Consider the following 107,798-nt stretch of genomic DNA (forward strand, 5'->3'; position numbering starts at 1 on the left):
CGTCGAACTCGTAGCTGAGGACGCGGAGGTCGGCGTCCGCGCTCGCGGCGTCCCCGAGGAGGTTCTGGGCGGCGAACCAGACGCTCCGCTGGAAGTCCCGCCGGGAGACGTCGGCGTTCGGCCACGTCTCGATCCCCACGAGGAGGTAGCGCCAGCGCGGGCGGAGGTGTTTCGGGAGGTGTTTCACGGTTTCCCCGCGCGTCCCTCAGCGCTCCGTGTCATGTCGTCCGCGTTCGAGCCCCGGCGCAATGAAGTCGGCGGAGCGCCGCCGGCGGTTCCGCTCGGCGAGGACGCCCCACTCCGCGAGGCCGGCCTCGATCGCCGCGGCATCGAAGCCGATCGCTTCGCCGAGCGCCCGGAGCTCCCGCGGTGCGCGCATCTGGAGGTGCGACCTCGGCGACCCCGAGACGACGTAGGGGACGTCGTACTGCTCGACGAGCTCGCGGAGCTTTCGGAGGCCGCGCAGCGCCTGCACGCGCGGGCCGCCGGACGCGCGCAACACGTCCCCGAGGTCGAACTCCACGCGGACGTCGTGGTCTGCCGCGGCCCGCGCGATGACGTGGTTGACGTCGCCCCGTCCCGCCATCGGCTTCGTCAGGACGTCGACGCGCTCCTCCTCGGCGGCGAAGCGGTTGAGCTTCGGCGTACCGCCGCGCACGCAGAGCACGGTGTGCGCGCGACGCGCTTCGCTGAGCGGCCCGCTGGCGCCGGTCGGATCGTCGGCGACGATCTCCGCGGCGTCCACGACGTCGACGTCGTGCGCCTCGCGGACGGCTGTCGCGTCGAACGCCGGGTCGGCCTCTTCGGTGTTCCGGACGACGACGCCGTCGAACCCCTGTCGGGCCGCCGTCGCGGCGAAACGCCGGACCGTGCTCTCCCCGTCCGGCGTCGCGGTGACCGCCTCGTACATACGGACGGGGACGCGCGGCGCGCGCTAAAGCGGTGCGGTCTCACCGCTACGGTTTTGACGGTTCGTGCCGAACGTTCCCACGTGACAGACGCCGACCCGACCGACGTCGACTGGGAGGACCCCGAGCGTTGCCCGTGGTGCGGCGCCGCCGTCCGCGACGGCGGCGCGGGCTTCATCGAACACGTCGAGGAGCACCCCGACTGCGCGGCCGCCTTCGAGACGTGGCGCGAGAACATCGCCGACGACATCGGTGGCGAGTGGACGTCCTGAAGCGTCAGGCGAGCGCCTCGCGGGCGTTCTCCACCGCGGCCTCGCGCGTCGCCGGGTACGCCTCGACCTTCGCGCGAAAGGAGATGCCCTCACCGAGTCGGCTCTCGCCGCCGAACGCGGCCTGCTTGTCGAGGTGCGCCATGAACGCGCAGTTCTCGTTCACCCGCTGGTCGAGTTCCTCGCGCAGGCGGTCGACGTCCGCGCCGTCGCGCAGGCGGTCGAGGACGTGGCGGATCCCGTCCGCGTTCTCGACGCGGGCCGACAGCACCACGATCCGATCGCCGTTGTGTCCGGTGCTCTCCGCGCGCTGGACCTCGAACTCCTCGGGGAGGAAGTGTCTGAGCGCGCGCTCGACGCGCGCCTCGTCCTCCGTGTCGTAACAGAACGTGCGCAGGTCGACGTAGTGGAAGGGGACGCTCATGGGCGTTCGGACGCGCCCGAGCGGCAAAAGGGTACGACTCTCGGGGTCGGTGCGACTAGTCCTCGCCGGCGGCTTCGAGGTTGTCCTCGGGGACGCCCTGCTCCTGTCCGTCCTCGAAGGCGACGGTGTAGTTCGCGTCGCCGAACATCGTCTCGACCTTCTGCGTGATCTCGCCGGTCTCGCCGTCGAACTCGCTGTGCTCGTCGTGGAGGACCACGGAATCGCCTTCTTCGAAGCTCATACTCCGCGTTCGGTGTGGGCCACGCAAAAGCGCCCCGATTCCCCCTCAGGACCCGAGGAGCCGACGGGCGACCGCCGGCCCCGTCTTCCGGAGGATGTTCAGGCTGATGACGACGAGCATCGCCGTCACGACCCAGTCGAAGCGACGCTCGTCGAAGCCGACCCGGCGCAGCGCCGTTCCGGCGAGCAGGCCGACGAGCGTCACGACCGCGAGCGCGCAGCCCAACCAGAGTCGATACGTCGTCAGGAGGTCAGTGAAGAACGCCATCTGGACGATCCGCGCCGTGAAGACGACCGTGAACACCATTGAGAGCCCGCCGATGTAGCGCTCGCGGTCGCGCTCGAACGTGTGGAGGTAGGCGGGGAGGAGCGGCCCGAGGTTCGCCACCGCGAGGAAGAACCCCTCCAAGAGCCCGAAGAGCCCGAGCAACACCGGGTGGTGCGCGCCCTCCACGACGACGAACGACGTCGCCACCTGATAGGCCGCGTAACCGAGCAGGATCACGCCGATAACGAACGGGACGAGCGGTCCCGTCGAGACCGACGCGAGGACGTAGACGCCGACGACGCTCCCGACGAGCGCGAGCGCGACGAGCTGCCACTCGCGTCTAACGTAGGCGAGGCCGGTGTTCGTCTCGCCCACCTGGAAGACGTTGATCATCCACGGGGGGATCGCCAACACGACGACGGCCATCGTCGGATCGATCACGGACGCGAATATCGGCGTCGTGATGAGCGCGTAACCGAAGCCGACCGCGCCCTTCACCGCGCCCGCGATCACCGCGACGACGAGTAGGAACGCGAACAGGAGGGGCGTCACACCGCCCTGAATCCCCCTCGCCACGCTCTCCGTCCCCGGGAAGAGGACGACGCTCCCGGCGAACACGGCGAGCGCCGCGAACGCCATCAGCAGCTCCCGGTACCGCAGCTCTCGGAGGTTCCTAACGAACGTCGCCGCGCGGGTCGCCGAACTCACCATCTCTCTGTGGCTCACCGTACGCGTTCGGGACGGGAAACCCCCTCAGAGCAGGCGATCACCGCGCGAAGCCGCGACGGGATTCGTCGACCGGATCAGTGGTCTGTATCGCTGTTCGGGGCCGCTCAGACGCCTACGACCGCGCGCGCACTCGTCGCCGGTCCCGGAGAGTATTGCGACGCCGCGGACCCCACAGCACCTCGCTTCGATCGACGCTCGCGTTCGGGCCGCCCGGGACGTCTCGGGGGAACGATGTCCGCGGCACTCGCTGGTCGCGTCGCCCCGGGTTCGACGCTCTCGCCCGCGAGGCTGTCACGCTACCCCCACTCGACGCCGTCTCGCGCCTCGGCGTCCCAGCGTCGCAACACCGCCCGGGCGTTCCCCGAGTGGTAGCCGAAGTAGACGCCGTCGGCCTGCGCTTCGACCGTCTCGGCCGCGGCCGCGAGCGCGTCCACGTCGGGGTCGACCGCGTAGAGCTCGACGCCGAGGCGAGCGTCGAGGTCCGTCAATCGGTCCGCGAAGCCGGAGGCGAGGCTCTCCAGCCAGTACGTCGTCCCGTACGCCGTGTCGTAGAGCGGGACGACGAACTCGTCGACGTGCGCGGCGAGCGCTTCGAGGTCGATCCCCGAGCGCGCGAACAGGTGCCCCGGATACGGGTCGGGGTGGAGCGTGAGGTAGAGATCGCCGGGGACGCGCTCGGCCGCCCCCGCGACGAACGACGTGAGCACCGACGCACGCCACGCCGCCCACTCGTCGTACTCGCTCTCCGCGAACGCCCCCTCGCAGCGCTCGCAGTGACAGAAACCGGGGCCGGGAAAGCCGACCTCGTCGAGACGGACGTCGCCGCTCGCGCGCGTGCACGCCTCGATCACCTCGTAGAGTCCGTTTCGGTACCCCTCGTCGCTCGGGCAGACGTGCCCCGAATCGAGGTCCGGGTGGTCCGTCGTCGCGGGCCGCCCCGACGAATCGACGGCGACGGCGTCGTCCTCGGTCGCGGCGCTCGCCGTATCGGCGAAACAGGAGACGAGGTTGACGGCGCCCTCGACGGGTTCGCCGTGCTGGCCGGTGACGCGTTTGACCTCGTAGAATCCGACGTCGAACTCCGACCACTCGATCTCCTCGGCGTTCCGCGTGACGATACCGTACATGTACACGGATCGGGGACCCGGCCGCCTAAAGCGTTCGTTCCGCCGAGGAGCGTACCGATCGGGCGCCGATCAGTCGATACGGTCGATGTCGTCCTCGGGTGCGCCACCCGCGACGAGCTTGTAGACGAGGACGATCAGGACCAGTGCCAGGGCGAGCTTGATGGACGTGCGCATATCCACTCGCTACACGTCGGGCCACTATACCTTTTCGGGACGCCGGTCTGGCGTCTCAGACGGCGAGGTGGTCGGTGATCTCCTCGCGGACGATCGTCTCGCAGTACGCACAGCGGACCCCCTCGTCGAGGACGTCGAAACGGGTCTCGACCGGCTCGCCGGCGTTCGTGATGCAGTGGCGGTTCGGACAGCTGAGGAGCCCGGCGACCTGCTCGGGGGGTTCGATCTCGGTCTTCTCCGCGACCTCGTACTCCCGGACGATGTTGACCGTCGCGTCGGGCGCGATGAGCGAGAGGACGTCGAGTTCGGCCTGGCTCATCTCGCGGCCCTCGACTTTCACGATGTCCTTGTGTCCCATCGTCTCGCTCGGCACGTTCATCCCGAGGCTGACGCCCTCGCCACCGCTCCCATCGATACCGAGGATGGCGAGAACGTGGAGGGCCTCGCCGGCCGGCACGTGGTCGATGACGGTCCCGTCGCGGATCTTCGAGATGCGGAGTTCGGTGTCCGTCCCCGTCATTCCGCGTCACCCCCCTCTCGGAGCAGGAGATCGAGCAGCGCCATCCGCACCGGGACGCCGTTGTGCGCTTGCTCGAAGTAGGTCGCGTTCGGCGACGCGTCGATCTCCGGGTCGATCTCGTCGATCCGCGGGAGCGGATGCATCACGGCAAGGTCGTCCGACGCGGCCCCGAGCGTCTCCGCGTCGATCCGGTATTCGCCCGCCACCTTCTCGTACTCCTCCTCGTCCGGGAAGCGCTCGCGCTGGATCCGCGTCACGTAGAGCACGTCGAGCTCGGGGAGGACGGCGTCGAGGTCGTCGTGCTCGCGGACGTTCGCCCCGGCCTCGTGGAGGTCGTAGCGGACGGATCGCGGCAGCCGGAGGCTCTCCGGGCTGATGAAGTGCTGACGGACGTCGAAGTTCGTCAGCGCGTGCGCGAGCGAGTGGACCGTTCGCCCGTACTTCAGATCGCCCATGACTCCGATCGTGAGATCGTCGAGACCCGCGTTCTCATCGATCGTGTAGAGATCGAGGAGCGTCTGACTCGGGTGGTGGCCCGCGCCGTCGCCCGCGTTCACGAGCGGAACGTCGACGAACTCGCTCGCCATCCGCGCCGCGCCCTGACTCGGGTGTCGGAGAACGATCCCGTCCGCGTACCCCTCGACGACGCGGGCGGTGTCCGCGAGCGACTCGCCCTTCTTCACCGACGAGTCCTCGACCGCCCCCATGTCGATGACGTCGCCGCCGAGGCGCTTCGCCGCGGTCTCGAAGCTCATCTTCGTCCGCGTGCTCGGCTCGAAAAAGCAGAGCGCGAGCAGCGCGCCGGGGTGCCGGTCCGCGTGCGCGGCGGGATCGTCCGCGAACTCCCGCGCGCGCGCTAAGACCGCCTCGATGTCCGCCCGCGAGAGCTGTTTCGCGGTCAGCAGGTGGTCGTGGCGCATCGTCACTACACCCGCGCGGGGACGCCTTGAAGCTCCCGAACCTTTGTATCGGATGGGGGCGCCACCCGTGGGCATGCTTGCCATCGCGGGCGGGAAGGGCGGCGTCGGAAAGACCACGACGGCGCTCTGCCTCGCGGACGCCTACGTGCGCCGCCGCCGTCGACCGCTCGCCGTCGACGCCGACCGCGGGATGCCGAACTGCCACCTCTACGCGGGGACCGCGGGTGAGCGCGGCGTCGCCGACATCGCCGCCGGCGTCCCCATCGATGCGGCCGCCGAACCCGCGGCGGCCCCGCCCGGCGTCGACGTGCTCGCCGGGGGCGATGCCGACCCCGAAACGTACCTCGACGCGCTCCCGGCCGATCGGCCGGTGATCCTCGACACCGCCGCCGCCGGCGCGGGCGCGGACGTCGGCGCGGCCCTCGCCGCCGCCGACGCCGCCGTCGTGGTCGCGACCCCCGACCGGGACGCCGTCCGAGACGGGCTGAAGAGCGCCGCGCTCGCTCGGGCGCTCGGCACACCCGTCGTCGCGTGCGTCGTCGTCGCAACCGCGGGCGACGTGACCGGGATCGAGCGCGTCGTCGAGGCGCTCACCGCGCCCGTACCCGCCGCCCGTGACCCGCTCACCGACGTGGCCGTGGCAGTCGCTCACGGCCGCGTCGCGGGGGTTATCGGTCCGAACGCTTAACAATACGATCGCCCCTATTTGAGTAGCATGGCGGATCGGCTCCCCACGGGAATCGACGTGCTCGACCGGAAGCTCGGCGGTGGGCTCCCGGCCGGGAGCCTCGTCGTCTACGAGTCGCCGCCGGCGAGTCAAGGGGAGCTGTTACTCCACGAGTTCGCCGCCGCCCGCGACACCCTCTACCTGACCGCCGACCGGACCGAGGACGCCGTCGTCGACGCCTTCGAGGACGCCGCCGTCCCACCGGAGACCCCCGACGTCCGCTACCTGGCGAGCGACTCCCCGCTCGACGACGGGCGCCGGCTCTTCCGGAACGTCGGCGAGAGCGAGACGCTCATCGTCGATCCCGTCGACGCCCTCGAACGGAGCGATCGCGCCCGCTACGAGACCTTCCTCTCCGAGCTCCAGAACCACATGCACAACACGGGGAGCGTCGCCGTCCTCCACGGCCTCCGCGGGGGCTACGTCCCCGAACTCCGCGACACGACGATCCACATCGCGGACGTCACCTTCCGCCTGCGCACCGAGATCTCCGGCGGAGACGTCGAGAACTCACTCTCGGTCCTGAAGTTCCGCGGCGGGAACGCACTCGACGAGACGATCAAGCTCAACCTCGGCGACCGCGTCGGGATCGACACCTCGCGCGACATCGCCTGACGCGTCGCTCGCCGCTCGTCCGCGTCGATAGAAGGGCACGCTGGGGGGCCGGCGTACGATCGCCGTCAGCGCCCGTTACTCCGCCGTCTCCGCGCAACGACGGGACTCCTCACGGGTCGTGCCTCCCCGCTCGGTAGTCCGTCGTTCCCCTAGAACGACGTTATTCCTCGTCGAGCTCGTCGACGATTTCGTCCGCGTCGACGTCCGCGTCCTCGAGGGCGTCCTCGATGTCGCCGAGGTCCTCCTCGCCGCCGCCCATGCCGCCCATCATACCGCCCATACCGCCCATCATGCCGCCCATGCCGGCGCCGTCGATGACCTCCTGGACGATGACCCGATCGACGTCGATCTGGTCCATGACCTGCTGGAGGATCTGCTGTTTGCCCATCATCCACTGCTGATTGAACTGGAGCTGCGGGCTCTGCTCGATGTACAGCGTCTCCTTCTCGACGGTCTCCGTCTCGAACTCGGGCTCGGCGTCCTCGTCCTCGCTCTCGACTTCGACCTCCTCCTCGACCTCGTCCGTCTCGATGTGCATGTCGAGGTCGACGTCGAAGTACATGCTGAGGAGGCCTTGGGCCTTTTCGACGCGGTCCGTGACCTCGCCGATGACCTCGTACTGGTACTCGATGTCCTGACCGGCGAGCATGTGGTTGAAGTCGACGCGCGCGCGTCCGCCGATGATCGTCTCGACGTGGCCGTGCTGGCCCTCGATGTCGACGTGCGCGCCGGGGTAGCGATCGTCCTCCGGGATCTTCTCGGCGCTCACGGTGCGGACCTCGCTCTCGTCGTACTCGCCGAAGGCGTCGGCCGCGGGGACGACGACGGTCCCGGTGTCGCCGACCTCCTTGCCGATGATGTCGTCCTCGACCGGCTCGAAGATGTGGCCCTCGCCGAGCACGATCGTACGCGGAGCGAACTCCTGCTCGTCGGTGTCGACGCCCTCCTCCTCGGCGACCTCCTGATCGGTCGTGTCGACGAGGTCGCCGTCCTCGACGGTGCGTGCGGTGTACGCGAGTTCGATGAAGTCGCCCGCCTGAAGCCCCTCGGACTCCTCGGCGTCTGTGTCGTCGGCCGCCTCGGCCTCTTGCTGGTCGCTCATACGCACACGGACACCCGTTCGACCCTTAAGAATCACGTTTCTACCGCGCGAGCCGAACCGGTCAGCGCATGCTTTCGAGGTCGCGGACCACGCTCGCGTTCACGGAGAGCCACGTCGTCAGCCGAGTCGCCTCGTCGGCGTCGTCAGGGTAACACGTACAGCGATCCGGACCGCGCTCCTGTCGGACGACGACCGATTCGAGCGCGTACTCGGGAGCGGGGACGGTCGGACGCGGCGCGTCGCCGGCGGCGGAGTCTGCTGACATCCCACCTGTGAGTGGACCGTCACTGGATAAGAAGCCTGCTAAGAGGGGTACGGATCCCTCAATAGTCGCCCGTCCCACCGGCGTCCCGCCGGCGCGCCGAGCCGTTTCGGACGCCTTTTCACCGCGCCCGCCGACGCCTCGCCCATGTACGAAGTCGAGGTGAAGGTGCCCGCGGACCACGGCGGCGTCCGCGACGCCCTGGAGTCGGCGGGCGCGGAGCGCGGGGAGACGGTCGAACAGGTCGACACCTATTACGACGCGCCGCACCGCGACTTCGCGGAGACGGACGAGGCCCTCCGCGTCAGACGCGTGACGGACGACGAGGGCGAGCGCGCCCGGATCACCTACAAGGGACCGAAGGTCGACAGCGAGTCGAAGGCCCGCGAGGAAGTCGAGACCGGCGTCGAGGACGGTGCGGACGCCGGCGCGATCTTCGAGGGCGTCGGTTTCACGCCCGCCGCGACGGTCGAGAAGACCCGGACCTACTACGCCTACGACGGCTACACCGTCGTCCTCGACGACGTGAGCGGCCTCGGACAGTTCGTCGAGGTCGAACGCGAGAGCGAGGACGTCGAGGCCGCCCGCGAGGGCGCGTTCGACGTCCTGCGTCGCCTCGGTCTCGACCCGAGCGACCAGATCCGCGCCTCCTACCTCGGCCTCCTCTTGGAGTAGTCCGCGCGACGATCCCATAACCGCAGAGCATATTCGACGACGCTTTCGTTTCCGCAAGTTATAGAACCGCCGACGGCCAAACGTGGCCAATGACCGAGCGGAACATCCGCGTCCAGCCGATCGACCGCGGGGCCGTCGAGGACGAGACCGTCGAGATCGTCGAGCGAAAGGGGGTCGGCCACCCCGACTCCATCTGCGACGGCGTCGCCGAACACGTCTCCGAGGCCCTCGCGCAGGCCTACCTCGATCGCGTCGGGAAGGTCCTCCACTACAACACCGACGAGACGCAACTCGTCGCCGGCACCGCCGCGCCCGCCTTCGGCGGCGGCGAGGTCATCGAGCCGGTCTACCTCCTCGTCGTCGGACGCGCCACGAAACACTACGTCGACGAGACGGGCACGGAACACCACATCCCCGTCGACGCCATCGCCCTCGAGGCCGCCCGCGACTACCTCCGCGAGACGCTCCCCGCTCTCGACCTCGAAACCGACATCGTCGTCGACGTCCGCCTCGGCGAGGGTTCCGGCGACCTCCAGGAGGTCTTCGGCGAGGACGAACGCCACGTCCCCGAGGCGAACGACACCTCCTTCGGCGTCGGCCACGCGCCCCTCACCGAGACGGAGGAGCTCGTCCTCGAAACCGAACGCCACCTCAACGGCCCCTATCACGCTGAGCACCCCGCGATCGGACAGGACGTGAAGGTCATGGGCAAACGCGAGGGCGACCACATCGACCTCACCGTCGCCGTCGCGCTCGTCGACCGCCACGTCCCCGACATCGACGCCTACGAGGCCGAGATCGAGGGCGTCCGCGAGACCGTCGCGGCCCTCGCCGACGACCACACAGACCGCGACGTCACCGTCCACGTCAACACCGCCGACGACTACGAGGAGGGCTCCGTTTACCTCACCGTCACCGGCACCAGCGCCGAACAGGGCGACGACGGATCGGTGGGGCGGGGCAACCGCGCGAACGGCCTCATCACCCCGAACCGCTCGATGAGCATGGAGGCCACGTCGGGTAAGAACCCGGTCAACCACATCGGGAAGATCTACAACCTCCTCTCCACCCAGATCGCGGAGAGCGTCGTCGATGACGTCGAGGGCATCCGGGATCTTCGAGTCCGACTCCTCAGCCAGATCGGCCGCCCGATCGACCAACCCCACGTCGCCGACGTCCACGTCGTCACCGACGAGGGCGTCGCCATCGCCGACATCGAGGCCGACGTCCGCGAGATCGTCGACGCCGAACTCGCCGACGTCACCTCCATCACCCAGCGCGTCATCGACGGCGAGCTCACCACCTTCTAACGGATTTTTGCAGCGATTGAACGCGCCTCCGGCGCGCTCTGCGCTCGCAAAACTTCCACTGAAAGCGCGGCGTGACCTACGGGGTCACTTGCGCCTCGCGACTGAGTCGCGAGTGAACCGCGCGACTACCGGGTCCTACCGGACCGCTCGTCGCGCGGACGCTAGCCCCGGGCACGGTTCATCGCTTGTCGTCGTAGGAGTACCGGGTCATCCGTGCGCGTACCGACCGGGAATCGGTCACTGACCGGTCACGTGGATCGCGTTTTAGGTAACTCGTCGTGTTGGGTACCGTATGTCGGATAGTATACCGCTACGACAGAAGTTACGGGAAGACCTCACGGAGAATCTGCTCGTCAGCGGTGTTGCTGTGGTACTTGCCGTCGTCGCGTTCGCCGTCCTCTTCTCGCTCGGCGTGCCGTTTATCGTGCTGTTCGGGTGTGTTCTCGCTATTGGGACGTTCGTCCCACGGATCTACGAGGAGTATTGGCCGAGTACACGGGGCCGCGGATTCCGGATCGGGTGGACGGTCCTGATGGCCGTCGTCACGACGGCGATCATCCTCGTCGTGTACGAAGCGACGCTCCCATTCCTCTCACGCCGATATGCCGCCATCGTCGCGGTCGTCATCACACCGCTCGCCCAGTACGCTCTCGCCGCACTCGTCGCGGGACGGCGATGGCCGGTGTGAGTGCCTCGTCCCCGATCAGTGAGGGGACCGGGAAGCGACGTTTCTTTACTCCGCGCGCTCGTTTCGCGCAGTATGCATCCGCCGGACGCCGACGCCGTGCTCGTCCGCCACGGCGACGTCGGCATCAAGAGCCGCTCCGTCCAGACGCGCATGGAGGAGCGCCTCGTCGAGGACCTCCGGGCGCACCTCGACGCGCGCGGGATCGACGGCCGCGTCGCCCGCGAGTACGGTCGGCTCGTGATCCACACCGCGGACGTCGAGGCGGCGACCGCCGCCGCAACGGACACCTTCGGCGTCGTGTCGGCCAGCCCCGCGCGGATCGTCGACGCCTCGCTCGACGCGATCACGGACGCGCTGGCGGCGACCGCGCGCGAGTGCTACCACGGCGGGACGTTCGGCGTCGACGCGCGCCGCGCCGGCGAACACGACTTCGGGAGCCACGACATCGGCCGCGAGGGCGGACAGGCCGTCTGGGAGACCGTCGAGGACGACTTCGATCCCGCGGTGGACCTCGACGATCCCGACCGTACCTTCGGCGTGGAGTGTCGGGACGCGCGGGCGTTCGTCTTCCTCGAAGAACGCGACGGCCCGGGCGGGATGCCGCTCGGGACCCAGGAGCCGCTCGTCGCGCTCGTGTCCGGTGGTATCGATTCGCCCGTCGCCGCGTGGCTGGCGATGAAGCGCGGCGCGCCCGTCGTGCCCGTCTACCTCGATCTCGGACCGTACGGCGGGGCAGACCACGAGGCCCGGGCCGTCGAGACCGTCCGGCACCTCGCCAAGTGGGCGCCCGGACGCGACCTCGACGTCCGGCGCGTCCCCGCCGGCGAGGCCGTCGAGCGACTCGACGCCGAGGTCGGCAACACCCGGATGCTCTCCTTCCGTCGTTTCATGTACTGCGTCGCCGAGCGCGTCGCCCGCGACGTCGGCGCGGTCGGCGTCGTCACGGGCGAAGCCGTCGGCCAGAAATCGAGTCAGACCACGGCGAACATGGCCGCAGTCGCGGGCGCGAGCGACCTCCCGGTCCATCGGCCGCTGCTCTCGTGGGACAAACAGGACGTCGTCGCACGGGCCCGCGACCTCGGGACGTACCGCGACGCCACGATGAACGTCGGCTGCGACCGCCTCGCCCCCGCCCGGCCCGCGACCGCCGCGAGCGCCGAGCGGGTCGTCGCCGCCGAGCCGGACGACCTCCTCGACCTCGCCGAGGCCGCCGCCGACGCGCGTGACGTCGTCCCGGTCGATCCGATCGCCGTCGAACCGGAACCGGAGGTGTCGCCGTGACCGCGTCCTGCGTGACTTCCGACGGGCCGAACGAAGTTGCCGGGCGGCCGAATCCGGGTGTCTCCCGTGACTGAGGTCTGCATCGTCGGGAAGGACGACGTCACGCTCCCCGACGACCTCTACGCCTACGAGACGGCCTACCGCGCGCTCGCCACCTACGACCCGACGTTCCCGTGGGAGAACGCGCTCGTCGTCGAGACGATCAGCTTGGGGACGGCGGTGTCGCTCCTCAACGATCTCGACTGGTACCTCGCGCGCGTCGCCGCCGACGCGTTCGTCCGCGATCCGAGCGTCAGCGAGACGGAGTGGCTCTCTCGCCCCCTCGCCCGCGAACTCCGCGACGGCGGCGGCGACCCCGAGGAGCGCGTGAACCGACTCACGGTCTACGGCGTCGCGGACGGGCGTCTCGTCGATCCCACGATGGTCCTCCGGGGCGACGCCCAGGAAGGGACGTACGAGCGCCCCGAGTACGACGACACCGTCGTGGTGCGCGTCACCAAAGAGGAGTTCTTCTGAACCGCGCGCGTCTCGGGGCGCGTTGCGTCGCGTCGTCCGTCAGTGCTCGTCGTCGAACTGCACGTAGCTGAGATCCGCCCAGTAGACGGTGTCGTCGTATCGGACGATCCACGAGCCGCGCGTCTCCTCGCGCTGTACGGCGTCGTCGTCGTGCGCCCGGAAGCGTTCGAGGACGCCGCGGAAGGCCGTGTCGTCGGTGTCCTCGGCGTAGTAGCTCCCGTTGATGGCTTCGGAGACGACGGCGCGTTCGCTCTCGTTGAGTCCGTCGAGCGTGAACAGGTGCTCGTCCTTCAACTGCCGGGCGTAGGCGTCGGCGTCGTCAGCGACGACCGTCGACGTGTAGCGATACGTGTTGAACGTGACGTCGTGGGTGTTACTGACGCGAATCGGATACGCGTCGCCCTCGTAGACGACGGCGTCGTACTCCTGCGTGGGGACGAGGACGGAGCGGTTGGCTTCGGCGTCGGTGTACGTCCCGTCGGTCCCGAGGTCGTAGCCCTCCGTGCGCCGGTTGTCGCCCGGCGGGAAGAGCATGTCGAGGGCGCGCTGATCGGATTCGGGGAGGTCGTCGTACGCGATGCGGTTCGCGGAGACGTTCGAGGCGTTGTAGTCGACTTCGATGTCGACGCCGGTCGCCTCGCGCTCCCCGACGATCGTCCACGAGAGGTCGTAGTACGACCCCCGGTACGCGAACGGCAAGCCCGCCTCGACGGGTGCGTGTCGGTCCTCGATGGTCGCGGAGCCGTTCCGGATGGCGTCGCGGATCATCCGGGCTTCGGGGTCCGGTTCGGCCTCGTCGGTGGGCGCGTCTCGACTCGCGTGATCGACGAGCTCGGCGTTCGAGACCGGGTCCATCGAGATGCTTCCGGCGGCCGAGCAGCCAGCGAGCAGTACCAGCGGGAGAAGGGCGGCGAGCACGATGACGTGTCGGCGCATACGCATTCTCGTGTGAGGCGGGTGGAATAACTTTCGCAGACTCAAAGCGCGACTTGAGCCGGTCCGCAGGTGACGGGGTCGGTGCGCACGCGACCCCGGGGTTTTGCGTACGAGACGGCGACGCCGTCGCACGGCGAACGGGTCAGTCGAAGACGCCCGCCGTCAGGTAGCGCTCCCCGCTGTCCCAGAACATCGTCACGATGAGGGGCTCTTCGTCGTCGTCGGCCTCGTAGGCGTAGCGCTCGGCGACGCGCTGGGCGACGAGCGAGACGGCGCCGGAGGACTGGCCGACGAGGACGCCCTGCTCGCGCGCGAGACTGCGACACTCGGCCTCGGCGTCGTCGATGTCGACGGTCTCGATGGTGTCGATGACCTCGACGTCGAGGATGTCGGAGACGAATCCCGGACCCATCCCCTGGAAGGCGTCCTCGCCGGGCTCCTCGCCGGAGAGGACGGCGTTCCCCTCCGGTTCGACGGCGACGACCTCCATGTCGGGGAACTCCTCTCGGAGGCGGTGGCTCGTGCCGGTGATCGTACCACCAGTACCGACGGCGGCGACGAAGGCGTCGATGTCGCGTCCCTCGACCTGTTCGAGGATCTCCTCGGCGGTCGTGCGGTAGTGCGCGCGCGGGTTCGCGTCGTTCTCGAACTGCCGGATGGGGTAGGCGTCGGTCTCGGCGGCGATCTCGGCGGCGCGCTCGTTCGCGTCCGTCATCGACCCCTCGACGAGTTCGAGGTCGGCGCCGTAGGCCCGCAGGAGGTTCCGGCGCTCCTGTGACATGTCGGCGGGCATGACGATGGTGAGGTCGTAGCCGCGCGCGGCGGAGACGACGGCGAGGCCGATACCGGTGTTCCCGCTCGTCGCCTCGACGATGCGATCACCCGGGGAGAGGTCGCCGGACTCCTCGGCGGCCAACACCATCTCGCGGGCCGGGCGGTCCTTCGCGGAGCCACCGGGGTTGAACGACTCGACCTTCGCGGCGATTGTCGCGCCCTCGGGCGACGGGACGCGGAGGAGCGGCGTCCCGATGGCGTCGAGGATGCTGTCGATCATCACGCCGTGATACGCGTGAGGGGGTTAAACCGATGGCGCTCGCGGCCGCCGACTCGGCGAGCGTCCCCCGGGGCGGGGGCGTTAAGCCCGTCGAGCGTCTACGGGCGCGTATGTCCGACCACCGACTCGAGACGATGAACCCGAACCCGGCGTGGGACGCCGACGCGTACGAAGACACCGTCGAGACGTGGCGACGCCTCAGCGACGACGTGACCGTGAAGGTGTGGGGCGGCGACTGGTGTGGCGACTGCCGCGGGCAACTCCCCGACTTCGCGGCCGCCCTGGAGGCCGCGGGCGTCGAGGACGTCGAGCACTACCCCGTCGAGCGCGTCGACGACGAGAAGCAGGGTCCCGGCGTCGAGGAGTACGGCATCGAACTCATCCCGACCGTCGTCGTCGAAGACGCGGAGGGGACGGAGCTCGCACGCTTCGTCGAGGAGGAGGACCGACCGATCGCGGTCTGGCTCGCCGAGCGCCTCGACGAACTCGAGGCGTCCGCCTGAGCTAGCGGTACTCTTCTAGCCACTCGGTGAGCGCGTCGGTGTCTGTGACCGGCGGCGAGCACGCGCGCCGGCAGACGTACGCGGTCGGGCCGTCGTCGGTTCGCGGGTCGCGTTGCTCTCCGCTTGAACGTTCAGCGGCGTCCGCGGGTCGCCGCCCGCGCCCCGCCCAGATCGGCGGCGCCTCGTCGAGGCCCAGCCGGTCGAGCCAGCCGTCGAGGCCGTTGGCCGTCGGCGGACGCCGCGAGAGCAGGCGGTCGGGGAGGTAGCGCGCGGCGACCGCCTCGCGCCACGCGTCGGGTATCTCGTCGGCCGCGACGGTCACTTCGAGGTGGCCGCGTTCGCGCGTGTCGGCGGCGAGCGCGAGCGACGGATGCGTGAGCGCTCGCGTCTCGATCGTCTCGGCGTGCGTGGCGAGCACGGCGTCCGCGACGTCCCGATACCCGCCCTCGGGTCGGAACGCCGCGAGCGCGTCGAGCACGGAGACGGCGACGCCGGTCGGCGAGGGCGTCGAGCGATCGGCGAGGTCCTGCGGACGCGCGAGCAACTGCTCGCCGCTCGCCGGCGTGAAGTAGAGCGTTTCGTCGCTCTCGTCCCAGTGTTCGGCGACGAGCGCGTCGGCGAGGTCGCACGCGAACGCGAGGTGCGCGCCGTCGCCCGTCGCCTCGTACGTCGCCAACGCCCCCGCCGCTAGGAACGCGTAGTCCTCGAGGTACCCCTCGCCCTTCGTGTCGCCGTCGGCGTACCGCCGCGCGAGTCGCCCCTCCGTCTCGTTCCAGAGGCGATCGCGCGCGAAGTCGAGCGCGTCGGCGGCGCGCGCCGCGTAGTCGGCGTCGAGGACGAGGCCGGCCTCGGCGAACGCACGGATCGCCAGCCCGTTCCACGCGCCGATCACCTTCTCGTCGCGAGCCGGCCGCGGCCGCGCCGCGCGCGCCTCGTACACCGCCGCGTGTGCTCGATCGAGGCGCGCGCGCGCGTCCTCCGTCTCCATCCCGAGTTCGTCTGCGACGTCCGCGAGCGTGCGTCTGCGCGTGAGCACCGAACTCCCCTCGAAGTTCCCGGTCTGGGTGACGCCGTAGTACGCGCCGAAGACCGTGGCGTCCGTCGGATCGTCGACGGCGTCGCTCACCTCGTCGAGCGTCCAGACGTAGAACGCCCCCTCCTCGCCCTCGCTTCGCGCGTCGAGCGTGCTGTAGAAGCCGCCCTCGGGGTGGGAGAGCTCGTCGGCGACGAAGTCGAGCGCGCCCGCCGCGACCTCCCGGTATCGGTCGTCGCCGGTGAGCTGGTGGCCGGCGAGATACGCCCGCGGCAGTTCGGCGTTGTCGTAGAGCATCTTCTCGAAGTGGGGGACCGTCCAGTCGCGGTCGACGCAGTAGCGGTGAAAGCCCCCGCCGAGCTGGTCGTAGAGCCCCCCGGCGGCCATCGCGTCCAGCGTCTCCGTGGCGACGGCGCGCGCCTCGTCGGCCGCGTCTCCCCCGCGGGCGGCGGCGCGGAGGAGGACGTGGAGGCGGCCCGGTTGCGGGAACTTCTGTCCCGTTCCCCATCCGCCGTGTTCGCGGTCGGCGCGCTCGATCGCGGCCGACGCGGCGGCGTCGAGGGCGTCGCGTCCCGGCGGTTCCGCGTCCGCGTCCGGGACGGCCTCGACCTCGCCCTCGAGTGCGCTCGCCCACTGGTCGGCGCGCGATTCGATCGCCTCGCGCTCCGTCTCCCAGCGCTCGTGGAGGGATCGGAGCACGTCGAGGAACCCCGGCTGATCCCCGCTCGACTCGCGCGGGAAGTACGTCCCGACGTAGAACGGTCGCTTGTCGGGGGTGAGCCAGACGGAGAGCGGCCACCCGCCGCCGCCCGTCGCCAACTGCGCCACGGTCATGTAGAGGTCGTCGACGTCCGGGCGCTCCTCCCGGTCGACCTTGACGGGGACGAAGTGCTCGTTGAGATACGCGGCGACGGTCTCGTCCTCGAAGGACTCCTCGGCCATCACGTGACACCAGTGACAGGCCGAGTAGCCGATGGAGAGGAAGACCGGCACGTCGCGCTCCTCGGCGGCCGAGAAGGCCGGGTCGTCCCACGGCTGCCAGTTGACGGGGTTGTCCGCGTGTTGCTGGAGATACGGACTCGCCTCCGCGTCGAGGCGATTGCGGTCCGTCGGATCGTTCATGGGCGGTGGTTGGGCCGGAAGCGGGTAAAGGATCGTGCGTCGGCGGCCGCTCGTACCCACGTCCGTGTACACTTCTGCCGTCTGTAAGAGCAACGTTTACACCCCTGTGCTTTCTCGATTCGCCCATGTCCGAGACCGTCCTGCTGATCGGTGGCGGCGGCCGCGAACACGCCATCGCGCGCGCGCTCGCCGACGACTGTGACCTCTACGCCTGCGCGTCGAACCGGAACCCGGGTATCGCCTCGCTCGCCGAGTCGGTCGAGACGGTGGACGAGAGCGACCCCGACGCCGTCGTCGACTACGCGACGGCGATCGACGCCGACCTCGCCGTCGTCGGCCCGGAGGGACCGCTCGCGGCCGGCGTCGTGGACGCCCTCGAAGACGCCGGCGTCTACGCCTTCGGCCCGACGCAGGCCGACGCGCGCATCGAGACGGACAAGCAGTTCCAGCGCGAGTTCATGGCCGAGAACGACGTCCCCGGGACGCCGTGGTTCGAGACGTTCGACGACGCCGGCGCGGCCGCGGACTATGTCGAGGCGTTGGCGGACGAGGGCGAGGACGCGGCGGTCAAGCCCGCGGGCCTCACCGGCGGGAAGGGCGTGCGCGTCACGGGCGATCAGGTGACGCACGCGGAAGCCGCCGACTACGTCCGCGAGAGCGGCCACGACGAGTGGGTGATCGAGGAGCGCCTCGTCGGCGAGGAGTTCACCGTGCAGGCGTTCGTCGCCGACGGCGAGGTGCGCCCGACGCTCGCCGTGCAGGACCACAAGCGCGCCTACGAGGGCGACGAGGGGCCCAACACTGGGGGGATGGGGAGTTACAGCGGCGTCGGCGCGACGCTCCCGTTCATGACCGAAGAGGACTACGACGACGCCGTGGCGATCATCGAGGCCGTCGTCGCGGCGCTCGACGACTATCGAGGCGTCCTCTACGGGCAGTTCATGCTCACCGCCGAGGGACCGCGGGTCGTCGAGTTCAACGCGCGCTTCGGCGACCCCGAGGCGATGAACACCCTCGCCGTGCTCGAAACGCCGTTCATCGACGTCCTCACGGCGGGCCGCGACGGCGACGCGCTCCCGACGCTCGACTTCACGGGCGAGGCGACCGTCTGTAAGTACGCCGTCCCCGAAGGGTACCCCACGGACCCCGAAGCGGGCGCCGAGGTGACGCTCGACGAGTCGAGCGTCGGCGACGCTCTGCTCTTCTACGCGAGCGTCGACGCCCGCGCGGACGGCATCTACACGACGACGTCGCGCTCCTTCGCCGTCGTCGGTCGCGGCGACACGATCGAGGCCGCCGAGTCGCAGGCCGCCGCCGCGCTCTCCGGCCTCGGCGCGGGATTCCGCGTCCGCCACGACGTCGGCAAAGCGGCCCTCGTGCGCCAGCGCGTCGATCACATGGACGAGCTGCGCTGAGCAACTGCTCGACGCCGCGAGCGTTCCAGTTCGTGGCCTCGTTCGGCGGCGGCCCGTACTTATAGGTAGGTGCCGGGTGAAGCAACACCCATGGCAGAAGACGAAGTCATCCGACTGCTGAAAAAGGCGTATCAGGACGAGATCGAGACGGTCATGAACTACATGACGAACTCCATCGTCCTTGACGGCGTCCGTGCCGAGGAGATCAAGGAGTCCCTGCAGGCGGACATCCAGGAGGAGCTCGGGCACGCGGAGGAGCTCGGCAACCGCCTGAAACAACTCGACGAGTCACCGCCCGGCTCTGGAGTGTTCGAGGCGACGCAGGACACCCTCCAGCCACCCGAAGACACGACGGACGTCGTCTCCGTCATTGAGGGCGTTCTGGACGCCGAGAACGACGCCATCGATACGTACCGGGACCTCGTGCACGCCGCCGGCGACGCGGACGACCCGGTCACCGAGGATCTCGCGACCACCATTCTCGCGGACGAGGAGGCCCACCGCACCGAGTTCCGCGGCTACCGCAAGGAGTACAAGCAGTAGACTCCGCGGAGGCCATCGGAAACGTCCTCGAAACGTGCCGCACGCCACTCGCACTCACTTCTTTGACCCAGCGTTCGCGCAGCGTCGGTGCCACGCCTCGCAGGGAACGTCTCAAGCCTGACTCGGCGCGCCGTCGATCGCCGCGGCGTGCTCGCGCGCCCGCTCCCGGACCGCGTCGGCATCGACGTGCGGGAAGTCGCCCCGATCGTAGCGCACGCGCCCGTCGACCATCGTGAAGGCGACGTCGTCGCCGTGCGCGGCGTAGACGAGGTGCGAGCACACGTCGTGGATCGGCGTCGCGCGCGTTAGATCCGTGTCGATGCCGACGACGTCCGCCTTCCATCCCTCCCGGAGTTTTCCCACCTTCTCGAAGCCCGCGGCACGCGCGCCGTTGCGCGTCGCCATCTCGAACACCGTCGTTGCGGGGAGCGCGGTCGGATCGAGGTCGTCGACCTTCCCGAGCAGACTCGCCTGTCGCATCTCCGTGAAGGCGTCGAGCGTATTGTTACAGGGCGGCCCGTCGTTGCCGAGCGCGACGTTGATCCCCCGATCCACGTAGTCGCGGATCGGCGCGATCCCGGAGGCGAGCTTCATGTTCGAGGACGGACAGTGCGTGACGTGCGTCCCCGTCTCCGCGAGGAGTTCGCGCTCCGACTCGTCCGTCCAGACGCAGTGCGCGAGCACGACGTCCTCGCCCGTCAGTCCGACCTCGTCGAGCCAGTGGAGGTTGCGCATCCCGGTGTCCTCCTCGACCGTCTCGATCTCGCCGCGGTTCTCGCTCGCGTGCGTGTGGATGCGGACGCCGTCGTGGCGATCAGCGAGGTGGCGTGCGCCGCGAAGACATTCTTCCGTGCAGGAGACGGCGAAACGTGGCGTCACCGCGTAACGGATCCGGTCGTCGTACGCGCCGTGATAGCGCTCGATGAGGCGCTCGGACTCGGCGAGTGCGGCCGTCGCGTCCTCCTCCAAGGCCGCGGGCGAGCGCTGATCCATCAACACCTTCCCGAGGCGCGCGCGGATCCCCGTCTCGCCCGCGGCCGCGATGGCCCGCTCGGCGTGGTTGACCGAAAGGTGATCGATCACGGTCGTCGTCCCGCTCTCCAGACACTCGAGATAGCCCAACTGGGCGGCGACCGCCATACCGTCCGCGTCGAGAGCCGCCTCCATCGGGAGGACGGACTCGAAGAGCCAGTCGAGCAGTTCGGTGTCGTCCGCGATCCCGCGACCCAAACTCTGGACGGAATGGACGTGCCCGCCGACGAGGCCGGGCGCGACGATACCGAACTCGCGGTGCTCGTGGTCAGGGTAGGCCTCCGCGAGGTCGGCCCGTTCCCCGACCGCGGTGATCCGGTCTCCCTCGACTACGACGCCGCCGTCGTCGACGACCGTCTCGGCGTCCGCCACGACGGTTCCTGTGAGTAGCATCCGCACAGTCGTCCGACCGCCAGCACCACCTGTCTTTCCCTCCCACCCGCTCGCGCGACCGCCGACACCGGCGACGCCGGCGGCGAGCCGAACCGTTATCGGACGCGGTCCCCGAACGACGGCATGGAGCTCTCCATCGTCGACCTCTCGCCCGTCCCCGACGGGGGCACGGCGACGGACGCGTACGCCAACACCGTCGAGACGGCCCGGCAGGCCGAGCGTCTCGGCTACGAGCGCGTCTGGACGGCCGAACATCACGGCATGGCCGACCGGCTCGCCGGCACGACACCCGAAGTCCTGCTGGGTCGCCTCGCGGGCGCGACCGAGGAGATCCGCCTCGGTACCGGCGCGATGTTGCTCAACCACTACAGCCCGCTCAAGGCCGCGGAGACCTTCGGCGCGCTCGACGCGCTCGCCCCCGGGCGGATCGACGCCGGGCTCGGGCGCGCGAGCAACTCCCCCGCGGTCGATCGCGCGCTCGGGACGAAGCGCCGCGTGCAGAACCCCGACGAGGATCACCGCGAGAAGATCGAAGCCGTCGTGAGCTACCTCTACGACGGCTATCCCTCCGGCCACCCGTACGCGGACATCGAGCTCCCGCGTTCCGACGCCGCCGCGCCCGTCCCGTGGGTGCTCGGTTCCGATCCGTCGAGCGCCGCCATCGCGGGCGAGATCGGCCTGCGCTACTGCTTCGCGGCGTTCATCCGTCCCGCGAACGCCGTCGCCTCCTTCGAGACGTACCGCGAGCACTTCGATGCCGGCGCGCTCCCGGGCGGCCCCGACGAGCCCGAGGGGATGGTCGCCGTGAACGCCGTCGCCGGTGAGACGGACGAGGCGGCCGCACGGCGCCGCGCGGTCGCGGAAGCCTCCTTCCAGCGCCTCGCCCGCGGCGAGGCCGGGACGACGCCCGACGTCGAGGAGGCCATCGACGAGCTCGGCGGCGTTCCCGAGCCGACGCCCGAGACCCTTGACCCCGACGAGTGGCCCCGCGCGATCTCCGGGAGCCCCGACACGCTCGCGGGCCTCCTCGACCAGCTCGCGGATCGCGTCGGCGTCGAGGGAGTGATGATCCAGCACGTCGTTCCCGACCACGAGACGGCGCTCGACTCCCACGCGCGCATCGCGGCCGGCGTCGGTCTCGACGGTCGAGCGTAGGCGGCGCTGGGGAGCAGATCCTGCGAAAAGGCGGCGAGAGACCGAAGCTCAACCGTCCGCGACCCGAGTGGTTCGATAGAACCCGGCGTGAGGCGAGAACTGGGTTCTCGCTGAGTCACGCAAGGCCCGCACGGGCCGAGAGTGACGGTCGCGGTTCAGCACGCGAGCGAAGCGAGCGTGGACCGACGAACCCCCCGTAGGGGGTGAGGACGGTTTCCGTGGAGGTTTTACCAGCGCGGCCGGAGGCCGCGCACGGTAAGAGGTCCATTAGTAGTGGCGTTCCTTCGGCTCGTAGGTCTGGTTCTCGCCCTCGAGGAGCGCGGGGCGGTACCAGAGTTCCGGCGTGCCGTCGTTCCACGAGATCATCGTGTGCTTGAGCCACTCGTCGTCGCGGCGTTCCTGGTGTTCCTTGCGCCAGTGCGCACCGCGGAACTCCTCGCGGGCGAGCGCGCCCATGGCAATCGTCTCTGCGGCGTCGATGACGTTCCGCGTCTCGATGGTGTGCTGGAGGTCGGTGTTGAACGTCCGGGACGTGTCGGCGACGTAGACGTCCTGGTACTCTTCGCGGGCCTCCCGGATGGTTTCGAGGGCGTCCTCGATGGCGCTCTCCTCCCGGAAGACGTTGACGTTGGCGGTCATGCTCTTCTGGATCTTCGAGCGGACCTCCGCGTGGTTGACGCCCTCCTCCTTCTCCAGGAGACGCTCGATGCGCTCGGTCTCGGCTTCGCGAGCGGTCTCGACGATCTCCTCGGGGGAGTCGCCGGAGACGGCGGCAGACGAGGCGGCGAGCGCGCCGGGTTCGACGGGGAAGTCGACGTCGCTCTCTTCGATCCCCTCGGCGTCGGCCGTCTTGCCGACCGGAATCTCGGGTTCGCCGAGGTCCTCGCCGGCGGCGTGTTTGCCGGCGCGCGCGCCGAACACGAGGAGCTCGGGCAGGGCGTTGCCGCCGAGGCGGTTGGAGCCGTGGACGGAGACGCAGGCGACCTCGCCGACGGCGTACAGGCCGTCGATGCAGGTCTGACCGTGTTCGTTCGTCTCGACGCCGCCCATCTCGTAGTGGTGACCGGGCTTGACGGGCATCGGGTTCTCGAGGCCGTCGACGCCCTCGAAGTCCTCGGCGAGGTGGAGGATGTTCTCCAGGCGGTCCATGATGCGCTCCTCGCCGAGGTGGCGCATGTCGAGGTGGACGTACTCGTCGTCGACGCCGCGACCCTCGTTGATCTCGGTGAGCTCGCCGCGGGAGACGACGTCGCGCGAGGCGAGCTCGCCGTCGTTGGTCGCGTAGCCGTACTCGAACATGAGGCGTTCGCCCTCGGAGTTGTAGAGGATACCGCCCTCCCCGCGCGTCCCCTCGGAGATGAGGACGCCGGTGGAGGGGAGCGTCGTCGGGTGGAACTGGACGAACTCCATGTCCTCGATGGGGACGCCGGCGCGATACGCCATGGCGATGCCGTCCGCCGTGTTGGCGACGGCGTTCGTCGTGTGATCGAAGACCTGCCCGTCGCCGCCGGTGGCGAGGATGGTGCCCTCGCGCCCGCGGAAGCCCGCGATCTCGCCCGTCTGGATGTCCCAGGCGACGCAGCCGTAACACTCCCGGTCGTTGGGGTCGTCCTCGTCGCTGACGGCGACGCGGGTGACGTACCACTCGTCGTAGACCGTGATGCCGCGCTTGACGACCTGCTCGTAGAGCGTGTGCAGGAGGTGGTGACCGGTCTCGGCGCCCGCGTACGTGGTACGCGGGAAGGAGAGCCCCCCGAAGGGGCGCTGGCTCATCCGGCCGTCCTCCTCGCGGGAGAAGGGCATCCCCCAGTTCTCCAGTTGGACGACGTTGTCGGGTGCGTCCTGCGCGAGCGTCTCCGCCGCGGGGGCGTCCGTGATGTAGTCGCCGCCCTTGACGGTGTCGTAGGCGTGCAGTTCCCAGTCGTCGCCCTCGCGGAGCGCCGCGTTGATGCCGCCCTCGGCGGCGCCCGTGTGCGAGCGGACCGGGTGGAGTTTCGTGACGATGGCCACGTCCGCGCCGGCTTCGTGTGCGCCGATGGCCGCGCGGAGTCCCGCGCCGCCGCCACCGACGACGATGACGTCGTGTTCGTACATAGCTATCTCACCAGAATTTGAGGTTCGACTTCACGGCTTCGCGTTTGAGTTCCTGAATGTGCTCGGTGAGCGGGATGTCCTTCGGACAGACCGTCGTACAGGAGAACTGGGTCTGACAGCGCCAGACGCCGTGCTCCTGTTCGATGATCTGCAGGCGCTCCTCTTGGCGCTCGTCGTCCTCGCGCTCGTCGAAGTAGAAGCGGTAGGCCTTGTTGATCGCCGCGGGGCCGAGGTACTGGTTGTCCCCGGCGGCGACGTTACAGGAGGACATGCAGGCGCCACACCAGATACAGCGCGTGCTCATCTTGATCTTCTCGCGGTTCTCCCGGGACTGGAGCTGCTCGCCGTCGGGCTCCTCGGTGGGACTGAAGTAGGGCTCGACGGCGTCCATCTGGTCGTAGAAGTGGTCCATGTCCACGACGAGGTCCTTGACGACCTCTCGGTGCGGGAGCGGTTCGACGCGGACGGTGTCCGAATCGTTGAGGTCCGCGACCTGGGTCTGACAGCCGAGGCGCTGCGATCCGTTGATGAACAGCGCGTCGCTCCCGCAGACGGCCTGCCGGCAGGAGTGCCGGAAGGTGAGACTGGAGTCGTAGGTGTCGCGGGCGTAGATCAGCGCGTCGAGGACGGTGATCCCGGGTTCGCGCGGGACGTGGAACGTGTCGAAGCGCGGCTCCTGCTTGTCGGCCACCTCGGGGTCGTAGCGGAAGACCTTGAGGGTGATCGCGTCGTCGCCGACGTCCGGCTTCGAGGACGCCTCGTCGCGCTCCGCGGCGCGTTCTTCCTTGCGAGCCATCCGTTCGGCCTGCGGGTCCGTCTCGTCGGTGTCCGGTGTCTGAGTACTCATTGTTATGCACTGGCCCCCATGAGAGTGAGAGCGATGCGGATTCCCTGCACGAAGACGAGGATGCCCGCGACGATGAGCACCCACTTCGCGACGCGCTTGGGCGTGCCGGTGACGCCCTGGTTGACGAGCGCGTTGTAGACGCCGTTGGTGCCGTGGAACGTCGCGGCCGCGAGGAACAGCACCATCGTGACGAAGTACGCGGGGACGCTGTAGCGCGCGGCGCTGCCGCCGAAGGTGATCTCCGGGGCGTGGTGGTAGAAGTGGAGGAGGAGGAAGTGGAACGCGAGCGTGACGACGAGGAACGCCGCGCTGATCCGCTGGAGGAACCAACGGGTGCTCCCGCTGCTGAAGGAGGAGTAGCGTTCCGCCATCGTTAGAGACCCTCCAGGAAGACGGGGACGCTCGCGACGACGATGATCCCGGTGAGGATCAGCGACGCGTAGAAGCTCTTTTCTTGCGTGTCGAGGTCCAACCCCACCCCGAGGTCGACGAAGAGGAGGCGGATCCCGTTGAGGATGTGGAAGACGGCGACCGCGAGGAGGCCGACCTCCAGCACCCGGACGACGGCTAGCTGTTCGAGGCCTTGGAGCGTGTTCGTGTAGGCCGCGCCGCCGCTCAGCGCGGAACTGAGCACGGCGATGTGGGTGAAGAGGTACCCGATGAGAACCCACCCGGTGAACTTGTGGAACACCCAGGCCCACATGCCGGCCGAGAACTCCCGCCACCGGCCGAAGTCCTCGACGAGGCCCCGATTGTGCGACTGACTCATACCATGAAAAGCTCCTGACCGGGCGCACATAGAAGTTTCTAACCCAGCACGATGGTACGGTGTGCCGAACGGGCTGTTTTCACGCCGCTTCCCGCCGTCTCAGGGGCGTTCGGGGAGCGTGCCCTCCCGGGCACGTTCGTACGCCCGGATTGTCGGTTCGTCGAGTTCGACGAGGTGACAGAGCGGATTGCCGGGGTAGACGACGGGGTTCTCCAGCACGCCGACGAGCAGGCCGTCGAAGGGCGCAGTGACGCGCACCGTCTCGGTCTTGAACGGGTTGGTGATGGTGCAGACGACGTCGCCCTCGCGGACGAGCTCGCCGCGGTCGTGGAGCATCTCGACGAGCCCGCCGGCGTCCGCGCGCAGCCACGTCTTCTGGTCGCGCGAGACGACCGTGCGCCACCCCGGCCAGCGGACCGGCTCGGCGGGGTGGCAGTCGTACTCGGCGAGGACGGACGCGACGCCGTCGAGCGCGCGGTCGATGAACCCCCGCTCGAAGCGGTGTGCCTGCCCCATCTCGACCGTGATCGTCGGCGTCCCGCCGTCGCAGGCCGCGCCGCGGAGCGATCCCGTGGGGCCCGCGCCGTCGATGATGACGTTCGAGCCGAAGGCGCGCGCGAGGCGGGCGATGTCGGGGTCGTCCATGTCCGCCCGGACGTGGAGCATGTTGGTCCGTCCGCGCGTCGACGTGTGGAAGTCGAGGCCGTAGTCGCAGGGTTCGATGAACTCCTCATAGAGACGGACGGCCATCCGGTCGGCGCTCGTCCCGGTTTCGCTCCCCGGGAACGAGCGATTGAGATCCCGGTCGTAGACGGGGAGGTAGCGCTGTTGGGCGATGAACCCCGGGACGTTGAGGACGGGGAGGCAGACGAGCGTGCCGTGGAGGTTCGCGTCCGGCCAGTCCTGCGCGACGGTCCGGACGACCTCGATCCCGTTGAGTTCGTCGCCGTGGATGGCGGCGGAGAGGAAGACGGTCGGGCCCGGCTCCGCGCCGTTGCGGATCGTCACCGGAAGCCGGACGGGGTCGCCGAGGTACGTCTCGCTGATGGCGTACCGGAGGTTCCGCGTCTCCCCGGGCTCGACCCGCCCCTCCGCGTACGTGAACGCGCCGTCGCCGTCTGCCATACTCGCCCTCGGGTCGGCGCGGGCATAAAGTGGTGGGCCACGCCGACGCGCGGCCGGTCGCCACCGGGGCGAGCGCCGACCGTCGTGTCTCGTCGCCACGCACTGCCGTCCGCACCGGCACCGTTTTGCCGGGCGCGAGGCGAACTACGGGACAATGACCGACGATCCCGTGACCGTCGGGGTGCTGAGCCTCCACACGAGCAGGGAGACGAAAGCGATCCTCAACGCCGTCGAGGCCCTCGGCCACCGCGGCGTCTGGCTCCGCGAGGAGAACCTCGGCGTCTCCATCGAGGACGGCGAGGCGACCCTCGAACCCGACGTCGACGTCGTGGCGAACCGCCTCCTCCTCTCGAACACCGAACAGCCCTGCGAGCTCCTCGGCATCGCCACCACCCTCGCGCGCCTCCGCCCGACGCTGAACGAGCCCCGGCACGTCCTGACGGCGTTCCACAAGTTCGCCACCGCCGCGGCGCTCTCGAACGCCGGCGTCCCCGTCCCCGACGCCTACCTCGCGCTCAACGCCGATCGGATGAACGACGCCCGCGACCGCTTCGGCGACGAGGCCGTCTACAAGACCGCGATCGGCACCCACGGCGGCGGCACGTGGAAGATCGGGCGCGACGAGGAGGTCAACCCCGTCGTCGGCGAGCGCTACGCCTTCCTCCAGGACCTCATCGAACGCGACTCGGACGCGCACGCCGACCTGCGGATCTACGTCGTGAACGGCGAGGTCGTCGCCGCAATGCGGCGCTACGCCCCGGAGAACGACTGGCGGACGAACGTCGCGCTCGGCGGGGCCGTCGAGGGCATCGACGACCTCCCCGAGGAGGTCCGCGACATCGCCGCCGAGTCCGCGGAGGTCGTCGGCCTCGATTACGCGGGCGTCGACGTCGTCGAGGGCGACGACGGCTGGTTCGTCCTCGAAGTCAACCCCACCGCGGGCTTCAAGGGGCTCTTCGAGGCGACGGGCGTCAGTCCCGCCCCGGACATCGCGCGCCTCGCCATCGAGGAGGCCGGCGGCGCGGTGGACGACGAGACCGTCGCGGCCCTGCGCTCGAACCTCGATACGTCGACGCCGCGCGGGATGCCCCGGCGGGCCGTCGAGGCGTCGGAGCCGGGTCGCGTCGTCGGATACACGGAGGAGGTCCTGGTATCGGGGACGAGCGGCACCGAGCGCATCGTCTCGAAATCCGACACGGGGGCGTCGCGGACCTCCATCGACACGAAGCTCGCGGCGAAGATCGGCGCGGGTCCGATCAAGTCGATGACGAGGGTGAAGTCGGGGAGCGTGAAGTCCGGGAAGTCACGCCCCGTCGTCGACATCGTCGTCGGCGTCGGCGGCGACCGACACACCGTCGCGGCCTCGCTCGAGGACCGCTCGCACATGGACTACCCGCTCCTCCTCGGCCGCGACATCCTCAAGCACTATCAGGTGGACGTCACGCGGCGCTTCGAGGACGAGGCGGCCATCGATCAGGACGAGGAAGAAGAGGAGTCGTCGGAGTGAGGCCGAGGCGGGCGCGGCGCGCCGCCTCACTCGGGGAGGTAGAAGTCCGACTTCGGGGGTCGGCGGTGGCCGCCGTCCCGGCGGGCGACGATACCGGGGCCGCGGTGGCGGACGATGACGACGTCGTAGGCGTCGTCGGCGGCGACGCCGCTCCCGACGCTGCTCAGCGACGTCACGATGAGTCCGGCGTTCTCGCTGCCGACGAAGACGAGCGCGGCGTCCTCGGCGTGTGCGATCCCGCGGATCCGGTTCGCGATCGTCCCCGACGGCGCGTACCGGTCGACGACGACGTGGCGGAAGTCCGCGCTCGGGCACGTGTCGGTGAGTCGCGTGTGGAGCCGGGAGACGACGCGATCGAGGTCGAACTCCTCGTTCGGCTCTAGCCAGCCGCGCTCGCGGGCGTACTCCGCGTTTCCCGTCGGGATCACGCTCACGGCGAGCACGTCCTCGTCGAACGCGTCGCCGGCCTCCGCCGCGCGGGCGAGCGCCGCCTCCGCGAGCGGCGACCCGTCGAGGGGCACGAGAAAGGTCATGGCTCCACGTTCGCTCTCGGCGGTGAAAGCGACCGCGGTTCGTTCTCGACCCGCGAGAACGAGCGACGCGACTCGTCGGTCGCTACTGCGCCGTCCAGACGTAGCGCGTCGCGTAGCTCCGATACGGTTTCCACCGCTCGGCGTACTCGCGCATCTCGGCGCGCGTCTCGTGGCCGTAGAGGTTTCGCATGCCCTTGCGGACGCCGAGGTCGCCGACGGAGAAGACGTCCTCGCGGCCGAGGCCGAACAGCAGGAACATGTTCGCGGTCCAGTCGCCGACGCCGTAGACGTCGCCGAGTTCGGCCCGCACGTCGTCGCTCGAGTGGTCGGCGAAGTCCGCGCGGGCGATACCGTCGGGGTAGCGCTCGGCGAGCTCGTGGAGGGCGCGGGCTTTCGTGTCGCTGAGGCCGACGTCGCGGAGCGTCGCGTCGGCGGCCGCGCGGAGGCTGTCGGGGTCGGTGCCGACGCGCTCACGCAGGCGTTCGCGGACGGCGGCGGCGGATTCGAGCGAGACGGACTGGTTCGTCACGGCGACCACGAGGCGCTCGAAGGGGTCGTCGGCGCGCTCGGGTCCGAGGGCGCCGTGCTCCTCGTAGAGCGGGCGAAGCGCGTCGTCGGCGCGAACGACGGCGTACGGATCGTCGTCGAGATCGGCCATGGCGGCCGTTGGGGACGCACGCGGCTATGCGTGTCGGTCGGCGAGGCACAACGTTCAGGGTGGCGGCCGCGGTGGGTCGGACATGGACAGAGAGGAAGTCGAGACCGTCGCGGTGCTGGGTGCCGGCACCATGGGTCACGGCATCGCGGAGGTCGCGGCGCTCGCCGGCTTCGAGGTCGCGCTGCGGGACATCCGGGAGGAGTTCGTACGGGCCGGCTACGAGCGGATCGAGGCGAGCCTCGCTCGGCTCGCGGAGCGCGACGAACTCACGTCGGCGGAGGCCGATGCGGCGCTGGAGCGGATCGAGCCGGTCGTCGAACTGGAGGCGGCGGTGACGGACGCGGACGTCGTCGTCGAGACCGTCCCGGAGAAACGCGACGTGAAGCGAAACGTCTACCGCGAGGTCGATCAGTACCTCGACGAGGACGCGATTCTGACGACGAACACGTCCGCGCTCTCGATCACGGAGCTCTCCGAGGTGGTCGATCGACCCGAGTCGTTCTGCGGGATGCACTTCTTCAACCCACCCGTCCGGATGCAGCTCGTCGAGGTGACGCCGGGCGCGCACACCCACGACGAGACGGTCGAGACGGTGATGGGACTCGCCCGGGCGATGGGGAAGACGCCGATGCGGGTGGCCCGCGACGAGCCCGGGTTCGTCGTCAATCGGATCGTCGCCCCGCTGTTGAACGAGGCGGCGTGGCTCGTCCACGAGGGCGTGGCGAGCGCCGAGGAGGTGGACGCGACGGCGCGCTACGGGATCGGTCTGCCGAGCGGCGTCCTCCGGCTCGCGGACGACATCGGCCTCGACGTCCTGACCGACGTCCTCGGCTACCTCCACGAGCAGCTCGGCGCGGCCTACGAGCCCTGCCCGCTCCTCCTCGAACGCGCCGAGGCCGGCGACCTCGGCGAGAAGACCGGGGCCGGCTTCTACGAGTACGACGAGGACGGCCGCCCGGTGACGGATATCCCGTCGGACGCCGTCCGCGCAGACGTCGAGGACCGACTGCTCGCCGTGATGGCGAACGAGACGGCGAAGCTCGTCGAGGCCGACGTGGCCTCGCCCACGGAGATCGACGAAGCGCTGATGCTCGGCGCCGGGTTCCCGGAGGGACCGGGGAAGCTCGCCGACCGGGCGGGACTCACGTCGCTCTACGAGACGCTGGCCGGGGCGCGATCGGACGCGCCGCGCTACGAGCCGGCGGACGAGCTCGTCGAGCGCGCGGGTGCGGGCGAGACCTTCCACCACGAGATCTCGGACGCCGAGGGGGAGTCGTTCGGTGACCTCAGTCTCGAGATCACGGATCGGGTCGGACGCGTCACGCTCGATCGCCCCCACCGGGGGAACACGATCACGCGCGACCTCCTCGACGAGCTCGTCGAGGCCGTCGAGACCCTCGAAACCGACCCCGAGGTGCGCGCGATCCTGCTCACCGGCGCCGGCGAGGGGACGTTCAGCGTGGGTGCGGACATCCAGCGCATCGCGGGCGACGCGGACGCCATCGACGGCGTCGAGCTCGCCCGTCAGGGCCAGCGGGCGTTCGCCGCCCTTGAAGAGTCCGGCATGCCGGTGGTCGCCGGCATCGACGGCGACTGCTTCGGCGGCGGGATGGAACTCGCGGCGGCGGCGGACCTCCGCGTCGCCGGTCGCGGCGCGTCGTTCGGGCAGACCGAGCACGACTTCGGCCTCCTCCCGGGATGGGGCGGGACGCAGCGTCTCCCCGACCTGATCGGCGAGAGCCGGGCGACGGAGGTCATCCTCACCGCCGATCGCTACGACGCGGAGACGATGGCGCGCTACGGGTTCGTGAACGAACTCGTCGAGGCCGACGCGGTCGAGGCCGAGGCGCGCGAGTTGGCGCGCGACCTCGCGGCCGGTCCGCCGATCGCACAGCGGTACACGAAACGCGCGATCCGCGCGGGCCGGGAGAGCCGCACCGCCGGCCTCGAAGTCGAGGCCCACGCCTTCGGACAGCTGTTGAACACCGAGGACCTCGTCGAGGGCGTCGCCGCGTACCTCGGCGATCACGAGCCGACGTTCGACGGGACGTAGCGACGCCCGTCAGTCCGCGCCGGCGCCCCGTGGTGCGGAGACGGCCGCGCGGAGCGTGTCGCCGCTGACGAGGAGGCCGCCGACGGCGCTGACGACGACGAGCGCGCCGAGGAAGAACGGGAGCGCCGTCCCGTAGTTGCCCCCGAGGTAGCCGGAGATGATCGGTGCGAACGCCGCGCCCGACCAGCGAAGGCAGTTGTACGACGCGGAGGAGATCGAACGCGAGAAGGGCGAGACCTCGATGGCGAGCGTCGTGAGCACCGCGTTGGAGATGCCACAGAAGAGCCCGGAGACGACGACGAGCGCGAGGCGGGCGGTCGGGCCGGCGACGCCCATCGCCGCGAGGACGAGCGCGAACCCGGCGAGCGTTCCGGCGATGGTCGTCACCGCGCCGTAGCGCGGGACGAGGCGGCTCGAGACGGCGACGGAGCCGACGGCGAGCATCGCCCCCCACCCGAAGAAGACGAGTCCGAGGCCGACGGCTCCGATGTCGAGCGTCAGCGGGGTGTACGCGAGGACGACGAAGAACCCGAACGTGTAGAGGAGCCCCACGAGCGCGTTCCCGAACACGGCGGGGTGGCGAAGCGCACCGAGGACGTCGCGGACGCTCTGATCGCGCTCCTCGGTCTCGGGTGACTCGACCGTGAAGACCGTGATGAGAAGGCCGACGGCGGCCAGCGCGGCCGCGGCGAAGAACGGGTAACGCCACGAGAGCGACCCGAGGAACCCGCCGATGAGCGGTCCCGACGCGATCCCCATCCCGAGTGCCCCCTCGAAGAGCGTGATCGAGGACGCGGTGTCGCCCCGCGAGAGGCCGACGATGATCGCGAGGACGGTCGTCGTGAAGAGGGCGTTCCCGAGCCCCCAGCCGCCGCGGAGGAGCGCGAGCGCGTCGATCGACGGCGCGAGCCCGCAGAGCCCGGCGAAGACGACGACGAGCGAGACGCCGACCGTCATCGTCCGTTTGTCGCCCAGTCGAGTGGCGATCGGGCCGGAGAAGAGCATGGCGATCGCCATGACGAGGATGTAGCTCGTGAACAGCAGTTCGACCATCGTGTGCGAGGCGCCCATCGTCTCCGCGATCGTCGGTAACACGGGGTCGACGACGCCGATCCCGAGGAACACGACGTACGTCGCGAACGCCGCCGCCAACACGCCCGGGCGGAAGCGCTGTAGTGTCGAGAGGGGGGACATTACGTCCCACCGACGACCGCGGCGGATAAAGGAACCCCGGAACCGACCGGCGTTGCCGAGAACGGGGTGGTGGCGAGCGCCACGGGAGGGACTGGCGCAGTTGGTACGGGCGCGCGCCGGTGGACGCGGACGCGGGACGACTGGGGTGAGCGACGTGGACGAGGCGACCCGGGCGAAGATCAGCGAGGCGCTCGTGGGCCGTCCGAAGAGCGCGGAGACGCGACGGCGGATGAGCGAGGGGCGGGCCGGCGAGAAGAATCACCGATGGGAGGGCGGGTTCTCGGAGGGGTACGGTCCGGATTGGGGCATCGTGCGCCGGGATGCGTACGAACGTGACGAGGTCTGCTAGATCTGCGGCGAGGACGGGACGAGCGAGCGACTCGAAGTCCACCACATCGTTCCGGTTCGGCTCTTCGCGCACTCGAAGGACCACGAGAAGACGGACGCGCATCTCTTGGCGAACGTCGTACTCCTCTGCGTACCGTGCCACGTGGAGACGGAGCGTGGGGACCTACCGTGGTATGCGCCACCGGATGAACTGCCGGAGTCAATTGGTGAGATTTAAGTTGTCCGCGGAACTCGATACGAGTGAGTCGGGACGTGTCCCGACGGCACGCTCGGTTGGTGTAGTCCGGCCAATCATGTTGGCCTTTCGATAAAACCAGGCCAAGTTCGGACGAAATAAAGCCTGGTTTTAGAAGACAGCCGACGACCAGGGTTCAAATCCCTGACCGAGCACTCCACTTCCTCACGCCGTCGCTCGACGAGCGACGGCGTTCGATCGATCGCCGACCCGTGACCGACAGGGCTACCTGGCGTCGCGCGTACCACCGCGCATGGCGTTCGAGGACCTCCCGGCGGACTGGGCGGTGTGGCACGACGACGGCGGACGGGCCGTGCTCGTTTTCCGCCCGGACGTCTTCGAGGGCGAGGCGTACGACCCCGGACGACTGCCGACGCTCTACGTCTCGACGCGCGCACCCGACGTGCCGATGCGTCGCGGGGGCGAGACGAGCGACGGCTGGTACGTCGCGTGTACGCTCGAACCCGAGGTGCACGTCCGCGAGCTGGAGTCGCGTCACGAGACGCGCGCGGCCGCGGTCGAGGCGGCGATCGCGGCCGCCCGACGGTTCGCGCGAGGCGAGGTCCGTTTCGACGGCGTGTACGCCACACAGCCCCCCGAGGCGTATCTCGACCGGCTCGCCGAACTGACCGGAGCGGCGTGAGCGCGGAGACGCGACGAGGGGCGGACGCGACGGGAGGCTTAACCGGCCCCGGGGCGTCGGTACGCCCATGATCACGCTCCTCGGGACGGCGCTCGCCGACGAGGGCACCGAGTTCGTCTATCGGGGCGAGTCGGACGCCTGCGAGGGTTGCCCGTACCGCAAGCAGTGTCTCACGCTCTCCGACGGCGTCCGCTACGAGGTGACTGACGTCCGGGACGGCGGGCAGACGCTCGACTGTGCGGTCCACGACGGCGGCGTGCGCGCCGTCGAGGTCGAACCGACGTCGATCACGGCGCAGGTACCCTCGAAAGGCGCGTACGCCGGATCGAAGGGGAAGCTCGCGGGGCCGTGCCCGCACGTCGACTGTCCCGGTCACGAGTACTGCGTGCCGAAGGGCGCCGAGATGGACGCGGAGTACAAGATCGACGAGATCCTCGGCGACCCGCCCCAGGACTACTGCGCGCTCGATCGGGAGCTGACGCTCGTCGAGTTCGCCCCCTCGGAGGGCGACTGACCGATGTTCGGGGCGGGCTCGCCCTCGTATCCGAACTGTTTCTCGTAGCCGTACGGGGAGAGGAGGACGGGCCAGAACGTCTCGTCGGCGACGAGCGACTCGCCGTCCGCGGCCGCGAACGTCTCGCCCTCCTCGACCTGCTGGAAGTTCTCGACGAACACCTCGTACTCCTCCGCGGGCGGTTTCGGGATCCGCTCGCCCATCCGGAACGTCGGGATCTCGTGCGGCACGGTGTCGCCGGGGAGGACGCCCGAGACCGTGAGGAACTCTCGCGCGAGCGTGTAGGCGTTCTCGGCGGCCGTCTCCGTCCCCTGGAGGCCGGCCTCGACTTCGACGATGTCGGCGTTCGCGGCGAACAGCCGTCCGCCGCCGAACTCCTCGACGTCGACGAGGGCGGCGACGGAGAGGCGCGGGACGATCCGCTGGACGTGCTCTTGGCGGCCGTCGGAGACGGCGAACGGGTCCGCGTGACTCTGCGTCGAGTGGATCGAGAGCGCGGTCATCCCCTCGATCTCGTCGGCGAGCGCCTCGGCGAGCTGGCGCTCGTGGGCGTCCGGCGGGACGTCATCGCCGAACGAGCGGTTCAGGTCGGCGTCGACGTAGCGGACGCCGCGCTCGAGGGCGCGCTCGTTGGCGACGACGAGCTTCACGGGTCGTTCGACGTCCGGGTCGTCGGCTTCGAGGCGCTCGATGGCGCGAACCCCGCAGGGCTCGTCGCCGTGGATCCCGCCGACGACGGCCACTTCGGGCGTGCCCTCGCCCAGTTGTTCGACTCGCATTGGGGGCGATAGGGGGCGCGTGCCCAAGTCGCCTTCGGCGGTCACCCCACCGATACGGCTTAGGACGCGCGAGCCGATAGCGCCACGTGAACGCGCCGTGGACGACCACACACGCGACGACGCCGTCGCGCCGCCGATCGGCGACTCGCCCGCCGGCTGGTCCCGCGAGCGCCGCCCGTCGAACGGCTGGGCGCACGGAACGCTACGCCGCGCGGTCGTCCACGGCGTTCGGCTGTACAACGCGGGCGACTACCACGCCGCCCACGACTGCTTCGAGGCGGAGTGGTACAACTACGGACGCGGCACCACGGAGAGCGCCTTCTGCCACGGGCTCGTGCAGGTGGCCGCCGGCGCGTACAAACACGTCGACTTCGAGGACGATACGGGAATGCGTTCGCTGTTCGGCACCGCGCGCCAGTACCTCGCGGGCGTGCCCCTCGACTACTACGGCGTGGACGTCCGCGACGTCCGCGAGACGCTCGACGCCGCGCATGAGAACCCCGCGGTGATCGACGACTGGCGCATCGCGCTCGACGGCGAGCATCCCGTCGCGGACGAGCACGACCGCGCGTACGCCGAGCGCGTCGAGTGAGCAGAACACGTCGAGGTACCCCTCGATCACGTCGCGTTCGTCCTCGATCGACGACCGAGCCGCGTCCAAATCGGGGCGTTAATACCGTCCCGAACCCACCGATCGAGTGCGCGCGAGGGTAGCCAAGCTCGGCCAACGGCGACGGACTCAAGATCCGTTCCTGTAGAGGTTCGAGGGTTCGAATCCCTTCCCTCGCACGTCACGGTGCATCGTGCACCTATCGTGCGGAAGTCCGCAGGACGGACTTCCCTCGCACAACTTCCTCCTACACTCGTACCGGATAGTGGCGACTCGGCCAACGGCGACCACCGACCCGAACTCCTTTGCCGGCCGCGCGGGTGTCTCCGGTATGGACGATCAGACGGCCGTCGCGGAGGCGGCGGCGACGGCGGGCGCGGAGGTGGCCATCGGCGGTTTCCGGACGCAGATGGACGTCGAGACGAAGGGCGAAAAGACGGACGTGGTGACGGCGTTCGATCGGGACGCCCAGCGCGCGGTCATCGACGTGATCCGGGAGTCGGACGCGGCGGTGGCGATCGTCGGCGAGGAGGAGGACGAACTGAAGGCGATCCCGGAGTCGGGGCCGTGCTGGGTGATCGACCCGATCGACGGCACGAGCAACTTCGTCCGCGGAGTGCCGATCTGGGCGACGAGCGTCGCGGCGGTCGTGGACGGCGAGGCGGTCGCGGCGGCGAACGTCCTGCCGGCGCTCGACGACGTCTACGTGAGCGACGGGACCGAGACGACGCTGAACGGCGAGGCGGTGGCGGTGAGCGAGGCGACGGACCCGGAGGCGTTCACGGTCGCGCCGACGCTCCGCTGGTCGCGCTCGGCCGCGGATCGCCTCGGGGCGGTCTGCGCGGAGATCGTCTCGGAGTTCGGCGACCTCCGGCGCTTCGGGAGCGCACAGGTGACGCTGTCGATGGTCGCGGCGGGGCAGATCGAGGCCGCGGTGTCGGCCGTCGAGAGCCACCCCTGGGACACCGTCGCGGGCGTGGCGATGGTTCGTGCGGCCGGCGGGACGGTGACGGACGTCCACGGCGAGCGCTGGACGCCGGACGCGACGGGGCTCATCGCGTCGAACGCCACGGCGCACGACGCGCTCGTCGAGACGGCCCGAGCGGCGCTCGACTAGGGCGATCGTCGGCGCACCGGGCGCGTCGACAGCGACCGCAATCGGTAAGGGACACCTCGTCCGTGTACTCGCCATGAGGTTTCCCGAGACGGACGCGGAGCGGGCGTGGACGGCGGTCCTCGGCGTCGGCCTCGTCGCGCTCGTTGGGGGATCGGTGGTCTTCCCGGATCGCGTCTACGGCGGGTTCGTCTGGCACTACTTCTGGGGGCCGGTGTACGCTGACGCGCACAGCGCCGCGTGCACCGTCTGGGACGGCGGTGCGCGAACGCTGCTCTACGAGAACGCGCGGTGCGCGACGGCGTCGGGGATCGTCGCCGAACCCGGCTACACGCTCGTCTCCGAGGTCGGCTACGCGCTCACGCTCGTCTTCATGCTCACGGGCGTCGTCTTCCTCATCCGGCGTCTCGGCGTCGGCGAGGAGTACAGCTTCCTCTACGCCCTCTTCCCGTTCACCCTCTTCGGCGGCGCGCTTCGCGTCGTCGAGGACGCGAACGACACGGGCGCGTCGGCGCTACACTACCCGCTGAACGCGTTCCTGATCAGCCCCGTGATCTACTTCACCGTCTTCGCGCTGACGCTCGTCGCGCTCCTGCTCGCGGTGTGGCTCGCCCGCGCCGAGTACGCCGCGAGCTACGAGCGCCCGTTGTTCGCGTTCGGTGCGGGGTTCCTCGCGCTGACGCTCGCGTACCTCTGCGCGCTCGTCGTCGTCGACCCGGCCGTCTCCTTCCACCCGGTGTTCACGGTCCTGACGTACGCCATCGCGCTCGGCGTCACCGCCGCGGACTACTGGCTGCTCACGCGCTACGCGCCGGGCGCGCTCTCCGGGACGGGGGTCGCGGGCGCGGTCGTGATCTTCGGTCACGTGATCGACGGCGCGTCGAACGTCCTCGCGCTCGACTTCGGGCAGGAGCTCGGCTTGCCGTACGACCTCACGCCGAAGCACCCGGTCAATCAGTTCATCGTCGAGTTCACGCGCGGGACGCTTCCCGCCTCCGTGACGGAGACGATCGGCGCGGCGTGGCCGTTCCTCCTCGTGAAGATCGTCGCCGCGACGTTCGTCGTCTCGCTCTTCGATCGGCGGATGTACGAGGAGAACCCGCGCTACACGGTGTTGTTGCTCGTCGCCGTGCTCGCGGTCGGCCTCGGGCCCGGTACGCGGGACATGCTGCGAGCGACGTTCGGGGTGTAGGCGGAGTCGAGCGAAGCGAGTGCGCGCTTTCTCGAACGGCCCGGCCGTCGTCAGGGGAACGGGTGGTGTCGACGGTCGAGACGGGCCTCGAAGCCGAGCTCGGCGGGGACGTCGCGGGCGCGCGCCCCGAAGGCGGCCTCGTCGAAGAAGAGCGGCTGGGCGTCGGGAGCCAGCACGCGAACGGCGCGGAAGCCGACGTCGGCGACGTCGCGCGTCGTGAGATCCGTCGCGTAGGCGTCGAGCCCGGCGGCCGACGCGCGCTCGACGACGGCGTCGAGTTCGGCGGCCCCGTCGGGTACGGTGTCGGGGCCGACGTCGGCGAGCGGGACGGTCGCGTCGGCGTCGAGGAAGTCGCGCGCCGCACGGGGGAAGGCGGCGTAGTCACCGATCGCGCCCTGTTCGTCGGCGGCGCGCTCGCGGCCCATGTCGCGGAGTTCGATCCAGTTCTGGACCGCCTCGCAGAGCGCGCTCCGAGCGGCGCCGGCGGCGTCGAGGCTCGCGGCGCTTCCGAGCGCGAAGCGCGGCCACGCGTCCTCGCCGTGGACGGCGACGGCGATCACGGGCACGTCGACGTCCTGCGTGCAGAGGAGCGCGGTCACGTCGAGTCCCTCCGCGCCGGCGCGGCGCGCGAGCGTCGCGTACGCCTCGTCGTCGACGGCGAGTTCGAGCGGCTCGAACGTCGAGTACCACGCGAGCATCGTCGCGTCGCGCTCGATCGTCTCGTAGAGCCCGGAGCAGAGCGCTTCGACGGGGTCGTTCCCGAGGCCGAGGCCGGTCGTGAGCGCGGGGCGATGGGTCTCCGCGGGCGGCGGGAAGTGGACGTACTCGGCCGGGAGGAGCGCCTCGCTCCCGTCGACGAGGGAGACGCCGGGGACGAATCGGAGCGGGTCGTCGCGCGGGACGGCCGGCGCGTCGTCGGGCCGGACGAAGGCGTCGGGGGCGAGCGCGTCCGGGTGGGTCGGTTTGGCGACGTCGAAGTCGCTCTCGCGGTACGCGGCGGCGCAGTAGCGTTCGAGCCCTTCGCCGACGGCCTTCACGAACGCGGCGTCCCAGTCGAGGCCGACGCCGGCGGCGAGCCCGCGGCTCGCCGCGCCGCCGAGCGCGGCGGTGTCGCACGTCGTCGCCAGGTAGTACGGCGCGGGGTACGTCTCGCGCTCGCCGACCTCGGTGACGAGACCGACCCGATCGTCGACGGCGCGCTCGGCCTTCGACACGGCCGCGTCCAGCGGCGTCGCTCCGTGCTCGCGCCCGGGGTCGCCGTAGCGTTCGCCCGTCCCGCAGTCGCAAAAGGGCGCGGGCGCGAACGACCGCTCGGCGTGGGGGACCTCGACCACGGTCCCGGCGTGGACCGCGCCGTCGAGCAGGTCGAGCGCGCGCTTCCCGGCGAGCGCGCCGGCGTAACGGACGCTCGATCGGGCGACGCTCGGCTCCGCGGTCGTCTCCGGATCGCCCGCGGCCACCCGGCACCGCAGACAGGTGAAACAGCCCGATTCGGGAGTGAACGCGGCGACGGCGGCGTCCACGTCCGGGACCGAGTGGCCGCCGACGCCGCCGATCTCGACGGCGAGCCACGGCGTTTCGCTCCGCCGCGCACGGGCGTTCGCGGCGGCGAAGCCGTCGCTCCCGGCGAGACCGACGACGACGGCGACGTCCGCGTCCGCGATCGCGTCCAACCCCGTTCCGGCGGCGTCGAGGTCGGCGTCGTCGAGCGCCGCGGTCGCGGCGTCGGCCGCCGCGCCGCTTCCGGCGACGGCGTAAGTGCGCGTCATGGTCCTTCGATGGGCGCGAGCGGAGGAAAAAACGGGCGGTTCGCGCGACGCCGCTGGCCGGGGCGGTCTGCCGGTGGCCGGCGGGTCAGCTGGCGCGGATCAGGCGAGAAGGGTCTGTGCGACGTCGGCGAGTTCGGTCGGCGTCGCGTCCTGGAGGCGGTCGTCGGCGAGCTTGAGGCGCAGTCGCGGGCGTCCCACGTCGATCGGGACCTTCTCGGTGTCGATGAGCCCGGCGTCTTCCAGGTCGGTCTTCGTCCGACTGAACGTCGCTTTCGAGGCGACGCCGACGTCCTCGCCCCACTTCGAGATGTCGTAGAGGAGGACGCGGTTCTTCGCGGCGACGAGGAGGCTGACCGTCACCTCGTCGAGGCCGCGGCCGTCACCGCGCGCGGTCTCCATCGCGTCGAGGACGCCGGTGAAGTCCGTCTCGACGCCGGGGTCGATCTCGTCCGCGAGCGTCTCCCGGACGCGGGAGATGGCGGGCGTTCGCAGGACGAACTCGTCGGCGGCGTCCCACTCGGCCTCGCGGGCGGTGCGGGCGGCCTCGACGAACGCCTCGTCCTCGGTGGCGAGGCCGGCCATCCGATCGCCGGCCTCGACGAGCGCGACGACGCGGTCGTCGGTGACGAGGATCGAGGAGCGCGAGAGGTCGTCGCTCGTGCGCAACGAGAGGGCGCCGCGCTCAACGAGATCGGCGGTGCGGCTCGCGACGAGGAAGTCGTCCATCACCTCCTTCAGCAGTCGGTCGTCGGCCAGCAGACACGTCTCCGGAAGCGGTCCCTCGACGGCCGTCGCGGCGTCGACGAAGCGCTCGATGGTCGCCCGCGAGGGGTTGACCATCAAGAGTCGATCGGGACCGGCGTCGAAGAGGGCCCCCACGATCTCCTCGACGGTCGTCCCGAGTGGGTTCGCTGTCATACCTACGTCGGACTACGGCGCACCCGCATATATGATTTTATCACGAAACGGCTGAATGAATCCCGTTCGTCGCCCGTACCGATCGAACGGTGTTCGACCGTCGAGGCCGTCCCCAGCCCCGTCGGTGTCCCGCTCTCGCGGTCGCACAGCGCCTCAGAGGTCCTCGCGGACCTCGTCGGACCACCGGAGCTCGCCGTCGTAGATCGTCGGGGCGTCGAGTCCGTCGAGGAAGGACCGGGCGTCCGCACGCGAGAGGGTCACGCTCGCCTCGTTCCCGCGGAGACGCCGCTCGACGCCGGCCGGGGTCGGGAGTCGGTACGTGGTGCCGTGCGCCCGGGGCGCTCCCACGTCGTACGTGATCGTGACGCGCTCGCCGTCGGCGTCGGCGGCCTCGACGTCGAGCGCCGCTGGCGGATCGCGCTCGCCGCCGGCGACGACGTGCGTCCCGTCGCCGACGACGGCGTACTCCTTGCCCATGGCGATGCGGCGGCGCGCGAGGCGGAGCGCGCGCTCGATGCCGAACCCCGCGACGAGCAGGCGCGCGAACGCCGTCCCGACGCGCGCCGCCTGTTCGTCGAGCACCTTCCGGAACGTCACCGCGCCGGCGACGCTCCCGCGTTCGACGAGCGCGAGCCCCTCGTGGTAGGAGCCACAGGCGTTCAGGAAGAACGTCCGGGCGTTCGACGCGTCGAGCTCCGCGGTCGCGAGCGCCCCGTCCGCGCAGCGGAGCCCCTCGGTCTCGCAGTGACCGATGTAGTGGACGAAATCGTGGTCGCGCTCGAAGACGGCGGCGAGCTCCGCGCGCGTCAGCTCCTCCCGGAGCGTCACGTCCATCGGGACGTCGGCGGCGCGCTCGCGGTAGATCTCGGCGACGCGGGCGTGCTCGCTCGCCATAGCCGCGTCGTTCAACACGACCGCGACGGAGAGCCGATCGCCGTCGGCCGACGCCGAGCGGTCGTTCGCGTACGCCGCCGGCGTCGTCTTGAACGCGTCGACGGGCGTTCCCTCGGCCAGCCAGCCGTGCGCGCGCCCGTCGCGGAGTCGGGGCTCGACGACGTCGACGGTCGCCGTTCCCGCCGTCTCCGATCGGTAGAACGCGTCGAGGGAGCGCCGCAGCAGCTCGCCGCCGTCGATCTCCGTGCTCTCCGGCGGGTGGACGTGGGCGAGGCGATCGAGGATGGCGGGGAGCGCGCGGGCGTTCTCGACGGTCGGATCGACGTACATCGAGAGGGGCCACTCCGGGAGGTCGTCGCGGATCTCGTCGTACGCGACGTCGAGGTACGCCCGGAGGCGCGCGTCGATCGGGCGTTCGGCGGTCTCGGCCGCGCCGATCCCGAGCCGATCGAGGAGTGCGGTCTCGGACGTCCGGCGACCCGCGGCCGCGAGGCGGACGAGGCAGTCGAGCCAGAACGTCCGTTCGAGGAGCGACGCGGCGTCCCTCGCCGGGTCGGTGAGCTCGCGCCGGACGTCGACGCCCGGCGCGCGGACGTGGGGCACGGCGTCGGCCTCGAGGCGGACGGACGCGGAGAGGTAGTACGAGAGCGGCGCGACGGCGAACAGCGTCCCGAGGTCGGGCGGGGCGACGAGTTCGACGCCGGTGTCCGGGGCGTCGGCGGCGACGCGCGTCGCGTCCCGCGTCGCGTCGAAGTCGAGCGCGGGCGGGCGAGCGCGCATCGCGGGCGCGGAGCGCGCGGCCGTCGTCGTGGCGTGCGCGGCCCCGAAGGACTCGATCGCGGCCGCGACCCCCGCCGGCGTCGGCGGGACGGTGATCGTCGGCTCGGGACGCGTCTCGACGCGGAATCCGAGGGTGAGGTCGCGCGCGTCCGGGAACGCGAGCGCGAGGCCGGGGTCGCGACCGCGGTGAGCGACGGTGGCGGGCCCGTCGAACCGCAGGAACGTGGTGACGGTCGCGTCGGCCGTGAGGAGATACGACCCGTCGCCCAGCGTCGACTCGCCGGCGTCGAGCCCGACCCGATCCCCGGTGGCGGTCTCGACGAGCGTGACCGGCGTCGCGGGGAGGGCGAGGCTGCTCGCGGTTCCGGCCGTCGTGGCGTCGACGCAATGGGGGAGCTCGCGGGCGTCCCCGCCGGGACGCCAGTCCGGCGCGCGGACGGCGATGCCCCGGTTCGCGTCGTCGGCCACACGGAAGCCGTCACCCGTCGACTCGTACGCTAGCACGTTGTCGTGGGTACCGACAGCGTCCGGATAGATCTATCGAGAGTGGTTGGGAATGTAACACCTATATCGCGTCGTCCGCCTCCGGCGAAGTCGGGTAGTTTAAGCCTGCCGCGCGGGCTGTTCTCGAATATGAGTTACGACCGAGTCCGGGCGGTCGACGAGGAGGTCGGCGATGCGCTCGCGGGTGAGCGTCAGCGGCAGCGCGATACGCTGGCGATGATCGCGAGCGAGAATCACGTCAGCGAAGCCGTCCTCGCCGCACAGGGGAGCGAGCTCACGAACAAGTACGCCGAGGGGTACCCCGGCGAGCGCTACTACGGCGGGTGCGAGTACGCCGACGACATCGAGCGGCTCGCCATCGAGCGCGCGAAGGAGCTCTGGGGGGCCGAGCACGTCAACGTCCAGCCCCACTCGGGGTCGTCGTCGAACATGGCCGTCTACCTCGCCGTCCTCGAACCCGGGGACAAGATCCTCTCCCTCGATCTGACGCACGGCGGGCACCTCTCGCACGGGCACGACGCCAACTTCGCGGGGCAGCTCTACGACGTCACCCACTACGAGGTCGGCGCCGAGACCGGGCGCCTCGACTACGACTCGCTCGCGCGAAAGGCCGAGGAGACCGAACCCGACATCATCGTCTCCGGCTTCTCCGCCTACCCCCGACAGGTCGACTGGGAGGCGATCCAGGAGGCCGCGGACGCCGTCGGCGCCTACCACATGGCCGACATCGCGCACATCACGGGGCTCGTCGCCGCCGGCGAACACCCGAGTCCGGTCGGCGTCGCGGACTTCGTCACCGGCAGTACGCACAAGACGATCCGCGCGGGTCGCGGCGGCCTGATCATGTGCGACGAGGAGTACGCGGACGCCATCGACACCGCGGTCTTCCCCGGGTTGCAGGGCGGCCCCCTCATGCACAACGTCGCCGGGAAGGCCGTCGGCTTCGCGGAGGCCCTCGAACCCGAGTACAAGGAGTACGCGGCGCAGGTCGTGAAGAACGCCGAAGTGCTCGGCGAGACGCTCATGGAGAACGGCTTCTCGCTCGTCTCCGGCGGTACCGACACCCACCTCGTCCTCGCGGACCTCCGCGACTCCCACCCGGACACGACGGGGAGCGAGGCCGAGGCGGCTCTCGCCGAGGTCGGGATCGTCCTGAACGGGAACACGGTCCCCGGCGAGACGCGCTCCGCGTTCAACCCCTCGGGCATCCGCGCCGGCACGCCCGCGCTCACCACGCGCGGCTTCGAGGAGGCGGAGATGCGCCGGGTCGGTGACCTCATCACGCGCGTCGTCGACAACATCGGCGACGAGGAGGTCTACGCGGACGTCGCCGCCGAGGTCCAGGAGCTCTGCGACGCGCACCCGATCTACGAGTAGGACGCGACCCGATCCCGGGTCCCGCCCGGAGCCGGGGCGCCGTCACGCGCTCAGTCGTCGCCGAGCGCGACCTCGCGTCGGACCTCGTCGGCGAGACGCGCCGCGTGTTCGAGGCGGAGGTCCCGTGCGTCGGCGCGGGAGACGGGCCCGCGATCGTCCATCTCGTGCGTCGTCGGTTCGTAGGCCTCGACGTCGAATCCCATTCGTTCGAGGTACGACGTGACCGCGGTGGAGTCGAGGCCGTCCTCGATGGCAGCGTCGACGTAGCCGAGCACGACGTCGAACTCGGGGAGGACGATCTCCTCGTCCCCGACACGCCCGGCGTCGCCCTCGATGCTGACCTCGACGTCGCGGACGCGCTCCGTGATCGACGCGAGCCGGTCGGCGAGGCGGACGACGTCGGCCGGCCGCGCGGCGTCCGGCGAGCGCCACTCGACGGTCCCGAACTCCGAGCGTAACTGCACGGGCGTCCAGACGACGCTCTCCGGATCGAAACAGCGCTCGACGACGCGCCGGTCGACCCCGGCGTCGGCGGCGGCGTGGACGAAGTCCTCGTACCGGCGTTCGAGGCGGCGGCGCCACTCGGCGCGGTCCTCGACGTACGGCCAGAGCCACCCCTGATGGGGGACGTCAGCGTACGCGAGACGCCGGTAGAGCTTCGAGCGCGCGCCGGCGGCGAGTCGCTGGCCGCGGAAATACGGTGCGGAGTTACAGAGCGCGAGCGCCGGATCGAGGGCGACGAACGTGTTCAACTGTTCGATCGTGCGTTCCGGGAGCTGCTCGACGTGGACGTGCGTCCCCGCGCAGTGCCGGACGTACTCGAAATCGTCGCCGACGACGAGGTTCTGAACGCGCGTTCGCTCGCCCGCGTGTTCGGCGATCTCCTCCTGATGGATCGGCGTCGCGAGCGGAACGAGGCGTTTTCCGCGCTCCTCGCCGCGGCGGACGACGCGGCCGACGCGGTCGTAGAGCTCCTCGCGGAGGTCGGCGGTCGTCGCGTGCGGCGTCGTCTTGACTTCGAGCAGCGGCTCGACGAACTCGCGCTCGACGCCCGGCGCGGCGTCGACGAGGTCGTCGGGCTCGACGAGCCGACCGTCGTCGTCGACGACCCAGTACTCGACTTCGATGCTCCGTCGGATCGGTTCGTTGGCTGTTGACACGGTCGTTCGGGTGGCGTCACGGGTGGCCGTTCGAGCGATTCTGGGTGTGGTGTGTCACCGTACCACAATTTCGGTTTATCGCTCGGGTACAAGAATCTTTTCCGAACTTAGACGATCGAACGTCCACTCGATCGGACGATAGCCATCCGATCGTCACTCGGACAGGTGGTCGATGGCCTCGCGTGCCGCTTCTTCGTCGGCCTCGTCACCGTCGCGGGCGTATCTGCCGGTCGCGCGTGCGGCGGTGACGAGGCGGTCGGCCGTGGCGGGCGGGACGTCGCCGTCGAGGGCGTGGATCCGCCGGACGTGGTCGTCGAGCGACGCGAGGAGGTCGTTCGCCGCCGGGCGCTCGGGGCCGGCGTCGAGGAACCGCCGGACGTCGGCGCGGTAGTCGTCGACGGCGTCCGCGTAGCCGTTCCCCCGCGCGGCCCGCATCGAGTCGGGGACGTCGCTCGCGTCCGGGCGCCCGCCCGTCGGCGCGCCGCGGAGGAGCGAGACGAAGTAGTACGCCTCCGCCTCCGAGTGGTCGAACGCGCGCGCGAACGCCGCAGCGACGTAGCGCAGTTCCCACGCCGCCAGGACGGTGTCGTCGAGGTCGCCGAGGTCGCCGGCCCGGATGAAGCCCCGCTCGTGGGTGTAGTCGCGGACGATATCGCGCGCCTCGCGCGCGGCCGCCCGATAGTCGTCGCGTCCCGCGGCGGCGATCGCGTCGTCGAGGACGAGCGTCGTCACTCCGTCCGTGTGCTCGCGGCGCTCGTCTTCGGTCGCGACGCTGCGGAGGTTCCCGCACGACGGACAGCGGACGGTTCCGGTCTCGTAGTACGACCACTGCGTCCCGCAGGCCGTACACTCGCGCTCCCCTCGGATCTCCATACGCGCACGTGGGCCGGCGCGCCGAAAAGGGTGTCCCGTCGCGCCGGCGAACGGTTCGCCGCGCCGGGTTCGCGCGAACGCTTTTGACCGCCGGGGGCGTAGCTAGTGAACGTATATGAAGAAATTGATCAACGACCCGACCGATTACGTCGACGAGATGCTGGACGGGATGGTCGCGGCGTATCCGGAACTCCGCCGACTCCCGGAGACCGAAGTCGTCGTCCGCACGGACGGTCCCCCGACGGACGAAGTCGCGGTGGTCAGCGGCGGCGGGAGCGGCCACGAACCGACGCACGCCGGCTACGTCGGCGACGGGATGCTCGCGGGCGCGGCCGCGGGTGCCGTGTTCACCTCCCCGACCGCCGACCAGCTCGCCGAGATGGTGCGGGAAACCGACGGCGGCCGCGGCGTCCTCTGCGTGGTGAAGAACTACGAGGGCGACGTGATGAACTTCGACACCGGCGCGGAGATGGCCGAACTCGACGGCGTCGAGGTCCAGCAGGTCGTCGTGGACGACGACGTCGCCGTCGAGGACTCCCTCTACACGAGCGGACGACGCGGCGTCTGTGGGACCGTCCTCGTCCACAAGTGCGCGGGCGCGAAGGCCGCCGAGGGCGCCGACCTCGACGAGGTCGCGCGCGTCGCCGAGAAAGTCGTCGACAACGTCGGGACGATGGGCGTCGCGCTCACCTCCTGCGTCACGCCCGAGAAGGGCGAGCCGACGTTCGAACTCGCCGAGGACGAGATCGAACTCGGAATCGGCATCCACGGCGAACCCGGCGTCGAGCGCACCGGGACGATGACGGCCGACGAGGTCGCCGACACCCTCCTCGACGCCGTCCTCGACGACCTCGGCGTCGGCTCCGGCGAGGAGGTCGTCACGATCGTCAACGGGATGGGCGGCACGCCCCTCTCCGAGCTCTACATCCTCCAGCGCCGCGTTACCGAGCGGCTCGACGCCGAGGGGATCGACGTCCACGACGCGTGGGTCGGCGACTACATGACCAGCCTCGACATGATGGGCTGTTCGGTGACGGTCTGTCGCGTCGACGACGAGCTGACGGACCTGCTCGACGCGCCCACCGAGACGCCGGCGCTCACCGTCCGCGAATGAGTGGGGAGGACACGGAGGCGCTGCTCGACGCGCTCGATCGGATCGACGCGCGCCTCCACGACGAACAGGCCTATCTCACCGACCTCGACTCGCGGGTCGGGGACGCCGACCACGGCAACAACCTCGCGCGCGGGATCAGCGCCGTGACGGAGAAGCGCGACGACCTCGCGGAGATGGAACTCGACGAGGCCGTCAAGACCGTCGGCACGACGCTCGTCTCCGAGGTGGGCGGCGCGGCCGGCCCCCTCTACGGCGGCTCGATCATGTCCGCCTCCCAGACCCTCGACGGCGGACTCGACGCGGAGAGCGCGCTCGCCTTCGCGGAGGCGTACCGCGAGAAGCTCACCGAGCGCGGGGGCGCGCGACCCGGCGACAAGACGATGGTAGATGCGGTGACGCCCGCCGTCCACACCTTCCAGCGCGCGATCGAGGAGGACGACCTCCCGCCGATCGACGCGCTGGCGAAGGCCGTCGACGCGGCGCGCCGCGGCGTCGCGTACACGGTCCCGCTGCGCGCCTCGAAGGGACGAGCCTCCTACCTCGGGCTACGCGCCGTCGGCCACCGCGACCCCGGCGCGACGAGCACGCTCTTCATCCTCGAAGAACTGCTGGCGACCGCGACGGACCGCGCCGGGGAGGCGTCGGTGACGGACGCGTACGCGGACGACGCGGTCGCCCGAGACGGGGCGAGCGAGACGCCCGCGGACGCGAACGCCGACGGGGCGGAGGACGCGTAGATGGTCGGGCTGCTCGTCGTCTCACACAGCGCGAAGGCGGCGTCGGGGATCGTCGAGATCGCCGCGGAGATGGCGTCGGACGTCCCCCTCGTCGCGGCCGGTGGCGACCCCGACGGCGGGATCGGGACGGACGCGGACGCGATCGCCGCGGGGCTCGACGGTGCGGACGACGGCGAGGGCGTCGTCGTCCTCGTCGATCTCGGGAGCGCGACGATGAACGCCGAACTCGCCATCGAGCTGTCGGACGCGGACGCGGTGCTCGCGGACGCGCCCGTGCTGGAAGGAACCGTCAACGCGGCGGTCCACGCCGCCGGCTCGAAGGCGACGCTCGACTCGACGCTCGCCGCCGCCGAGGAGGCCCGCGGAATGTCGAAGCTGTAAGCGGCCGACGCGGTCGCTCTCCGGATCTCGTTTTTCGAAAGGAAAGCGACGCGGAGCGTCGCTTACGGGTAAACGCAACGGAAGTGGTAGCGGCCGGCCGGGAACAGCCCGGCCGGCCGCTGCCGCCCTGAATTGGTCCCCGCTGACGCTTCGGCCCTCCAAAGCGAAGCGCCATCGGTATCCAGTATTCCCGTGCTAATAAGTATGTCGTCGTCCGAAGTTGACGTGCGCCGGCGAACGTGCGATCCGAAATAGGTCAATATATGAGGACGTGACTTCGGGCCGTCTAAGTACAGCAGAGTTATACAATAGGCGTACTAAACCCGTTTAGGGAGAACCAATATGAATGACCTGACAGGATTTCAGCGAGACCTCTTGTACGTCATCGCCGGGGGGGAGGAGCCACACGGGCTGGCGCTGAAGGAGGAACTGGAGGAGTATTACGAGAGCGAGGTCCACCACGGCCGACTCTACCCGAACCTCGACACGCTCGTCGAGAAGGGCCTCGTGGATAAGGGGCAACTCGATCAGCGGACGAACTACTACTCGCTCACCCGCCGCGGCCGACGCGAACTCGAAGCGCGCCGCGAGTGGGAGAACCGGTACGTCGACTTCTAAATTCGAGGGTCGTCGGCGTCCTACCAGAGGACGACCGGCCAGACGAACCGGAAGAGCGCGTAGATGAGGACGGTCAGCACCGCCGTCATCACGAGGTTGAGCACGACGCCCGCGCGCATCATGTGTTTCTGCTTCAGATAGCCGCTGCCGAAGACGATGGCGTTCGGCGGCGTCGCAACCGGGAGCGCGAACGCGAACGAGGCGGCGACCGCGCCGGAGACGGCGAGGAAGATGGCGGCCGCGTAATCCGCGAGGCCGAGCGTCGCCGCGAGCACGCCACCGAGGCTGATCAGGACGGGGACGATGATCGTCGCCGTCGCGGTGTTCGACGTCATCTCCGTCAGGAAGATCACGAGCAGCGTGACGATGAAGACGATGGCGACGATCGGCGCGCCCGTGAGGGCGTTGAACACCGACTCCGCGATCCACTTCGTCGCGCCCGTTTCGGCGAAGCCGGCGGCGAGCGAGAGGCCGCCGCCGAACAGCAGGATGGTCCCCCAGTCGATGTCCTCGAGCTCCTCCCACTCCATCGTGTCGAAGAGGACGAGCGCGGGGACCGCGTAGAGGCCGACCATCACGTAGTAGAGCAGGCCCTGGTGGCCGCTCGTCGTGCCGAACAGCGTCTCGCCGGAGCCGCCGAAGACCGTCGTGTACGTCACGGGGTTCATGTACGGCTGGAGGAAGTCCCCGAGACCGCCGAGCACCCAGAGGAACGCCGTCACGCCGAAGATGCCGGCGACGATCCGACCCTCGCGGGGGAGGTCACCTTCCTCACGGAGGTACGTCCGGGCCTCCTCGCGCGCGCCGCTCACGTCGTCGACGTCCGGCGGGAAGAGGACGTACGTGAGGACGAACCAGACGATCGGGAGCGTGATGACGACGATCGGGATGCCGATCAGGAGCCAGTCGAAGAAGGTGATCTCGTAGTTGAGGAGCTGCTGGAGCTGGCCGGCGACGATGGCGTTCGGCGGCGTCCCGATGAGGGTTCCGACGCCACCGACGGACGCGGCGTACGCGGTGCCGAGCAGCATCGAGACCTGAATGTTCGTGAACTCGCCGTCGTCCGTCTGCTCCATGAGTTCCTCGCGGCCGATGACCTGCGTGAGGACGCCGACGGCGATGGGCGCCATCATCGCGGACGTCGCGGTGTTGGAGACCCACATGGAGAAGAACGCCGTGGCGATCATCACGGCGGCGACGAGCTTCCGCGGCGAGGAGCCCATCGTCGCCATGAGCCAGAGGGCGACCCGACGGTCGATGTCGTACTTCTGGAGGCCGTTCGCCAGCATGAAGCCGGCGATGAACAGGAAGATGAGGTGGTCGGCGAACGGTGCGAGCGCGGCGTCGATGTCACCGTAGACACCGAACGCAGTGAGTAACACGGGAATCGAGAGCGCGGTGACGGCGAGCGGGAGCGCGCCGGTCACCCAGCAGATCCCGGCGAACACCATCGTGGCGATGGCGTACTGCCCGGCGATCGAGAGCCCCGCGGGCGTCGGTGCGAGCGCGACGAGGACGGTGGCGACCACCGCGATCCCGAAGACGGTGAATCGGCCGCGTGCGGTCGAGACGTCTGGGCGTATCATTGATACACGGCCACATTACGTACACCCCGTTTAATAATTATCGATGTCGGACGCCGCGATCAGAAGTGCGTCGCGATGGCCTCGATCTGGGCCGCCTCGAGCTCCACCGCGTAGAGGGCGAGGAGCGCGCGTCGCCGATCGCGGCTGAGCGAGCGGGCGCCCGACTCCAGCATCGAGACGTGTGCCTGTCGGATCCCGTCGAGCTCGCGCTCGACCGCGCGCTGGTCGTAGCCCGCCGCGACCCGGAGCAGTCGCCACGCCCGCGGGGAGATCGCGCCGGCGTCGACGTCGCACATTATCGGATGGCCGCCACCGACCCTCATAAGTCATCCGTCACGACCAAATCGGCGCCGCCCCTACGCGCGAGGCGTGCGCTCCCGCCTCGCTACCGCGATCGTCGGCCTCGTCGCCTCGCTCGCGCTCAGCGCCGCGATCTACTACGCCACCGGCTGGTTCGTCTTCTTCGTCGCGATCCCCTTCCTTCCGTTGCTCTTCCGCGGTCTCCGGGATCGGGACGCCGCCGAGACAGGGGACGGCCCGGCGATGCGCGCCTGCCCCGAGTGCGACTTTCGGACGACCGATCCGGACGTGCGCTACTGTCCGCGTGATGGGACAGCGCTCGACTAGTCGTCGTCGCTCGTTCCCCCTTGAGCCACGTCGTCGAGGGACGTTTGGACCGTCCCCGCGGTCGTCGTCGACGGGCCGACCGGCTCCGACTTGATCGGCGCGCCCGCGAGGAGTTCGGGGAGGACGAGGCGAACGAAGTGGACGATGAGGACGAGGAGCATCGGCCCGAGGAAGATGCCGTACCACCCGAAGAGGAGCGGCCCGAAGATGTACGCGAGCATCACCATCCCGAGATGGAGGTTCCGCCCGGAGACGTACGGGCGCAACACGAGGTCGGGGACGACGTCGACGATCACGAACGAGACGGCGACGTATAACGCGGGGAACCAGAACGTCTCCGGGCCAGCGGTCGCCGCACGGACGGCGAGGAGCACCGTGACGGGGACGTAGATGAGTTTGATCCCGACGACGGGAACGAGGCTCGCGATGCCCGTGAGGACGCCGAGGAGCGCGGGATACGGGACGCCGACGCCCGCCGGCGCGACGTAGTCGAGGAGACTGTACGAGATGGCACCGATGATCGCCGTGATGACCGCGTTGAGGATGTTACCGAAGAAGATGTTCGAGAAGTCCGTGTCGACGCGCTTGGCGTACGCGTGGACGACGCCCTCCGCGTCGTCGAAGCGCCGATGGAACCACGAGGCCAGACGCCCGTCGTCGCGCAGGAGGTAGAACGCGATGGTGAACATCACGAAGGTGTGGAGCGCGACGCTCCCGAAGAAGCCGAGATAGCCCTGTGCGGCCTTGATCGCTCCCTCGAGCGCCGCAAGGGTGTCCGAGGAGGAGAGGATGGACTGTGGGTCCCGGACGACGCTCGCCACGTCGACGTACGGCGCCACCACGGACTCCAACTGCTGGAAGCTGTCCGGATGTGCGGCGATGTAGCTGTTGAGCTCTTGGAGGCCGATCGCGGACGCGTAGGCGAGCAACAGGAGCGCGGGGAAGGCGAACACGAGTAAGCTCACCATGGCGGCGAGCGTCGGTGGGCGGATCCGCGTGCGGAGGCGCCGGTAGACCGGGCGGACCGCGTAGTAGACGAAGACTCCGAAGACGAACGTCCCGACGAACGAGTAGACGACGAACGCGAGGACGCCCACGAGAACCACGGCCATCGCCCACCAGCCGAGTCGCGCGCGACCGACTTCCCACGTCGTGCTCATGATTCCGACTCGGTGGGCCGGTGTCAAAAACCCACGTGCTCGCCGGAGCGCCCCGCCGAGACGCTACCGTTTTGCCCCGGCGCGTTCCCGGGATCGTATGGACCGGGACACCGCCGAACCGCGCGTCGATTCGTTCCCCGGCGACGCGGCCCGCGAGTGGGTCGCGCGCCACCACGAACACGCCGCGCCGAGCACCTACGTCTACGACTTCGTCTGGGACATCACCGAGGACGCCGTCGGCCCCTTCTGCACCGACGTGGACGGGAACGTCCTCCTCGACTTCACCGCGCACGTCGCGTCCGCCCCGCTCGGCTACAACAACCCGAAGATCCTCGATCGACTCGACGCCTTCGACCTCGTCGACCCGACGAAGATCGCCGGGCAGGACTTCTACGTCAGCGGCGGCGGGAGCGTCGACGACCCCGACGTCCCCGGGCCGACGCAGTTGATGGAGCGGCTCACCGACCTCACCGAACACTACGGCCTCGATACGGTCTTCCTCTCGAACTCGGGCGCGGAGGCCGTCGAGAACGCCATCAAGATCTGCTACGCGAAGCGCGGTCATCGCGCCGTCACCTTCGATGGGGGCTTCCACGGACGCACCCTCGGCGCGCTCTCGCTCAACCGCTCGAAGGCCGTCCACCGGACGGGCTACCCCGAGGTCCCGGGAGTCGTCAGCCTCCCCTACTGCACCTGCGAGGGCGAGTGCACCTGCGGGTGGGAGACCGACGGCCCGGGAGGGAACCGCCTCGCGGACATGCTCCACGCCGAGCGCGGCGTGATCGATCCCGACGAACTCGCGTACGTGATCCTCGAACCCCAGCAGGGCGAGGGCGGGTATCGCGTCCCGAGCGATGACTTCGCGCGCGACGTCGCGGCCGCGAGGGCCGAACACGGCTTCTACGTGATCAGCGACGAGATCCAGAGCGGCCTCGGGCGCACCGGCGAGCTGTGGGGGATCGACCACCTCGATCTCGACCCCGACGTCATCACGTCCGCGAAGGGACTCCGCGTGGGCGCGACGATCGCCGACGCGGACGTCTTCCCCGAGGAGACGGCGCGCCTCTCCTCGACGTGGGGCGCGGGGGACGTCCTCGCGGCCGCGCAGGGCGTTGCCACCATCGACGCCATCGAGGCCCACGACCTCCTGACGAACGTCCGCGAGCGCGGTCGGCAGTTCACCGAGCTACTCGCGGACCTCGACAGCGAGCACGTGACGGACGTCCGCGGCCGCGGCCTCATGCTCGCCGTCGAACTCGACACGAAGGAGCGCCGCGGCGCGCTGTTGCGCGCCTGTCTGGATCGCGGGCTCCTCACCATCGGCTGTGGCTACAAGACCCTGCGGCTCCTCCCGCCGCTCGACGCCACCGAGCGGGAGATCGAACTCGGGTTCTCGATCATCGACGCGGCGCTCGACGACCCGCGGGTCACGGGGGCCTGAACGCCCGTCCCGGGTCACTCCAGCGTCGGGTCGAAGGCGGCCCACTCGCGGGACTGATCCGGGAGACCGCGCGCGCGTAGCTCCGCACCGCCCTCGGCCTCCCGGACGTCGATCCGGCCCGTGCAGAACTGGGAGAGCGTGCTGATCGTCCGGTCGTCGTGCATCGACGGATCGACCAGGAAGACGCCGAGGCCGTCGACGCTGTCGATGCGGCCGACGAGCGTGTGGACGAAGCGCGAGACCGGCTGGAGCTCGCCGAAGGAGAGGAGCGTCGAGAGCGAGCAGATGCCCGTCCGCACGCCCTCGACGCCCGCCCGCTGGAACGACCGGTGGACGTCGGAGAACCGCATCCCGATGCCCGTGAGGTCGGACGGCCCGGAGACGGGCATGACGCGCGCCGGGAGGTCCGGGTCCTCGCCGCCGACGCAGTCGATGATCGCGGTGCGATCCGCCTCCATCTCGATACCGGCGCGCTCGCAGTCGCCGGCGAGGCGGCCCGCGCGGCGGTTCGTGGTGACGACGATGGTCGCCTCGTCGGTCGCGCCGGCGAGCATCCGGAGCGCGAGCGTCCGCGCCCCGCTGTGGGGCGATCCCGCGAGCAGGACGCTCGATCCGGGATCGACGTCCGCGAGCGGCAGCCCCTCGAAGTCGTACGCGCCGTCACGCATCGTCCTCACCCCCGTCGCCGTCGAGCCTGCGCCTGAGCTCCAACTGCTCCATCGCCTCGTCGGCGAGGAGCGCGAGCAGTTCGCGCTCGCGCGCGTCGAACGACCGCGGCTCGTCGTCGTAGACACAGAACGTTCCGATCGTTTGGCCGTCGGGCGTGACGAGCGACGCGCTCGCGTAGAACGCGATCCCCGCCGCGCGCACCCCCTCGTTCGTCTCGAAGCGCGCGTCCCCCCCGACGTCCTCGATGACGGTGACGTCGTCGTCGAGCATGGCGTACGTACAGACCGTATCCTCGCGGTCGATCGTCCCCATCGAGACGCCGTGACAGGAGAGGAAGCGCTGTTCGTGCGCGTCGATGAGGCCGATGGCGGCGGCGTCGAGATCGAAGAGCGCGGTCGCGATCTCGGTCAGTCGATCGAGCGAGGCGTCGAGCGCCGCCGGGTCGCCGGCGTACCGATCGAGCGCGTCGAGTCGGGCGTCCTCGTCGTCGGGGAGCGGGTACGCGGTCTGCGAGCGGAAGGCGAGCGTCTGTTCGAGGACGTCGCACAGCGCCTCGCGGGCGTCCGCCTCGTCCTTCGTGAGGTAGTCCGCGACGACGTCACCGAACGCCGCGGTGTCGATCGACTCGACCGGAGTCGACGTGAAGAGGACGCACGCGGCGTCGGGCGCGTGCTCTCGCACCGCGCGGACGACGTCGAGGCCCGTCCCCCCCGGCAGTTCGTACTCGGTGACGAGCGCGTCGAGCGTCGGCCCGTCGGGGTCGTCGAGGACGTCGCGCGCGTCGGCGATCGTTCCGGCCGTCACGACCTCGTACCCGGCGTCCGCGAGCGCGTCACGCGTCGCGGCCAGCGCGGTCGAGTCCGGATCGACGCAGAGTATCATCGGTCGCTCTTCGCCGCCAGGGCTGTTGAAGGGCGGGGCTAGTACTGATAGCGCCGACCCTCGTCGTCGTCCTGCGGGAACTCCTGTCGGCTGCCGGCCATCTCGTCGTAGCTCATCCCCGCGAGGTACTCGTCGTAGGTGGTGTCGTACGCGCTGCGGAGGGCGAAGTCGAGCTTGCCGCTCTGCACGTAGGAGTCGAAGAGCGCGTGGATCGCGCGCCGGACGAGCTCGTCCGCGTCCTCGGGGTCGAGGGCGGCGACGAGCATGGCGAGCTCGGTCCGGGACTCCCGGTCGAGGGCGAAATCGGCGTCTTTCAGCTCGCGGTTCGTCGACTGCACGTCGTCGACGAGGTCGTCGAGAGTCATACGCCGACCATCGCGCGGCGTCGGGAAGGCGATTGGGATTCGGACTCGGTCAGCGCTCGGTGCCGCCCTCGAAGGCCGAGCCGAACACCCGTCCGGTGAGGTCGGCCGGGGTGAGGCGGTAGTAGTCGAAGGCGAGCTCTGACGGCGGCGTCTCGGTGCTGACGTTCAGCGTCGGGACGGTGCCGTTCTCCGCGAGCGCCTCCGAGGCGCGAGGCGCGTCGCCGTCCGAGACGACGTCGAGGGGACCGCGGGCGACGACGCTCGCGGCCGGCGTCTCCGTGTACGCCGTGAACGTCGCCACGCCCGTCGACTCGACGAGCGCCATCTTCCGACTCCCCTCATCGTACACCAACTGGAAGTAGAGCGCATCGCCGTCGTAGCCGAACGATTCGGGGATGGCGTAGCTCTCGGCGCCGTCGGTGAGCGCGAGGACGCCGGACCCCCGCTCACGGAGGAACGCGTCGACTTCCTCGTCCGTCATCTCGTCGGCTGTCATACCCGATCCGTGGCTCGTCTCGGCTATATGGGTTGTGAACCCGATCCAGTCGTCCGATTTCGACGGTGGGCCGGTCCCGCCGTGCGCCGGGCGTCGCCGCGTCCCGTGTCGTCAGCCTAAAGCGCGCGCCGCCCGACGGGCGGGTATGAGCGATGCGGACGCGACGGCGGACGGGGGCGGCGGTGGCGACGACCCGCGGGTCCACCTCCCGGCGGACGTCGAGGCCGTCCGCGACGCCCTCGTCTCGTGGTACGAGGACGACCACCGCTCGTTCCCGTGGCGCGAGACGACCGACGCCTACGAAATACTCGTCTCCGAGGTGATGAGTCAACAGACCCAACTCGACCGCGTCGAGACGGCGTGGCACGAGTTCCTCGATCGGTGGCCGACCGTCCGCGATCTCGCGGCCGCGGAGCGCAGCGACGTCGTCGGGTTCTGGACCGGCCACTCGCTCGGCTACAACAACCGCGCGCGCTACCTCCACGAGGCCGCCGAGCAGGTCGTGACGGAGTACGACGGGGCGTTCCCCGAGGAGCCCGACGAACTGGAGGAGCTGATGGGCGTCGGGCCGTACACCGCGAACGCGGTCGCGTCGTTCGCGTTCGACAACGGAAACGCCGTCGTGGACACGAACGTCAAGCGCGTGCTCTATCGGGCCTTCGACGTCCCGGACGACGACGAGGCGTTCGCCGCCGTCGCGGGCGCGCTGATGCCCGCGGGCGAGTCGCGGGTCTGGAACAACGCGATGATGGAACTCGGCGGCGTGGCCTGCGAGAAGGCCCCCTCGTGCGACGAGGTCGGTTGTCCGTGGCGGCGGTGGTGTCACGCCTACGAGACCGGGGACTTCACCGCGCCGGACGTGCCCACCCAGCCCGAGTTCGAGGGGTCGCGCCGACAGATGCGCGGCCGGGTGGTCAAGGCGCTCTCGAACCACGACGAACTCGCCCTCGACGACCTCGGCCCGAAGGTGCGCGTCGATTACACGCCGGAGGGAGAGCACGGCCGCGAGTGGCTGCGCGGCCTCGTCGCCGACCTCGCCGACGACGGCCTCGCGGCGCTCGACGAGCGCGACGGCGAGCCGGTGGCGCGACTCCGCTGACCACTGCCGATCCGCGGTCGCCGTGGGCGTTCGCGGGCGCGTCCGACGCGCGCGGTTTCGACAGTCGTTTAGGGGCGGGGGACTTTTCACCGCTAAATGGGTTCGTGTATCATTTGCGGCGCCTCCACGGACGGATACATCTGCGAGACGCACGAGGAGGACGTCGTCTTCGAGTTCCGCGGTTCCACGCCCGAACAGCTCACGCCGGGTCGCTTCTACGAGGGTCACGTCGACGGCTTCGCCGAGTTCGGCGTCTTCGTCGACATCGGCGATAACGTCACCGGTCTGCTCCACAAGAGCGAGATCCCCCAGCGCCTCGATGCGCTCGACTGGGAGTCCGGCGACACCGTCTACGTCGAGGTCGAGGACGTCCACGGCAACGGGAACGTCGACCTCGCGTGGTCGATTCGCCAGTCCGAACGCGAGTTCCGCGGGCTGCTCGTCGACGATCCGGACGCACCGACGAACGCCGAACTCCCCGAGGACGAGGGCGACGCGCCGCCCGCGGCGTCCGAGCCGGACGCCGAGGAAGAGGAGGAGGCCGCTGAGAGCGCGAGTCGCGGCGAGCGCGAGCCGTCGACGGACGAGCACGAGCGCGACGCCGCGGAGGCGGACGAGTCGGCGAACGCGGGCGGAAACGAGGCCGAAGCGGCGGAAACGAACGCCGAATCGGACACCGAGCCGTCGGCGGACGAGGGGACAGACGCGGGTGAGGAATCGAACGCGACCGAGGGGACGAACGCGGGCGAAGAGGCGGAGCCCGAGGACGTCGTTCGCGTCCCGATCGACGCCCTCGACGCCGAAGTCGGCGAGGTCGTGGCCGTCGAAGCCGAGGTCACGGGCGTCCGTCAGACGTCCGGTCCGACGGTCTTCGAGCTGACCGACGAGACCGGCACCGTCGACGCCGCGGCGTTCGTCGAGGCCGGCGTCCGCGCCTATCCGGAGGTCGAGGCGGGCGACGTCGTCCGTCTCGTCGGCGAGGTCGAGCGCCACCACGGCGAGCTCCAACTGGAGACCGAGGACCTCGACGTGCTCACGGGCTCGGAGGCGAGCGCGGTCCACGAGCGCCGCGAGGCCGAGGTCACGGAGCGCGCGACGCCCGACGACGAGACGCTGCTCGTGCAGGACACGGCGGTCGACGTCGTGCACGACGACCTCGTCGACGCCGCGACGGAGATCCGCCGGGCGATCATCCAGTCCCGCCCGGTCATCGTCCGTCACACCGCGGACGTCGAGGGGTACGTCGGCGGGGCCGCCATCGAGCGCGCCGTCCTCCCGCTCGTCCGCGCCGAGCACACCGCGAGCGACGCCGAGTACCACTACGTCGACCGCCGGCCGCTCGACGACGGCTTCTACACGCTCGACGACGCGACGAAGGACGTCACGTCGATGCTGCAGGCCGCGGATCGCCACGACGAGAAACACCCGCTGTTCGTCCTCGTCGGCACGGGGAGCACGCGCGAGTCCACGGACGGGCTCGGTCTCCTCGCGCAGTACGACGCGCCGACGGTCGCCCTCGACGGCGGCTACGCGGACGGCGAGGCCGCGGACGCCGCTGGCGTCCTCGTCTCCCCGACGCAGCACGGCGAGGACCCGGTCTCGACGGGCGTGCTCGCCACGCACCTCGCCGGCATCGTGAACGGCGAGGTCCGCGGCGACCTCGCGCACCTCCCCGCGGTCCCGTTCTGGTCGGACACGCCGGACGTCTACGCCGAACTGGCCGCCGAAGCGGGCTACGACCGCGACACCGTCGAGAACGTCCGTGACGCCCTCGCGCTGGAGGCCTTCTACCAGGCCTACGAGGACAAACGCGAGATCGTCATCGACCTCCTCTGGGACGAGGCCCACACCGGTCTCGTCGGCCACGTCGGCGAGCAGTTCCGCGAGAAGCTCGCGACGGAGTTCGAGACGGCCGAACCCCACCTCGACGCGCGCGACGTCGCCGGCGACGTGACGATCGAGGTCCTCGACGTCGATCGGTACACGCACCGCTACGACTTCCCGCCCGTCGCGCTGCTGCTCGACGCCCTCTACCGGGAGCGCGCCGACGGCGCGTACATCCTCGTGGGTGCGGACAGCGACGAGCTCCGCGTGCGCTCGACCGGCGACGTCGACGTGCGCGCGGTCGGCGAGACGCTCGCGGCGGACCTGCCCGAGGCCGGCGTCGTGCCACGGGGCGCTCAGGACGGCCGTATCGAGTTCCTCAGCGGCGAGCGCGACGCCGTCGTCGACGCCGCCGTCGAGGCGCTCGCCGAGCAGTCGGACTGACGCCGCACCGCCGCGGTCGCTCAACGATACGTTTTTGCGTCGTGGTCGGCTGATTCACGTCCAATGAGTAGCGAGGCCGAGAGCGGCGAGGACGAGGCGTTCGCCGCGGCCTGCGAGGACCTCGTCGCGCGCATCCTCTCGGGCGACGTCGGACAGGGCGACGTGGAGAGCGCGAAGCTCGACGTCTGCTCCGAGCACTCGGTCGCGCGGGTCCCGAAACACACGGACCTGCTCGATCACGCCCCCGAGGGGCGCCGCGAGGAACTGGAGGAAGTCCTCCAGCGCAAGCCCGTGCGCACGGCGTCCGGCGTCGCGCCGGTCGCGGTGATGACGAGCCCGCACCTCTGTCCCCACGGGAAGTGTCTCTACTGTCCGGGCGGCCCCGCGAGCGAGTTCGGGAGCGCGCAGTCCTACACGGGCCACGAACCCGCGGCGGCGCGCGGCGAGCAGAACGACTACGACCCCTACGGGCAGGTGACGCTGCGGCTCAATCAGCTCCGCGAGATCGGCCACCCCGTCGATAAGGTGGAGCTGATCGTCATGGGCGGGACGATGACGGCCCGCAGCCACGACTACCAGGAGTGGTTCGTGAAGCGCTGTCTCGAGGCGCTGAACGATCACGACCTCGACGCCGAACCCGCGCCCGCCGAGGGGGTCTCGTTCGCCCAGGACCCCGACGAGTACGCGTTCAGCTATCTGGAGGACGTCAAGACGGCGAACGAGTTCGGGGACATCCGCAACATCGGGACGACCTTCGAGACGAAGCCGGACTGGTGCGACCCCGAGCAGGTGGACCGGATGCTCGACCTCGGCGGGACGAAAGTCGAGGTCGGCGTCCAGACGACCTACGAACGCATCAACCGGGAGATGCACCGCGGCCACGGGAATCAGGCCTCCATCGACGCGAACCGCAACCTCCGGAACGCGGCGTTCAAGGTCGGCTTCCACATGATGCCCGGCCAGCCCGGGATGACCGAGCGGATGGTGGAAGAGGACTTCCGGCAGCTCTTCGAGAGCCCCGAGTGGCGCCCGGACTACCTGAAGATCTACCCGACGCTCGTCGTGCGCGGCACGAGGGTGTACGACCAGTGGCGCCGCGACGACTTCGAGCCCCTCCAGAACGAGCAGGCCGCCGAGCTCGTCGCGCGCGTGATGAAGGACCTCCCGCGCTACGTGCGCCTCCAGCGCGTCCAGCGCGACATCCCCGCGGACTTCATCGACGCGGGCGTCTGGAAGTCGAACCTCCGACAGCTTGCGTGGCAGAAGATGGACGAGCACGGCTGGGAGTGCTCGTGCATCCGCTGTCGCGAGGTCGGGATGAACGACGCGGAGCCCGAGACCGTCGAGATGGGGACGATCGAGTACGAGGCCGCCGGCGGGACGGAGCAGTTCATCAGCTTCGAGGACTTCGAGCAGGACTTGCTGGTGGGCTTCGCGCGTCTGCGTTTCCCGGGCGAGACGGCGCGCCGCGAGCTGGAGGACGCCGCGCTCCTGCGCGAACTCCACGTCTACGGTGACGCGGTGAGCGTCGGTGAGGCGAGCGGCGAGGGCGACCAGCAACACCGCGGCTACGGCCGCCGCCTGATGCGCGAGGCCGAGGAACGCGCCCGCGACGCCGGCTACGAGACGCTCGCGGTCATCTCCGGGATCGGCGCGCGCCAGTACTACAAGCGCAAGCTCGGCTACCACCAGGACGGGCCGTACGTGGTGAAGGAGCTCTAAACCGCACCAGCGGTCCCGGCCGCGAGCGTCGCGAGCGATTGGCGAACACGACGGCACCGTCCGCCGCGGACCGCCCGCCGTCGCGTTTCGCACGGCGGTCCGCGACCGCTCTCAGGTCACGGGAGGCGCGTTGTCCGGCGGTGGGGCATAAACCCGCGTCCGGCCCGCTTCGTCCGCTCCGTTCGATTCGTCCTACGTCGCTGGCTCGCCCGGTCCGTTCGGGTAGTCTGATCCCCCCGCGTCGTCGCTTCCAGCGGGTCGACTCAGAGCACGCCGCCCGGCGTGACGTCCTCGGGGACGCCGTGCGGGGCGGTGAGCGGCGTCACGGAGACTTCGTCGTCGACGCAGACGCGCCGATCGGTCCCCTCGGGGTCGGGGACGTCGCGTTCGAGGAACTCGGCCCAGAAGCGGTCCTCGACATCGATGCCGGCGCCGGTGACGGTCGCTTCGAGCTCGTACTCCTCGGAGGGACGGGTGACGCGTCGGACGGGCGCCGTGGCCTGATCGCTGGCGGGCGCGTTGACGCTGAGGTAGTCGGCGCTCGGGAGGACGTCGCCGGCGGCGAACGCCGGGACGAGGTCGGCGGCGACCTCCGCGGCGAGGTCGAACGTCTCCGTGGTGGGCTCCCAGTCGGGATCGGTGAGGTCCCAGTCGTACATCGAGAGCGCGACGGCCGGCACGTCGAGGAAGCCCGCCTCCATCGCGGCGCCGACGGTCCCGGAGCGCCCGAGGACGTGGGCGCCGAGGTTCGGCCCGTCGTTACAGCCGGAGACGACGACGTCGGGTTCGAGCCCGATCGCGGCGAGGCCGACCGCCACGCAGTCGGCGGGCGTCCCCTCGACGGCGTAGCCGCGCGCGTGGTCGTGGTACTCGACGGGGCCGGCGGTGCGCGTCTGCCCGGTCCCCGACTGCTGGCCGGCAGGTGCGACGACCGTGACGTCGTGGTCGGCGTCGAGGCGATCACGGAGGCGTTCGAGGCCCGGCGCGTCGATGCCGTCGTCGTTCGTGAGGAGGACGGAGAGGGTGCTCACGGCGACCCGTACCGGACGCCCGCGCTAAGCCGTTCCGGTGGTTTGCCTACGTGTCTCACGGGAGATCAGCGCGTCAGGGCTCGCTCGCGTCGGCCTGCGGGCGGAGGATGGCGTTGACGGCCTCGACGGCTGGAACGTCGACGTTCCGCTCGCGGGCGCGCCGGACGGCGCTCCCGTGGAGGGCGTCGAGTTCCATGCGCTTGCCGTGGGTGAGGTCGTAGTGGAGACTGGAGTAGTTCTCGTCGTTGTCCATCGACGTCATCGCATCGAGCCACTTCGTCACGGGGTCCCACTCGAAGCGGACGCCCTCCGCGTGGGCGACGGCGACGACCTCCTCCATGACGCGCCGATAGAGCGCCCACGTCTCGTCCGTGTCGTTGATGACGCCGAACGGCTGGCGCGTGGCGGCGGTGAGGCCCGCCTGCGCGCAGATGAGCGCGAACTTGTCCCAGAGCGTCGCGTGGACGCTGTCGGTGTAATCGGCGCGCATTCCCGCCGCCGCCTCGCAGGCGTCGAGGAAGTCGTCCGCGAGTGCGGGCCGATCGGGAACCGGCCCGTCGACGTCGTGGTACTGCCCGAAGATGACGCGACCGGGGCCGCCGGTGTGTTCGACGACGCCGGGGCTCGCGATCGTGCTGAAGATGTACGTGACGCCGCCCCAGACGCGCTCGGTGCCGACGACGTCCGCGAGGACGTCCTCGTTGTCGACGCCGTTCTGCAGGGAGAGGACCGCGGAGTCCGGGCGGAGCATCGCGTCGAGCGACGCCGCGGCGTCCGCGGTGTCGTAGGACTTCACGCAGAAGAGCACGAGGTCGACCTCACCGACGGCCGCGGGGTCGTCCGTCGCGGGACAGTCGACCTCGAAGTCGCCGGCGACGCTCTCGACCGCGAGCCCCTCCGTGCGGAGGGCGTCGAGGTGCTCGCCGCGCGCGATGAAGGTGACGTCGTGCCCCTGCTGGGCGAGGCGGCCGCCGTAGTACGCGCCGACGCCGCCCGCGCCGTAGACTGCGATCTCCATGACGGAGCCGTCGGGGCCGGACGGCATAGAAGTACGGGAGTCGGCGTCGATCGTCGCGTGACGGCACGCCCCTCGACGCCGCGCTCGCTCTCGTCGCGGTCCCTGCGGGCCCGCGTAGACCGCAGTACAAAAGGGGACCACCGCGCTAGTGGGCGTATCATGGACGAGAAGCGGGAACTGACGAGCATCGACCTCGTCGCCCTCACGGCCGAGCTGAACGGCTACGCGGGCGCGGTGGTCGACAAGGCCTATCTCTACGGCGACGACCTCGTCCGCCTCAAGATGCGGGACTTCGACGAGGGACGCGTCGAACTCCTCGTCGAGGTCGGGGAGACCAAGCGCGCGAACGTCGCGCGCCCCGAGCACGTACCGAACGCGCCCGGGCGACCACCGAACTTCGCCAAGATGCTTCGGAACCGGCTCTCGGGTGCGAACCTCCACGAGGTGCGCCAGCACGGCTTCGATCGCATCCTCGAGTTCGAGTTCCGCCGCGAGGACCAGGACACCACCATCGTCGCCGAACTGTTCGGCGACGGCAACATCGCGGTGCTCGATCAGAACGGCGAGGTCGTCGACAGCCTCGAAACCGTCCGCCTGAAGTCCCGCACGGTCGCGCCCGGGAGCCAGTACGGCTTCCCGAAGTCGCGGGTGAACCCCCTCGAACTCGACTACGAGGGGTTCGCAGAGCGGATGCGCCAATCGGACACCGACCTCGTGCGGACGGTCGCGACGCAGCTCAACTTCGGCGGGCTCTACGGCGAGGAGCTCTGTACGCGCGCCGGCGTCGAGAAGACGAAGGACATCGAGGACGCGGGCGAGGCGGAGTTCGAGGCGATCTACGACGCCATGGAGCGCCTGCTCGACGACGTGAAAGCCGGGCGCACCGACCCCCGCGTCTACTACGAGTGGGAAACGGCGGACGGCGGTGAGGGTGACGACGAGGCGGCCGAGAAGGGGCGTCGCGTCGACGTGACGCCGCTGCCCTTGGAGGAGCGCGCCGACCTCCCCGCGGAGGCGTTCGACTCGTTCAACGCCGCGCTCGACGACTACTTCACGAACCTCGAAACGGAGGCCGACGAGGGATCCGAGGAGACGACGAGCAAGCCCGCCTTCGAGGAGGAGATCGCCAAGCGAAAACGCATCATCGAGCAGCAGGAGGGCGCGATCTCGAACTTCGAGGAGCAGGCCGAGGAGGAACGCGAGAAGGCCGAACTGCTCTACGAGCGCTACGATCTCGTCGACGACGTGCTCTCGACGGTCCGCGAGGCGCTCGCCGCGGGCTACGGCTGGGACGACGTCGAAGAGCGATTCGAAGAGGGCAAAGAACAGGGGATCGAGGCGGCCGAGCACGTCGCCGGCGTCGACCCCGAGAACGGCCTCGTCCGCCTCCGCCTCGGCGGCCACGCGATCGGCCTCGATCCCGACGCGGGCGTCGAGAAGAACGCCGACGCGCTCTACCGCGAGGCCAAGCGCGTCGAGGAGAAAAAGGAGGGCGCACTCGCGGCCATCGAGAACACCCGCGAGGAACTCGAAGACTGGCAGGCGCGCCGCGAGGCGTGGAGCGAGGAGGAACGCGAAGAGGAGGAGCCCGAAGAGGAGGAACCCGAGGACATCGACTGGCTCTCGCGGGCGTCGATCCCGGTGCGCAAGCAGGAGCAGTGGTACGATCGCTTCCGGTGGTTCCGCACGTCCGACGGCTTCCTCGTCATCGGCGGCCGGAACGCCGATCAGAACGAGGAGATCGTGGAGAAGTACATGGACGGCTACGACCGCTTCTTCCACGCGCAGGCCCACGGCGGTCCCGTGACGGTGCTCAAGACCTCCGCGCCGAGCGAGCCCTCCCAAGACATCGAGGTGCCCGAGTCCTCGTTGGAGGAGGCCGCGCAGTTCGCCGTCACGTACTCCTCGGTGTGGAAGGACGGCCGGGGCGCCGGCGACGCCTACATGGTGATGCCGGAGCAGGTCTCGAAGACCGCGGAGTCCGGCGAGTACCTCTCGAAGGGCGGCTTCACGATCCGCGGTGACCGGACGTACTTCGAGAACACGCCCGTCGGCTGTGCGGTGGGTATCACCTGCGAGCCCTCGACGCGCGTCGTCGGCGGCCCACCGTCGGCCATCGAGGGACGGGCGGAGACGACCGTCGCGCTCGAACCCGGGAAGTTCGCGCAGGGCGACGCGGCCAAGCGCGTGTACAGGACGTTCCGCGAGCGCTTCGCGGACGAGTCCTTCGTCCGCAAGGTGGCCTCGCCCGACGAGATCCAGAAGTTCATGCCGCCGGGCGGGAGCCGCATCGCGGAGGAATAGGCGACCCCGATGGGGTCGCCAGTTACCAAGCGGGGAACGGAGTGCCCCCGCGAGGAGTCGGTCGCAACCGAGCGCGAGCGAGGGCGCGACCGAACACCCGAGCGGGGAGTGACGCGACCCGCGAGAGGGAGGACGAACGCGCCGGAACGGACCCCACGTTTTTCACGTCGCCGGGCGTCGTCCCGGGTATGCTCGAAGACGCCCTGAAGTACCCGCTACGCGGTGAGGAGTCGACGACCACGCTCCTCATCGGTGGTGGTCTCGCGATCGCAGCGCTCATCATCACCGGCCTCGGTGTCCTCCTCTCCTTCCTGTTCGTCGGCTTCCTGGCGTTACCGTTCGCGCTCGTTCCGGGCGTGCTCGTTCAGGGCTACCTCGTCGACGTGATGCGTCACCGCCTCCGCGGCGATCCGAACCCGCCGACGTTCGAGGACTGGGCCGCCCTCTTCGTCGACGGTCTGAAGATGCTGCTCGTCGGCGTCGTGTACGCAATCCCGGTCGTCGTGGGCGTCGTGTTCTTCGCTGTCGTCGCCGCCGTCCTCGCGTACGCGACGCAGGTGTCATCGGACGCGGGATCGTTCCTCGGACTCGCGTTCACCGCCTTCGTCTTCCTCGCCCTCCTCGTCTACGGCGCGCTCGTCGGGTACGTCTATCCGGCGGCCGTCGCGAACTGGATCCGGGAGGACGACGTGATGGCCGCGTTCTCGATAACGGCGCTGAAGGAGGCGACGCTGAACACGACGTATCTCGTGGGCTGGCTGCTCGCGCTCGTCGTCGCCGTCGTCGGGAACGCCGTCGGACAGGTCCTCCTCGTCGTCTTCTTCGTCGGCGTCTTCGTGATCTTCTACGCGCAGGTCGTTTCGTGGTACTGCTACGCCGAGGCGTACGCGGACGCGATGGGCCTCGACCGCGAGTTCGACGGTGACGTCGGCGGCGATGCGACCGGATCCGACGATGGCGACCATCGACGGGACGACGACATCCCCCCCTCCGAGTCGACTGCGCGGACGACCACGGACGGGTCCGAGTCGGGCGATGACGAAGAGAGCGCCGCTCTCTCGGACGCGACGGAGGGCGTCGGCGACGAGACGGAGGCGGATGACGACACCGATACCGAGGACCGACGCGAGTAGCGCGAGACCGCCGCATCGCCGATTCGCACCGTGAGGCGCGAGTAGCGTGAGACCGCCGCATTGCCGATTCGCGCCGTGAGGCGCGAGTAGCGCGGAAGCACCCCGCTTCCACTGACGAACGCGTCGCCACGCGACGCGTGAGTAGCAGGACACAAGGCCCGCGGCCTCGGAGTCTCGCGTATGCAGATCAAAGAGCGCGAGGCGCGTGAGGGCGGGGGCGAGCGGCTCACGCTCGTTCCGGAGAGCCTCGACGACCTCTGGCACCTCGCGTACGTCCTCGAACCCGGGGATCGGGTCTCGGGCGATACGACCCGGCGCATCCAGCGCGCGGACGATCAGATGCGCGATACGGGCGGGGAGCGCGAGCCGATGTGGATCGCCCTGGACGTTGAGGACGTCGAGTTCCACAAGTTCGCCAACCGCCTGCGCGTCTCGGGCGTCATCGCCGACTGTTCGCGCGAGGACCAGCTCGGGCTCCACCACACGCTGAACGTCGAGGCGTTCGACGAGATCACGGTCACGAAGCTGTGGCAGCCCGATCAGATCGAGCGCGTCGAGGAGGCCGTCGAGGCCGCCGATCAGCCCGACGTCGCCATCGCCACGATCGAGGAGGGCGAGGCGTACGTCCACACCGTCCAACAGTACGGCGTCGAGGAGTCCGGGTCGTTCACCGGCACGACCGGGAAGGGCGAGTACGCCCGCGGGCGCGAGGAGCTGTTCGCCGAACTCGGCGGGGCGCTCGAACGCATGGACCCGGACGCCGTCATCCTCGCCGGCCCGGGGTTCACGAAGCAGGACGCGCTCGACTACTTCGAGGAGCAGCACATGGACTTCGTCGAGCGCGTCACGACCGTCGACACCTCCGCGGCGGGCGGACGCGGCGTCCACGAGGTGCTCAAGCGCGGCGCGGTCGAGGACGTACAGGCCGAGACGCGGATCGCCGAGGAGTCCGAGCTGATCGACGAGCTGATGGCGCGCCTCGGGACGGACGAGCCGGTCGCGTACGGGATCGAGGAGGTGGCGAAGGCCGCGGAGTTCGGCGCGGTGGAGACGCTGCTCGTCCTCGACGAGCGCCTGCGCAAGGAACGCGCCGGCGAGGGCGACTGGGACGTCGACGTGAACGACGTCATCACGAGCGTCGAACGACAGGGCGGCGACGTGACGGTGTTCAGCCACGAGTTCGCGCCCGGCGAGCGCCTCCGCAACCTCGGCGGGATCGCGGCGCTGTTACGCTATCGGCTGAGCTGACGGGATCAGACCGTCGCGTCGAAGTTGCCGTCGCCGAGGCGGACTGAGACGAATCCCAGCAGTCCGCCGTAGACGAGATGCGCGACGAGCGTCACGAGGGGGAAGCCGACGAGCGACCCGCCTTCGCCGGCACCGAGGCCGAAGACGACCGCGTAGCCGATCCAGAGCGGAACGGCGAAGACGACGCCGCGAGCCCCGGGCACGCCGCCCGGGAGGCACTCGCGGAGGCTGAGGTAGACGAGCGGCCACGCGAAGACCCCGATCGCCGCGAACAGCAGGAAGCCGACCGCGGGATCGGGCTGTGCGCCGACGAACGAGCCGAGCGATTCGAAGGGGCGGGCGCGATAGCCGGTCAGCACGTCCCCGGCGAAGAGGACGGACACGAGTCCGGCTGTTCCGGCGATGCCGCCGGCGACGTCGCGCGGCTCGACCCGGACGCGATCGGCGAGGTAGGCGTGGACGTCGAGCAGGTCGTCGATCAGCTCGGTCGTCCCGGGTGGGCCGACGACGGGGAGCGCCGCGGGACCGTCGTCTCCGGCCGCGAGCCACCGCGACTTCAGCAGGGGGAGGAGGTCGCTCACGTGATCGAGGTGGTGGTGCGTGAGGCAGACGGCGTCGAGACCCGTCGGTCCGGTCTCGGTTCGCGCGAGGCGTTCGAGGACGCCGCTCCCGCAGTCCACGAGCACGCGCGCCCCACCGTCGCCGACGAGCAACCCGGATTGCGCGCGCTCGCCGTCCGGAAGCGCGCTTCCCGTCCCGAGGACCGTCACCCGCATCGCTAGCGGCGCGCCCAGTCGAGCATCCGCGCGTAGAAGTCGTCGGTGCCGAGCGCGGCCGCGTCCCCCACCAGCAAGAGCGCTTTCTTCGCCCGCGACAGGGCGACGTTCAGCCGCCGGTAGTCCTCGAAGATCGGCCCGTCCAGGCTCCCGGTGGCGACGAACGAGACGACGATCACCTCCTTCGCGGAGCCCTGGAAGCGGTCCACGGTGTCGACCGCGACCCCCTCGGGGACGCGGCGGCCGATCTCGCCCACCTGCGCGCGGAACGGCGCGATAACGCCGATCTGAGAGGTGTCGAGGCCGGCGTCGAGGTGGGCGTCGACGATCTCGGCGACCCGCTCGGCCTCCCGAGGGTCGACGTGTGCGTCCGTCGTACCCGTGACGTCCACGAACCCGACGCCGTCCACGACGTCCGCGTCGTCCGTATCGACGCCGAGGTCGGCGAGCGACTGCGTCGCCACCGCCCCGCTCGCCGGACGGAGTCTGCCCCCGTAGAACTCCGTGGAGGAGAACGCCTGGATGCGCTGTCGCATCCGGTACTGACTCTCCAGCAGAACGCCCGCCTCGGGGTGCTCCTCGATGAGGCGCTCGAAGAGCGACGTGGTGAGCCGACCGCCGGCCTGCACGACCGGAGGGAGCTGGTGGTGGTCGCCGACGAGCACGAACGTCGCGCCGCGGTTGATCGCCGCGAGCGCCCCCGGTTCGGTGAGCTGGCTCGCCTCGTCAACAAGCACGACGTCGAACTCCTGCGAGCGCATCACGCGCGACCCGCACGAGGACGTGGTGGCCGCGACGAGCGACGCCGCACCGAGCGCGTCCGCCTGCTCGTGGGGGCCGCCCGCGTTCTCCAATCGGTACTCGCGCATGTCCTCGCGGACGCCGGTCTCGGTGCCGACGCGGACGACGTCGTCGACGCCCTGCTCCTCGACGGCCTCCAGGGCGTTGTCGACCGCGCGGTTCGTGAACGCGGAGAGCAGGACGCGATCGCCGCGCGCGAGGAGTTCGCGGACGAGCGTGGCGATCGTGTACGTCTTGCCCGTCCCGGGCGGCCCGTGGATCAGCGCGAAGTCCTCGGCGTTCAGCGCGCGATTCACCGCCGCGTTCTGCGCCTCGTTGTTCGACACGACGTCGCGCTCCCCGTCGCGGAATGTCGGCGACTCGCGGCCGAGCAGGACGTCCTTGCGTCGCTGGTCGCCCTTCAGAACGAAGTCGTGGAGCGCGGTCAGCATCCGCGAGACGGAGAGCTCCGAGGGGTAGACGTCTACCCGCCGAAGATCGAGCGGTTCGTCCGTCGTGACGACCACCCGCTCCTCGTCGAGGCGTTCGACGCGACCCATCTCCGCGGTGCCGTGTACCGGATCGCCGTCGCTGGCGAGCACGTGGTCGCCCTCGCGGATCTTCGAGGACGCCGCCGCCGGACGGCGCGCGCGCAGCCGCCAGCGGCCGTCGGTGAGCTCCTCGCGGCCGTCGGGTTCGAGGCCGATGACGGCCCGGTCGTCGTCGGCGCGTTCGTCGGGCGTTTGCTCCCAGAGCTTCACGTACTCGCGGTGGATCTCGCGGCGTTCGGCCTCGATCGCCTCGTAGAGCGCCTCGAAGTAGTCGCGCTCGGCCTCGGGGAGCATCGATCCGATCTGCCCGGCCTTCGACTCCTGATTCAGCCGACCGGAGACGACCATGCAGGCGTCCTGCGAGAAGCAGTACTCGCACTTCGCGTTCGACTCCTTGCCCGTCGGCACCGTCATGTCGTGCTCCATCGCGGCGAGGCGGTTGCGCGAGCGGACGACGAACTCCAGCAGGCCGGGCCCGATCGAGAACTCCTTTGCGGGCGAGAGGTCGCCGCTCTCCTCGCCGCGGTCGACCGCGGCGTTCTTCGTGTAGAGCAAGGTCCCGGTGTCGGCCTCGACGCCGCGCTCTTCGAGCATCAGGGCGTAACAGGCCGCCTGGATCTTGTCGTGGAAGCGCGGGTCGCGGTTCGTGTTCTTCCCCGTCTTCAACTCCACGGGCATCCCCCGGCGGATGGCGTCACAGCGGCCCTTGATTCCGAACGTGTCCGAGATGAGGGTGTACTCGGAGCGCCAGTCGTCCTCCTCCGTGAGGAGGCCCTGATTCAGCCACCCCTCGATGGCCGCGGCGTGCTGGCGCACCTCCTCGCGGACCGACTCGGGGTCCTCGCCGAGGAGGCCGAGTTCGAGGCCCGCGTCGTCCACCGCGTCGTCGATGGCGTCGTCGAGGTCCCGGCCGCGCAGGAGGTCGCCGAACACCTCGTGGACGAGCGTCCCCTTCGCCACGGGATACTTGAGCGGGAGCCCCGAGAGCTTCGAGAGGTAGTACTGTCGGGGACACTGTACCCACTCCCTGATGTCCGTCACGTCGACGAGGTAGTCGGGCTCCACGACGACGTAGGAGCCCTTCGAAGTCGAATACTGCGTCTCGCCGTTCCACTCGCGCTCCTCGGGATCGGTCAGGAGGAGTTCCATTCCGGGTTCGAGGTAGTCCGCGGTCTCCGTCCACTTCCCCCAGAGGGTCAGGGTCCGGGACGGGGCGTCGCCCGGGTCGACCGTCACCTCGACGAGGTCGCGCTCGCCGTACTGCGTGCTGACCGTCCGTCCGTCTCCGACGGCCGTCACGTCGCCCCGGATAGTCACGCCCGGCGGTAGTCGCGGACGGCGAAAAACGCTGTCGCTAGTCGTCGAAGATCTGCCAGCCGAGGTCCTCGCGGTCGGCGTGCGCCGAGACGAGCCGCCCCGTCCCGTCGTGCTCGGCGATGTCGCCCCGTTCGAGCGGCTCGTGGGTGTCCTCGATGGTCTCCGGGGTCACCTTCTCCGTCACCTCGAAGGTCTTGACGGGGTCGATCACGCCCCAGAACGCGCCGATGGCGTGGAGGACGACGGCGAGCGGCGTCGCCACGAGGAAGACCGGCCAGACGAACGGGTGCTTATCGTAGGCGCGACAGCCGAGCGTGGTGTAGCAGAAGAGGACGCAGAGGAGGGCCGTCGAGATGAGCCCGTAGAGCCGGAGGTCGGGTGCGCCCCCCGGGACGAGGTACGTGCCGACGACGAGCAGGGGCACCAGGGGACTGAACGCCCACGCGACGACGCGCGTGAGCGCGAGCGGGACGTAGGCCGTGGGGAGCGTGTCGTCCTGCATCGTCCCCGAGAGCCACCGCCGACGTTGTTTGATCATCGCTTTCAGCGATGGCGGGGCCTGATTGCGGAAGCGCGCGTTCACGACGGTGAAATCGAGGTCGACGTGTTCGGCGGCCCGCCAGACGAAGTTGGTGTCCTCCGTGACGGTCGCCGCGTCCCACGTCACCGCGTCTTCGAGCTCGCGTCGAAAGGCGATGCCGCCGCCCCACGCGTAGAGCGGGTAGCGGAGGCTATCGAAGCCGACCTGCTCGGTCTGATACCCGACGCGGAAGACCTCGCAGACGTAGGTGAGCCACGATCCCGTGTAGATGGGTTTCTCGGTGAACTGCACGACGTCCGCGTCCGGAAGGCCCGTAAACGAGGTGACCAGCGTGTCCTCGTCGAGGTAGAGGACGTACTCGCGCTCACAGGGCACCTCGCGGCGCGCCCACTCGATCGCCCGGCCCTTGTTCGTCGCCACGCAGTCGAAGGATTCGGGGACGACGTGGACCGTCGCGCCCTCGACGTCGATCGGTGCCTCGGCGATCACGCGGACGTCGTCGACCTCGTCCGGGACGCTGTTCACCGTCGCTTGCACGACGTCCGCCGCGTCGATCGTCAGTATCCGCACCTGTACCTCGTCGAGGCCGTGCGCGAAGTCCTCGCCGGGGTCGTGGACGCCCGACCGGAGCGCGACGACCTCGACGATCCACCACACCACGGAGGAGCCGTAGAGGATGAGCGCGGCCCAGAGGAGGACGACGAGGCCGACGAGGATCGCGTTCGCCACCGACGGCATGATCGACGCGAGGGGCGTCCACGACTTGAGTGTTAGTATCCCGACTGGTAACGCCGAGTCGACGGAGCGGAGACTGCGGCCCGCGGCGGACAGGAGACGACGTGCGGACGGCGGATAGGGAACGATACGCGGACGGCGGACAGGACATAATCTGCGGACGGCGGGCGGGGACGGATGACGCGATTCCGCCCGGTCCCGATCCGTCCCGAGCGGTCCCGCCCCGCTACGCGGCGACGCGGGCGACCCAGCGCATCGGCTCGTCGAGTTCCGTGTCGCTCGGGAGGTGCTCCGGCGACTCCCAGACGAGCCCGGCGGTTTCGACGTCGCGGGCGTCCGCGACGGCGTCGAAGAACGCCTTCCCGCGTTCGTACTGCTCGCGCTTGAGGTGGAAGCCGAGGAGGCGCTTGAGGAGGTCCCCGAGCGGTCCCTCGTCGCGACGGCGTTCGTCGAGCTTCCGGCGGAGGTCGTCGAAGGAGTCGTCGAACGCCCGGTCCATCAGGAGCTCGGCGTACCCCTCGACGGCGGTCATCGTCGTCACGAGCTCGCTGAAGGCGTCCGCGTGGAGTTCGGCCCGGGAGAGGCCGTCGACGCCCTCCCGCAACCGCGTTTCGAGGTGGTCGCCAAGCCACGGGGCGGCTCCGAACTCCGCGGCGTGCGTCACCTCGTGGAAGGCGATCCACCGTCGGAAGCGCGGGACGGCGACGTCCATCGAGATCGCCGCGGCGACGATGTTCGGGTGGACGAAGTAGAGCCGGTGGTCGTCGCTCTCCGCGAGCAACAGGGGGTCGTACTGCCCGAGGACGCGGCCGGCGACGAAGGAGAGCGTCCCGGCGGTCGTCGCGGTGTTGAACGTGCGCGCGACGCCGGGGAAGGCGGCCTCGCGTTCGAGCGGCGCGAACGCCCGGCGGAACGTCTCGACGTTCGCGTCGATCCAGTGGTGGCGGTTCTGCACGTCGATCGTCTCGGGGACGTCGAAATCGAGGCCGGAGACGCGGCGGATGCGCGCGCGGGCCGCCCGGACGTCGCTCGCGTACCCCTCGCGGTCGGCGGACGTGAGGTCGAGCGCGCCGGCGTCGGTCGCGCCCTTCGCCGCGTCGGCGACCGCCGCCCAGTCGACGGCGTCGTCGCCAGACGCGCCCGCGACCGCACGGGCGCTGTCGAGAAGCGTCATACCCGAAATCGGTGCCGTGTCGGGATAGGCCTTGTCCTCAGTCGGGAGCCGCTCAGATCTCGGTGTCGGTCGCGGCGCCGCCCAGCTTGCGCTTGACGAGGAGCCCGGTGACGACGAGGAAGCCGAGGACGACGAAGAGGCCGAGGGCCTTGGACTCGCCGCGGCCGCACCCGACCCCGGCGCCGTCGACTTCGTCCGTCTCTTCCCCGTCGACCGGCGCGATGCCGACGTCGCCGCTCGATTCGTCGCCGAACTCGGCCTCGAAGGAGAGGCCGTCGTGCACGTGGAATTCGATGATGCCCATAGGCGTACGTCGTCGCGGAGGCGCAAGTGGGTTGCGACCGTCGACGCGTCCGCCGCGACGGAGGCGACGGCGGCGACGAAGCGTCACGGTCGGTCGGGTTCCGGTGGCTTCTTCCCCGCGCCGGCCGCGCCGGTCGGTATGGACGACGATCAGCGGGAGTTCCTCACCGACCTGCTCGCCACGGCGAGCCCCTCGGGCTTCGAGACGCCCGCCCAGCGCGTCTGGATCGAGTACGTCGAGCGCTTCGCGGACGACGTCCGCACCGACGACTACGGGAACGCGATCGCGGTCTACGACGGCGGGAGCGGCCCCGAGATCGCCGTCGGCGGTCACGCGGACGAGATCGGCTTCGTCGTCTCGGCGATCAACTCCGACGGGTACCTCCACCTCGCGCCCGTCGGCGGGAGCGACAACTCCGTCTCGAAGGCCAGGCGGGTGCACGTCCACACCGCCGACGGGCCCGTGAACGGCGTGATCGGACAGGCGGCCATCCACGTCCGCGACCGGGACGACGCGGAGTACGACGACATCGAGGAGATGACCGTGGACGTCGGTGCCGCCGACGAGGCGGCGGCCCGCGAGATCGTGAGCGTCGGCGACCCGGTGACGATCGCGCAGTCGCCCGCCCCCCTCCGCGGATCGCTGCTCACCGGGCGCGGCCTCGACAACCGCGTCGGGATCTGGGTCGCCGCCGAGGCGCTCCGACGCGCCGCCGAACGCGGCGCCGAGTCGACCGTCTACGCCGTCTCCACGGTCCAGGAGGAGGTCGGCCTCTCCGGCGCGAAGATGGTCGGCTACGACCTTGATCCGGACGCGGCCGTGGCGGTCGACGTCACGCACGCGTCCGACCACCCCGAGTTCCCCGGGAACAAGCACAACGAGATCGCGCTCGGCGACGGGCCCGTGGTCGCGCGCGGGTCGACGAACCACAGCGCGGTCGTCGGGGCCGTCCGCGACGCCGCGGCCGACGAGGGGATCGACGTCCAGCTGCAGGCCACCGGGATCCGCACCGGGACGGACGCCGACGCCTTCTACACCGCCCGGAGCGGGGTCCCGTCGCTCAACCTCGGACTTCCGAACCGCTACATGCACACGCCCGCGGAGGTCGTCGACACGGACGATTTGGACGCCGCCGCGGACCTCCTCGCGGCGTTCGCCGTCGACGCGGCCGGGCGCGAGTCGTTCGCCGTCGAGCTCTGAGCCCGGGCCGGCCGGCGTTTCGAGTCGCGGCGCGGTGCCCTCGCGGGACCGCGGCGGTGAGTGCGGCCGTCAGACGCGTTTCGCGCGCCGGATGAGTCGGTACGTTTAAGCGTGCGACGGGCACCCGATGTTGTATGAGCGGCCGACCGCTGGACGTCCTCGAGGCTTCCCTCGAAGAGACCGTGACCGTGGCACTCAAGGACGGTGGAGAGCACACCGGCGTCCTCACTGGATACGACCAGCACATGAACCTCGTTCTGGAGAACACCGACGCAGGTGAAGACACAATCGTTATACGCGGCGATAACGTCGTAACGATCAACCCATGACTGGAGCCGGTACGCCGAGCCAGGGGAAGAAGAACAAGACGACGCACGTCAAGTGCCGCCGCTGTGGCGAGAAGTCGTACCACTCGCGGAAGAAGGTCTGTTCGAGCTGTGGCTTCGGCAAGTCCGCGAAGCGCCGCAGCTACGAGTGGCAGTCGAAGCAGGGCGAATAACCCGTTCTCTCTTTCGTTCTCACGCCGCGTAGCCGCGGCTCCGTCTGCGACTATCTACGGCCACCCGCGATCGTTCGCGATCGGTGTCAACTCCGCCGCGTTCAGTGTCGCCTCGGTCGCGTCTCGTGACCGCGGCGGTTCGCTCCCCGAACCGACGGCCCGTGCGTTCCTGTCCGGCACCGTCTCGGTACTCCGCCTCGTCAGTCTCGTCGCCGGTCGGTCGGCGTACGGGCGCACGCGTCTCGATCGGGACGACCAGTGGCGTTACACGAACGTGTATACTGTGGGCGGTATAGCGGCGGATCGCTTCACAACCACGGATGTTTTACGTGATGCGAACGCAGGAGAGACCATGACAGGGCGGGACGAGACGGTCGAGAGCGGACCGCGGGAGAAGTGCGGCGTGGTCGGTGTCTCCCTCGGCGAGCGCCCGGCCGCGCTCCCGACGTACTACGCGCTGTACGCGCTCCAGCATCGCGGGCAGGAGTCCGCCGGGATCGTCACCCACGACGGCTTCCAGCAGCACGACCACGTCGAGATGGGTCTCGTCGGCGACGCGTTCGACGAGGACGACATCGAGGCGCTCCAAGGCAGCGCGGCCATCGGCCACGTCCGCTATCCCACCGCGGGGAGCGTCGACAAGTCGTGCGCACAGCCCTTCACGGTCTCGTTCAAGGGCGGCGCGCTCGGGCTCAGCCACAACGGCAACCTCGTCAACGCCGCGAGCGTCCGCGACGAACTCGCCGCCTCCGGCCACGCGTTCACGAGCGACGGCGACACCGAGGTCATCGCGCACGACCTCGCGCGCAACCTCTTGGAGGAGGACCTCGTGCGCGCCGTCAAGCGGACGATGAACCGCATCCACGGCTCGTACGCGCTCACGATCAGTCACGACGACACGATCCTCGGCGTCCGCGACCCGGAGGGGAACCGGCCGCTCTGTATCGGGGCGGTCGACGACGGCTACGTCCTCGCTTCGGAGTCCGCCGCCATCGATACGCTGGGGGGCACTCTCGTCCGCGACGTCCGTCCCGGCGAGCTCGTCGTGCTCCACGAGGACGGAAGCGGATTCGACTCGTATCAGCTCGTCGAACGCGACAACACCGCCCACTGCTTTTTCGAACACGTCTACTTCGCGCGCCCGGACTCGACCATCGACGGCGAGCTCGTCTACGAGGTTCGACGCGAGCTGGGCCGGAAGCTCTGGGAGGAGTCCAACGTCGAGAGCGACGTCGTGATGCCCGTCCCCGACTCGGGGCGGGCGTTCGCCTCCGGCTACGCCGACGCGTCCCAGGAGGGCGACGGCGAGGGCGTCGAGTTCGCCGAGGGGCTGATGAAGAACCGCTACGTCGGCCGGACGTTCATCATGCCGACGCAGGAGGCCCGCGAGCGCGCCGTCCGCCTGAAGCTCAACCCCATCCGCTCGACCGTCGAGGGCAAGTCGGTGACCATCATCGACGACAGCATCGTCCGCGGGACGACCTCGAATCAGCTCGTCCAGCTCGTCCGCGAGGCGGGCGCAGAGGAGGTCCACATCCGGATCGGCGCGCCCGCCATCGTCGCCCCCTGCTACATGGGGATCGACATGGCGACCCGCGACGAACTCATCGCCGCCGAGCAGTCCGCCGACGAGATCGCCGAGCAGATCGGCGCGGACAGCCTCTCCTATCTCTCCGTCGACGCCGTCACGGAGGCGCTCGGGCGCTCGCGCGCCGACCTCTGCCTCGGCTGTGTCACCGGCGAATACCCCTACGACATCGACGGCGAGACCACCGACCGGGACGTGCGACGCCCCACCGCCGGTGCCGACGCCCCCGCCGACGACTGAGACGGCGGGTCTCGAAGCCGATGTCCGCCGCCGACCGCGTCCGTCCTCACCGTCGCGTTCGTTCCGCGGCCCGCTCTCGCTTCGAGTCCGCTCTCGCTCCACGCCCGCTCTCGACCCCCTCCCCCCGTTCTGCAAATGTTCCGCGGCGATCTCCAGCGGGGGTGTCGGCGTCTGGACGCGACGTGACCGCCGTCGGGTTCGTCCCTCCGCGCTCGACTCCCTCTGTCCCCGGCTCCATTCACCTTCGACTCCACTCGCTCGCTCTACCGTCGCTTTCGTTCCACGCCCGCTCTCGATCCCCTCTCCCCGTTCTGCAAATGTTCGGGCGGGCGATCGACGGGCCCGGTTCGCCCCCATGCGTGCCGTCCGTCGCGTCTCGCGGTCGGCTGTGTCGTCGGGGCGATCGGCGCGTGCCGCGCGACGACTCGGTTCTGAACCTACCGCGCACGACACGACCGACCGGTCGCGCGCCGTGGATGACGCGAACACTCGAAATCCGGGGGTCGTGTGAAACACGTGAAACACTAGAATCAGTAGAAGAATACCTTTATGGAGAACGTCGTCGAACGGGGATTCGGATAGCGATGGACACGCCGTTCCGAAAGCGCACGGGCGTCTTCACGGACAAGAACGTCCTCAAACAGCAGTACGAACCCGAGGAGATCCTCGAACGCGACGAGGAGATCGAGGCGTACGCGAACGCGCTGCAGGACGTCGTGGACGGGTGGGAGCCCGAGAACGTCTTCGTCTACGGGAAAACCGGCGTCGGGAAGACCGCAGTGACGCGCTACATGATGGACATGCTGCGCGTCGAGGCCGATCAGCGCCCGGACGTCGACGACGTCCACGTCGCGGAGGTGAACTGTCATCACCATCCCTCGTCGTACCAGGCGGCCATCGCGCTCGTGAACGAACTCCGGGCTGACACCGAGCGGGAGGCGATCACCACCGGGCTCTCGACCTCCGACGTCCTCACCGCGCTCTTCGAGGAGATCGAGGACCGCGAGGGAACGGTGCTGGTCGTGCTCGACGAGATCGACAACCTCGGTGACGACGACGTGCTCCTCTATCAGCTTCCGCGCGCGAAGGCGAACGGCAACATCGAGCACTCGCAGGTCGGAGTGATCGGTATCTCGAACGACTACACCTTCCGGAACGACCTCTCCTCGAAGGTACAGGACACGCTCTGCGAGCGGGAGATCAAGTTCCCGCCCTACGACGCGAACGAGCTCCGGACGATCCTCTCGGATCGCGCGGAGAAGGGCTTATCGAGCGGCGTCCTCGACGACTCGGTTATCCCGAAGTGCGCGGCGCTCGCCGCCCAAGACCGGGGGAGCGCGCGTCAGGCCATCGACCTCCTCCGAGAGGCCGCGAACGTCGCCGTCGAGGACGGGTGCGAGACGGTCGCGGAGGCGGACGTCGACGCCGCGGAGAACCGCGTCGAGCGCGGCCGCGTGAAGGACTCGATCCGTGATCTGACGACGCACGGCCGCTACACGCTCCTCGCGGTCACGAACCTCGCCATCGAGGCGGAGACGCCGGTCCGGGCGAAGGAGGCGTACGGGATGTACGAGCGCGTCTGTGCGGAGAGTGGCGCGGACCCGCTCAGCCAGCGCTCCGTCCACGACCACCTGATCGACTTAGCGATGCTCGGCTTCTTGGCGCAGTACGACCGCAACCACGGTCGCGGTGGGGGCCAGTACTACGAGTACGAACTCGACGTCGAACCCGGCATCGTCACCTCCGTTCTCGGTGCCGAGGAGTGATAGTCGGCTCGGTAGGCTCTGCGGGAGACGCGTGGAGGAGACGCATAGACAGAGGCGTAGGCGTGTCCACGTCGACGAAGCCGTTTCTCCGCGGTGTCGACCTTCCGGCCGTCGCCGCGACGCCGCGCGTGCAGTCGCCAACGTCGAACGTTGCACGCGCAACCGTGGACGGCGACGATACCCCCGATCGCACGCAGAACATTTGCAGAACGGGGTGGGGGAGCGTTCGCCGACGCGTGACGCGCCGGACGCACCGTGCTGTTCGCCGTCCTGTCACCCCGACTTCGACGTCCGGAAACATTTGCAGAACGGGGTGGGGGTGGTGTCCGTGCGATCCGTCGACGAGTCTCGGCCGGTCCCCGGAACGGTACCAGATCGCACGGAGACGGCACCAGCGGCGCGAAACGCCGCGCCGCTCCCTGCTTCGGTGTCGCACTCCGGGGTCGAATCGCAAGTCTCTTACTTAACCCAGCAGTACGAAGAAATGCGAACGCGAGAGCGAGCGTGGGTAGCCAAGCTAGGCCAAAGGCGCAGCGTTGAGGGCGCTGTCCTGTAGAGGTTCGCCGGTTCAAATCCGGTCCCACGCATCGCACTCACGCGGGCACTCACCCGCGGCAAAGCGATGCACGGTGATTCCCTTTCGGGACATCACCCACGCACAACTTCCTACTCCGAACGACGACGCACAGCGGGGCGACTACCCCGCGAAGCGCCGTATTGAAATGGTACCTCCGCCTACCGGGGGGTATGGCAAAATACTCCACGGGCGGCTCCTCCGGTGGCGGCGGTGGAGGGACCTGTGAGCTCTGCGGAACGTCCACAGACTCCCTCACGACCGCGTCCGTCGCGGGTGCCGAGCTCACCGTCTGCCAGAGCTGTGCGGACCTCGACGAGAGCAAGAAGCGCTCGCGGCGCGACGCGAACTCCGGCAACGGATCGCCCAGCGGGAGCAGCGGCGGGAGCGAGCGCGAGCGCAACAGCGCGGTCCGCACGGCCGCCAAACAGATCGACGCGACGCGCGGGGACTCCTCGCACTGGGAGGAGCACGGGACGAACTACGAGCGCGACCGCCTGCCGTACCTCGTCTCGGGATACGGCGAACGCGTCGAGGCGGCACGACAAGAAGAAGGGCTCCAGCTCGCCGAGCTCGCAGAGGAGCTCGACGTCGACGAGAACGACCTGTTGGCGATCGAGCAGGGCCGCGCGACGCAAGCCGGCGTCGGCGGAAGCGTCGTCCGCGCGCTCGAGGAGCGCCTCGACGTGACGCTCGTCTCGGAATAACTCGCCTCGGAGTACCTACCCTCGGAATCGGCGCGACGTCTCGATCCTCCTCGGCGGAACGCCGATCTAGTCGTCGCCGTCGGCTCGGGTCGCGTCGTCCGGCGTGGCGACCTCCGACTCGTCCGCGTCCGCGTTCCGATCGACGCGCTCGGCGGGGACGCCGATCATCGTCGCGCCCGGCTCCACGTCCGTCGTGACGACGGCACCGGCGCCGACCTTCGCGCCGTCGCCGATTTCGATGTCACCGAGGAGCGTCGCGTCGGCGCCGATGGTGACGCCGTCGCCGACGGTCGGGTGTCGCTTCACGGGGCGTGGGTTCGCGCCGCCGAGGGTGACGCCGTGGTACATATGCACGTCGTCGCCGACGACCGCGGTCTCGCCGATGACGACGCCCATCCCGTGGTCGATGACGACGCGCTCGCCGAGCTCCGCGCCCGGGTGGATCTCGACGCCGGTGAGCCAGCGGACGAGCTGGGAGACGACGCGGGCGAGCAGGCGTTCGCCGTCCTCCCAGAGGGCGTGCGTCAACAGGTGCGCCCAGACCGCGTGGAGCCCGGGATAACACAACAGCACTTCGAGGCGGCTCTTCGCGGCCGGGTCGGCCTCCAAGACGGCCTCGACGTCCGCGCGGAACCGTGCGAGGCTACCCACGGTCGTCACCGTCGCGTCGACCGCGACCGAACGCGAGGGTCACCTCGCCGTCTGCGTCTCTCATCATGCACTCTCGTGCGCCCGCACACGGCAAAAGGCCAGCGCTTCCGGCCCCGCGCGCCGAAGGCGCTATGACCGCCGGCGCTCAAAGACGTGACATGAGCGATACGGACGCGGACGACGGGTACGAAGGCGTCGTCTACGACCTCGACGGGACGCTCGTTCGCCTCGCCGTCGACTGGCGGGCCGTCGAACACGACCTCACGGACCTCTTAGCGACCGTCGACGTCGACACGAGCGGCTTCGGCGCGTGGGAGTACCTCGACGCCGCCGAAGAGGCCGGGATCGGCGCGGAGGCCGACGCGCTCATCAGCGATCACGAGCACGCCGGGGCGAAACGGGCACAGCGACTGCCGCACGCGGACGAGCTCCGCGACGCCACGCGACCGGCCGCGGTCTGCTCGCTCAACTGCGAGCGCGCCTGTCGCGTCGCACTGGAGAAAGAGGGACTGGCGGAGCGCCTCCGCGCGATCGTCGGCCGCGACACCGTCCCCGCCCGCAAGCCCGATCCCGCGCCGCTCCTGCGCGCCGTCGACGCCCTCGATCTCGACCCGGGCGACGTCGTCTTCGTCGGCGACTCCGAGCGGGACGCCGAGACCGCGCGGCGAGCTGGCACGGGCTTTCGGTACGTGTGAGCGGAGCGCTGTAAGCACGCTCACCCCTCCGCGTCCGCGTCGACGGCCGTCCGCCGCGCGTAGAGGTAGACGGCGACGGCGGTGACGATCCAGACGACGGCGCCGACCCGGATGGCGAAGGCGGCCTGCGCGCTCCACGTCGGGATCGAAACGCCGCTGACGAACGCGACGAGCGCCACGACGGGCGCGCCGACGACGATGGTGAGGACGAACGTCGTCTGCATCACCCACCCGTAGTCGACGCCCTCGGGATCGGTCTCTTCGACGACGTCCGGCATGCCCGTCCCTGCGTGGGCGTCCCGGATAAAAGCCGCGTGTTTAACGGTCTGCCCGGGGTAGACGACCGCATGACGTCCGTGCAGGACATCCGCGAGCGAACCGGCGACGACCCGATCACGATGCTGACGGCGTACGACACGCCGACGGCGCGCATCGCCGACGAGGCGGGCATCGACGTCCTACTGGTCGGCGATAGCATGGGGAACGCCGTGATGGGGTACGACTCGACGCTCCCCGTGACGATGGACGACGTCGCGTCGCGGACGGGCGCGGTCGCGCGCGGCGCGGAGGACGCCCTCGTCGTCGCGGACATGCCGTTTCTGAGCTACGGCGCGGACGACGCCGACGCGGTGGAGAACGCCGGCCGACTGATCCGCGAGGCGGGCGCGGACGCGGTGAAGTTGGAGTGCGGGCCGCACACCGTCGGCCTCACCGAGCGGCTCGTGAACCTCGGGATCCCGGTCATGGCGCACGTCGGACTGACCCCCCAACGGATCAACCAACTCGGCCTCGAACAGCAGGGTGCGACGGCGGAGGCCGCCGCGGAGATCGAATCGCTCGCGGAGGCTCACCAGAGCGCCGGGGCGTTCAGCGTCGTGCTCGAACACGTACCGGACGACGTGGCCGCCGACGTCACGGACGCGCTCTCCACGCCGACGATCGGGATCGGCGCGGGCGACGCGACCGACGGTCAGGTGCTCGTCATCACCGACGTCCTCGGGCTCTCCGAGCGCGTCCCCCCGTTCGCCGAGCGGTTCGGAGACGTCGCCGCGGAGATGCGCTCGGCGATCGAGGCGTACCGGGACGCGGTCGACGACGGCTCGTTCCCGCGCGACGACTGAGTGGGGCCAGAGGGATCGTCGCTCGACCCGTCGACGAACGACGACCGACCGCTCGCGTCGGCCGTCCGTGCGCCGTCACTCGACGGCCGGCTTCGACGGCGACGGTGGGACCGCAATTCAACCGCTCGCCCCGTTCTTTATAACAAGCGGCCGATTTCTACGACAGGTTTATATGCTCTCGAACCTAACCAGAAGTTAGCAACAATGAAGCCACAGAACACGCTGACCGACCAGCGCGGACTCGTCGAACGCTACGATTACGACGGCGAGACCGTCGTCGTGGCCGACACGCCTTTCGCCGACGAGCGGGTGGCCGTCGACGTCGTCGACGGCACCGCCATCGTCGTCGTCACGGGCGACGACGAGGACGCGCAGCACGAGATCGAACTCCCCGCGGGCGAGGTCGCCCGCGCGTTTATCAACAACGGGATCATCACCGTCGAGGTGAAGCGATGAAACTGACGGTCAAACCCCTCAAACAGGACCAGGCCGGTCGCGGCCTCGCGGCCGTCGACCGCCGGGCCATGGACGAACTGGGCCTCGACAACGGTGACTACATCGTCATCGAGGGTAGCGGCGACGGCCGCGCCATCGCCCGCGTCTGGCCGGGCTATCCCGAAGATCAGGGCGAAGGCGTCGTCCGGATCGACGGCGACGTCCGCCAGGAGGCCGACGTCGGCATCGACGACAGCGTCACCATCGAGAAGGCGGACGTCAACCCCGCGAAGTCGATCAGCGTTGCCCTCCCGCAGAACCTCCGCATCCGGGGGGACATCTCGCCGTACATCCACGACAGGCTCTCCGGGAAGGCCGTCACGACGGGGCAGACCATCCGCGTCCCCTTCGGCTTCGGCGGCTTCGGTCAGATGAGCGGCCAGCGCATCCCCGTCCGAATCGCCGGAAGCGACCCCGAGGGGACCGTCGTCGTCACCGACTCCACGGAGATCCAAGTGAGCGAGATCCCCGCCGAGGAGATCGGCGACGGACGCACCGGTACCGGCGGCGAGAACACGCCGAACGTCTCCTACGAGGACATCGGCGGTCTCGACGACGAACTCGAACAGGTGCGCGAGATGATCGAGCTCCCGATGCGCCACCCCGAGCTCTTCCAGCAGCTCGGCATCGAACCGCCGAAGGGCGTCATGCTCCACGGCCCGCCCGGCACCGGGAAGACGCTCATCGCCAAGGCCGTCGCCAGCGAGATCGACGCGCACTTCCAGACGATCTCCGGTCCGGAGATCATGTCGAAGTATTACGGGGAGTCCGAGGAGAAGCTCCGCGACGTCTTCGACGAGGCCGAGGAGAACGCGCCCGCGATCGTCTTCATCGACGAGATCGACTCCATCGCGCCCAAGCGCGAGGAGGCCGGCGGCGACGTCGAGCGCCGCGTGGTCGCCCAGCTGCTCTCGCTGATGGACGGCTTGGAGGAGCGCGGCGACGTCATCGTCATCGCGGCGACGAACCGCGTCGACGCCGTCGACCCCGCGCTCCGACGCGGCGGCCGTTTCGACCGCGAGATCGAGGTCGGCGTCCCCGACCAGGAGGGCCGCAAGGAGATCCTCCACGTCCACACACGCGGCATGCCCCTTGCCGACGGCGTTGCGGTCGACGAGCTCGCGGAGAACACGCACGGGTTCGTCGGCGCGGACATCGAGAGCCTCGCGAAGGAGGCCGCGATGAACGCCCTGCGGCGCATCCGTCCCGACCTCGATCTCGAATCGGACGAGATCGACGCCGAGATCCTTGAGTCCATCCGGGTCACCGAGGACGACTTCAAGGAGGCGCTGAAGGGCATCGAGCCGTCGGCGATGCGCGAGGTGTTCGTCGAGGTGCCGGACGTCACGTGGGCGGACGTCGGCGGCCTCGAAGACACGAAAGAGCGCCTGCGCGAGACGATCCAGTGGCCCCTCGACTACCCCGACGTGTTCGAGTCGATGGATCTCGACTCCGCGAAGGGCGTCCTGATGTACGGGCCGCCCGGCACGGGGAAGACCCTGCTCGCCAAGGCCGTCGCCAACGAGGCGAACTCGAACTTCATCTCGATCAAGGGCCCCGAGCTCCTCAACAAGTACGTCGGCGAGTCCGAGAAGGGCGTCCGCGAGGTCTTCGAGAAGGCCCGCTCGAACGCACCGACGGTGGTGTTCTTCGACGAGATCGACTCCATCGCGGGTCAGCGCGGTCGGAACCAGAGCGACTCCGGCGTCGGCGAACGCGTCGTCAGCCAGCTCCTCACGGAGCTCGACGGCATCGAGGACCTAGAGGACGTCGTCGTCGTGGCGACGACGAACCGGCCGGACCTCATCGACTCCGCGCTCCTCCGACCGGGTCGTCTCGACCGGCACATCCACGTGCCCGTCCCCGACGAGGAGGCCCGCCGCGCCATCCTCGACGTCCACACCGAGCGCAAACCGCTCGCCGACGACGTCGACCTCGACCGGATCGCCCGGCGCACCGAGGGCTTCGTCGGCGCGGACCTCGAAGCGCTCGTCCGCGAGGCGACGATGGCCGCGACGCGCGAGTTCGTCAACACCGTCTCGCCCGAGGACGCCGCCGACTCCGTGAGCAACGTCCGCGTGACGATGGCGCACTTCGAGGAGGCGCTCGGCGAGGTCGGTCCCTCCGTCACCGAGGACGTCCGCGAGCAGTACCAGGAGATCGAACAGCGATTCGAGACGGCCGAGTCGCCTGAGAAGGAACGCGACACCGGCCGCGCCTTCCAGTAACGCGACTCCCCCTTCTCCGATCGCTTCCGTAAGCCGTTTCTCCGCGTATCGCCCACTCGACCGGCATGGAAATCGCGCGGTTACGCGAGGCCGACCTCGACGGGTTCGTCACGGAGCTGTGGCTCCCGGCGAAGCGGGAGATGGCGGCGTCGATGACCGGCTACGAGATCGACGAGCGCGACGGCCTCCGCGAGACCGGCCGCTCGCACTATCGCTCGCGGCTGGCCGACGAGGGGACCGTGACGTACGTCGGGCGCGAGGACGGCGAGCGCGTCGGCTACGTGAGCGCCGAACTCCGCGGGCCCGCACCGATATTCGAGGACGTCCGCGAGTGTCACGTCAGCGACCTCTACGTCGTGCCAGAGACCCGCCGCCGCGGGGCCGGGCGCGCGCTCCTCGCCGCCGTCGAGGAGTGGGGTCGCCTACGCGACTGCGCGCACCTCGACCTCAACGTCGACGCCGACAACGAGGCGGCGCTCGCGCTCTACGAGGCGTCCGGGCTCACCGCCGAACGCTACCAGATGCAGAAACCGCTCGATTAGTCAGGTCTCGACTTACAGCTCCAGCTTTTCTTCGACGTCATCGACCCACTCGGTGTTCGTCTCGGTTACTTCCTCCTCGTAGACTCCATTCGAGAGACCGATGAGCTTCCGATACGATTCGTCGATAGCATCTCTCGGCGGAAGCCCGGCCAGATGGCGAACGTCCGAATAGAACGGTACCTGATTAGTCGCGGCACGCAGTTCTGCGCCGTCCATACGGAGCGCCTCGGACGCCTCGTTCAGGGTTGATTCGGTGTGGCTGTTCGGTCCCGGGCTAGTGATCACGTCACGGTAGTAGCGCAGATCCGTGTCCACCTGTTGGATACAGGACGCGACGTCCGACAGCGGTTTGATGTAGAACCAGACGATGGTTGAGGAGACGACGCCGAGGACGAAGCTCGCCAGAACGGTGAACATCTCGATCAGTCCAGTTTCTCCGCGGCGTCGCGCGCGAGCAGCGGCTCGGCGTTCTCCACGGGGAGCGTGACGACGTCGTCGGCCTCGAGGGTGTACGCGCGCTCGTCGATCCCGTACACTTCGCCGACGTCCGTCGTGATGCGGACGGTCGAGCGCTCGATGTCGGGGTCGTCGGCGCTCGCGTCGGTCCCGGCGTTCGCCTCCTCGCCGTCAGCGTCGTCGCCGTCGAGCGACGCACCGTCGCCGCCCATCGCCGCGGCAGCGGTGGACGATTCTGCGGCCGCGTCGTCCGCGTCCGCCCGTTCGTCGGGCGCGGGCTCGTCCGGCGGCGGCGTCGGCGCGCCCGCCCCGGACTCGGACGCGTGCGCTCCCGCTGTTTCGGTCTCGGCGCCCGCCGCTCGGTCGTTCACGACGTCCGCCGGGTCGGGCGACTCGTCGCGTTCCGGCGGCGCGTGGGCGTCCGGGCCGGCGTCGGTCGCGGCGTCCGTCTCGCCCGCGAGGACGTCGAGGACGCGCGACTTGTTCGACTCGATACGCGCGACGAGGTCGGTGTAGAGGGCTCGCTCCTCCGCGGTCAGCCCGTCGGCGTCCGCTCCCATTCCGGCGGCCGAGAGACTGGCCTGCTTCACGATCTTGCCGACCCGACGCTCGTAGATGGCCTCCGCGACCTGCTCTGCGGTCTCGATCTCGTCGGTGAGCGACTGGACCTCGTCGTCCCCGAAGGGATCGTCCGCTTCGGCGGCCGCCTGCTCGCGGCGCTCGCGGAGGTCCGCGATGTACCCCGCGGCCTCCCGGTAGAAGGAGTCCGGCAGGTCCTGTAAGCCGTCCGTCGTCCGTTCGCGCGTCTGTGCCGCGCGGAGGTCGTCGATGTTCATGCTGTCATTCGGCCGCTTTCTCCGCCCATCCGCGGGCCATCAGGAAGACGCCCGCGTACTCCGGTAGTGTCTGCTCGCCCGGCGCGACCGTAATCGTTTCGCCCCGCATGGCGAGTTCGTACTCGCGCTCGACGTCCACGCGGATGTCGTGACCGACGAAGGTCTCCGGGACGGCGTCCACGAGGGGGTCGAACTCCCCGAGATCGTCGCGCTCGATCGGCGTCACGGCGAGTCCGCTCCCGCCGTGGAGCGACCCCGGAAGGCGGATGAGTCGGTGGGTGTCCGTCGTCACCGGCTCGTCGATCGGGGCCTCCTCGGCCTCGACCGTCTCCGCGAGGAGCTGGCGCGCGACGTTGAGGAAGGCCGGGTGGACGTCGACGTTCCCCGAGCGCACCGCCTCCGTGTTGTTCTGGACGACGTTGAGGACGGCCTCGGCGTTCTTCTCCCCGACGCCGTCGAACGTCTGCAGGCGTAAGAGGGCGTCGCGCTCGTCCACGGCGAGCAACTCGTCGACGAAGTCGTCGATGTGCTCGACGGCGCGCCGCCCCCACCCCCCGTCGGCGGGCAGCGTCCGGCGCGTCGTCGGGTTCTTCACGCCGAGGCCGCTGACCGTCTCCTCGCGGACGAGCGACTCGAAGCCGAGACCGGTCCCGCGAACGTAGTCCACGATCTCGCGGCGCTCGTCGCGTTCGAGCGGGAAGACCGCGTCGTCGCGGACGTGGACGTGGTAGCCGCGGCCGCCCGAGAAGACGATCGAGAGGTCGTCGAAGCCGAAATCGGCCTCCAAGAAGTCGAGCAGTTTCACGAGCGCGTCCTTGCTCTTCGCGAGCATCTCCGCGTAGGTGTCCTCGCCGAGCGTGACTGTCGGGAGGTGGTCGGCGTCGATGTCGAAGACGAGGTCGGCGCCGCGCCACTCCTTCTCGGCCATCGTCGCGGCCCCCGGTGTCTCGTAGCGCCCCGCGGAGAAGTAGACGTGTCGGGGGCGTTTGCGCCTGAGGAACGCGCCCACCTCGCCGAGGTCGAGGAGGTCGCGGTGGCGGACCATCGTCTCGTCGGGGCCCTCCGTCCACGGGATGAACCCCCACTCGCGCTCGTCCGCGCTCGGCGGGAGCGGGACGTCGGCGCGCCGATAGTAGTCGCTGAACCGCCCCCGTAGGTACGCGCGCGTTCGCTCCTCCATCCCTCGCACGTACGCGTCGGGGTCGAAAAAGGCGTGTCGGTCTCCGGGTCGGGACGACGCGCGTCGACGCGTCGACACGCGCTCGACCGGCCGTCGAAGGCGGCTGATACCCACTCGAACCGTCCGGGACGGGCCGAGCGCGGTGCGCTACCGACGGAGGTACTCCGAGAGCCGATCACGCAGGCGCTCGCTCTCGCCGAGTCGGAGGTAGTAGGCCCCCTCGCCGTCCTCGTAGTAGTTGCCGATCTCGCGGACGATCTCGAAGCCGAGGTGTCGGTAGAATCCGAGAGCGGCGTCGTTCGAGACGCGGGCGTGACAGGAGACCGTCTTCGACCCTTCCGCGACGGTGGCGACGAGGCGCTCGCCGAACCCCTCGCCGCGGTAGTCGGTGTCGACGGCGAGGAAGAGTATGTAGCCGTCGTGTCGCGCGGCCGCGAAGCCGACGAGGTCCTCGTCGGGCGTGACGTAGACGTAGACGGTCGCGCGCCGATAGGCGTCCGCGAAGAAGCCGTACCGCTGTCGGAGGAGCCCTTCGCGTTCACGGATGCGTTCCTTGAGGTCCCACGCGTCGTCGAGGAACTCGTCGCTACCGCGCGGGACGATCCGTTGCTCGACCGTGACGCTCACTGCCCGCCTCTAGCCCACCGGAGAATATAGTTCCACCGTCCCCCCGGACGCGTGCCGCGGTTCCGCCGACGGCCGGACGCACGCTCCCGGTCCCGACGGATGCCACAACCCTTTCGGTCACCCCTATCCGAGGTGAGACCGATGTCCTCCGACGGGCCCCGGACGCGACGGCGGATGCAAGCGGCCGGCCAGTCGGCCGCCTCGCACGTCAGAGAGGCCTTCATCACCGGGATCGCGGTGATGGTGCCGATCCTCATCACGTTCTACGTCCTCCACGCCGCTCTCGGCCTCTTCACGAACGTCCTCGATCCGCTCGCGTACGGCCTCCAGCGCCTCGACGTCGCCCCCGAACGCCGGTTCGTCATCGTCCAGTTGACCGCGGCGTTCCTGCTCGTCGCCCTGACCTTCTCCGTCGGCTTCTTCGCGTCCTTCCAGTCGGGCGAGCGCGCGCTCGAATACTTCGACCTCCTGATGGAGCGCATCCCCGGTATCGGCTCCGTCTACGCGAGCTTCCGGCAGATGAGCGACGTCATGCTCGAATCGGACGCCGAGAACTTCCGGAAGGTCGTCCTCGTCGAATACCCACACGAGGGGGCGTACACGCTCGGGTTCGAGACGGTGCGGACGCCGGAACCGATCCGCGACGCCGCCGGCGACGAGAGCCTGCGGACGCTCTTCCTCCCGCTCGCGCCCAACCCCGTGATGGGCGGCTTCCTCGCGCACGTCCCCGAGAGCCGGATCATGGACGTCGACATGACCGTCGAGGAGGGGATGCGGACGGTCATCACGACGGGCGTCGCCGTCGCCGACACGGCGGAGGCGGAGGGGCTCTCTCGCGCGCAACTCGAAGAGCTCGGCGGTGCCGAGGTCGGCGAGCGCTTCGTCGACGACGAGACGGAGGAGGAAGAGCGATGACCGACGCCTACACCCTCCGCGAGCACACCGCGGACGTCGCCGTCGAGGCCCGCGGACCCACCCTCGGGGCGTGTTTCGCCGCCGTCGCCGACGGGATGGCGGCCGCGATGTGCGACGAGATCCCCGCGTCGGGCGGCGAACGCTTCGCGCTCACGGCGCGCGCGACGACGAAGAAACGCCTCCTCTACGACTACCTCGACGATCTCATCTACGAACGCGACGTCCGCGGCGTCCTCCCGGTCGACAACGAGGCGACCGTCGCACGCGACGGCGACGGGTGGACGCTCGACGCCTCGGCCCGCGGACTCTCGCTCGCCGACGTCGCCGCCCGCGATCTGAAGGCCGTGACCTTCTCCCAGATGCAGATCGAGGAGCGCGCGGACGGGTGGGAGGCCTACGTCGTCTTCGACGTCTGACGCACGCGCCGATACACGCGATCGACCCTCCGAGCCCCGTCTCGACGGCGCGGAACGGTCCTTTTACCACCGCCGGGCCGAACACTCCGAGTATGACTACGTTCGACGCGGGCGACGTCACCCTCAGCGAGGTCGAGGAGTTCGTCTGGGAGATCGCCCGAGAGGACGGGATGAACACGCCGGCGCGCGTCCTCGCCAGCGAGAGCCTCCTCGAAGCGATCGCCGACGACGACACCCTCCGGCAGATCCGGAACGTCACGCACCTCCCCGGCGTCGTCGAGCACGCGCTCTGCATGCCCGACGGCCACCAGGGGTACGGCTTCCCGGTCGGCGGCGTCGCCGCCATCGACGCCGAAAACGGCTGTATCAGCCCCGGCGGAGTCGGATTCGACATAAATTGCGGCGTCAGGATGGTGAAGACAAACCTCGAATACAGTGATATAACGGGACGCGAGGAGGAGCTCGTCGACGCGCTCTTCGACGCCGTGCCGACGGGGCTGGGCGGCGGCGGCGTCGTGACGGGCGACGCGGAGACGATGACGGGCGCGCTCGAACGCGGCCTCGACTGGGCGCACGAGGCGGGGTACGCGACCCGCGACGACCTGAAACACTGCGAGGACGGCGGCTACCGCCCGGACGCCGAACCCGAGAAGGTCTCGCAGAAGGCGACGGACCGGGGACGCAATCAGCTCGGGAGTCTCGGCTCGGGTAACCACTTCCTCGAAGTCCAGCGCGTCACCGACATCTACCGCGACGACGTCGCGGCGACGTACGGTCTGGAGGCCGACCAGCTCGTCGTCCTCATCCACTGCGGCTCCCGCGGGCTCGGCCACCAGGTCTGCTCCGACTACCTCCGGCGAATCGAGGAGGAGCACGCGGACTTCCTCGACGACCTGCCGGACGACAACCTCGCGGCCGCACCCGCGGGGAGCGAACTCGCCGAGGACTACTACGGCGCGATGTGCGCGGCGATCAACTTCGCGTGGGTGAACCGACAGCTCATCACCCACCAAGTGAGGGAGACGTTCGCGGACGTCTTCGACACGCCGTGGCCCGAGCTCGGCATGGAGCTCCTCTACGACGTCTCGCACAACATCGCCAAGCGCGAGACCCACGAGGTCGAGGGAGAGGAACGCGAGGTGTTCGTCCACCGGAAGGGCGCGACGCGGGCGTTCCCGGCGGGTCACCCCGAGGTCCCGACGGCGTACCGCGACGCTGGCCAGCCGGTCATCATCCCGGGGAGCATGGGTGCGGGAAGCTACGTGCTCCGGGGCGGCGCCGAGTCGATGGACCGGACCTTCGGATCGACGGCCCACGGCGCCGGGCGGCTGATGAGCCGGACGCAGGCGAAACGCGAATACCGCGGCGAAGAGATCCGATCCGACCTCCGCGAGCACGAGCACGTCTACGTGAAAGCCGAGTCGGGCGCGACGATCGCCGAGGAGGCCCCCGGGGTCTACAAGGACGTCGACGAGGTCGTGCGCGTCAGCGAGGCGCTCGGCATCGGCGATACGGTCGCCCGCACCTTCCCCGTGCTGAACATCAAGGGATGAGACGCTGACTCGACGACTGAGCCGCCACCGCCGGGTCGCGGCGGACCGGCGTCAGCCCGAGAGTACCGCCGCGCATCGAGACGGGCTCAGCGGTTCGTCGGCCCGCTCGGCCCGCTCGGCCCGTTCGGTCCCCGCGGCCCGCGCGGTACGCGCCCCTCCGCGAGTTCGACGTACTCGCTCTCGCGCGCTCCCGCGGCCTCGACCTCCTCGCCGTCCTCGTACGTCACGAAGTTGAGGTAGAACGGCTCGCCACAGCCGCCGGCGTCCGTCTCCGTCCCCGCCCCCGCCCTCGCCCCGGTCTCCATCTCCGTCCCACCCGCCCGAGCTTCGGCGCGGGACCACTCGCAGCCGTCGCTCTCCCCGCAGACGAAGCGGACGCCGTCGACGTCCGACTCCTCGTAGTCCCCGTCGGGCGCGACGTACGTCCACCCCTCGAGCGGGTAGGGCGTGACCGACTTGTCACTGAGATAGGCGTCGCGCTCGACGGCGACGACGGTCTCGCATCGCGGACAGTAGTAGCGAACGGCGACCATACGCGCACCAGGAGCGCGAGAAAGTTAGGTCACGCGGCGGTGCGATCGGTATCACGGGCTCGGCAGTGTCGGCGGCGCCGTCGGGGCTCGACACGGCCTCGATCGATCGCACGCTCCCCGTCTCCGGACCTCCCGACTGGCGACTGCCCCCTGTCGGAAGCTTCAGGGTATCGCGGGTCGGTCGTTCGACCATGATCGACGAGACCGCCGAGGAGATCGCGGAGATGCGCACGCACTCCGCCTCGGCCGTCGCCGTGAAGGCCGCTCGCGCGCTTGAGGACCTACTCGACGACGAGTTCCCGACGGTCGAGGAGTACGTGCGCGCCCTCGAACGCAACAGTTCGGCGCTCCGTCGCGCGAGCCCCTCCCACGCCTCGCTGGTCACGACCCAACACGAGATCGTGGCCGCCGTCGCGGACGCCGACATCGAGACGGTCGCGGCGGCCAAAGAGCGCACGCGAGCGGCGATCGACGCCGTCGTCGAGCGCATCGAGACGGGCAAACACGAGGCCGCGACGGCCGTCGCCGAGGAGCTCGCCGACGGCACGACGCTGTTGACGCACGACTACTCCACGACCGCCCTCGAGGCGATCGAGACGGCGGCCGAGGGAGGCGCGTCCCTCGACGTCTACGTCACGGAGAGCCGCCCGCGATACATGGGCCGGCGGACCGCGCGCCGCCTCGCCGAGGTCGAGCGGGTGCGCGCGACGCTGATCGTCGACGGCGCGGCCGGCCACTACATGGACGAGGTGGACGAGGTCCTGCTCGGGATGGACTGCATCGTCGACGACTTCCTCTACAACCGCGTCGGCACCTACCCGATCGCGGCGGTCGCGGACGACGCCGACGTCCCCGTCGTCGTCACCGGGTCGTCGGCGAAGCTCGTCGACGGGGGCGGCTTCCGCTTCGAGAACGATTACCGGACGCTGACGGAGGTCCTGCTCGAACCGCCCGAGGGCTTCGACGTCGAGAACCCCGCGTACGACGCGACGCCGGTGGACCTGCTCGATCGCGTCGTCACGGACGCGGGCGTTCGCCAGTTCTGAGCGCCGCTCACTGGGCTTCGTCGCGCGCGACCGTGATCTCGTAGGCCTCGATGTCCTCGTAGGCGGCGACGCGGCCGCCGACGGTGACGACGTCGCCGTCCGCGGTTTCGACGTCGATGCTCGCCACCTCCTCCGTCTCCTCGTGTTCCGTGCTGACGATCCGTCCGCGGACGGTGCGGGTGTTCCCGCGTTCGACGTCCCGCCCCTCGACGGTCGCGTAGAGGTCGCCTTCGAGGGTTTCGAGGTCCTTGACGCAACGCCGGATGGAGGCGTAGCGTCGCGGGAGCGCGGGCGCCTCGCCGTCGGCGAGGAGCTCGGTCTCGGCGGTCGTCCAGAGGACGGTGCCGAAGAACCCGAGGACGAGGAAACCGAGCGCCGACCGGTTGAAGATGACGGCGTACTGATCGGGGTTCGACCCGACGGCGCCCTGCGTGGCGTAGATGGAGTAGTCGCCGTCGGCGACGGCGAGCAGCGGCGTCGTGACGCCGCGGCGGGCGCGCGCCGCGCTGGCGATCCGGCCGTAGTCGTACGTCCGCCGGTCGGGCGCGTCGGCGGCCGGGGTGACGATCAACTCGATGTCGACGCCGCGTTCGCGCGCCGCCGCGAGTTCGTCCTCGAAGCGCCCGACGAGCGACGGCGTCAGCGAGAGCGCGAGCTCGTATTCGGCGCGGGTGATGACCTCCTCGAAGTACCGCAGAATGGTCGTCCGGCTCTTGACGAGCGAGACGGCCTCGGTCTCCCGCTCGGGGGCGGTGTAGAGGCTCTCGAGGTCGTCGACGAGATCCGTCAGCGAGGAGCGAAGCCCCGCGAAGGCCTCCTCGGGATCGACGGCGACGACGGTCATCGGCCGGGACTCGCGGATCTCGACGAGCCCGCGGTCCCCGAGGCTACGGACGGTGTCGTAGACGCGGGGCTGTGGAACGTCGGTCCGGTCCGCGATTTCGCTCGCCGTCAACTCGCCGTGTTCGAGCACGACGAGGTACGCGGCGATCTCGTACTCGCCGAGGTCGAACCCCTCTCCGACGTGTTCGAGGACGGTTCGGAGGTCGGACTCGCTCATGGGCGCACGTGCGCGTCCACCGGGCTAAAAACCCCCCGCTTCCGCGGGACGCCGAGGACAACCCTTTTCGCCGCGCCCGACGATCGACGCGTATGCCGTGGCCGAGCACCCTCCCGGAGTTCGTCGCCCGCGTCGGGGCCCTGATGCACGACTTCGGACCCGTCGTCGCGGTGCTCGCCATCGTCGCCGGCTGGTACCTCGGTCGCGTCCTCACCGGCGTCCTCGGCCGCCGCGTCGCCCGCCGCTTCATGCGTCCGTCCGTGACGCGTACCGTCCTGCGGCTCATCCGCACCGGCGTGCTCGGGGTGGGCGTGCTCGTCGCCATCTGGTCGCTCGGGCTCGGCCTCGGGAACCTCGTCGTCTCCGCTACGGTCTTCTCGGCGGTGCTCGGCCTCGTGCTCGCGCCGATCGTCGGCAGCGTCATCAACGGCGTCTTCGTCCTCGCCGATCAGCCCTACGAGATCGGCGACATGATCGAGTTCACCGACACGGGCCAGCGCGGCTTCGTCGAGGACATCACGCTGCGCTACACGAAGGTGTTCACTCTCGACAACACCTTCCTCGTGATGCCCAATGGCGAGATGCGCGAGATGAACATCGTCAACTACTCCGCGGAGGACGAACGCACGCGGTGTTCGCTGACCGTCCAAGTCACCTACGAGAGCGATCTCGCGACCGCCCGCTCGGCCATCGAACGCGCCGCCGCCTCCTGCGAGGAGGTCATCGAGGGAGGCCCCGACATCCGGATCGGGAGCGCGCGCTACCCGGCGAAACCGCGGTGCTACATCGACGAGTACGCCGACAGCGGCGTGACCCTCACGCTGCGCTACTGGGCGAAACAGCCCTACCGACTCGGGGCCGTGCGTTCGACCGTCCAGACGAAGATCTGGGACGAGCTGCAGGCACGCGACGACGTCACGTTCGCGTACCCGCACGTCCAGCACGTCTTCGACGAGGAGAGCGGCGAGGCGAGAGTGGCGCTCAGACGGGAACAGTGACGAGCTCGCAGTCGAGCTGTTCGCGGAGGTAGGACTCGACGTCGGGTTCGCCGAGGAGCGAGCGGAGGGCCTTACGCCAGCGCGAGACCTGCGCGCTCCCGATCACGACGACGTCGGCGTCCTCCGCGGCGACTTCGTCGAGGATCGTCTCCTCGACCATGAAGGAGCGACGGACGACGTACCGCGTTCGCTGGACGGTTCCGAAGGCGCGCTCGACGGCGCGTTTGAGATCGGTCCACGTGACGCGGCGATCGTTCTGGTAGAGATCGACGTGGAGGACGGTGAGGCTGGCGTCGCGTTCCGCTGCGAGGTCGATGGCGGCCCGGAGCGTCGCGCGCGAGTGTTCGGTGAGCGGGTAACGGACCGGCACGACGACGGTTGTCATCACCGTCCTCCAGGGTTCCCCCCGGCCTAAGCGTTCCCCACTGCGACGGGGAGAGTTAAGGGCACGACGCGCCGACGACGGTGTATGATCGAGGTGGAGACCGACGACGGAACGTTCTACGCCGCGGAGGACGAGGGCGAGCGCGGCGACGAGGGTGCGTTCCTCGTCGTCTACCGGACGCCCGACCAGGAGACGCGGTACGGGTGGTACTGCACGAACTGCGAGTCGATCGACAACGCGATGGACGCGATGGGCACTATCGTCTGCAACGTCTGCGGGAACTATCGGAAGCCGGACGAGTGGGACGCCGCGCACGAATAGCGTCGAACGTCGCTACGCTCCGTTGTCGGACAGATGAGCGGGGAGCGTTAGTGACCCGCGAGTGCCGCGACCGCGCCGCGTTCTGAGCGTGACAGCCCGCGCGGCGGTTTCGTGGCCGGGCTCGGCGGCTCCGCGATGCGTGGTGTGATAGTGGTGCGCGCCACCGCGAACGCCTGAGCCGTCTGGACGGTGCCGCATCGACGCTGAGGCGGGGAAAACGTCCCAACAACCCGGACACAAGAATTACCGTTTCTGAGAGAACACTTCTACGCGGGTGACTTCCATGACCGGATCACTATCGGACGCGATCGACGAGGCGGGGAGCGCGCTGGAGCTGGTGCGGGGCAACTACCTCTACCCGGAGGACCTGCTGGACCTCGGGGGCGACATCCCCTCGGAGTTCTCGAACTGGCGCGAGGAACAGCGGGCGTGGACGGAGGGCGCGACGCTGATGGACCAGTCCCAGCACATGGTCGACCTGATCCTGGGTGGGCCCGACGCGATCGACCTCCTCGCGGACCTCGGGATCAACGACTTCGAGCGCTTCGAGCCGGGGAAGGCGAAGCAGTTCGTCGCGTGCAACCCCGAGGGCTACCTCATCAGCGACGCGATCCTGTTCTACCTCGACGAGGGGGAGCTCGATCTCGTCGGGACGCCGCCGGCGGCGAACTGGGTCGAGTACCACGCCGAGACGGGCGAGTACGACGTGACGGCCGAACGCGAGGAGAACGCACTGCGACGCGACGGGCCGCCACGGCGCTTCCGCTATCAGGTACAGGGACCGAACGCCCTCGACATCATGCGGGAGGCGATCGACGGGTCGCTCCCCGACGTGGCCTTCTTCAACTTCGATACGGTGACGATCGCGGGACACGACGTCGAGGCGCTGCGCCACGGGATGCTGAACGAGGCGGGCCTCGAACTCTTCGGCCCGTGGGAGTACCGCGAGGACGTCCGCGAGGCGATCGTGGAGGCCGGCGAGGGGTACGGGCTCGTCCCCAGCGGGATGAAGGCCTACTTCACGAACAACGTCAACGGCTGGGTGCCCGCGCCGCTCCCCGCCGTCTACGGCGAGAGCATGTCGGAGTATCGGGAGTGGCTCGACGACCGGGGGTGGGAGGCCGGTTTCTCCGTCGGCGGGAGCCTCCACGCCGACGACGTGAGCGACTACTACCTGAACCCCGTCGAGGTCGGCTACGGTTCCTTCGTCGACTTCGACCACGACTTCGTCGGGAAGGAGGCGGTACGCGAGATGACGGAGCGCGAACAGCGCACGAAGGTCTCGCTGATCTGGGACCGGGACGACGTCGTCGACGCCGCGGCGGGGCTCTTCGAGGACCCGACGACGAAGTCGATGGACTTCCCGCGCCCGCAGTACGCGCTGTCGATGTACGACCGCGTGGAGGTGGACGGGGAGACCGTCGGCGTCTCGAAGTGGCCGTGCTACCGCGATCACGTCCAAGAGATGATGTCGCTCGGGATCGTCGATCCGGGGCTCGCGGACCCCGGGACTGAGGTCACGGTGGTCTGGGGTGAGGCCGACTCGCCGAAGGCGAACGTCGAACCCCACGAGGAGGTCGAGATCGACGCCGTCGTCGAGTCCATCCCCTATCACGACGAGGACAAGCGCAAGTCTATCGATTACGGCGGCCAGTGAGGTCGCGACGGCGACAACCGACGGGCGGTGACGCGGGTGCGGGCGGACGCGGGGACGCGCCGGTCGGTGCCGCCGGCGGTAGCCTTCACCTTTAGGGTCGGCTCGCGCGAACCACGTGGCGTGACCATCACCGCAGCACGGATGGCGGCCGTGGACCGGAACGCAGCCGCCCTCGACGTCTCGACGAAGCAGCTGATGGAGTCGAGCGGGCACGCGCTCGCCCGCGCGGTCCGCGACGTCGCCGCCCCCGGCGATTCCGTGACCGTCCTCGCGGGCCGCGGGAACAACGGCGGGGACGCCTTCGTCGCCGCGCGCTTCCTCGACGGCGATGTCGACGTCTCGGTCCGCCTCCTCGGACGCCCCGAGACGATCACGACCGAGATCGCCCGCGAGAACTGGGCGGCCCTCCAGTCCGCGGAGATCGACGCCGAGCGCGTCCTCGACTCGAAGTCGCTCGCACTCGGCGATCCGGATGTCGTCCTCGACGGCGTGCTCGGGACGGGCGTGACGGGCGCGCCGCGCGAACCCGAACGCTCGGCCATCGTTGCGGCCAACGAGGCGGACGCGACGGTGGTCTCGGTCGACGTCCCGTCCGGGATGGACGCGGACACGGGCGAGGTGGCGGACGTCGCCGTCGAGGCGGATCGGGTCGTCACCTTCCACGACCTGAAGCCGGGTCTCGACGGCCGCGACGACGTCACCGTCGCGGACATCGGTATCCCGGAGGCGGCGGAGACGTTCGTCGGCCCGGGCGACCTCCTGTCGCTCGAACGCGACCCGCAGGCGCACAAGGGGGACTTCGGGCGCGTGATGGTGATCGGCGGGGGCCCCTACACGGGCGCGCCGGCGCTCTGCGCGCAGGCGGCGCTGCGCGCGGGTGCGGACCTCGCGTACGTCGCCTGTCCGGACGCCATCGCCGACACGGTGCAGGGGTACGCCGAGGACCTCATCGTCGAGTCCTACGAGGGCGAACGCCTCCGTCCCCGCGACGTCGACGTCCTGCTCGCGGCCGCCGCCGACCGCGATGTCGTCGTCATCGGCCCCGGATTGGGCGGTGCGGACGACACGCTCGACGCGGTCCGCGACTTCCTCGCGGGCTACGAGGGGACGGCCGTCGTCGACGCGGACGCTCTCCAAGTCGTGCCCGACGTCGACACGGACGCGACTCTCGTCTGTACGCCTCATCAGGGCGAGCTCGCGACGATGGGCGGCCCCCGCGTCGACGACTGGGAGGAGCGCGCCGCGCTCGTCGCCGAGTTCGCGGCCGAACTCGACGTCACGCTCCTCGTGAAGGGCGCGTACGACGTGATCTCGGACGGCGACGTCACGCGCGCGAACCGCACTGGGAACCCCGGCATGACCGTCGGCGGGACGGGCGACGTCCTCGCGGGAATCACGGGCGCGATGGCGTCCACGCGAGCGCCCGTTCAGGCCGCGGCGATCGCGGCGTACGCCAACGGGAGCGCGGGCGACGCAGTCGTCGACGAGCGGGGATACGGCCTGCTCGCCTCCGACCTTCTCGGCGAGATCCCGCCGGCACTGTGGGGGGAGTGATGAGCGACGACGCCGGACGTGACGTCGAGGCCGACGCCGGCGACGCCGACGGACCCGAACCCGACGAGTTAACGCACACGACCGAGGCGGGCGACGTCCAGATGGTAGACGTCGGCGGAAAGCCGGACACGGCACGTCGGGCGGTCGCGCGCGGCGAGATCCGACTGGGGGCGTCGACGATCGCGGCGATCCGCGGCGACGAAATCGGGAAAGGGGACGTGCTCGCCACGGCGCGCGTCGGCGCGATCCAGGCCGTCAAACACACGTGGGAGACCATCCCGATGTGTCACCAGATCCCGATCACGAACGTCGAGACGACGTTCGACGTGCGGGACGAGCGCGTCGTCCTCACCGTCGCCGTCGAGACGACCGGGAAGACGGGCTGCGAGATGGAGGCCTTGGAGGGCGTGACGACCGGTCTGAACGTCGTCTGGGACATGGTGAAGGCCGCCGAAAAGGACGACAGCGGTCGGTATCCCGGGACCGCCGTCGAGGGAGTCGAAGTCGTCGAGAAGACGAAGCGGCCGATCGAGTAACCCTCAGAGCGTCGTCGGGTCGTCCCGGCCGCCGTCGAGGCAGTACCAGGCGAGCGCGAGCGCGCCGAGCGAGAGCAGCGGCGTCACCCAGGGGAGGGGGCCGGTCGTCGCGCTCCGGAGGTGCGGGTGAAGATCGAAGGCGTAGTCCGCGACGTCGTTCGCGACGAACCAGCACGCGGTGACGCCGAGCGCGAACCGACTCGTCCGCCCGTAGTAGGGGAGGAGGAACGCCTCCGCGACCATCACGAGGTGCGTGAAGAGGATGCCCCAGTAGCTCCAGACGTCCGGGTAGTACGCGCTGAAGAAGTAGTTGAGCGTGAACGCCGTCCAGAGGCCGTACTTCACCATCGACGCGAACGCGATCGTGTTCAGCGCGTCGAGGAAGGGCGAGGAGGGGTAGTAGCGTCGTCCCAGCCCCCAGAGCGTGAGGAGGCTGGCGGTCATCCAGCACAGCGAGAGCGGACTGTCGACGAGCAATGGCCACGTGAGCGCGCCGCGCGTCGTCATCTGTCCGAGGTAGAAGTTCAGCCCGACGAGGACGCCGACGGCGTTCGCGGCGAGGAGGAGGAACCGCGAGAGCTCGACGTCGAGGTAGGGAGCGGCGATCCGCTCCGGGATGGGCGACCACATGGCGGGGCGCTACACCGCGCCGCGTTGTAGGTTTCCCGCCTTTCGTCGCCGGGTCGGGTCGCGTCCGTCACCGCCTACGCCGAGGCGAGCGTGCTCGCCTTGTCCCGCGACTGCTCGACGATCTTCGGGCGCGCCTCGAAGGCGACGACGACCTCGTCGTCGCCGTACGTCACGTCCTCGACGTGGGCGTTGTCGTGGAGCCACGAGACGACGCTCATCGTCTCGTCGGTCATCGGGAGGACGAGACGCTCCTTCTCCCGCCGCGGGAGGGCGTACGTCACGCGCTCGCGGAGGTCGTCGAGTCCGGTTCCGGCGAGCGCGCTCACGGCGATCGGGTTCGGCGCGAGCGCCGAGAGCGCCTCGCGCTTCTCAGCCAGTTCGTCCTCGGAGATCCGATCGACCTTGTTGAACACGGTGACGATCGGTGCCTCGTTGCGCTCGTAGAGCGTGTCGTGGGAGGTCGCGAGCTTCTCGCGGATCTCCTCGACGGGCTCGCTCGCGTCCACGACGAGCAGGACGAGGTCGGCCTGATACACCGAGTCGAGCGTCGACTTGAACGACTCGACGAGCCAGTGGGGGAGGTCGCTGATGAATCCGACCGTGTCCGTGAGGAGGACGTCGCGCTCGTCGAGTTCCATCCGGCGCGTCGTCGTCCCGAGCGTCGTGAACAGTTCGTCACGGGACTCGGCGGTCGTGTCGAGATCGGGGTGGAGCGCCTCGTTCTCGTCCAGGTCGAGGTCGGCGGCGAGCGCGCGCATCAACGTCGACTTCCCCGCGCTCGTGTAGCCCGCGAGCGCGACGAGGTCGAAGCCGGACTCGCGGCGCCGGTCGCGGCGCTGACGCTCCGTCGCCTCGATCTGTTCGAGCTCGTCGCGGATCCGCGAGATCTGGGCCTTGATGTCCTGCTCGCGCGACTCGTCGTACTCCCCGAGACCCATGAACCCCGGGCGCTCGTCGCGCTTCGCCAGACTCGCCTTCGCCTCCGCGCGCGGCAGTTCGTAGCGGAGCTCCGCGAGCTCGACCTGGAGTTGGGCCTTGCGCGTCTGTGCCCGCTGGCCGAAGATCTCGAGGATCAGCGTGAAGCGATCCATCACGGTCACGCCGTCCGGGAGGTGATCGCCGAGGTTGAACGTCTGGTAGGGGCCGAGGCGGTTGTCGAACACCACGGTCTCCGCACCGGTCTCCGCGACGAGCGCCGCGAGCTCCCCGACCTTCCCCTCCCCGAGCTGGAGGGCCGGATCGGCCGTGCGGCTCTGCGTGACCTCGCCGGCGACCTCGTAGCCGGCCGCGCGGACGAGTTCGCGGATCTCCTCCGTGTCGGGTTCCCCGTCGTCGACGCGTTTCGCCACGACGGCGGAAGCGGTAGATGCGCCTGTCACTCGGTCGAGCGTACGCTCCGAACCCACTTAAGCCCAATCCGTCCCGCGGGCCGCGGGCTCAGCGCCGGATCTCGAACCCCGTGATCCCCTCCGGGGCCTCGGACGTCACGTCGACGCCCTCGACCGACGCGGCGGGGCTCCCGGTCTCGCACCACTCGACCATCGCTTCGACGGCGTCTTCGGCCCCCTCGAAGACGGCTTCCACGCGCCCGTCGTCGAGGTTCCGCACCCACCCGTCCACGCCGCGCTCGCGCGCCGCGTCGCGGGTGCTCGCCCGGTAGAAGACGCCCTGCACGCGCCCGGTGACGTGGACGTGCGCGCGCACTCGGCCGTCGTCACTCGTCGCTCGCTCGTCGTCGCTCATGGCCGGACGCTCGACCGCCGGCCACTTAGCTCCCGTCCACGTCGTCGCCGCTCCGGAGGTAGTGGAACACGTACGTCTGCGTGTATCCCGCCTTCGGGCCGAACGCCTCGCGGATCGCGCGCGACGTCTCGGCGTAGTTCCCCCTCGCGCAGTCGGGATAATACTCCTCGATGGCCGTGCGAATCCAGGTGTCCAGCGGGACGGCGTCGCGGTGGCCGAGCGAGAAGAGCGCGACGCAGTCCGCGACCTTGTCGCCGACGCCGACGAACCCCTTCAGGGCCTCGCGGGTCGTCTCGAGGTCCTCGCCGCGGACGTCCGACTCGGTCAGCTCGCCCGAGGCGACCAGCTCCGCCGTCCGGGCGACGTACGGCGCGCGGTAGCCGAGGCGTAACTCCCGGAGGTCGTCCTCGTTCGCGTCGGCGAGCGCGTCGGGCGTCGGGACGGCGTGATACGTTCGGCCGTCGAACGTGATCGTCTCGCCGTACGCCTCGCGGAGCGCCGCCTGCATGGCGAAGATCCGTCCGACGCGCATCTGCGCCGAGCAGATGAAGGAGACGAGACAGCCGAAGAAGGGATCGCGGACGATCCGCAGCCCCCAGTACCGTTCGTAGGCCGCACGGATCAGGTCGTCGTCGCTCGCACCCTCGCGGATAGCGGGGAGGTCGTCGTCAAGCGCGAGGAGGTCGAACAGGCGCGACTCGGCGTCCGTCGTGCTCTCCCACTCCAACAGGCCGTCGCGCTGGCGGACGCGGATCACCTCCCCGTCGACGACGGTGCTGTACCACGCGTCGCCGCCGCGGGCGCCGTCAGCGGCGTACGTCGCGTCGTCCTCGCGGGTCCAGAGGTAGGTCTGGCCGCTCTCCAGCGTCGCCTGCAGGTCGAAGCCGCCGGCGAGGTCGGCGAGCGGCACCGAACCGGTTCGCATTGCGTACGCTCGGTGTCGCGGGGGCCAAAGCGTGTCGGTTTCGTCCGCGAGAACAGCCGTCGCTACGCGGTACGTGGATACGGACCCGGCTCGTCGTCGGGTTTCAGTCGGCCTGCGCCGCGACTTTCTCCGTTCCCTCCTCGGAGTCCATCGCGGTCGTGATGTCGTCGGCCAGCGCGAAAACAGCCGCCTTGTGGTCGGTCTTCGATTTGTGGATCGATGTCGGTCGAATGCCCAGTTCTTCGTAGCCGTCGAGGTCCAGGGAGGTCTCGCCCTCACACTTCGCGTAGTAGTTGCCTACCTCTGCGAGAAGCCCGTGAAGGTGGATGAGCTCCTGTTTCTTCATGACATCACTCCCTATCGCCCGGAGGGTTATAGTATTATCTTGATAACCGTTATCACACGGTTATTCGGGCCGCAGAACGCGAGAGACGGCGATCGGGTAGTCGGGCTGAAACGCTTTTAGGCCGCCGGCGTTTCGGTCCGTCCATGGGATACGACGAGCAACTCGATCGGGCGATGACGGAGAAATCCGAGATCGACGCCGACGAGTCGCGCTTCGACGTTCCGGACCCGAACGTCCGCATCGAGGGCAACTTCACCGTCTACGAGAACTTCCAGGCGACCCTCGAACGCCTCGACCGCCAGCAGCGCCACGTCCTCCAGTTCATCCAGAACGACCTCGGGACGGCCGCGCAGATCGACGAGAACGGCCGCGTGCGTCTCACCGGGGAGTTCGACGGCGACCGGATCGCCGAGGCCCTCGACGACTACGTCGAGCGCTACGTCCGCTGTCCGGAGTGTGGCCTCCCGGACACGAACCTCGTCGAGGAGGACGACACGACGCACCTGCAGTGCGACGCCTGCGGTGCACGCACGCCCGTGTAAACTACCCCACCTTACTCCCTCGGCGCAGACGCGCCTCGGTCCTTGAGGGTGGGGCTTTGATGTGGACTCCCGGCAATCAGTCGCCAGCGATCTGCCGGTGACTCTTGCCGTTCAACGTCCCACCATTCACACGCAGTCTACTGGTGCGTCTCCGCTCCCCGACGTGGGCGAGGAACGGAGTTTGTGCGTCCGCTTCCGAGCGTACCGTAGTCCGACGTTCTTCGCGGCGTTGTAATCCGCGTTCACTTCGTACCCGCACTTCTGGCACTCGAAGTGTTCCCCGTCGCGGTTGTCCGGATGGGTGAATCCGCAGTCCGTCTGCGAACAGCGTTGGGACGTGTACTCTGACTCGACTTGCTCCACGGAGACACTACGCTCGGGTGCTTTGTAGGAGACGTACTCGGAGAGGCGTCGGAACGCCCAGACGTGGTGCCACGTCGCGTTCGGAAGCCGCTCTCGAATGTCGGTCAAGTCCTCGAACACGATCACGTCGCAGTCGTGAGTGAGGGCTTCCGTGACGAGTTCGTTGGCGACCGTGTGGATGTACTGTTTCCGCCACGCGTCTTCGCGCTTCCCGAGTCGAAGCAGAGCGTTGTGTGCGGCTTGCGTCCCGCGCTGTTGCATCTCTCCGCGTCGCTTCTCGAACTCGCGGCACCAGTGGTCGTAGTCGTCCCCGTTCCAGAATGTGCCGGTCGATGAGACGGCGAGGCTGTTGACACCGAGGTCGATACCGAGGACCGTTTGGTCGGGGTGCTCGGTATCTGCTGGAACCTCGTCGTCATCCCCAGAACGCGGAGCGTTCTGGTGTCCGGACGAGACGGAGGTCTCGTCAACGCCGTCAATCCGCCGCGTCGAGATGTTAAGGTAGAACTTGTCGGTCGCCGCGTCGTACCGAAGCGTACTCTCGCGGAACTCGTAGTCCTCCGAGAGAACGTACTGGTCGTAGGGCGTCGGGCCGTCTGCCGGGAGAACGAACGAGGGTTCGACCCGCCCCTCAACAGTTGCCAGCGACGCCTTGTTGCGGTAGAAGGTCGCGCTCCGCGTGTCGTAGTCCATCGTCTCGGCGGAGAACGTGGGGCAAGAAACGCGCTGTCCCTTTTTCCACCGTTCGACGACGCTTTTGACGGCTTCGACGGCGCGACGTATCGCGGCTTGGACGAGTTGTGCCTGTAAGTCCGTCTCCTCTCGGAGTTCGGAGTAGAGCGCGTCCCGGACCTCCCGTTTGTTGGTCTTGCACTCGCTGTATGAGGTGTCGGACCAACAGTAGTCGGCGGTTCGGTTCGCGCAGTACAGGTATTGCTCGGCGGTTCGGTGGAGTGCGTCGCGTTGCTCGTCGGAAACGGCGAGTTTCACGACGGCGGTTCGACGCACGTCCATACTTCAGAGAGAACCTGCCGGTACTTATAAGTCCGCGGGTCGGTCGCAGTATGCCGGTTGTGTCGTACCTTGTCGGTTTCCTCTCCGGCCTACTCGCTCCCTTCGCTACACTTCGGTCGTGGTTCGAGAGAGCTTTGCTCGCTCGTCATCACAAAAGACGCACCGCGTTTTGAACGACTCCTTGAGGCCGGAGGCTCCACCTTGAATTACGCTGAACGCGCCTTAGGACTGCAGCCGTTTCAGGTTCTCCAGGTCGCGCTCGGTGCGCATGAACTCGCTCGTCCGGTAGGTCGCCGCGCAGCCCGGACAGTCGAAGTTCTCATCGGACGCCGGGAGGTCGTTCGGCGACTCCTCCCAGTGCTTCGTGCAGTCGGGGCACAGCAGTTGGACGTAGGCTTCGTTCGGCATACCCGTGAACTGGGCGGGCTGGCGAAAAAAAGGTACTGGCGAACGGTTCAGTAGTACGACTCGTCTCCGAGGAGTTCGAAGAGGTCGTCGTAGTCGGCGGGGAGCTGCGCGGTGACGTCGTCGAGCTCCGCCTCCGGGACGGCGTCCGCGACGACGTCGACGACGACCTTCGCGTAGAAGGCCACCTCGGCAGGGTCGACGCGAGCGCGCTGCGAGACGCGCGCGACGTACTCGTCGAAGTCGAAGAGCTGGCCGGAGCCGGCCGCGTGGAGGAAGCGGTCGATCTCCATCGGGAGCGGCCCGGCGAGGTCGGCGGCTTCGTCCGCTTGGAGGCGCTCGCCGAGCGTCTCCAGGACCGCCCGCGTCGCTCGGATGGCCTCGCCTCGGGAGGCGAGTTCGAGTCGATGCTGGACGTCGCCGACGAATTCGTCGTGGTCCATGCGCTTCGACGATACCGGCGCGTCTCGCCTAAGGATGGCGGCCGTCGGGACACCGGAGCGACCACCGAGTCACTCGGTGAACAGGTGTCCCTCCGTCGGGACGTCGAAGAGGCCGATCCGAGCCCCGGCGTCCAGCCACGCGTGGCCGTAGCTGAACGCGGCGAGGGCGTTCACGGGGTCGTCGTGCTCGCGGAAGTGGCGACCGTCCTCGAGGTACGAGCGCGCCATCTCCTCGTACTGGTCGGTGGCGTCGGCGAGTGGCGTCCCCTCGGGTGCGACCGGCTCGGCCGCCGCGAGCGCTTCGGCGAGCAGCGCCTCGTAGCGATCCGTCTTCTCGGCGAGGTCGGCGGGCATACCCCTACTGCGTCGCCCGCTCGGGGTAAGGATATCGTCGTGGCCTCCGTGCACTCGCGTCCTCGTTTTACCGCCTCGCTCGTGCGCACGCGACACCGGCCAGCCTCCCGGGTGGCGCAACCTACAAGCCCCCGAGCCACGTTCTA

General features: G+C 69.6%; 114 protein-coding genes, 3 tRNA genes and 1 pseudogene (1 of these 118 only partly in view). 58 read left to right on the forward strand and 60 right to left on the reverse strand.

The annotated features are described in order from the left end of the window. Both J2754_RS04290 and J2754_RS04295 read right to left on the reverse strand, forming a co-directional pair. Window positions 1–187, reverse strand: partial view of an Rpp14/Pop5 family protein gene (locus J2754_RS04290; protein WP_211086764.1) — the start only. It extends 293 nt beyond the left edge of the window; only the first 187 of its 480 coding nucleotides appear in the window; it begins with the start codon at window positions 185–187; its stop codon lies off the left edge, out of view. Between the two features lie 18 nt (window positions 188–205). Further along, a complete protein-coding gene (locus J2754_RS04295) occupies window positions 206–910 on the reverse strand; it encodes an RNase P subunit p30 family protein (RefSeq protein WP_211086765.1) in 705 nt (234 codons plus the stop codon). An 81-nt stretch (window positions 911–991) separates the two neighbouring features. On the opposite strand from J2754_RS04295, the gene J2754_RS04300 reads away from it, so the two are divergent. Continuing rightward, window positions 992–1,180 carry a DUF7501 family protein gene (locus J2754_RS04300; protein WP_188878059.1) on the forward strand — a complete coding sequence of 63 codons (189 nt, stop codon included), beginning with the start codon at window positions 992–994 and terminating at the stop codon, window positions 1,178–1,180. A gap of 4 nt (window positions 1,181–1,184) precedes the next feature. On the opposite strand, the gene J2754_RS04305 is transcribed toward J2754_RS04300, so the two are convergent. From J2754_RS04305 to pyrB, 6 genes are all read right to left on the reverse strand, one after another. Then, complete coding sequence (locus J2754_RS04305) at window positions 1,185–1,601, reverse strand: RNA-binding protein (RefSeq protein ID WP_188878060.1); 417 nt, start codon at window positions 1,599–1,601, stop codon at window positions 1,185–1,187. Window positions 1,602–1,656: 55 nt separating this feature from the next. Then, window positions 1,657–1,842 (reverse strand): DUF1918 domain-containing protein, encoded by a 186-nt coding sequence (locus J2754_RS04310; RefSeq protein ID WP_188878062.1) that lies wholly within the window; start codon window positions 1,840–1,842, stop codon window positions 1,657–1,659. A 45-nt stretch (window positions 1,843–1,887) separates the two neighbouring features. After that, a complete protein-coding gene (locus tag J2754_RS04315) occupies window positions 1,888–2,748 on the reverse strand; it encodes a TSUP family transporter (protein ID WP_211086858.1) in 861 nt (286 codons plus the stop codon). A gap of 386 nt (window positions 2,749–3,134) precedes the next feature. Beyond that, window positions 3,135–3,965, reverse strand: coding sequence for a hypothetical protein (locus J2754_RS04320; protein WP_188878063.1), 831 nt, complete (start codon window positions 3,963–3,965; stop codon window positions 3,135–3,137). 229 nt (window positions 3,966–4,194) lie between these two features. Beyond that, complete coding sequence (gene pyrI, locus J2754_RS04325) at window positions 4,195–4,659, reverse strand: aspartate carbamoyltransferase regulatory subunit (RefSeq protein WP_188878065.1); 465 nt, start codon at window positions 4,657–4,659, stop codon at window positions 4,195–4,197. Continuing rightward, window positions 4,656–5,579 (reverse strand): aspartate carbamoyltransferase, encoded by a 924-nt coding sequence (pyrB, locus tag J2754_RS04330; RefSeq protein ID WP_188878067.1) that lies wholly within the window; start codon window positions 5,577–5,579, stop codon window positions 4,656–4,658. The genes pyrI and pyrB overlap by 4 nt, the downstream gene beginning before the upstream one ends. A 73-nt stretch (window positions 5,580–5,652) precedes the next feature. Between pyrB and J2754_RS04335 the strand changes: the two genes are divergently transcribed. Continuing rightward, on the forward strand, window positions 5,653–6,267 hold the full coding sequence (locus J2754_RS04335; protein WP_188878068.1) for a nucleotide-binding protein: 615 nt from the start codon (window positions 5,653–5,655) through the stop codon (window positions 6,265–6,267). A 27-nt stretch (window positions 6,268–6,294) separates the two neighbouring features. Then, complete coding sequence (locus tag J2754_RS04340; RefSeq protein WP_188878070.1) at window positions 6,295–6,921, forward strand: RAD55 family ATPase; 627 nt, start codon at window positions 6,295–6,297, stop codon at window positions 6,919–6,921. 160 nt (window positions 6,922–7,081) lie between these two features. On the opposite strand, the gene J2754_RS04345 is transcribed toward J2754_RS04340, so the two are convergent. Together J2754_RS04345 and J2754_RS04350 are read right to left on the reverse strand one after the other, a co-directional pair. Next, on the reverse strand, window positions 7,082–8,023 hold the full coding sequence (locus tag J2754_RS04345; RefSeq protein ID WP_188878071.1) for an FKBP-type peptidyl-prolyl cis-trans isomerase: 942 nt from the start codon (window positions 8,021–8,023) through the stop codon (window positions 7,082–7,084). Window positions 8,024–8,084: 61 nt separating this feature from the next. Further along, window positions 8,085–8,288 (reverse strand): DUF7511 domain-containing protein, encoded by a 204-nt coding sequence (locus tag J2754_RS04350; RefSeq protein ID WP_188878073.1) that lies wholly within the window; start codon window positions 8,286–8,288, stop codon window positions 8,085–8,087. A gap of 144 nt (window positions 8,289–8,432) precedes the next feature. Between J2754_RS04350 and cyaB the strand changes: the two genes are divergently transcribed. The 5 genes from cyaB (at window position 8,433) to J2754_RS04375 (ending at window position 12,755) form a co-directional block, all read left to right on the forward strand. Then, a complete protein-coding gene (cyaB, locus tag J2754_RS04355) occupies window positions 8,433–8,960 on the forward strand; it encodes a class IV adenylate cyclase (protein ID WP_211086766.1) in 528 nt (175 codons plus the stop codon). An 89-nt stretch (window positions 8,961–9,049) separates the two neighbouring features. Continuing rightward, window positions 9,050–10,270 carry a methionine adenosyltransferase gene (locus J2754_RS04360; RefSeq protein ID WP_211086767.1) on the forward strand — a complete coding sequence of 407 codons (1,221 nt, stop codon included), beginning with the start codon at window positions 9,050–9,052 and terminating at the stop codon, window positions 10,268–10,270. Window positions 10,271–10,562: 292 nt separating this feature from the next. Further along, on the forward strand, window positions 10,563–10,958 hold the full coding sequence (locus J2754_RS04365) for a hypothetical protein (RefSeq protein WP_211086768.1): 396 nt from the start codon (window positions 10,563–10,565) through the stop codon (window positions 10,956–10,958). Window positions 10,959–11,030: 72 nt separating this feature from the next. Next, complete coding sequence (locus J2754_RS04370) at window positions 11,031–12,239, forward strand: tRNA sulfurtransferase (protein ID WP_211086769.1); 1,209 nt, start codon at window positions 11,031–11,033, stop codon at window positions 12,237–12,239. A gap of 66 nt (window positions 12,240–12,305) precedes the next feature. Continuing rightward, the gene (locus J2754_RS04375; protein ID WP_211086770.1) at window positions 12,306–12,755 is read left to right on the forward strand and encodes a DUF5804 family protein; all 450 of its coding nucleotides are present in this window, start codon (window positions 12,306–12,308) and stop codon (window positions 12,753–12,755) included. 39 nt (window positions 12,756–12,794) lie between these two features. Here the strand turns inward: J2754_RS04375 and J2754_RS04380 are convergent, their stop codons facing one another. Both J2754_RS04380 and J2754_RS04385 read right to left on the reverse strand, forming a co-directional pair. After that, a complete protein-coding gene (locus J2754_RS04380; RefSeq protein ID WP_211086771.1) occupies window positions 12,795–13,691 on the reverse strand; it encodes a hypothetical protein in 897 nt (298 codons plus the stop codon). A 142-nt stretch (window positions 13,692–13,833) separates the two neighbouring features. After that, the gene (locus tag J2754_RS04385; protein WP_188878080.1) at window positions 13,834–14,745 is read right to left on the reverse strand and encodes a PLP-dependent cysteine synthase family protein; all 912 of its coding nucleotides are present in this window, start codon (window positions 14,743–14,745) and stop codon (window positions 13,834–13,836) included. Window positions 14,746–14,855: 110 nt separating this feature from the next. Here J2754_RS04385 and J2754_RS04390 point away from each other — a divergent pair, with 110 nt between their 5' ends. Further along, on the forward strand, window positions 14,856–15,248 hold the full coding sequence (locus J2754_RS04390; protein ID WP_211086772.1) for a TlpA family protein disulfide reductase: 393 nt from the start codon (window positions 14,856–14,858) through the stop codon (window positions 15,246–15,248). A 1-nt stretch (window position 15,249) separates the two neighbouring features. Here J2754_RS04390 and J2754_RS04395 read toward each other — a convergent pair whose 3' ends face one another. Further along, complete coding sequence (locus J2754_RS04395; RefSeq protein WP_211086773.1) at window positions 15,250–17,403, reverse strand: thioredoxin domain-containing protein; 2,154 nt, start codon at window positions 17,401–17,403, stop codon at window positions 15,250–15,252. Window positions 17,404–17,528: 125 nt separating this feature from the next. Here J2754_RS04395 and purD point away from each other — a divergent pair, with 125 nt between their 5' ends. Beyond that, window positions 17,529–18,818, forward strand: a complete 1,290-nt coding sequence (gene purD / locus J2754_RS04400; RefSeq protein WP_188878084.1) for a phosphoribosylamine--glycine ligase — start codon at window positions 17,529–17,531, stop codon at window positions 18,816–18,818. A gap of 90 nt (window positions 18,819–18,908) precedes the next feature. Further along, window positions 18,909–19,361, forward strand: a complete 453-nt coding sequence (locus J2754_RS04405) for a ferritin-like domain-containing protein (protein ID WP_188878085.1) — start codon at window positions 18,909–18,911, stop codon at window positions 19,359–19,361. 111 nt (window positions 19,362–19,472) lie between these two features. Here the strand turns inward: J2754_RS04405 and J2754_RS04410 are convergent, their stop codons facing one another. Then, on the reverse strand, window positions 19,473–20,786 hold the full coding sequence (locus J2754_RS04410; RefSeq protein WP_188878086.1) for a 5'-deoxyadenosine deaminase: 1,314 nt from the start codon (window positions 20,784–20,786) through the stop codon (window positions 19,473–19,475). Window positions 20,787–20,909: 123 nt separating this feature from the next. Between J2754_RS04410 and J2754_RS04415 the strand changes: the two genes are divergently transcribed. Continuing rightward, window positions 20,910–21,941, forward strand: coding sequence for an MsnO8 family LLM class oxidoreductase (locus tag J2754_RS04415; RefSeq protein WP_211086774.1), 1,032 nt, complete (start codon window positions 20,910–20,912; stop codon window positions 21,939–21,941). Window positions 21,942–22,208: 267 nt separating this feature from the next. Here the strand turns inward: J2754_RS04415 and J2754_RS04420 are convergent, their stop codons facing one another. The 5 genes from J2754_RS04420 to J2754_RS04440 form a co-directional block, all read right to left on the reverse strand. Beyond that, a complete protein-coding gene (locus J2754_RS04420) occupies window positions 22,209–24,035 on the reverse strand; it encodes an FAD-binding protein (RefSeq protein WP_188878087.1) in 1,827 nt (608 codons plus the stop codon). A 7-nt stretch (window positions 24,036–24,042) separates the two neighbouring features. Next, window positions 24,043–24,882, reverse strand: a complete 840-nt coding sequence (locus tag J2754_RS04425) for a succinate dehydrogenase/fumarate reductase iron-sulfur subunit (RefSeq protein WP_188878088.1) — start codon at window positions 24,880–24,882, stop codon at window positions 24,043–24,045. Between the two features lie 2 nt (window positions 24,883–24,884). After that, the gene (locus tag J2754_RS04430) at window positions 24,885–25,253 is read right to left on the reverse strand and encodes a succinate dehydrogenase hydrophobic membrane anchor subunit (protein WP_188878089.1); all 369 of its coding nucleotides are present in this window, start codon (window positions 25,251–25,253) and stop codon (window positions 24,885–24,887) included. Between the two features lie 2 nt (window positions 25,254–25,255). Next, window positions 25,256–25,651, reverse strand: coding sequence for a succinate dehydrogenase, cytochrome b556 subunit (gene sdhC / locus J2754_RS04435; RefSeq protein WP_188878090.1), 396 nt, complete (start codon window positions 25,649–25,651; stop codon window positions 25,256–25,258). Window positions 25,652–25,750: 99 nt separating this feature from the next. Next, window positions 25,751–26,776, reverse strand: coding sequence for a succinylglutamate desuccinylase/aspartoacylase family protein (locus J2754_RS04440; protein ID WP_188878091.1), 1,026 nt, complete (start codon window positions 26,774–26,776; stop codon window positions 25,751–25,753). 154 nt (window positions 26,777–26,930) lie between these two features. On the opposite strand from J2754_RS04440, the gene J2754_RS04445 reads away from it, so the two are divergent. Continuing rightward, window positions 26,931–28,283 carry a RimK family alpha-L-glutamate ligase gene (locus tag J2754_RS04445; RefSeq protein ID WP_188878092.1) on the forward strand — a complete coding sequence of 451 codons (1,353 nt, stop codon included), beginning with the start codon at window positions 26,931–26,933 and terminating at the stop codon, window positions 28,281–28,283. A gap of 26 nt (window positions 28,284–28,309) precedes the next feature. Here the strand turns inward: J2754_RS04445 and J2754_RS04450 are convergent, their stop codons facing one another. Both J2754_RS04450 and J2754_RS04455 read right to left on the reverse strand, forming a co-directional pair. Further along, the gene (locus tag J2754_RS04450; RefSeq protein ID WP_211086775.1) at window positions 28,310–28,816 is read right to left on the reverse strand and encodes a universal stress protein; all 507 of its coding nucleotides are present in this window, start codon (window positions 28,814–28,816) and stop codon (window positions 28,310–28,312) included. A gap of 82 nt (window positions 28,817–28,898) precedes the next feature. Beyond that, window positions 28,899–29,474, reverse strand: coding sequence for a DNA-3-methyladenine glycosylase family protein (locus J2754_RS04455; protein WP_211086776.1), 576 nt, complete (start codon window positions 29,472–29,474; stop codon window positions 28,899–28,901). An 82-nt stretch (window positions 29,475–29,556) separates the two neighbouring features. Between J2754_RS04455 and J2754_RS04460 the strand changes: the two genes are divergently transcribed. After that, window positions 29,557–31,527: a 3-hydroxyacyl-CoA dehydrogenase/enoyl-CoA hydratase family protein gene (locus J2754_RS04460; protein ID WP_188878096.1), complete on the forward strand. Its 1,971-nt coding sequence runs from the start codon at window positions 29,557–29,559 to the stop codon at window positions 31,525–31,527. Window positions 31,528–31,536: 9 nt separating this feature from the next. On the opposite strand, the gene J2754_RS04465 is transcribed toward J2754_RS04460, so the two are convergent. Further along, entirely contained in the window at window positions 31,537–32,721 is a 1,185-nt protein-coding gene (locus J2754_RS04465; protein ID WP_211086777.1) for an MFS transporter, read from the reverse strand. A gap of 145 nt (window positions 32,722–32,866) precedes the next feature. On the opposite strand from J2754_RS04465, the gene J2754_RS04470 reads away from it, so the two are divergent. The 5 genes from J2754_RS04470 (at window position 32,867) to J2754_RS04490 (ending at window position 34,461) form a co-directional block, all read left to right on the forward strand. Next, on the forward strand, window positions 32,867–33,070 hold the full coding sequence (locus J2754_RS04470) for an NUMOD3 domain-containing DNA-binding protein (RefSeq protein ID WP_211086778.1): 204 nt from the start codon (window positions 32,867–32,869) through the stop codon (window positions 33,068–33,070). Continuing rightward, window positions 33,071–33,286, forward strand: a complete 216-nt coding sequence (locus J2754_RS16690; protein ID WP_211086859.1) for an HNH endonuclease — start codon at window positions 33,071–33,073, stop codon at window positions 33,284–33,286. A 50-nt stretch (window positions 33,287–33,336) separates the two neighbouring features. Continuing rightward, window positions 33,337–33,459: transfer RNA gene (locus J2754_RS04480), tRNA-Glu, on the forward strand. Window positions 33,460–33,557: 98 nt separating this feature from the next. Continuing rightward, entirely contained in the window at window positions 33,558–33,947 is a 390-nt protein-coding gene (locus J2754_RS04485) for a DUF5820 family protein (protein WP_188878101.1), read from the forward strand. A 67-nt stretch (window positions 33,948–34,014) separates the two neighbouring features. Then, entirely contained in the window at window positions 34,015–34,461 is a 447-nt protein-coding gene (locus J2754_RS04490; protein WP_211086779.1) for a UPF0179 family protein, read from the forward strand. Here the strand turns inward: J2754_RS04490 and J2754_RS04495 are convergent. Further along, window positions 34,401–35,240, reverse strand: a complete 840-nt coding sequence (locus J2754_RS04495) for a M14 family metallopeptidase (protein ID WP_211086780.1) — start codon at window positions 35,238–35,240, stop codon at window positions 34,401–34,403. The two genes, J2754_RS04490 and J2754_RS04495, sit on opposite strands and share 61 nt — an antisense overlap. A gap of 97 nt (window positions 35,241–35,337) precedes the next feature. On the opposite strand from J2754_RS04495, the gene J2754_RS04500 reads away from it, so the two are divergent. The 4 genes from J2754_RS04500 to J2754_RS04515 all read left to right on the forward strand — a co-directional run bounded on the left by J2754_RS04500 (window position 35,338) and on the right by J2754_RS04515 (window position 38,156). Next, window positions 35,338–35,832: a DUF309 domain-containing protein gene (locus J2754_RS04500; RefSeq protein WP_211086781.1), complete on the forward strand. Its 495-nt coding sequence runs from the start codon at window positions 35,338–35,340 to the stop codon at window positions 35,830–35,832. Between the two features lie 112 nt (window positions 35,833–35,944). Then, a tRNA-Leu gene (locus J2754_RS04505) sits at window positions 35,945–36,029 on the forward strand. Between the two features lie 152 nt (window positions 36,030–36,181). Then, window positions 36,182–36,967 (forward strand): inositol monophosphatase family protein, encoded by a 786-nt coding sequence (locus tag J2754_RS04510; protein ID WP_188878106.1) that lies wholly within the window; start codon window positions 36,182–36,184, stop codon window positions 36,965–36,967. Between the two features lie 73 nt (window positions 36,968–37,040). Next, the gene (locus tag J2754_RS04515; RefSeq protein ID WP_188878107.1) at window positions 37,041–38,156 is read left to right on the forward strand and encodes a DUF63 family protein; all 1,116 of its coding nucleotides are present in this window, start codon (window positions 37,041–37,043) and stop codon (window positions 38,154–38,156) included. A 50-nt stretch (window positions 38,157–38,206) separates the two neighbouring features. Here J2754_RS04515 and J2754_RS04520 read toward each other — a convergent pair whose 3' ends face one another. From J2754_RS04520 to J2754_RS04530, 3 genes are all read right to left on the reverse strand, one after another. Next, the gene (locus J2754_RS04520) at window positions 38,207–39,925 is read right to left on the reverse strand and encodes a YcaO-like family protein (RefSeq protein WP_211086782.1); all 1,719 of its coding nucleotides are present in this window, start codon (window positions 39,923–39,925) and stop codon (window positions 38,207–38,209) included. Between the two features lie 99 nt (window positions 39,926–40,024). After that, a complete protein-coding gene (gene tbsP, locus J2754_RS04525) occupies window positions 40,025–40,843 on the reverse strand; it encodes a transcriptional regulator TbsP (protein ID WP_188878110.1) in 819 nt (272 codons plus the stop codon). A 153-nt stretch (window positions 40,844–40,996) separates the two neighbouring features. Then, window positions 40,997–43,021, reverse strand: a complete 2,025-nt coding sequence (locus J2754_RS04530) for a hypothetical protein (protein WP_188878111.1) — start codon at window positions 43,019–43,021, stop codon at window positions 40,997–40,999. A 129-nt stretch (window positions 43,022–43,150) separates the two neighbouring features. Here J2754_RS04530 and glyA point away from each other — a divergent pair, with 129 nt between their 5' ends. Then, entirely contained in the window at window positions 43,151–44,398 is a 1,248-nt protein-coding gene (gene glyA / locus J2754_RS04535; RefSeq protein WP_211086783.1) for a serine hydroxymethyltransferase, read from the forward strand. Between the two features lie 50 nt (window positions 44,399–44,448). On the opposite strand, the gene J2754_RS04540 is transcribed toward glyA, so the two are convergent. Continuing rightward, complete coding sequence (locus tag J2754_RS04540; protein ID WP_211086784.1) at window positions 44,449–45,558, reverse strand: glutamate-cysteine ligase family protein; 1,110 nt, start codon at window positions 45,556–45,558, stop codon at window positions 44,449–44,451. Window positions 45,559–45,711: 153 nt separating this feature from the next. Continuing rightward, complete coding sequence (locus J2754_RS04545; protein WP_211086785.1) at window positions 45,712–46,431, reverse strand: TFIIB-type zinc ribbon-containing protein; 720 nt, start codon at window positions 46,429–46,431, stop codon at window positions 45,712–45,714. A gap of 115 nt (window positions 46,432–46,546) precedes the next feature. Here J2754_RS04545 and dhaK point away from each other — a divergent pair, with 115 nt between their 5' ends. The 4 genes from dhaK to J2754_RS04565 all read left to right on the forward strand — a co-directional run bounded on the left by dhaK (window position 46,547) and on the right by J2754_RS04565 (window position 49,281). Continuing rightward, complete coding sequence (gene dhaK, locus J2754_RS04550) at window positions 46,547–47,545, forward strand: dihydroxyacetone kinase subunit DhaK (protein ID WP_188878116.1); 999 nt, start codon at window positions 46,547–46,549, stop codon at window positions 47,543–47,545. After that, on the forward strand, window positions 47,542–48,282 hold the full coding sequence (gene dhaL / locus J2754_RS04555) for a dihydroxyacetone kinase subunit DhaL (RefSeq protein ID WP_188878117.1): 741 nt from the start codon (window positions 47,542–47,544) through the stop codon (window positions 48,280–48,282). Before dhaK ends, dhaL begins: the two co-directional genes overlap by 4 nt. Next, window positions 48,283–48,663, forward strand: coding sequence for a dihydroxyacetone kinase phosphoryl donor subunit DhaM (gene dhaM, locus J2754_RS04560; RefSeq protein ID WP_188878118.1), 381 nt, complete (start codon window positions 48,283–48,285; stop codon window positions 48,661–48,663). 342 nt (window positions 48,664–49,005) lie between these two features. After that, on the forward strand, window positions 49,006–49,281 hold the full coding sequence (locus tag J2754_RS04565) for a PadR family transcriptional regulator (protein WP_188878119.1): 276 nt from the start codon (window positions 49,006–49,008) through the stop codon (window positions 49,279–49,281). 20 nt (window positions 49,282–49,301) lie between these two features. On the opposite strand, the gene J2754_RS04570 is transcribed toward J2754_RS04565, so the two are convergent. Together J2754_RS04570 and J2754_RS04575 are read right to left on the reverse strand one after the other, a co-directional pair. Beyond that, window positions 49,302–50,867 (reverse strand): SLC13 family permease, encoded by a 1,566-nt coding sequence (locus tag J2754_RS04570; protein ID WP_188878120.1) that lies wholly within the window; start codon window positions 50,865–50,867, stop codon window positions 49,302–49,304. A 59-nt stretch (window positions 50,868–50,926) separates the two neighbouring features. Beyond that, window positions 50,927–51,163, reverse strand: coding sequence for a helix-turn-helix domain-containing protein (locus J2754_RS04575; RefSeq protein ID WP_211086786.1), 237 nt, complete (start codon window positions 51,161–51,163; stop codon window positions 50,927–50,929). A 73-nt stretch (window positions 51,164–51,236) separates the two neighbouring features. Here J2754_RS04575 and J2754_RS04580 point away from each other — a divergent pair, with 73 nt between their 5' ends. Continuing rightward, window positions 51,237–51,494 carry a hypothetical protein gene (locus J2754_RS04580; protein ID WP_188878122.1) on the forward strand — a complete coding sequence of 86 codons (258 nt, stop codon included), beginning with the start codon at window positions 51,237–51,239 and terminating at the stop codon, window positions 51,492–51,494. On the opposite strand, the gene J2754_RS04585 is transcribed toward J2754_RS04580, so the two are convergent. Beyond that, window positions 51,491–52,654 carry an AI-2E family transporter gene (locus J2754_RS04585; RefSeq protein ID WP_211086787.1) on the reverse strand — a complete coding sequence of 388 codons (1,164 nt, stop codon included), beginning with the start codon at window positions 52,652–52,654 and terminating at the stop codon, window positions 51,491–51,493. The two genes, J2754_RS04580 and J2754_RS04585, sit on opposite strands and share 4 nt — an antisense overlap. Window positions 52,655–52,751: 97 nt before the next feature. Here J2754_RS04585 and J2754_RS04590 point away from each other — a divergent pair, with 97 nt between their 5' ends. Continuing rightward, a complete protein-coding gene (locus J2754_RS04590) occupies window positions 52,752–54,095 on the forward strand; it encodes a class-III pyridoxal-phosphate-dependent aminotransferase (RefSeq protein ID WP_211086788.1) in 1,344 nt (447 codons plus the stop codon). 14 nt (window positions 54,096–54,109) lie between these two features. Here J2754_RS04590 and J2754_RS04595 read toward each other — a convergent pair whose 3' ends face one another. From J2754_RS04595 to J2754_RS04610, 4 genes are read right to left on the reverse strand one after another with little or no spacing between them, the layout of a single operon-like run. Further along, window positions 54,110–54,763 carry a DUF7504 family protein gene (locus J2754_RS04595; protein WP_211086789.1) on the reverse strand — a complete coding sequence of 218 codons (654 nt, stop codon included), beginning with the start codon at window positions 54,761–54,763 and terminating at the stop codon, window positions 54,110–54,112. Continuing rightward, window positions 54,756–55,646 carry a GAF domain-containing protein gene (locus J2754_RS04600; protein WP_188878128.1) on the reverse strand — a complete coding sequence of 297 codons (891 nt, stop codon included), beginning with the start codon at window positions 55,644–55,646 and terminating at the stop codon, window positions 54,756–54,758. The genes J2754_RS04595 and J2754_RS04600 overlap by 8 nt, the downstream gene beginning before the upstream one ends. A 38-nt stretch (window positions 55,647–55,684) precedes the next feature. Next, window positions 55,685–56,011, reverse strand: coding sequence for a ribbon-helix-helix protein (locus J2754_RS04605; protein ID WP_188878129.1), 327 nt, complete (start codon window positions 56,009–56,011; stop codon window positions 55,685–55,687). 49 nt (window positions 56,012–56,060) lie between these two features. After that, entirely contained in the window at window positions 56,061–56,507 is a 447-nt protein-coding gene (locus J2754_RS04610) for a pyridoxamine 5'-phosphate oxidase family protein (protein WP_188878130.1), read from the reverse strand. Window positions 56,508–56,652: 145 nt separating this feature from the next. Between J2754_RS04610 and J2754_RS04615 the strand changes: the two genes are divergently transcribed. The 3 genes from J2754_RS04615 to J2754_RS04625 all read left to right on the forward strand — a co-directional run bounded on the left by J2754_RS04615 (window position 56,653) and on the right by J2754_RS04625 (window position 61,596). Further along, window positions 56,653–57,606 (forward strand): A/G-specific adenine glycosylase, encoded by a 954-nt coding sequence (locus tag J2754_RS04615; RefSeq protein WP_188878132.1) that lies wholly within the window; start codon window positions 56,653–56,655, stop codon window positions 57,604–57,606. 96 nt (window positions 57,607–57,702) lie between these two features. Then, a complete protein-coding gene (locus J2754_RS04620; protein ID WP_211086790.1) occupies window positions 57,703–59,874 on the forward strand; it encodes an OB-fold nucleic acid binding domain-containing protein in 2,172 nt (723 codons plus the stop codon). Between the two features lie 63 nt (window positions 59,875–59,937). Continuing rightward, window positions 59,938–61,596: a tRNA uridine(34) 5-carboxymethylaminomethyl modification radical SAM/GNAT enzyme Elp3 gene (locus tag J2754_RS04625; protein ID WP_188878135.1), complete on the forward strand. Its 1,659-nt coding sequence runs from the start codon at window positions 59,938–59,940 to the stop codon at window positions 61,594–61,596. Between the two features lie 263 nt (window positions 61,597–61,859). Here the strand turns inward: J2754_RS04625 and surE are convergent, their stop codons facing one another. Together surE and J2754_RS04635 are read right to left on the reverse strand one after the other, a co-directional pair. Continuing rightward, window positions 61,860–62,627: a 5'/3'-nucleotidase SurE gene (surE, locus tag J2754_RS04630; RefSeq protein WP_211086791.1), complete on the reverse strand. Its 768-nt coding sequence runs from the start codon at window positions 62,625–62,627 to the stop codon at window positions 61,860–61,862. A gap of 73 nt (window positions 62,628–62,700) precedes the next feature. After that, window positions 62,701–63,645 (reverse strand): ketopantoate reductase family protein, encoded by a 945-nt coding sequence (locus J2754_RS04635; RefSeq protein ID WP_211086792.1) that lies wholly within the window; start codon window positions 63,643–63,645, stop codon window positions 62,701–62,703. Between the two features lie 159 nt (window positions 63,646–63,804). Here J2754_RS04635 and rqcH point away from each other — a divergent pair, with 159 nt between their 5' ends. From rqcH to J2754_RS04650, 3 genes are all read left to right on the forward strand, one after another. After that, entirely contained in the window at window positions 63,805–65,949 is a 2,145-nt protein-coding gene (gene rqcH / locus J2754_RS04640) for a ribosome rescue protein RqcH (protein WP_211086793.1), read from the forward strand. Window positions 65,950–66,137: 188 nt separating this feature from the next. After that, the gene (locus tag J2754_RS04645; RefSeq protein WP_211086794.1) at window positions 66,138–67,082 is read left to right on the forward strand and encodes a DUF4013 domain-containing protein; all 945 of its coding nucleotides are present in this window, start codon (window positions 66,138–66,140) and stop codon (window positions 67,080–67,082) included. 180 nt (window positions 67,083–67,262) lie between these two features. After that, complete coding sequence (locus J2754_RS04650) at window positions 67,263–68,330, forward strand: mRNA surveillance protein pelota (RefSeq protein ID WP_211086795.1); 1,068 nt, start codon at window positions 67,263–67,265, stop codon at window positions 68,328–68,330. 5 nt (window positions 68,331–68,335) lie between these two features. On the opposite strand, the gene J2754_RS04655 is transcribed toward J2754_RS04650, so the two are convergent. The 5 genes from J2754_RS04655 to J2754_RS04675 all read right to left on the reverse strand — a co-directional run bounded on the left by J2754_RS04655 (window position 68,336) and on the right by J2754_RS04675 (window position 74,508). Further along, entirely contained in the window at window positions 68,336–69,106 is a 771-nt protein-coding gene (locus tag J2754_RS04655) for a DUF6789 family protein (protein WP_211086796.1), read from the reverse strand. Between the two features lie 2 nt (window positions 69,107–69,108). After that, the gene (locus tag J2754_RS04660) at window positions 69,109–71,754 is read right to left on the reverse strand and encodes an AAA domain-containing protein (RefSeq protein ID WP_211086797.1); all 2,646 of its coding nucleotides are present in this window, start codon (window positions 71,752–71,754) and stop codon (window positions 69,109–69,111) included. Between the two features lie 37 nt (window positions 71,755–71,791). Further along, window positions 71,792–73,033, reverse strand: coding sequence for a glycosyltransferase family 2 protein (locus J2754_RS04665; protein ID WP_188878143.1), 1,242 nt, complete (start codon window positions 73,031–73,033; stop codon window positions 71,792–71,794). 223 nt (window positions 73,034–73,256) lie between these two features. Beyond that, window positions 73,257–74,204, reverse strand: coding sequence for a zinc-dependent metalloprotease (locus tag J2754_RS04670; protein WP_188878144.1), 948 nt, complete (start codon window positions 74,202–74,204; stop codon window positions 73,257–73,259). Window positions 74,205–74,256: 52 nt separating this feature from the next. Further along, window positions 74,257–74,508: a hypothetical protein gene (locus J2754_RS04675; protein ID WP_188878145.1), complete on the reverse strand. Its 252-nt coding sequence runs from the start codon at window positions 74,506–74,508 to the stop codon at window positions 74,257–74,259. Between the two features lie 138 nt (window positions 74,509–74,646). Here J2754_RS04675 and J2754_RS04680 point away from each other — a divergent pair, with 138 nt between their 5' ends. The 7 genes from J2754_RS04680 to J2754_RS04710 all read left to right on the forward strand — a co-directional run bounded on the left by J2754_RS04680 (window position 74,647) and on the right by J2754_RS04710 (window position 81,082). Next, the gene (locus J2754_RS04680; RefSeq protein WP_188878146.1) at window positions 74,647–75,708 is read left to right on the forward strand and encodes a M20/M25/M40 family metallo-hydrolase; all 1,062 of its coding nucleotides are present in this window, start codon (window positions 74,647–74,649) and stop codon (window positions 75,706–75,708) included. A gap of 134 nt (window positions 75,709–75,842) precedes the next feature. Continuing rightward, window positions 75,843–76,037, forward strand: a complete 195-nt coding sequence (locus J2754_RS04685; protein WP_188878147.1) for an LSM domain-containing protein — start codon at window positions 75,843–75,845, stop codon at window positions 76,035–76,037. Further along, window positions 76,034–76,207 (forward strand): 50S ribosomal protein L37e, encoded by a 174-nt coding sequence (locus J2754_RS04690; RefSeq protein ID WP_188878148.1) that lies wholly within the window; start codon window positions 76,034–76,036, stop codon window positions 76,205–76,207. The genes J2754_RS04685 and J2754_RS04690 overlap by 4 nt, the downstream gene beginning before the upstream one ends. Window positions 76,208–76,559: 352 nt before the next feature. Then, window positions 76,560–78,035 (forward strand): amidophosphoribosyltransferase, encoded by a 1,476-nt coding sequence (gene purF / locus J2754_RS04695; protein ID WP_188878149.1) that lies wholly within the window; start codon window positions 76,560–76,562, stop codon window positions 78,033–78,035. 584 nt (window positions 78,036–78,619) lie between these two features. Beyond that, window positions 78,620–79,801 carry an orc1/cdc6 family replication initiation protein gene (locus J2754_RS04700; protein ID WP_188878150.1) on the forward strand — a complete coding sequence of 394 codons (1,182 nt, stop codon included), beginning with the start codon at window positions 78,620–78,622 and terminating at the stop codon, window positions 79,799–79,801. A 502-nt stretch (window positions 79,802–80,303) separates the two neighbouring features. Then, window positions 80,304–80,388, forward strand: a tRNA-Leu gene (locus J2754_RS04705). Between the two features lie 160 nt (window positions 80,389–80,548). Further along, the gene (locus J2754_RS04710) at window positions 80,549–81,082 is read left to right on the forward strand and encodes a helix-turn-helix domain-containing protein (RefSeq protein WP_188878151.1); all 534 of its coding nucleotides are present in this window, start codon (window positions 80,549–80,551) and stop codon (window positions 81,080–81,082) included. Between the two features lie 66 nt (window positions 81,083–81,148). On the opposite strand, the gene cysE is transcribed toward J2754_RS04710, so the two are convergent. Further along, entirely contained in the window at window positions 81,149–81,733 is a 585-nt protein-coding gene (gene cysE / locus J2754_RS04715; protein WP_407647949.1) for a serine O-acetyltransferase, read from the reverse strand. Between the two features lie 158 nt (window positions 81,734–81,891). Here cysE and J2754_RS04720 point away from each other — a divergent pair, with 158 nt between their 5' ends. Continuing rightward, window positions 81,892–82,428, forward strand: coding sequence for an HAD family hydrolase (locus J2754_RS04720; protein ID WP_188878153.1), 537 nt, complete (start codon window positions 81,892–81,894; stop codon window positions 82,426–82,428). A gap of 20 nt (window positions 82,429–82,448) precedes the next feature. Here J2754_RS04720 and J2754_RS04725 read toward each other — a convergent pair whose 3' ends face one another. Next, window positions 82,449–82,706, reverse strand: coding sequence for a DUF5822 domain-containing protein (locus J2754_RS04725; RefSeq protein WP_188878154.1), 258 nt, complete (start codon window positions 82,704–82,706; stop codon window positions 82,449–82,451). 69 nt (window positions 82,707–82,775) lie between these two features. On the opposite strand from J2754_RS04725, the gene panB reads away from it, so the two are divergent. From panB to J2754_RS04745, 4 genes are all read left to right on the forward strand, one after another. Then, window positions 82,776–83,549, forward strand: coding sequence for a 3-methyl-2-oxobutanoate hydroxymethyltransferase (panB, locus tag J2754_RS04730; RefSeq protein ID WP_188878155.1), 774 nt, complete (start codon window positions 82,776–82,778; stop codon window positions 83,547–83,549). A gap of 204 nt (window positions 83,550–83,753) precedes the next feature. Next, window positions 83,754–84,005: a DUF7127 family protein gene (locus J2754_RS04735; RefSeq protein ID WP_188878156.1), complete on the forward strand. Its 252-nt coding sequence runs from the start codon at window positions 83,754–83,756 to the stop codon at window positions 84,003–84,005. Then, the gene (locus tag J2754_RS04740) at window positions 84,002–86,272 is read left to right on the forward strand and encodes a CDC48 family AAA ATPase (RefSeq protein WP_188878157.1); all 2,271 of its coding nucleotides are present in this window, start codon (window positions 84,002–84,004) and stop codon (window positions 86,270–86,272) included. Before J2754_RS04735 ends, J2754_RS04740 begins: the two co-directional genes overlap by 4 nt. 65 nt (window positions 86,273–86,337) lie before the next feature. Further along, window positions 86,338–86,814, forward strand: coding sequence for a GNAT family N-acetyltransferase (locus J2754_RS04745; protein WP_188878159.1), 477 nt, complete (start codon window positions 86,338–86,340; stop codon window positions 86,812–86,814). A gap of 12 nt (window positions 86,815–86,826) precedes the next feature. Here J2754_RS04745 and J2754_RS04750 read toward each other — a convergent pair whose 3' ends face one another. The 4 genes from J2754_RS04750 to J2754_RS04765 form a co-directional block, all read right to left on the reverse strand. Further along, window positions 86,827–87,231, reverse strand: a complete 405-nt coding sequence (locus tag J2754_RS04750) for a hypothetical protein (RefSeq protein ID WP_211086798.1) — start codon at window positions 87,229–87,231, stop codon at window positions 86,827–86,829. 5 nt (window positions 87,232–87,236) lie between these two features. Then, window positions 87,237–88,106: a hypothetical protein gene (locus J2754_RS04755; protein WP_211086799.1), complete on the reverse strand. Its 870-nt coding sequence runs from the start codon at window positions 88,104–88,106 to the stop codon at window positions 87,237–87,239. Window positions 88,107–88,110: 4 nt separating this feature from the next. Then, window positions 88,111–89,286, reverse strand: a complete 1,176-nt coding sequence (priS, locus tag J2754_RS04760; RefSeq protein WP_211086800.1) for a DNA primase small subunit PriS — start codon at window positions 89,284–89,286, stop codon at window positions 88,111–88,113. Between the two features lie 147 nt (window positions 89,287–89,433). Continuing rightward, window positions 89,434–89,913, reverse strand: coding sequence for a GNAT family N-acetyltransferase (locus tag J2754_RS04765; protein WP_188878163.1), 480 nt, complete (start codon window positions 89,911–89,913; stop codon window positions 89,434–89,436). Between the two features lie 141 nt (window positions 89,914–90,054). On the opposite strand from J2754_RS04765, the gene J2754_RS04770 reads away from it, so the two are divergent. From J2754_RS04770 to J2754_RS04780, 3 genes are all read left to right on the forward strand, one after another. Then, entirely contained in the window at window positions 90,055–90,828 is a 774-nt protein-coding gene (locus J2754_RS04770; RefSeq protein WP_188878164.1) for a DUF502 domain-containing protein, read from the forward strand. After that, window positions 90,825–91,244: an archease gene (locus tag J2754_RS04775; RefSeq protein ID WP_188878165.1), complete on the forward strand. Its 420-nt coding sequence runs from the start codon at window positions 90,825–90,827 to the stop codon at window positions 91,242–91,244. The genes J2754_RS04770 and J2754_RS04775 overlap by 4 nt, the downstream gene beginning before the upstream one ends. A gap of 92 nt (window positions 91,245–91,336) precedes the next feature. Continuing rightward, a complete protein-coding gene (locus tag J2754_RS04780) occupies window positions 91,337–92,797 on the forward strand; it encodes an RtcB family protein (protein ID WP_188878166.1) in 1,461 nt (486 codons plus the stop codon). A gap of 86 nt (window positions 92,798–92,883) precedes the next feature. Here J2754_RS04780 and J2754_RS04785 read toward each other — a convergent pair whose 3' ends face one another. Beyond that, complete coding sequence (locus tag J2754_RS04785) at window positions 92,884–93,330, reverse strand: DUF7969 family protein (protein ID WP_211086801.1); 447 nt, start codon at window positions 93,328–93,330, stop codon at window positions 92,884–92,886. A gap of 191 nt (window positions 93,331–93,521) precedes the next feature. Between J2754_RS04785 and J2754_RS04790 the strand changes: the two genes are divergently transcribed. After that, window positions 93,522–94,376, forward strand: a complete 855-nt coding sequence (locus J2754_RS04790) for an eIF2B alpha/beta/delta subunit family protein (protein ID WP_188878168.1) — start codon at window positions 93,522–93,524, stop codon at window positions 94,374–94,376. 7 nt (window positions 94,377–94,383) lie between these two features. Here J2754_RS04790 and trmB read toward each other — a convergent pair whose 3' ends face one another. Next, the gene (gene trmB / locus J2754_RS04795) at window positions 94,384–95,436 is read right to left on the reverse strand and encodes an HTH-type sugar sensing transcriptional regulator TrmB (protein WP_188878169.1); all 1,053 of its coding nucleotides are present in this window, start codon (window positions 95,434–95,436) and stop codon (window positions 94,384–94,386) included. Window positions 95,437–95,528: 92 nt separating this feature from the next. Between trmB and J2754_RS04800 the strand changes: the two genes are divergently transcribed. Continuing rightward, complete coding sequence (locus J2754_RS04800) at window positions 95,529–96,434, forward strand: mechanosensitive ion channel family protein (protein WP_211086802.1); 906 nt, start codon at window positions 95,529–95,531, stop codon at window positions 96,432–96,434. On the opposite strand, the gene J2754_RS04805 is transcribed toward J2754_RS04800, so the two are convergent. After that, window positions 96,418–96,819 carry a universal stress protein gene (locus tag J2754_RS04805; RefSeq protein WP_188878171.1) on the reverse strand — a complete coding sequence of 134 codons (402 nt, stop codon included), beginning with the start codon at window positions 96,817–96,819 and terminating at the stop codon, window positions 96,418–96,420. The genes J2754_RS04800 and J2754_RS04805 overlap by 17 nt on opposite strands. A gap of 84 nt (window positions 96,820–96,903) precedes the next feature. On the opposite strand from J2754_RS04805, the gene J2754_RS04810 reads away from it, so the two are divergent. The 4 genes from J2754_RS04810 (at window position 96,904) to moaC (ending at window position 100,887) form a co-directional block, all read left to right on the forward strand. Then, window positions 96,904–97,140, forward strand: a complete 237-nt coding sequence (locus J2754_RS04810) for a DUF5816 domain-containing protein (protein WP_188878172.1) — start codon at window positions 96,904–96,906, stop codon at window positions 97,138–97,140. Window positions 97,141–97,423: 283 nt separating this feature from the next. Next, the gene (locus J2754_RS04815) at window positions 97,424–98,797 is read left to right on the forward strand and encodes an aminomethyl transferase family protein (RefSeq protein ID WP_188878174.1); all 1,374 of its coding nucleotides are present in this window, start codon (window positions 97,424–97,426) and stop codon (window positions 98,795–98,797) included. 120 nt (window positions 98,798–98,917) lie between these two features. Continuing rightward, window positions 98,918–100,351, forward strand: coding sequence for an NAD(P)H-hydrate dehydratase (locus J2754_RS04820; RefSeq protein ID WP_342590104.1), 1,434 nt, complete (start codon window positions 98,918–98,920; stop codon window positions 100,349–100,351). After that, window positions 100,351–100,887, forward strand: a complete 537-nt coding sequence (gene moaC, locus J2754_RS04825; protein ID WP_211086803.1) for a cyclic pyranopterin monophosphate synthase MoaC — start codon at window positions 100,351–100,353, stop codon at window positions 100,885–100,887. The genes J2754_RS04820 and moaC overlap by 1 nt, the downstream gene beginning before the upstream one ends. 3 nt (window positions 100,888–100,890) lie before the next feature. Here moaC and J2754_RS04830 read toward each other — a convergent pair whose 3' ends face one another. The 5 genes from J2754_RS04830 to J2754_RS04850 all read right to left on the reverse strand — a co-directional run bounded on the left by J2754_RS04830 (window position 100,891) and on the right by J2754_RS04850 (window position 104,531). After that, window positions 100,891–101,517, reverse strand: coding sequence for a DUF1405 domain-containing protein (locus tag J2754_RS04830; RefSeq protein ID WP_211086804.1), 627 nt, complete (start codon window positions 101,515–101,517; stop codon window positions 100,891–100,893). Between the two features lie 74 nt (window positions 101,518–101,591). Further along, window positions 101,592–102,896: a GTPase HflX gene (gene hflX, locus J2754_RS04835; RefSeq protein WP_211086805.1), complete on the reverse strand. Its 1,305-nt coding sequence runs from the start codon at window positions 102,894–102,896 to the stop codon at window positions 101,592–101,594. Window positions 102,897–102,954: 58 nt separating this feature from the next. Beyond that, the gene (locus J2754_RS04840) at window positions 102,955–103,260 is read right to left on the reverse strand and encodes an acylphosphatase (protein WP_211086806.1); all 306 of its coding nucleotides are present in this window, start codon (window positions 103,258–103,260) and stop codon (window positions 102,955–102,957) included. A gap of 25 nt (window positions 103,261–103,285) precedes the next feature. Beyond that, window positions 103,286–104,185, reverse strand: a complete 900-nt coding sequence (locus J2754_RS04845; RefSeq protein WP_211086807.1) for a DNA-3-methyladenine glycosylase family protein — start codon at window positions 104,183–104,185, stop codon at window positions 103,286–103,288. A 103-nt stretch (window positions 104,186–104,288) separates the two neighbouring features. Next, complete coding sequence (locus J2754_RS04850; protein ID WP_188878184.1) at window positions 104,289–104,531, reverse strand: UPF0058 family protein; 243 nt, start codon at window positions 104,529–104,531, stop codon at window positions 104,289–104,291. Between the two features lie 143 nt (window positions 104,532–104,674). On the opposite strand from J2754_RS04850, the gene J2754_RS04855 reads away from it, so the two are divergent. After that, window positions 104,675–105,073: a translation initiation factor IF-2 subunit beta gene (locus J2754_RS04855; protein WP_211086808.1), complete on the forward strand. Its 399-nt coding sequence runs from the start codon at window positions 104,675–104,677 to the stop codon at window positions 105,071–105,073. 76 nt (window positions 105,074–105,149) lie between these two features. On the opposite strand, the pseudogene J2754_RS04860 reads toward J2754_RS04855, so the two are convergent. From J2754_RS04860 to J2754_RS04875, 4 genes and pseudogenes are all read right to left on the reverse strand, one after another. Beyond that, window positions 105,150–106,450 (reverse strand): annotated as a pseudogene (locus J2754_RS04860) (RNA-guided endonuclease InsQ/TnpB family protein). A 222-nt stretch (window positions 106,451–106,672) separates the two neighbouring features. Further along, window positions 106,673–106,858 carry a DUF7836 family putative zinc-binding protein gene (locus tag J2754_RS04865; protein WP_211086809.1) on the reverse strand — a complete coding sequence of 62 codons (186 nt, stop codon included), beginning with the start codon at window positions 106,856–106,858 and terminating at the stop codon, window positions 106,673–106,675. A gap of 47 nt (window positions 106,859–106,905) precedes the next feature. Next, window positions 106,906–107,298: a DUF2267 domain-containing protein gene (locus J2754_RS04870; protein WP_211086810.1), complete on the reverse strand. Its 393-nt coding sequence runs from the start codon at window positions 107,296–107,298 to the stop codon at window positions 106,906–106,908. 69 nt (window positions 107,299–107,367) lie between these two features. Further along, window positions 107,368–107,652: a DUF357 domain-containing protein gene (locus J2754_RS04875; protein ID WP_211086811.1), complete on the reverse strand. Its 285-nt coding sequence runs from the start codon at window positions 107,650–107,652 to the stop codon at window positions 107,368–107,370. Between the last annotated feature and the right edge of the window lie 146 nt (window positions 107,653–107,798).

The sequence above is a fragment of the Halarchaeum nitratireducens genome (genome assembly GCF_017874695.1).
GTDB lineage: Archaea > Halobacteriota > Halobacteria > Halobacteriales > Halobacteriaceae > Halarchaeum > Halarchaeum nitratireducens.

Excerpts from the sequence above, each read along its gene's own strand:
- J2754_RS04410 (WP_188878086.1), bottom strand. The coding sequence starts at position 20,786 with ATGCTACTCACAGGAACCGTCGTGGCGGACGCCGAGACGGTCGTCGAC.
- J2754_RS04600 (WP_188878128.1), bottom strand. The coding sequence starts at position 55,646 with ATGATACTCTGCGTCGATCCGGACTCGACCGCGCTGGCCGCGACGCGT.
- J2754_RS04350 (WP_188878073.1), bottom strand. The coding sequence starts at position 8,288 with ATGTCAGCAGACTCCGCCGCCGGCGACGCGCCGCGTCCGACCGTCCCC.
- J2754_RS04800 (WP_211086802.1), top strand. The coding sequence starts at position 95,529 with ATGCCGTGGCCGAGCACCCTCCCGGAGTTCGTCGCCCGCGTCGGGGCC.
- J2754_RS04840 (WP_211086806.1), bottom strand. The coding sequence starts at position 103,260 with ATGAGCGACGACGAGCGAGCGACGAGTGACGACGGCCGAGTGCGCGCG.
- priS (WP_211086800.1), bottom strand. The coding sequence starts at position 89,286 with ATGGAGGAGCGAACGCGCGCGTACCTACGGGGGCGGTTCAGCGACTAC.
- dhaK (WP_188878116.1), top strand. The coding sequence starts at position 46,547 with ATGAAGAAATTGATCAACGACCCGACCGATTACGTCGACGAGATGCTG.
- glyA (WP_211086783.1), top strand. The coding sequence starts at position 43,151 with ATGAGTTACGACCGAGTCCGGGCGGTCGACGAGGAGGTCGGCGATGCG.
- J2754_RS04775 (WP_188878165.1), top strand. The coding sequence starts at position 90,825 with ATGACCGACGCCTACACCCTCCGCGAGCACACCGCGGACGTCGCCGTC.
- purD (WP_188878084.1), top strand. The coding sequence starts at position 17,529 with ATGTCCGAGACCGTCCTGCTGATCGGTGGCGGCGGCCGCGAACACGCC.
- J2754_RS04570 (WP_188878120.1), bottom strand. The coding sequence starts at position 50,867 with ATGATACGCCCAGACGTCTCGACCGCACGCGGCCGATTCACCGTCTTC.
- pyrI (WP_188878065.1), bottom strand. The coding sequence starts at position 4,659 with ATGACGGGGACGGACACCGAACTCCGCATCTCGAAGATCCGCGACGGG.
- J2754_RS04645 (WP_211086794.1), top strand. The coding sequence starts at position 66,138 with ATGCTCGAAGACGCCCTGAAGTACCCGCTACGCGGTGAGGAGTCGACG.
- J2754_RS04700 (WP_188878150.1), top strand. The coding sequence starts at position 78,620 with ATGGACACGCCGTTCCGAAAGCGCACGGGCGTCTTCACGGACAAGAAC.
- J2754_RS04545 (WP_211086785.1), bottom strand. The coding sequence starts at position 46,431 with ATGGAGATCCGAGGGGAGCGCGAGTGTACGGCCTGCGGGACGCAGTGG.
- J2754_RS04320 (WP_188878063.1), bottom strand. The coding sequence starts at position 3,965 with ATGTACGGTATCGTCACGCGGAACGCCGAGGAGATCGAGTGGTCGGAG.
- J2754_RS04770 (WP_188878164.1), top strand. The coding sequence starts at position 90,055 with ATGTCCTCCGACGGGCCCCGGACGCGACGGCGGATGCAAGCGGCCGGC.
- J2754_RS04690 (WP_188878148.1), top strand. The coding sequence starts at position 76,034 with ATGACTGGAGCCGGTACGCCGAGCCAGGGGAAGAAGAACAAGACGACG.
- J2754_RS04845 (WP_211086807.1), bottom strand. The coding sequence starts at position 104,185 with ATGCGAACCGGTTCGGTGCCGCTCGCCGACCTCGCCGGCGGCTTCGAC.
- J2754_RS04625 (WP_188878135.1), top strand. The coding sequence starts at position 59,938 with ATGAGTAGCGAGGCCGAGAGCGGCGAGGACGAGGCGTTCGCCGCGGCC.
- pyrB (WP_188878067.1), bottom strand. The coding sequence starts at position 5,579 with ATGCGCCACGACCACCTGCTGACCGCGAAACAGCTCTCGCGGGCGGAC.
- J2754_RS04670 (WP_188878144.1), bottom strand. The coding sequence starts at position 74,204 with ATGACGCTTCTCGACAGCGCCCGTGCGGTCGCGGGCGCGTCTGGCGAC.
- J2754_RS04680 (WP_188878146.1), top strand. The coding sequence starts at position 74,647 with ATGGACGACGATCAGCGGGAGTTCCTCACCGACCTGCTCGCCACGGCG.
- J2754_RS04360 (WP_211086767.1), top strand. The coding sequence starts at position 9,050 with ATGACCGAGCGGAACATCCGCGTCCAGCCGATCGACCGCGGGGCCGTC.
- dhaL (WP_188878117.1), top strand. The coding sequence starts at position 47,542 with ATGAGTGGGGAGGACACGGAGGCGCTGCTCGACGCGCTCGATCGGATC.
- J2754_RS04490 (WP_211086779.1), top strand. The coding sequence starts at position 34,015 with ATGATCACGCTCCTCGGGACGGCGCTCGCCGACGAGGGCACCGAGTTC.
- moaC (WP_211086803.1), top strand. The coding sequence starts at position 100,351 with ATGAGCGACGACGCCGGACGTGACGTCGAGGCCGACGCCGGCGACGCC.
- J2754_RS04520 (WP_211086782.1), bottom strand. The coding sequence starts at position 39,925 with ATGACGCGCACTTACGCCGTCGCCGGAAGCGGCGCGGCGGCCGACGCC.
- J2754_RS04430 (WP_188878089.1), bottom strand. The coding sequence starts at position 25,253 with ATGGCGGAACGCTACTCCTCCTTCAGCAGCGGGAGCACCCGTTGGTTC.
- J2754_RS04785 (WP_211086801.1), bottom strand. The coding sequence starts at position 93,330 with ATGGTCGCCGTTCGCTACTACTGTCCGCGATGCGAGACCGTCGTCGCC.
- J2754_RS04655 (WP_211086796.1), bottom strand. The coding sequence starts at position 69,106 with ATGCGGGTGACGGTCCTCGGGACGGGAAGCGCGCTTCCGGACGGCGAG.
- J2754_RS04620 (WP_211086790.1), top strand. The coding sequence starts at position 57,703 with ATGGGTTCGTGTATCATTTGCGGCGCCTCCACGGACGGATACATCTGC.
- J2754_RS04485 (WP_188878101.1), top strand. The coding sequence starts at position 33,558 with ATGGCGTTCGAGGACCTCCCGGCGGACTGGGCGGTGTGGCACGACGAC.
- J2754_RS04735 (WP_188878156.1), top strand. The coding sequence starts at position 83,754 with ATGAAGCCACAGAACACGCTGACCGACCAGCGCGGACTCGTCGAACGC.
- J2754_RS04395 (WP_211086773.1), bottom strand. The coding sequence starts at position 17,403 with ATGAACGATCCGACGGACCGCAATCGCCTCGACGCGGAGGCGAGTCCG.
- J2754_RS04615 (WP_188878132.1), top strand. The coding sequence starts at position 56,653 with ATGAGCGATGCGGACGCGACGGCGGACGGGGGCGGCGGTGGCGACGAC.
- J2754_RS04315 (WP_211086858.1), bottom strand. The coding sequence starts at position 2,748 with ATGGCGTTCGCGGCGCTCGCCGTGTTCGCCGGGAGCGTCGTCCTCTTC.
- J2754_RS04310 (WP_188878062.1), bottom strand. The coding sequence starts at position 1,842 with ATGAGCTTCGAAGAAGGCGATTCCGTGGTCCTCCACGACGAGCACAGC.
- cyaB (WP_211086766.1), top strand. The coding sequence starts at position 8,433 with ATGTACGAAGTCGAGGTGAAGGTGCCCGCGGACCACGGCGGCGTCCGC.
- J2754_RS04425 (WP_188878088.1), bottom strand. The coding sequence starts at position 24,882 with ATGAGTACTCAGACACCGGACACCGACGAGACGGACCCGCAGGCCGAA.
- J2754_RS04460 (WP_188878096.1), top strand. The coding sequence starts at position 29,557 with ATGGACAGAGAGGAAGTCGAGACCGTCGCGGTGCTGGGTGCCGGCACC.
- sdhC (WP_188878090.1), bottom strand. The coding sequence starts at position 25,651 with ATGAGTCAGTCGCACAATCGGGGCCTCGTCGAGGACTTCGGCCGGTGG.
- J2754_RS04295 (WP_211086765.1), bottom strand. The coding sequence starts at position 910 with ATGTACGAGGCGGTCACCGCGACGCCGGACGGGGAGAGCACGGTCCGG.
- J2754_RS04710 (WP_188878151.1), top strand. The coding sequence starts at position 80,549 with ATGGCAAAATACTCCACGGGCGGCTCCTCCGGTGGCGGCGGTGGAGGG.
- J2754_RS04855 (WP_211086808.1), top strand. The coding sequence starts at position 104,675 with ATGGGATACGACGAGCAACTCGATCGGGCGATGACGGAGAAATCCGAG.
- J2754_RS04755 (WP_211086799.1), bottom strand. The coding sequence starts at position 88,106 with ATGAACATCGACGACCTCCGCGCGGCACAGACGCGCGAACGGACGACG.
- J2754_RS04585 (WP_211086787.1), bottom strand. The coding sequence starts at position 52,654 with ATGAGCACGACGTGGGAAGTCGGTCGCGCGCGACTCGGCTGGTGGGCG.
- J2754_RS04305 (WP_188878060.1), bottom strand. The coding sequence starts at position 1,601 with ATGAGCGTCCCCTTCCACTACGTCGACCTGCGCACGTTCTGTTACGAC.
- J2754_RS04850 (WP_188878184.1), bottom strand. The coding sequence starts at position 104,531 with ATGAAGAAACAGGAGCTCATCCACCTTCACGGGCTTCTCGCAGAGGTA.
- J2754_RS04720 (WP_188878153.1), top strand. The coding sequence starts at position 81,892 with ATGAGCGATACGGACGCGGACGACGGGTACGAAGGCGTCGTCTACGAC.
- J2754_RS04745 (WP_188878159.1), top strand. The coding sequence starts at position 86,338 with ATGGAAATCGCGCGGTTACGCGAGGCCGACCTCGACGGGTTCGTCACG.
- J2754_RS04335 (WP_188878068.1), top strand. The coding sequence starts at position 5,653 with ATGCTTGCCATCGCGGGCGGGAAGGGCGGCGTCGGAAAGACCACGACG.
- J2754_RS04465 (WP_211086777.1), bottom strand. The coding sequence starts at position 32,721 with ATGTCCCCCCTCTCGACACTACAGCGCTTCCGCCCGGGCGTGTTGGCG.
- J2754_RS04870 (WP_211086810.1), bottom strand. The coding sequence starts at position 107,298 with ATGGACCACGACGAATTCGTCGGCGACGTCCAGCATCGACTCGAACTC.
- J2754_RS04635 (WP_211086792.1), bottom strand. The coding sequence starts at position 63,645 with ATGGAGATCGCAGTCTACGGCGCGGGCGGCGTCGGCGCGTACTACGGC.
- J2754_RS04790 (WP_188878168.1), top strand. The coding sequence starts at position 93,522 with ATGATCGACGAGACCGCCGAGGAGATCGCGGAGATGCGCACGCACTCC.
- J2754_RS04385 (WP_188878080.1), bottom strand. The coding sequence starts at position 14,745 with ATGATCGACAGCATCCTCGACGCCATCGGGACGCCGCTCCTCCGCGTC.
- J2754_RS04420 (WP_188878087.1), bottom strand. The coding sequence starts at position 24,035 with ATGTACGAACACGACGTCATCGTCGTCGGTGGCGGCGGCGCGGGACTC.
- J2754_RS04380 (WP_211086771.1), bottom strand. The coding sequence starts at position 13,691 with ATGCGCCGACACGTCATCGTGCTCGCCGCCCTTCTCCCGCTGGTACTG.
- J2754_RS04455 (WP_211086776.1), bottom strand. The coding sequence starts at position 29,474 with ATGGCCGATCTCGACGACGATCCGTACGCCGTCGTTCGCGCCGACGAC.
- J2754_RS04875 (WP_211086811.1), bottom strand. The coding sequence starts at position 107,652 with ATGCCCGCCGACCTCGCCGAGAAGACGGATCGCTACGAGGCGCTGCTC.
- J2754_RS04345 (WP_188878071.1), bottom strand. The coding sequence starts at position 8,023 with ATGAGCGACCAGCAAGAGGCCGAGGCGGCCGACGACACAGACGCCGAG.
- J2754_RS04445 (WP_188878092.1), top strand. The coding sequence starts at position 26,931 with ATGACCGACGATCCCGTGACCGTCGGGGTGCTGAGCCTCCACACGAGC.
- J2754_RS04415 (WP_211086774.1), top strand. The coding sequence starts at position 20,910 with ATGGAGCTCTCCATCGTCGACCTCTCGCCCGTCCCCGACGGGGGCACG.
- J2754_RS04595 (WP_211086789.1), bottom strand. The coding sequence starts at position 54,763 with ATGCGTGACGGCGCGTACGACTTCGAGGGGCTGCCGCTCGCGGACGTC.
- J2754_RS04865 (WP_211086809.1), bottom strand. The coding sequence starts at position 106,858 with ATGCCGAACGAAGCCTACGTCCAACTGCTGTGCCCCGACTGCACGAAG.
- J2754_RS04605 (WP_188878129.1), bottom strand. The coding sequence starts at position 56,011 with ATGACTCTCGACGACCTCGTCGACGACGTGCAGTCGACGAACCGCGAG.
- J2754_RS04495 (WP_211086780.1), bottom strand. The coding sequence starts at position 35,240 with ATGCGAGTCGAACAACTGGGCGAGGGCACGCCCGAAGTGGCCGTCGTC.
- J2754_RS04390 (WP_211086772.1), top strand. The coding sequence starts at position 14,856 with ATGTCCGACCACCGACTCGAGACGATGAACCCGAACCCGGCGTGGGAC.
- J2754_RS04515 (WP_188878107.1), top strand. The coding sequence starts at position 37,041 with ATGAGGTTTCCCGAGACGGACGCGGAGCGGGCGTGGACGGCGGTCCTC.
- J2754_RS04590 (WP_211086788.1), top strand. The coding sequence starts at position 52,752 with ATGGACCGGGACACCGCCGAACCGCGCGTCGATTCGTTCCCCGGCGAC.
- J2754_RS04650 (WP_211086795.1), top strand. The coding sequence starts at position 67,263 with ATGCAGATCAAAGAGCGCGAGGCGCGTGAGGGCGGGGGCGAGCGGCTC.
- J2754_RS04685 (WP_188878147.1), top strand. The coding sequence starts at position 75,843 with ATGAGCGGCCGACCGCTGGACGTCCTCGAGGCTTCCCTCGAAGAGACC.
- J2754_RS04565 (WP_188878119.1), top strand. The coding sequence starts at position 49,006 with ATGAATGACCTGACAGGATTTCAGCGAGACCTCTTGTACGTCATCGCC.
- dhaM (WP_188878118.1), top strand. The coding sequence starts at position 48,283 with ATGGTCGGGCTGCTCGTCGTCTCACACAGCGCGAAGGCGGCGTCGGGG.
- J2754_RS04750 (WP_211086798.1), bottom strand. The coding sequence starts at position 87,231 with ATGTTCACCGTTCTGGCGAGCTTCGTCCTCGGCGTCGTCTCCTCAACC.
- J2754_RS04780 (WP_188878166.1), top strand. The coding sequence starts at position 91,337 with ATGACTACGTTCGACGCGGGCGACGTCACCCTCAGCGAGGTCGAGGAG.
- purF (WP_188878149.1), top strand. The coding sequence starts at position 76,560 with ATGACAGGGCGGGACGAGACGGTCGAGAGCGGACCGCGGGAGAAGTGC.
- J2754_RS04665 (WP_188878143.1), bottom strand. The coding sequence starts at position 73,033 with ATGCCGTCGGTGGCGAACGCGATCCTCGTCGGCCTCGTCGTCCTCCTC.
- J2754_RS04740 (WP_188878157.1), top strand. The coding sequence starts at position 84,002 with ATGAAACTGACGGTCAAACCCCTCAAACAGGACCAGGCCGGTCGCGGC.
- J2754_RS04365 (WP_211086768.1), top strand. The coding sequence starts at position 10,563 with ATGTCGGATAGTATACCGCTACGACAGAAGTTACGGGAAGACCTCACG.
- J2754_RS04370 (WP_211086769.1), top strand. The coding sequence starts at position 11,031 with ATGCATCCGCCGGACGCCGACGCCGTGCTCGTCCGCCACGGCGACGTC.
- rqcH (WP_211086793.1), top strand. The coding sequence starts at position 63,805 with ATGGACGAGAAGCGGGAACTGACGAGCATCGACCTCGTCGCCCTCACG.
- J2754_RS04440 (WP_188878091.1), bottom strand. The coding sequence starts at position 26,776 with ATGGCAGACGGCGACGGCGCGTTCACGTACGCGGAGGGGCGGGTCGAG.
- J2754_RS04675 (WP_188878145.1), bottom strand. The coding sequence starts at position 74,508 with ATGGGCATCATCGAATTCCACGTGCACGACGGCCTCTCCTTCGAGGCC.
- panB (WP_188878155.1), top strand. The coding sequence starts at position 82,776 with ATGACGTCCGTGCAGGACATCCGCGAGCGAACCGGCGACGACCCGATC.
- J2754_RS04510 (WP_188878106.1), top strand. The coding sequence starts at position 36,182 with ATGGACGATCAGACGGCCGTCGCGGAGGCGGCGGCGACGGCGGGCGCG.
- J2754_RS04725 (WP_188878154.1), bottom strand. The coding sequence starts at position 82,706 with ATGCCGGACGTCGTCGAAGAGACCGATCCCGAGGGCGTCGACTACGGG.
- J2754_RS04815 (WP_188878174.1), top strand. The coding sequence starts at position 97,424 with ATGACCGGATCACTATCGGACGCGATCGACGAGGCGGGGAGCGCGCTG.
- J2754_RS04575 (WP_211086786.1), bottom strand. The coding sequence starts at position 51,163 with ATGTGCGACGTCGACGCCGGCGCGATCTCCCCGCGGGCGTGGCGACTG.
- J2754_RS04610 (WP_188878130.1), bottom strand. The coding sequence starts at position 56,507 with ATGACAGCCGACGAGATGACGGACGAGGAAGTCGACGCGTTCCTCCGT.
- J2754_RS04810 (WP_188878172.1), top strand. The coding sequence starts at position 96,904 with ATGATCGAGGTGGAGACCGACGACGGAACGTTCTACGCCGCGGAGGAC.
- J2754_RS04830 (WP_211086804.1), bottom strand. The coding sequence starts at position 101,517 with ATGTGGTCGCCCATCCCGGAGCGGATCGCCGCTCCCTACCTCGACGTC.
- J2754_RS04405 (WP_188878085.1), top strand. The coding sequence starts at position 18,909 with ATGGCAGAAGACGAAGTCATCCGACTGCTGAAAAAGGCGTATCAGGAC.
- J2754_RS04805 (WP_188878171.1), bottom strand. The coding sequence starts at position 96,819 with ATGACAACCGTCGTCGTGCCGGTCCGTTACCCGCTCACCGAACACTCG.
- J2754_RS04340 (WP_188878070.1), top strand. The coding sequence starts at position 6,295 with ATGGCGGATCGGCTCCCCACGGGAATCGACGTGCTCGACCGGAAGCTC.
- J2754_RS04450 (WP_211086775.1), bottom strand. The coding sequence starts at position 28,816 with ATGACCTTTCTCGTGCCCCTCGACGGGTCGCCGCTCGCGGAGGCGGCG.
- tbsP (WP_188878110.1), bottom strand. The coding sequence starts at position 40,843 with ATGACAGCGAACCCACTCGGGACGACCGTCGAGGAGATCGTGGGGGCC.
- trmB (WP_188878169.1), bottom strand. The coding sequence starts at position 95,436 with ATGAGCGAGTCCGACCTCCGAACCGTCCTCGAACACGTCGGAGAGGGG.